Origin of the sequence: Streptomyces sp. NPDC006925 (assembly GCF_042869575.1) — a bacterium.
Taxonomy (GTDB): domain Bacteria; phylum Actinomycetota; class Actinomycetes; order Streptomycetales; family Streptomycetaceae; genus Streptomyces.
This window is the reverse complement of the sequence record NZ_JBIAGB010000006.1, coordinates 200855-303753: the sequence shown is the minus strand read 5'-3', so window position 1 is coordinate 303753 and position 102899 is coordinate 200855. Positions and strand designations below refer to the sequence as shown.

Below are 102899 nucleotides of genomic sequence, written 5' to 3'. Positions count from 1 at the left end.
CTTCTTCACCTGGGAAGTGCCTCCGACGGCGGCGGGAACAGGGATCTCGACAATCCACATTCTCGCTGGTCAGAGGCACTTTCTGCTTATGTGATCACCCATCGGACACCACGCCTCGTGAAAGCCGGAGGTTAACGGGCGTGGTCCATCCGCGTCAGAGCCTCGGCCGCCTGCACGCGGAGGTCACCGCTGATGGCGCTGTCGTCGGCGAAGTGGGCCAGCAGGGCCACACCGGCTTCGCGGTCCACTCGGGCCAGAACTTCGGCGGCCCATACGCGGGCGAACTCGAGGGGAGCGTCGGGGGTGAGACGGGCCAGCAGGAGATCGACTTCCCTGTCCTCACATCTGCGGACGGCGTTGCCAGCGCAGAGGGAGAGGTGCCGACGAGCTGCAGGCCATGCACGGCACACCTGGGCCAACTTCTTCGCTGCCTGTCTGCAGACGTCGTCGTTGAGGGTGGTGTCGCAGGTGAAGTGGGCCAGCAGAGCTGCGCCAGCTTTCCGGCCTGCCTCAATCAGAGCTTCGGCCGCATCCACGCGAGAGTCGTCGTCGAGGGTGGCGTCGGCGGCGAGGCGAGCCAGCAGAGCTGCACCATCTTCCCCGGCCTCGTTGGCCAGCGCTGCGAACGCCCGTCCGCGGACGTGCCAGTGGGTGGTGTCGCGGGCGAGGTTTGCCAGCAAGGCTGCTCCGGCTTTCCGGTCCACCTGGGCCAGAGCCTCGGCCGTTCGCACGCGGCCGTAGTCGTGCCGGGTGGTGTCGTGGGCGAGACGGGTCAGCAGAGCCGCACCGGCTTCTCGGTCCACCTGGGCCAGAGCCTCGGCCGCTCGCACGCGGAGGTCGCCGCTAAGAGCCCTGTCGCCGGCGAAGCGGGTCAGCAGAGCCGCGCCGGCTTCTCGGTCCAACTGGGCCAGAGCCTCGGCCGCTCGCAGGTGGCTGATGTCGGTTCGGGTGGTATCGCGGGCAAGGCCGATCAGCAGGGCCGCACCGGCTTTCCAGTCAATCTGGGCCAAAGCCTGGGCCGCTCGCATGCGGACGTCGCCCTCGTGGGTGAATTCGGCGCGGAGTGTGGTATCGAGGGCAAGGCTGGTCAACAGAGGCGCACTGGTTTCCGCGTCTACGTGGGCCAGAGCCTCGGCCGCCCACACACGGATGCCGCCGCTGAGGTCGGTGTCGCTGGCGAAGCGGGTCAGCAAGGGCGCAGCGGCTTCCCCGTCCAGCCAGGACAGAGCCTCGGCTGCCCGCATGTGGTCATGACCGTCGAGGGTGATGTCCTGGGCTAGGCGGATCAGCAGTGATGCACCTGCTTCCTTGTCGATCTGGGCCAGGCACGAGGCCGCAAGCACGCGGTCTTCGCCGTCGAATGTGGTGTTGGCGGCGCATTCGAGGAGCCGGGCAATGCCGGAGGTCCGGTCCATCAGGGCCAAATCCCTGGCCGCAATCGCGCGTGCGCCACCGTCGAATGTGGTGTTGGCGGCGCATTCGAGGAGCCGGGCAATGCCGGAGGTCCGGTCCACCTGGGCCAAAGCCCCGGCCGCAGTAACGCGGTCAATGTCCCAAAGAGTGGTGTCGTCCACGAAACGGGCCAGTTGGGCGAGGGTGGAACGGGGAGGGAGGGTGGTCCTTAGGTCCACCTGTGCGGTGAGGAAGCGGCAGGCTCCTTTTCCTCCATGCGCAGTCAGCTCCTCCAGGTACTGAGCGGTTTCGGTGGCGATGTGGTCTTGGGGCGAGAGAAGTCCATCGAGGAGGAAGCCGCGGTAGGAGTCGTCCCAGGTTTCGGGGGGTGGTCTAAGGCGGCCATTGGCTTGTCGACGGGACGCGAAGAGGCGGTGCAGGAGTCGGGTACGGGCCTTCTCGTCGCGGGTGGCGTGGCGCGCGGCGTGATACTCAAGGAGTGTCTGGTGGAGGAAGTCGAAGTCGTCCGCGCGCTGGGTCAGGACGCCGGTGGCCCGCAGGAGGTCGCCGAGGAATGAGTTCCAGAGATGCTGGTTCACTTTCCGAGGACGGGTGACCTGCAGGTGTGAGGCCAGCACTTCGATGGCGGGCGCGTCACTGCCGTTGATCTTTGCGTCGGCAAGTTGATCGATCAGATCGGGCAGATGGTCGCGTACCTGCAAAGCGGCCTGTTCGGCGGCCTGGTTGTCCCTGGGGATCTGATGGCGGTCCTTCAAACGGCGGATGGCCTCGTCATGAGTGTTCTTGATGTTCTTGTGAGCGTTCTGTTCGTACATTAGTTCGACGAATGACTGATAGGCCCCGGAACGGCCTTCAGGCAGTGGATGGGCGGGATCGGCTGCGTAGAGCTGGCAGAGAATGAGGGCCATCAGCGGGGTGCGGGCCAGGCCGTCCATACAAGAGCGCCTAAGTCCGGCCAAGAATGCTCTGGCATGGCGGACAGGGGCGTCCAGAGGACGGAACCAGCGCGCCGCGAAGACGAGTAGGTCGTCGTCCGAGAACGGCTTCAGTTCGTAGTGCGGCACGAGCTGACCCAGTGTGTCGAGTTCTGTTGCGGGCAGAGGACGAGTCGCTACGACGAACCGGTACGGTCCATTCCCGGCTGCGCCAGCAACCTTCGTCAGAACAGCGCTACGGGCGTCGGCGTCGGGAATCTCGTCGAGGCCGTCCACGAGCACCAGCCAGGACTTCCCGGCGCGCGGCGCGCGGCGGAAGAAGTCCGCGCTCAACTCGTCGAGCAGCCCGAATGGTCCCAGGTCGCCGTTTGTGGATTTGGCGAGGTCTGTGGGCAGTCGCTCATTTCCGGTCAGTGCGGCGGCTCTCACCATGACCGGGATCGTTTTGCGGGCCCTGTCGCCTAGCCTGTCATTGGCAGCGTCGGCGAGGTGAGCGCGGAGCAGCGTTGACTTGCCACCGCCGGGCCCACCCAGCAGTACGCAAATATCCTGGTCTGAAACAAAGATCTCGGCGGCGGGCCTCACACGGCCGATCCGGTTTCCTGGGGTGCGAGCCTGCTGGTGCACGTAGACATCGGCCAGCGTCGGCAGGCTCAGGGCGCCCAGAACACCTGTGTAGGGGTGCTGGCGTGTCGCCTTCTCGGCGGCTTCCAGGTACGCCTCCAGTTGAGTTGTGCCATGAGGTTCCGCCCGATCGCGCAGACGAAACAGCTCTTCTCTCTCCGTGCCGCTGATGCCCGCCGCGTTGAGGATTGCTCCGAGCGTAAAGGCCACTGGCGGCCCCTTCTCGGGGTTGAGCGCGTTGCTGACCGCCGCCTTACTGACCGACTCGCCGCTGAGCTGTGTCTGCCTGACGATGTCGGCTTGGCTCAGCCCCTCACGGGTCAGAACGGCCTTCAGCCGATCCTTCAGGTCCCTGTTGGCACCGTCGCGCCTTACCGGCCCCATCCTGGTCACCCTCTCCCCGCTTGGCCCTGTTGTTCATCCTTGTTCGCGTGAACCCGGTGAACGTGTCGTGCGCCGATTCTTTACTCGACCGGCCGACCGGTCCGTCTGAATCGGCACGATCGTTATGGAGGAACCGGAGATGACCATCGAACTGGCGGCAGCCAGCGGCCCTGCCCTGCTGGTGGCAGTCCTCGTACTGAGGCGGAAGGCCCATCCGAAGCCGAGGGGCATGGTTCGTGACGTCCGCGACCTGATCACCCTGCGAATGGTGCTGCGCGACGCCGAGCCCGCCCAACGCGCGAGCCTGCTGGCGGCACACCGCAAGTGGCGATGTGAGCTGGCCAGGAAGCCCCGAGACTGAAGCGTGTAGAGCAGCACGGGCGGGATCAGTGCGAGGCCCCGCTCGGAGTCTGGCCTATTCCTCGCCGTCATCGACGAGATCGGCGGCTTCCGAGTCGCGCAGCAAGCGCAGGCTCTCGACCGGCTGCGAGGCGGTGAAGCCTGGGAAAGTGGCCACCCTCGTGAGACGGAACTCCGATGTCACAGGGTGAGACTGGTCGCAGAGCACCAGGTCAACGGGCTCCCTCATGCCATGAGCTGAGAGACCGTAGACCAGGGCTCGCCTGTGACCGTGCCGGCCGGGCTCGCGAACACCTTGGCCATCGTCGCGGACAACACGGTGCATCTGGCTATCAACGCTGCCGCCCTGACGTGGTGTGGGTGACGGTGATGGCGTCAGCGGTTGACCTGGGCCATCAGCTCGCGGTTCGCGGCGCGGGCGGCTTCAAGGTCCACATCCCGTTCCGCGAGTTCGCCGCGCAGATCCAGAATCTGCTGTTCCAGCTCGGTGGTGCGGCGCGTGAGCGTCTCGACGTCAGCCGGGGCGCCGAGGCCGGAGGCTTCCCAGGCCGCCTGTCCCAGCGCCTCGGAGAGCCGCCGTTCGAGCCGGGTGATGTGCGCGGACAGACGGCTGTTGCGGGCCGTCAGATTCGCGACGTCGGCCAGCAGCGACTGGCGGCTGACCTGCGTCCCGGTCACCGTGCCGGGCGGCGGCTCGGAAGCGCGGGCGAGGACGGCCGCGTGCAGGTCGCCGTGCCGGTGGATCAGACTGCGGTGGACGCCGGCGGCGCGGGCAACGGAGGAGACGGTGATCTCCTCGCCGTCGGCGGCCAACTTGTCGAGAACCTTGAGGACACGGGTCCGTCGCCGGTCGGAGTCTGCTGCCCGCGCTCGGGCCAGGTGGTCCGGTGATGAGCTCATGCATCACGCTCCAGCCGCAGGTCCGGCTCGGGCGGGCGGACGCCGGGCATGCCCAGGGATCCAGCGCGGGTCTTGCGCAGGGTCCGCGTGGCCTCCGTGATCTGCTCGCGTTCGTCGTCCGTGAGTCCGTCGAGGTCGGTCTCGACGCGGTGGATCAGAGTGCGGATGCGCTTGATGTACTCCTCGGAGGGAGTCGCCTCGGTGCGGGCCCAAGCGTCCAAGTCGATTGCTGCGGCGAGGCGTTCGCGATCCCGGAGCAGCGTGTCGAGGTAGGTCCGCAGTTCCGGCAAGTACGACGGGTCGGTGCGGAAGTGGTCGCAGCCGACGCAGCGGAACCGGAACGGGCAGCCGTGGCCGCCGGCTTTGACGTTGTTCGGCTCGACGCAGATCCCGTAGGGGACGGACACCTGGCCGATCCGCAGGCGGGCGTGCTCGTGCTCCAGGAGCTGGCGAGCCTCGGTCCAGAGCCGGTTGCCGTGCCTGTCGAATTGGTGCGAGACGAGCTTGTCGACCGCGGACCGGGTCCGCTTCTCGGTCACCCGATAGTAGGTTTGTGTAGTTCACAACGATCTGTGACCCATGAGCTCACGGAGCACATCGGGCAGGGTTCCGGCGTCCGCGTGCCGTTGCGCGTAGGAGTGCCGGTAGGAGTAGGGCACGCCCTCCAGCTTGGGGAACTCGGTGCCATCGGCCAGCAGCAACGGGGGCATGGCGTTGACCCAACAGCGGTGGACGTTGCCGATGTGCTGCATCCGGAACGGCTGGGTGCCCTCGGAGTTCTGCCGGGGCCGCGGGAAGAGGACCAGCTCGGACAGCTCGGTGTCCGGGAAGCGGGCGCGGATGGCCTTCTTCTGCCGAACGATGATCTCTGCGGTGGAGTCCGGGATCGGCAGGCGGCAGCCGACCCGGTTGTTCTTGAAGTCGGTGTAGACGAGCACGGATTTGCCGTGCTCGTCGGTCTCCAAGCAGTCCCAGGGCAGGCACCCGATGTCGTCGGGACGCCGACCGGTGTCGACCAGGACCTCGATGGCGGCGCGCGCGTCGTCGCTGCCGTCACGGATCTGGTCGAGGGTGGGCAGCCGCTCGCAGAGCTGGTTGAGAATCTCCTTCGGCAGGGCTCTGCCCGGTCCTTCCTCAGTGACGACCGGGGGCATGTCGTGCCTTCGCAGCGCGAAGACGTCGGGCAGAGCGGCGAGGATCTCGCCGGGCCGGGTCAAGTGTGGTCCCGCCTCGTGGCTGCCGTCGGCCGGCGCGGCGCCCCTGGAGGGCCGATGCGCACGGTCACAGGCGGGTTCCTCACCTCGTGCTTTCGTGGTCGATTGACGCGCCGCTGCGCCAAGGTGTGGTCCGAACCGCTTACCGCAGACCAGGCACCGCGAAGCGGTCGATCAAGCATTTATATAAGTTCGCGATATGTTTACGGGGTGACTTCTATTCAGCGCTCCGGCCGCGGCACCGATCTGGACGTCGGTGACTTCACCCGGGCGATCGAGGACTTCAACCGCTACTACATCCGGCTTCCCGTGGTGCAGAAACTGCCGTTCACCACGCTGTCCGTGCTGGACACCCTCTCCCTGAGCGGCCCCAAGCGGCTCACCGAACTCGCCCGTGCCGAGCAGATCAGCCAGCCGGGGCTGACCCAGTTGGTCACCCGGCTCGAACACGACGGGCTCGTGGAGCGCCGTCGCGATCCGACGGACGGCCGCGCCGTCCTCGTCCACCTCACCGAGCGCGGCCGGCGGATCTGCCAGGCGCGGCACGAGGACCGCGGCCGCCATCTGCTCCCGCTGATCGGCCAACTGACCTCCGAGGAGCGGCAGTCGATCGCCGAGGCGCTGCCCGCCCTGGTCCGCCTCGCGGAACTCGGCCGCCAGGCCGACAAGTAGGAGCCGGGCCGTCCCGCCGACTGCGCCCGGCGTGAGGGAGGCCGACCGGTCGGGACGCAGGGGCGCGGCGGCGCGAGGTGCCCGTCCTGCTGTCGGTCGGTTACGCCTCGTGCTGTTGGTCTCACTGCACTTGGACAACAAGGCAGCTCTGACCTGGTGTGTTCACAGTGGATACTCGTATGGACACGTGCGATGAGGGACTGAACCACAGGGTAGATGCTTGGGCCCGGGAGCGACGGACGGCTTCGCCGGAGTGGGAGTCCGAGCAGTACGTCACCATCCGCCAGCCCCTGGAGGGCAGCTCCCCAGGCGTCGGCACCGAAGAGCAGGTGCGGTTCACGAGAGCGAATCTGCCGCGTGCGTGCCCCGTCAGGCCCGCGCACGCGGTGCCAGTTGGCCGGGGGAAAGACGTGTCGGTCCGTCTTGCGAGCCCCGGCAGGGCCGGCGTGCTACGGCATGGTTGCCAAGCGGAAGAAACGCCGCCTCGTCCGTTCCGACGACGCCTTCGTGCTCCGTCACCTCGGCTGCGCCTGGTTACTGGCCGGCGGTGTTCTGTTCGTCTGTGGCCGTGACCGTGGCGGGCTTCCCCTCCTGGACTTGCTGAAGACGCTTCAGTGTCGCGGCGAGCATGGCCTGCGCGCCTGAGGGGTCGCCGCCGGTGTTGCCGTCGATCTTCACGCGGATGTTGGCCTTGCCCGAGCGGCTGTACCCGTAGACGCTGTCCTCGCTGGCGCCCGGGTTGATCACGAGCGTGCTTTCTTCGCCCACGGACGGCTTGGTGGGCTGCTCCTTGCTCGTCTCGGTGCCCTTCCATGACATGTAGGCGTTGTGTGCGTCCTCGGCCGCGTCAAAGAGGCAGATGTCCACGGAGGCCATGTTGAGCGTGGAACCGTTGTATTCGTAGTCGGCGTTGCTGCCCAGCGCCCATCCCTTGGGGACGGAGTCCTCTTCCGTGGAGTTGCAGTACTCCCCTTCCTCCGTCACCGACTTGCCGTCGTGCGGGGAGTAACCGGGCAGCGTCTCACCCTCGCCCAGCAGCGCCTGGGTGATGGCTCCCTGGGGGAGGTTCTTCGTGATCGGTTTCGGGGCCGCCGAGGAGGCCGCCTTGTCACCGCCCGACGCGCCGGTGGCCGAAGTGGACTCACCGCCGTCGGAGGAGCAGGCGGCGAGCGCGGTCATCCCGACGAGGGCAGCAGCAAGCGAGAGTCGTACACGTGGCATGAGCACAGCCTAACCAGCAGTGATCACGAGGCAGCCAGCTCGCTTTCACCAGGCAGTTCTCGGGTGCAGTGGCGGTCGTCCTCGCGACGCCAGGGGCGGGGCGATGCGAGCCCGGTCAGAGACCCGCCGCAGCCGTACGCCGTCTGGTGGAAGGTCCGCGACCACGGACCGGACGCCGAGAAGGCCCACGACCTGCGTGGTCAGACCACGCCAGGGCGCGGACCACGGAGCCATGAGAGCACCAGGCATCGGGTTCAGCATATGTGGAGGTATGGATCGTCAAGGACGGCAAGGTCGTCGTCAGGGCGACGGGCATGAAGCGGGGGCGGCTCCCCACGCGGCTCGTCCCCGGCGAGAACGTACAGGTCGGCACCTGGTTGAAGCCGGGCATCTTCCCTCCGGACCGTCTACGACGGGTCCGTGCAGAGCTGGGGGCCGATGCCCAGAGGTCCCCGGTGGCGAACAGGTCTTAGCCCACAGGACATCGGAGGCGCCGAGGGCGCGGGCGATTCCTCGTTGCTCACAGGGCCCCAAGGTCGACCGTGACAGGGAACGGTGCGGTGGCCTTCACTGTGCCCGTGAACATCTCGCCGTCCCTGTAAGCCTTGGTGGCGGGATCGAGAACGTAGGTGTAGACGATCGGGACACCGGTGGCGGCCTGTTCGACCCGCCAGTAGAAGGGGATCCCGGCCTTGGCGTACTGGTCGACCTTCACGATCCGGTCGGTGGTCTCCGAGCCGGGCGACACGACCTCGACCACGAGGAGTACGTGCTCCGGACGGGTGGGCGTGAGGTCGATGGTCTCCGCCCGGTACACGATGACATCCGGACGGCGGTTGGTGAGAGGCACGTCCTGCAAGCGGACGTCGAAGTCCGTGTCGGCGTTCCAGTCCGGGCCCGCAGCGGCGTCCAGGGCATTGGCCAGGATCCGGGCCAGCCGGTTGTGCCGCTTGGAAGCGCTCGGGCTCACGACGACCATCCCGTCCACGATCTCAATGCCGGCGCACTGCTCCTCGGACCAGGAGTCGTACTGCTCCGCGCTGATCTGCGTGTGCATCCACGCGGGAGCGACCATCTCGGCGGTCATGGCGTACCTCCTTCGAGGATGTTCCGCAGGTCCGATGCTGCTCGAATCAGCCTACTGCCCCTTCCGGCAGGGACACCGGCTCTGGATCGGAGCGGAAGCTCACCGTCGGCAAGGCGACCTGGGGACAAATGGGGCGATCCGTATCGACCACGTGATGGCGCATGAGTACAGGTCGGCCAAGCGGGGCAGTCGGCTTGCGGGTCAAGCCGACTAGGGCGTGTCGACGCGGTGGCGTGAGAGGCTGGACCGTATGAACCGGTTGGCTGGCGTGACCTCGCCTTATCTGCTCCAGCACGCGGACAATCCGGTCGACTGGTGGCCCTGGTCGACGGAGGCTTTCGAGGAGGCGCGGCGGCGCGAGGTGCCCGTTCTGCTGTCGGTCGGATATGCGTCCTGCCACTGGTGCCATGTGATGGCGCGGGAGAGCTTCGAGGACGAGGCGACGGCGCGGCTGATGAACGAGGGCTTCGTCAGCGTGAAGGTGGACCGCGAGGAGCGCCCGGACGTGGACGCGGTCTACATGGAGGCCGTCCAGGCGGCGACCGGGCAGGGCGGCTGGCCGATGACGGTGTTCCTGACGCCGGACGCCGAACCGTTCTACTTCGGCACGTACTTCCCGCCGGAGCCGCGGCACGGCATGCCGTCCTTCCGGCAGATCCTGGAGGGCGTGCGCACCGCGTGGCAGGACCGGCACGACGAGGTCGCCGACGTCGCCTCCCGGATCAGTGCCGACCTGGCCGGACGGAGTATCCGGCTGGGCGCTCCGCGGCCCCCGGGCGCCGAGGAGATGGGTGCCGCGCTGCTCGGGCTGACCAAGGACTTCGACGCGCGGTGGGGCGGGTTCGGCGGCGCGCCGAAGTTCCCGCCGCCCATGGTGCTGGAGTTCCTGCTGCGGCACCACGCCCGCACCGGCTCCGAGGGCGCGCTGCAGATGGCCTCGGCGACGTGCGAGGCGATGGCCCGGGGCGGTATCCACGACCAGCTCGGCGGGGGGTTCGCCCGCTACTCCGTGGACGCGCAGTGGGTCGTCCCGCACTTCGAGAAGATGCTCTACGACAACGCGCTGCTGTGCCGGGTCTACGCCCATCTGTGGCGGGCCACCGGCTCGGAGCAGGCCCGCGACGTGGCCCTGCGGACGGCGGACTTCCTGGTCCGCGAGCTGGGCACCGCCGAGGGCGGCTTCGCCTCCGCGCTGGATGCAGACAGCGACGACGGGCACGGCGGCCATGCCGAGGGCGCCTACTACGTGTGGACCCCGGCGCAGCTCACCGCGGTGCTGGGCGAGGCGGACGGGGAACTGGCCGCCGAGTGCTTCCACGTCACCGAGGAGGGCACCTTCGAGGGCGGCGCCTCGGTGCTGCAACTCCCCGACCGGGAGACGCCGCTGCTGGACGCCGACCGCTTCGCGTCGGTCCGGCGCCGGCTGTTCGAGGCGCGTGCGCAGCGGCCCCGGCCCGCGCGTGACGACAAGGTCGTCACGGCCTGGAACGGTCTGGCCGTCGCGGCCCTGGCCGAGACCGGGGCCTGGTTCGGCCGGCCCGACCTGGTGGAGGCCGCCGCGCGCGCCGCCGCGCTGCTCGCCGAGGTGCACACCTCCGACGAGGGCCGGCGGCTGGTACGCACCTCGCGGGACGGGGTGCCGGGCAGCAGCGCCGGGGTGCTGGAGGACTACGGCGACGCGGCGGAGGGCTATCTGACGCTGTATGCGGTGACCGGCGAAGCGGAGTGGCTGACCCGTGCGGGCGCCCTGCTGGACACCGTGCTGGAGCGGTTCGCCGGTGCGGACGGCGCGCTCTTCGACACGGCCGACGACGCCGAGCAGTTGATCCGGCGCCCCCAGGACCCCACCGACAACGCCGTGCCCTCCGGATGGAACGCGGCGGCCGCCGCGCTGCTCACCTACGGCGCCTACACGGGGGAGCACCGCTACCGGGAGGCCGCCGAGCGCGCCCTGGGCGTCGTGCGCGAACTCGCCGCGCGGGCACCCCGCTTCCTGGGCTGGGGGCTGGCCGCGGGCGAGGCGCTGCTGGACGGGCCGCGGGAGGTCGCCGTGGTGGGGGAGGAGCCGGGCGGCGCGCTGCACCGGGCCGCCCTGCTGTCCGGTGCGCCCGGCGCGGTGGTGGCGGTGGGCGCACCGGGTGCCTCCGGCGTTCCGCTGCTGCGGGACCGGGGGCTGGTGGACGGGAACCCGGCCGCGTATGTGTGCCGCGGCTTCGTGTGCGCCGCACCGGTGACGGATCCCGAAGCGCTGGGCGCCGCACTCCGCGACTAGCCCGCCGCCCGGGTCGCCTGCTGCCCGGGTCGCCTGCTGCCGCCTAGCCTGCTGCCCGGGTCGCCTGCTGCCGCCAAGCCTGCTGCCCGGGTCGCCTGCCGCCGCCTCGCCTGCCGAACCTGCCGCCGGGCCGGGCGGCAGGGCCCCGGCGGTCGCGGGCCGCGCCTCGTCGGCCCCGGTCCCGCCCCCCCTACAGCGTCAGGCCGCGCTCCAGCACGCCCAGGGCGCGGGTGACCAGGGCGCGCAGGTCCTCCAGGGTGCCCACCGCGCCGGTGTCCGCCCAGGAGTACAGGGCCTCGGTGAGCGCGGCGAGCATGGCGCTGGTCACGATCCGCAGTTCGAGGTCGTCCTGGGCGCGTCCGGTGCGCTCGGCGAGGGAGCGCCGCAGCAGCCACGCGGTGTCGGCGGAGTGCTCGCTCATCCGGCCGCGCAGTGCGGGCACCTCGCGGATGAGGCGGATGCGCAGCATGGTCTCCTCGGCGTCGGCCCGGTAGATGCCCGTCAGTGAGGTGCACAGGGCTTCGCGCAGGGCGGCGACGGGCGGTTCTCCGGGCGGGCGCTGCCGCAGCGCCTCCTCCAGCAGCGGGTCGTACTCGTCGGTCAGGACGATGTCTTCCTTGGTGGGGAAGTAGCGGAAGACGGTGCTGGGGGAGACGTCCGCCTCCTCGGCGATCCGGTCCACCGGAGTGGTGTCGTAGCCCTGCTCCTCGAAGAGCCGGTACGCGGCCCGTCGGATGGCCTGGCGGGTCCGGATCTTCTTGCGCTCGCGCAGTCCCGGTCTGGCCGGAGGGACACAGGGGTCCACGGCGGTGTCGTCGTCGGCTTCTGCAGGTGCGGGGGCCATGGATCTCATTGTCATGCATCGTCCGCGGGCAGGGCCATGTCCCGGAAGCCGTCGGTGTCTTCGCGGTGCCGCGTGCGTCCGGTGGCTGTCAGTGAGGCGGTGGCCTGCGCGGCACCGTGCCACCCCGCCGGCGCCATTATGGCAGTGCATGTCGAATGGCAGTTACTGCCAATTCGGTGGGAAGGGGTGTTCGAGGGTCCCCGAGGTGAGGGAAAACATAGGGCGCCCGGTCAACACCGCCCGTAGGCTGACGTTATGCAGGTCATCCAGTCGACGAAGCTCGCCAACGTCTGTTACGAGATCCGGGGCCCGGTCCTGGAGGAGGCGACGCGGCTGGAGGCGGCAGGGCATCAGATCCTCAAGCTCAACACCGGCAACCCTGCCGCGTTCGGTTTCGACTGCCCGCCGGAGATCCTCGAGGACATGCTGCGCAATGTCGGGACGGCGCACGGCTACGGCGACGCCAAGGGCCTGCTCTCGGCGCGCCGGGCGGTGGCGCAGCACTACCAGACGCAGGGCATGGAGCTGTCCGTCGAGGACGTCTATCTGGGCAACGGGGTCTCGGAGCTCATCCAGATGTCGATGCAGGCGCTGCTGGACGACGGGGACGAGGTGCTGGTGCCGGCGCCCGACTACCCGCTGTGGACCGCGTCGGTCTCGCTGGCGGGCGGCACGGCGGTGCACTACCGCTGCGACGAGCAGTCCGACTGGATGCCCGACCTGGCGGATGTCGAGCGCAAGGTCACCGACCGCACCCGCGCGCTGGTCGTCATCAATCCGAACAACCCCACCGGCGCGGTCTATGACGAGGAGGTCCTGCGCGGCCTCACCGACATCGCCCGCCGCCACAACCTGGTGGTGTGCTCGGACGAGATCTACGACAAGATCCTCTACGACGGCGCCACCCACACCCCGACGACCCTGGTCGCACCCGACCTGATGACGCTGACCTTCAACGGTCTGTCCAAGTCCTACCGAGTCGCCGGGTACCGCAGCGGCTGGCTGGCGGTCTGCGGGCCCAAGGCGCACGCCACGAGCTACATCGAGGGCCTGACGGTGCTGGCCAACATGCGGTTGTGCGCGAACATGCCCGCGCAGCACGCGGTCGCCGCCGCGCTGGGCGGCCGGCAGTCGATCGAGGACCTGGTGCTGCCCGGGGGCCGGCTGTGCGAGCAGCGTGACGCGGCGTACGAGCTGCTGACCGACATCCCGGGTGTCAGCTGTGTACGGCCCAAGGGGGCGATCTACGCGTTTCCGCGGCTCGACCCCAAGGTGTACAAGGTCAAGGACGACCGGCAGATGGTGATCGACCTGCTGCGCGCCGAGAAGATCATGATCGTGCACGGCACCGGGTTCAACTGGCCCGAGCCCGATCACTTCCGGATCGTCAATCTGCCGAGTGTGACGGAACTGCGCGATGCCGTGACCAGGATCGGTCGCTTCCTGGATGGATACAGTCAGCCGTGACCGAGTGTGACCGTTCCCGGCGAGTTCGATGAACGAAGGACAAATTTAGACGCTGTCCAAGTTAGGATGGCCTTCTGGAGTATCAGGAGGCCATCCATGTACGAACCGATCCGCACCAAATCGGTCCACACCGCGGCCGAGGGCACCCGGTCCGGCCTGCCGCGGCGCACCCGCGAGGAGGAGCTGGACATCCGCCTGGCCGGACATCTGACCGCGCTGCTCACGGTCACGGACGAGCTGCGGGTCCTGACGCCGTCCTCCGCGCTGGACACCGCCGCCGCGCAACTCGCCACCCACGCGGCCCGGCTCTCCGGCGGCCGCGCTCCGCTGCGGGCCGCCCCGTCCGCAGCGCGGGCCGAGGCCGGTCATGTGGCCTCCCTGCACGCCCGGGCCGGCACCCTGGCGGGGAACGCCCTCGCCGTCGCCACCTCCCGCGGCGACGAGGAGATCACCGCACTGGTGACCGAACGCCTGGCGGCCCACACCGCGGCGGAGGCCCTCCCGGCGTAGCCGGCCCCGCCCCTGCCGCTTCCCCCCTGCCCCCGGCCCCGGCCCGGGGTGCGGAGCATCCCGGGCCGGGGCCGAAGGGGGCCCGGGCCGCCTGGGCGGCCCGGGTGCGGCGCACCCCGGCCGCCCACGCGCGGGATCAGCCCAGGCGCTCCACCAGGGAGCGGTACTCGTCCCAGAGCGCCTTGGGGGTGTGCTCGCCGAAGGTGTTCAGGTGCTCGGGGACAAGCGCCGCCTCGTCCCGCCAGACCTCCTTGTCGACGGCGAGGACGAAGTCGAGCTCGGCGTCCGAGAGCCCGAGCCCCTCGGTGTCCAGGTCCTCCTTGTGCGGCAGGATGCCGATGGGCGTCTCGACCCCCTCGATCTCGCCGTTCAGCCGCTGGACGATCCACTTGAGCACCCGGCCGTTCTCGCCGAAGCCGGGCCAGACGAACTTGCCGTCCGCGTCCTTCTTGAACCAGTTCACGTAGTAGATCTTCGGCAGCTTGGCGGGGTCGGCGTTCTCCCCGACCTCCAGCCAGTGGGCGAAGTAGTCGCCCATGTTGTAGCCGCAGAAGGGCAGCATCGCGAACGGGTCGCGGCGCAGCTCGCCGACCTTGCCCTCGGCTGCCGCGGTCTTCTCGCTGGCGACGTTGGCGCCGAGGAAGACGCCGTGCTGCCAGTCGAAGGACTCGGTCACCAGCGGCACCGCGGTGGCCCGCCGGCCGCCGAAGAGGATGGCCGAGATCGGCACGCCGCGCGGGTCCTCCCACTCCGGGGCGATGATCGGGCACTGCCCGGCCGGGACGGTGAACCGCGCGTTGGGGTGCGCGGCGGGGGTGCCCGACTCCGGCGTCCAGTCGTTGCCCTTCCAGTCGGTGAGGTGGGCGGGCGGCTCGTCGGTCATGCCCTCCCACCACACGTCGTTGTCGTCGGTGAGCGCGACGTTGGTGAAGACCGCGTTGCCCCACAGGGTCTTCATGGCGTTCGCGTTGGTGTCCTCGCCGGTGCCGGGGGCGACACCGAAGAAGCCGGCCTCCGGGTTGATGGCGTAGAGGCGGCCGTCCTCCCCGAACCGCATCCAGGCGATGTCGTCACCGATCGTCTCCACGGTCCACCCGGGGACGGTGGGCTGGAGCATGGCCAGGTTGGTCTTGCCGCAGGCGGACGGGAAGGCGGCGGCGACATACGTGGACTCGCCGCGCGGCGGTGTCAGCTTGAGCACCAGCATGTGCTCGGCCAGCCAGCCCTCGTCACGTGCCATCACCGAGGCGATGCGCAGCGCGTAGCACTTCTTGCCGAGCAGCGCGTTCCCGCCGTAGCCGGAGCCGTAGGACCAGATCTCGCGGGTCTCCGGGAAGTGGGAGATGTACTTCGTCGTGTTGCACGGCCACGGCACGTCCGCCTCGCCCGGCGCCAGCGGGGCGCCCACGGTGTGCACGGCCTTGACGAAGAAGCCGTCCTCGCCCAGCTCGTCCAGCACGGGCTGTCCCATGCGGGTCATCGTGCGCATGGAGGCGGCGACGTACGCCGAGTCGGTGATCTCCACGCCGAGCGCGGAGAGCGGGGACCCCAGCGGGCCCATGCAGAACGGGACGACGTACATCGTGCGGCCGCGCATCGCGCCGCGGAAGAGGCCCTGCTCCCCGGCGAAGACCTCCTTCATCTCCGCGGGGGCCTTCCAGTGGTTCGTGGGGCCCGCGTCCGCCTCCTTCTCGGAGCAGATGAAGGTGCGGTCCTCGACCCGGGCGACGTCCGACGGGTCGGACGCGGCGTAGTAGGAGTTGGGGCGTTTGACCGGGTCGAGTTTCCGGAACGTGCCCTTGTCGACCAGCTCTTCGCACAGGCGCTCGTACTCGGCCTCGGAGCCGTCGCACCAGACGACGCGGTCGGGCCGGGTCAGCTCGGCGATCCCGTCGACCCAGGAGAGCAGTTCCTGGTGGCGGGTGGGGGCGTCCCCGGGTTTCGAGGTGGACGGGTCGGACGGGGTCGAGGTGAGGGGAGCCGCAGAACTGCGCGCCACGATCGCTCCAGACGTTGAGGGTTGGGTACCTACTGCCAGCGCGCCCCTTGGGGGCCGCGACCCGGATGCTTTCGTGGCAATATGTCTTTCGCTCATCCGGTGCCGCTTGTGCTCATCTGATCATGCGGTGCGAAGGCTTCGTCTGTCCAGACGGGGGGCGTGTGGCTGTCGACACGTAGGGTTCTCCCCTGTGCCACACAGGGTCATACTCGCTGTCCACGGGCCGTAACCTACGGAGGCGTAGGTCGTGAAGGTGTCGTGGGTACGATGTCCTGATGACTGACTCCGCGTCCCCGTCCCCGGAGCCCGCCGCTGTGATCTCCCCGCCTCCCGGAGCCTCGTCGTCCCCCGAAGCGCCCTCCACCGCGGCCTCTTCTCCCTCTTCCGCTCCTTCTTCCGCGTCCTCCTCCGCGCACTTCTCCGCCGCCAGGCTGTCCGCGTCGGCGCACTCGGCGGCCCAGGTCATCAAGCCCAAGCTGCGCGGCTGGCTGCACCTGGGCATGTTCCCCGCCGTGCTGATCTCCGGCATGTTCCTGACCGCGCTCGCCGACAGCATGCGCGGCCGGGTCGCCTGCGCCGTCTACACGCTGTCGGCCTGCCTGCTGTTCGGAGTCAGCGCGCTCTACCACCGCGGCGACTGGAGCCCCCGGGTCAACGCCATCCTGCGGCGCCTCGACCACGCCAACATCTTCCTGATCATCGCCGGCACCTACACCCCGCTGACGATCCTGCTGCTGCCCGACGGACGGCGCGATCTGCTGCTGTGGGGCATCTGGATAGCGGCGGGCCTCGGGATCGCCTTCCGCGTCTTCTGGGTCGGCGCCCCCCGCTGGCTCTACACCCCCTGCTACATCGCCATGGGCTGGGCCGCGGTCTTCTTCCTGCCCGAGTTCATGCGGCAGGGCGGCATCGCGGTGATGGTGTGCGTCGTCGTCGGCGGCCTGCTCTACAGCGCGGGCGGCGTCATCTACGGCATCAAGCGCCCGAACCCCTCACCCCGCTGGTTCGGCTTCCACGAGGTCTTCCACTCCTTCACCCTGGCCGCCTTCATCGTCCACTACGTGGGCATCTCGCTGGTCGCCTACCAGCACGCGTAGTCCCCACGAGGACGGCGGAGATCACGCATAATGGGCGCAGGAGGTGAGCGGCCGTGACAGTCATGGATGACCTGCTGGAGCGCGGAGCCGTCCCCGAGGGCTACAAGGTCGAGATCTTCGACGGGGAAGTGATCATGACTCCGCGGAGTCCGGAGCAGTTCTGGACCGTCTCCGAGGTGCGTTCGGCTGTCCGGAGAGCGGCCATCTCTCGGGAGCGTGTCTTCAGCGATGTCCTGGTCAGGTTCCCCGGCGAGAACGACGCGGCGCCCGATCTCACGATCCTCGCTGAGGGTGCGGAGCGTCGCGGCAACAGCTACAACTGCGTCGAGGTTCTCGCTGTTCTCGAAGTGCCGTCCAGGCCCGATGACGGGAAAGACTACGTCCGCAACGTCGCCAAGTACGCGCGATTCGGGATCGACCTCTACCTGATCGCCTACCCTTTCAAGCAGCTCTGCACTGTGATGACGGAGCCGTACGCGACCGGGTACGGCAAAGTCAAGGAGGTCCCGTACGGAGGGCCCCTCACGCTGACGCTCGTCACCGGTGAGCGGATCGAGATCGACACCTCCGACTTCCCCGTGCGGACGTAACCCTCACCCCGCCCGCCGTACCGCCCGTCCGGCGAGGACATCCGTGCGGCGGCCGTCCGCGATGACCGGCTGCCCGGCGACGAGGACGTGCGGGATGCCGGCCGGCAGGGAGCGCGGCGCCTCGAAGGTGGCCGTGGCCGCGACCGTGTCCGGGTCGAAGAGCACCAGGTCAGCGCGGTGGCCCTCGCGGACCACGCCGCGGTCGGGCAGGCGGAGGCGGGCGGCCGGGCGGCCGGTGAGGTGGGCGACGCACTCCTCCAGCGAGAGGACGCCCAACTCGCGCACGTAGTGCCCCAGGTAGTGCGGGAAGGTGCCGTAAGCCCGCGGATGCGGCTTGGCGCCCTGCAGGATGCCGTCGCTGCCGCCGGTGTGCACCCGGTGCTGCATGATCGCCCGGACGTTCTCCTCGTGGCCGACGTGCTGCAGGATCGTCGAGCCGAGCCGGTCCTCGACCAGCAGCCGCAGCGCCGTCTCCCACGGCTCCCGGCCGTGCAGCGCGGCGGATTCGGCGACGGTGCGGCCCACGTGGTCGGCCAGCGCCGGGTTGCCGACGCCCGAGATCTCGATCGTGTCCCACTCGATCGGCACCCCGTGGCAGCCGTCGGCGCCCTCCACCTCCATCACGTGCCGGATGCGGGCCGCCGTCGCCGGGTCGGCCAGCCGCGCCGCCGTCGCCTCCGGGCCGCCCTCGTTGGCCCAGCTCGGCAGCATCGCGGCCAGCGTGGTGCAGCCGGGCGTGTAGGGGTAGGTGTCGAGTGTGATGTCGGCGCCGTCCGCGAGTGCCTCGTCGAGGAGGGCCAGCAGCTCCGGGGCCCGCCCCCGGTTGACGCCGAAGTTCATGGTGGCGTGGGCGAGGTGCAGCGGGCACCCGGCCTCGCGGGTGAGCGCCACCATCTCCGCGTACGCCTCCAGCGCGCCGGCGCCGTAGGAGCGGTGGTGCGGGCAGTAGTAGCCGCCGTGGGCCGCCACCACCCGGCACAACTCGGTCAGCTCGGCGTCCGAGGCGTACATGCCGGGGGTGTAGGTCAGGCCGGACGACATACCCATCGCGCCCTCGGCCATCCCCTGGGCGACCAGGCGCCGCATGGCCGCCAGTTCGTCCGCGGTGGCCGGGCGGTCCTCCCAGCCGGCGGTCAGCATCCGGACGCTGCCCTGCGGGATCAGATACGCCGCGTTGACTGCCGTGCCCTGGCGGTCGATGCGGTCCAGATAGCCGCCGACCGTGCGCCAGTCGAAGTCGATGTCGCTGCCGTCGCCGTTCCAGCCGGTGATCGCCTCCCGGATCGCCGCGAGGGTGGTGTCGTCGGTGGGCGCGTAGGACAGCCCGTCCTGGCCGAGCACCTCCAGGGTGACTCCCTGGGCGGCCTTCGCGGTGTGCTCCGGGTCGCGCAGGATCGCCAGGTCGGAGTGGGCGTGCATGTCGATGAAGCCCGGCGCCAGCGCGAGTCCGTCGGCGTCCAGGGTGCGGGCGCCGTGCAGCCGCGGTCCGCCTTCCGGGGAGATCCGTGCGATGCGTCCCCCGCTCAGGGCGACGTCCGCGCGGTAGGAGGGGGCGCCGGAGCCGTCGACGACGCGGGCGCCGCGGATGACCGTGTCCATGGGGTCACCGGCCTCAGAAGAAGGTGCGGATCAGGTCGGTGACCGTGCCGTCGGCGTCGACGACGGGGATCGCCTGCCACTTGTCGAAGATGGTGCAGGGGTGGGACATCCCCAGGCCCACCCACTCGCCCACCTCCAGCGCTGTGCCCTCCTCGACCCGCACCCGCGCGTGCTGGTCGTTGAGCCCGGTGACGGCGAGCCCGGTGGCGGGGCGCACCGTGCCGTCGGTGCCGCGTACCGCGTGCGGCTGCGGGAGTTCCAGGTCGTAGGCGGCGTCCCGCTTGCCCGCGTTGAGGAACGCCTGCCCGGCCTCGGGCCGGGAGACGACCTGGGTCCACAGCGTGAAGGCGGCCTGGAGGGCCCCTTCGTCGGGGTGCCGGTTGAACGGGGTCAACCGGTGGTAGTGGCCGTCGTCGTGGGAGACGTAGGCGCCCGAGCGCAGCAGCTTCAGCACGGGCGCGGACAGCTCGGGCAGCTGCTCGAAGGCGTCGGCGACCGCGTCGAACCACGCGCTGCCGCCCGCGCTGACCACGATCTCCTCGGCCCCCGCGAAGTGGCCCGCCGCGTCCAGCGCCGCGGTGACCTCGGCCAGCTGCCGCAGCCAGCCGCGCACCGCGGCGAGGTCGGCGTCGGGCACCTCGCCCTCGTACCCGGCGACGCCCACCAGCCGCAGCGTTCCGGTCGCGGCGACCGCCTCGGCGACCGCGGCGCACTCGGCCTGGGTGCGGGCTCCGGTGCGCGCCCCCGCGCCGGCGCCGAGCTCCACCACGACCTCGACCGGGCGCCGGGCCCCGGCGGCGCGCAGGGCCGCGTCCATCAGCGCGACGCCCTGCGGGGAGTCGACGTAGCAGACGAGCCGGAAGTCCGGATCGGCGTCCAGCTCGGCGGCCAGCCACCGCAGCGCCGCCGCGTCCACCAGCTCGTTGGCGAGGAAGATCCGCGGTGCTCCGTAGGCGCGGGCCACCCGCACCTGGTGCGGGACGGCCAGCGTGATGCCCCAGGCGCCGTGCTGGAGCTGGCGGGCGAAGAGCTGCGGTGCCATGGAGGTCTTGCCGTGCGGGGCGAAGGCGAGGCCGTGGCGCGCGGTGTAGTCGGCGAGCGCGGTGAGGTTGTGCTCCAGGCGCTCCGCGGAGAGGGCGAGGACCGGGGTGGTGAAGCCGCCGGTGAACAGGGAGCGGCGTTCGGCGGCCAGTTCGCCGAGGGTGCAGTCGGCGGCGTTCGGGGGCAGCCCCTTGAAGCGGTGGTCGGCGGGCTCGTCCGCGAGGCGGGCGGCCGTGGCGACGGCCCGGGACGCGGTGGATCCGGGGGAGGGGACGGGGGCTGCCATGCGGTCTCCCTGTGCTCGCGGTGTTGCATATCTTGCAACGGCCATTGCGTATGACGCTTGTTGCTGTCTAGCATCCCGCCGAACAGCCGGTCAATGGAGCCGAGGGTCGCACAGCCCCTCCCGCACAACCCCTCCCGCACCGGCCCGGCCGCCCGGCGAGACCCCGCAGCGAGGAGCAGATCCCATCGTGACCACCACCGCCGACATCGACGTCGTCTGCCTGGGCGAGTCCATGGTCACGTTCCTGCCCTCCCGCCCCGGCCCGCTCGCCGACGTGCCCGCCTTCGACCGCGCGATCGGCGGCGCAGAGTCCAACGTCGCCTGCACCCTCGCCCGCGCCGGGCACCGCGCCCGCTGGGTGAGCCGGGTCGGCGCGGACGGCTTCGGCGACCATCTGGTCCGCACCATCGCCGGATACGGGGTGGACACCTCCGCCGTCGAGCGCGATCCGGAGCGGCCCACCGGCATCTACTTCCGCACGGACGGCGAACGCCCCACCGCCGCCCCGGACCCCGCCGCCCCGGGCCCCGCCGCGTCCGGCGACGCCACATCGGTGCCCGGCGCCGCCGAACTGTCCGAAGTGCTCTACTACCGCGCCGGGTCCGCCGCCTCCGCCATGTCCCCGGCCACCGTCCCGCCGCAGGCCGTCCGCGCCGGGCGGGTGCTGCACCTGACCGGGATCACCGCGGCCCTCTCCGCCGACTGCCTGGCCCTGCTGCGCGCCCTGACCGCGGACCGCGAGCCGACCGCGGACCGCGACCCGGCGGCAGAGCGCGCCCCGACCGGGAAGGGCACCCCGACCGGTACGGATGCCGCGCACCGGCCGCTGGTGTCCTTCGACGTCAACTACCGCGTCGGCCTGTGGCACACCGCGGCGGAGTCCGGCGCCGAGGTGCTGCTCGAACTCGCCCGGCGCAGCGACCTCGTCTTCGTCGGCGAGGACGAGGCGGCCGCCGCATGGGGCGTCACCGGCGGACCCGGCGCGGTACGCGAACTGCTGCGCGAGCCCGCCGTGCTCGTCGTCAAGCAGGGCGCGCGCGGGGCCACCGCGTTCGTCGGCGACGAACCGGGCGTCTTCGCGCCCGCGCTGGAGGTGGACGTGCTCTCCCCGGTCGGCGCCGGCGACGCCTTCGCCGCGGGCTTCCTGGCCGGAACCCTGCGCGGGCTGCCGGTACGCGACCGGGTCCGGCACGGGCACCTGATGGCCGCGGCGGCGCTCACCGACGCCGGCGACCTGGCCGCGCCGCCCGACCGCGCCGCCGCCGACCGGCTGGTGGCACTGGACGAGGAGAGGTGGGGGAGACTGCGGCTGGGCCCCGGCTGGACGGCGAGCGGGCCCCAGTCCGCAGCCGCCGGACGGCCCGACAGCCCCGGCGCACAGGAGCCGGAGGTGCGTTCCGCATGAGTCAGACCGTCGACCGGGCACTGAGCATTCTGCCGCTGCTCGCCGAAGGGCCCGCCAATCTGGAGCAGGTCGCCGCCCGGCTGGAGGTGCACAAGTCCACGGCGCTGCGGCTGCTGCGCACCCTGCACGAGCACGGCATCGTCTACCGCCAGCCCGACCAGCGCTACCGCCTCGGCACGCGGCTGTTCGCGCTCGCCCAGCAGGCCATGGAGAACCTCGACATCCGCGAGATCGCCCACCCCTACCTGGCCGAACTCAACGCGGCCTGCGGGCACACCGTGCACCTCGCCGTCCACGAGGAGGACGAGGTCCTCTACATCGACAAGGTCGAGAGCCGCTACCCGGTGCGGATGTACTCGCGCATCGGCAAGCCCGTCGCGCCCACCGTGGCCGCCGTGGCCAAGCTGCTGCTCGCCGACCTTCCGGAGCCCGAGCGGCGCGCCGTCGCCGAACGGCTCGACTACCCCCGCTACACGTCCCGTTCGACGCCCGACGCCGCCGCGTTCCTCGCGGAGCTGGCCGCGGTGCGCGAACAGGGCTGGGCCACCGACCTCGGAGGCCACGAGGAGTCCATCAACTGCGTCGCGGCACCCATCCGCGGTGCCGAGGGGCGGGTAGTGGCGGCCATGTCGGTCTCCGCGCCGAACGTCGTCGTCTCCGCCGACGAACTCCTCGCCCTGCTGCCCCGCGTCCGGCGGACGGCCGAGGCCGTCAGCGCCGAGTACACGGGGCAGTCGCCCCATCTGCGGCCCCAGCCGGAGCCGCAGCACCAACCGTCCGCGCAACCGAGCAGCAAGAGAGCCGCACCATGAGCGAGAAGCTTGCCAAGACCGCCCTCACCCCGGCCACGCACACCACGCCGCCCGCGAAGTTCTCGCACGGCGTGCGCAAGGGGAACCTCCTCCAGGTCGCCGGACAGGTCGGGTTCGGCCCGGCCGCCGAGGGAGCGGCCCCGACGCCCGTCGGCCCGGGGCTGCGCGAGCAGACCCTGCAGACGCTCGCCAACGTGGCGGCCGTCCTCACCGAGGGCGGCGCCGGTTGGGAGGACGCGATGATGATCCGCGTCTACCTGACGGACACCGCGCACTTCGCGGAGTTCAACGAGATCTACAACGAGTACTTCGCCTCCCTCCAGGAGGCTCCCGCGGCCCGCACCACCGTCTACGTCGGGCTGCCCGCCGGACTGCTGGTCGAGATCGACGCTCTCGCCGTCCTGGGCTGATCCCCGCCCCGCCGGGCTCCACCCCCCACCCCGGCGCTTCCGGCTCCTTCGCTTCCCCCCTCCTTCCCTCCCCGTTCCGGGGGCCGTGCGCCTCCGGTTCCCCGCGCCGCCCGCTCGCCCCGCACCCCACCGGTCACCCCCGCCCCGCCCCGGCACCGCCGGGCCGCGGGCGGGCGGTCCGGCGTACCCGCGGGGACGGGAAGCGGGCTCTCGCGACCGCACCGCCGCGGTCCGGGGCCGGTGCGGAGTCCCTCCCGGTACCGAACAACGGAGTTCCCATGCTGCTCGCCGGAGAGGCAGCCCCCCACACGGGCGGCCTGCTCGCGCTCATACCCGGGACCGGGGGCCTGCTCACCGTGGCGGCCCTCGGCATCGTCCTGCTGCTCGTACTGATCATCAAGGTCCGCCTCCAGCCGTTCGTCGCGCTGCTCGCCGTCTCCATCGCGGTGGGGCTGGGCGCGGGCCTGTCCGTCACCGAACTCTTCGGCACCGTCCAGAAGTCCGACGCCGTCTCGATGATCGAATCGGGGATGGGCGGCATCCTCGGACACGTCGCGATCATCATCGGCCTCGGCACCATGCTGGGGGCGATCCTGGAGGTCAGCGGTGGCGCCGAAGCGCTCTCGGCGCGGCTGCTGGGCCTCTTCGGGGAGCGGCGCGGGCCGTTCGCCATGGGGCTGACCGGCCTGATCTTCGGCATCCCCGTCTTCTTCGACGTCGGCATCTTCGTGCTGGCGCCCATCGTCTACGCGGCGGCCAAGCGCAGCGGCAAGTCCATCCTGCTCTACTGCATGCCGATGCTCGCCGGGCTGTCCATGACGCACGCGTTCCTGCCGCCGCACCCCGGCCCGGTGGCCGCGGCCGGACTGCTGGACGTGGAGCTGGGCTGGATCATCCTGATGGGCGTCGTCTGCGGCGTTCCCGCCGTGCTCGCCGCCTGGGCGTACGCGGCGTGGATCGGCAACCGGCTCTTCGTCGCGGTGCCGCAGGACATGCTGGAGGCCGCCGAGGAGGCCAAGCGTGCCGTCGCGGCGGAGAAACGGGCCTCCGGCGCCGGCACCGGCGGCACCGGGTCCGCCGCGGCCGGGGAGGAGGCGGCAGCGGAGCAGCCCGTCGCCCTCGGGACGGTGCTGGCCATCATCGGGACGCCGCTGGTCCTCATCCTGGCGGCGACCTTCTCCTCGCTCGCGCTCGACCCCTCGACGCTCCGCTCGGTCATCGAGTTCGTCGGGCACCCCTTCGTGGCGCTGACCGTCGCCCTGCTGATGGCCTACTACCTGCTGGGACTGCGCCGGGGGTGGAGCCGCAAGTCGCTGGAGTCGGTCTCCACCGCCTCGCTCAAGCCGGTCGGCAACATCCTGCTGGTGGTCGGCGCGGGCGGCGTCTTCGGCGCCGTCCTGCAAGGCTCGGGCGTCGCGCAGGCCCTCGCGGACGTGTTCGGGGACGCGGGACTGCCCGTGATCGTGCTGGCCTACCTGATCTCCCTGGTGCTGCGGGTGGCGCAGGGCTCGGCGACGGTCGCCATCGTCACCACCGCGGGCATCGTGGCACCGCTGCTGGCGCAGAGCGACCCCTCGCAGGCGCACCTGGCGCTGGTCATCATGGCGATCTCGGCGGGGTCCATCTTCGCCTCGCACGTCAACGACGGCGGCTTCTGGATGGTCTCGAAGTACTTCGGCATCTCCGAGCGGGACACCCTCGCCTCGTGGACGGTGCTGGAGTCGGTGCTCTCGGTCGCCGGGTTCGCGGTGGCGGCGCTGGTCAGCATCGTCGTCTAGTCCGCGTCCGGCAGCAGCCCGGCAACGCCGCCCGGCAGCAACGCCGTTCGGCGATGCCCCGGCCGCGGTGACCGGCTTGCCGCGGCAACGCCGCCCGGCCGAACCGCTGTTCGGACGCCCCGGTGCCCGTGCGCCCCCGGAATCGTTTCTCCCGATTCCGGGGGCGCTCTTGTGGTGGCTGCCATCTGGCCCAAGAATGCACGGCGTCGGACCGAACGAACCTTCGGTATCAAGAGAGGAACCCCCACCGTGAACAGACCTCTCGCAACCTCCCTCTCCGCCGCGCTCTTCGGCGCCGCGGCACTCACCGGTATCGCCGCGGCACCGGCCGCCGCCGTCAACCACGACACGGCCGCGCACGGCGCGAAGGTGGCGGCGACGCCCTCCTTCGAGGGCACCGTCGCACTCAGCAACTGCTCCGGCTCGGTCGTCAAGATGCCCACCTCGCAGCCCGACGACCCGGCGCTCGTGCTCTCCAACGGCCACTGCCTGGAGACGGGCATGCCCTCGCCCGGCCAGGTGGTCAAGGACCAGGCGTCCAGCCGCTCCTTCACCCTGCTGACCGCGGACGGCTGGCGGGCGGGCACCGTGCGCGCCAGCAAGGTCGCCTACGCGACGATGACCGACACCGACATCTCGCTGTACCAGGTGCGCTCCACCTACCGGCAGATCGAGTCCCGGTACGGCATCGAGGCGCTCGACGTCGACGCGGCCCACCCCACCCAGGGCCGCGACATCACCGTCGTCTCCGGCTACTGGCGGGAGAAGTACGGCTGCTCCCTCGACGGCTTCGCCTACCGGCTCAAGGAAGCCGGCTGGACGATGAAGGACTCCCTGCGCTACACCGCCGACTGCCGCACCAAGGGCGGCACCTCCGGCTCGCCGGTGATCGACGACGCCACCGGAAAGGTGGTCGGGGTCAACAACACCCGGAACGAGGACGGCGCGCGCTGCACCCTCAACAACCCCTGCGAGGTGGACGAGTCCGGGCAGGTCACCGTCCGCCCGGGGATCGGCTACGGCCAGGAGACCTACATCATCGCGCCGTGCGTGGGCGCGGGGAACAAGGTCGACCTCGACCGTGCGGGCTGCACGCTCCCCAAGCCCTGACGCCACCCGTCCGTGCGGACCGGGGGCTCGGCGCAGGAACCGCCACCACCGTCCCCGCTCGGGGACGGTTCTCCCGCAACCGAGATGAATGAGGAGTACATGAGAAAGTCCCTCGTCGGCACGGCCGCGGCGGCGCTGCTGAGCGCCGCCGCGCTGGTGGGCATATCCGCAGCCCCCGCCGCCGCAGCCCCCGCCCAGCCCACCGCCCACCGCACCCTCTCCTTCGAGGGCACCGTCGCGCTCAGCAACTGCTCGGGCTCCGTGGTCAAGCTCAAGCACTCCCGGCCGGGCGACCCGGCGCTCGTGCTCTCCAACGGCCACTGCCTCCAGGAGGGCATGCCCGGCGCGGGCGAGGTCGTCGTCGACCAGCCCACCAGCCGCGACTTCACCTTGCTGAACGCGGACGGCAGCGACGCGGGGAAGATCCACTCCGACAAGATCGCGTACGCGACGATGACGGACACCGACATCTCGCTGTACGAGACCACCTCCACGTACCGGCAGATCAAGAAGAAGTACGGCATCGACGCGCTGAAGCTCGACGCCAAGCGCCCGCGCGCCGGTCGGGACATCACCGTCGTCTCGGGCTACTGGAAGGAGACCTTCGGCTGCGCGGTCGACGGGTTCGCCTACCGGCTCAAGGAGGCGGACTGGACCTGGAAGAACTCCATCCGCTACACCATGGACTGCCAGACCAAGGGCGGCACCTCCGGCTCCCCGGTGATCGACGACCGCACCGGCAAGGTGGTCGGGGTCAACAACACCCACAACGAGGACGGGGAGCGCTGCACGCTCAACAACCCGTGCGAGGTGGACCGGAAGGGCGAGGTCAGCATCCGCTACCGGAACGCCTACGGCCAGCAGACCTACTGGATCAACCGCTGCTTCGGCCGCGGCAATCAGCTCGACCTCGACGCGCGCGGCTGCGTCCTGCCGCAGCCGGCCGCGTAGTCGCTCCGGCACCGGACGGCCGCCGTACCGCCGACCCGCATTGCCGCGCCCCCGGACCCGAGCGGGTCCGGGGGCGCGGTGCTTGGGGCGCGGTGCTGCCGTGGGCCTGCTCAGGGCAGCGCGTGCACGTGCGGGCCCACGGTGCCCGACCAGCCGTTGCCGGCGCTTGCGTCCCACGCGGTCGACCAGGTCATCGCGCCGCGGATACCCGGCCACTGCTCGTCGGGCGTGAAGCTGCCGCAGCCGGTGCCCTCGGCGAGGCAGTCCAGCGCGTCGGTGACCACGCCCGGGTCGACGTAGCCGGATCCGGCGGCGCTCGGCGAGGCGGGGGTGCCGATGCCGACCTGCGAGGGATCCAGCCCGCCCTCGATCTGCACGCAGGCCAGCGCGGTGAGGAAGTCGACGGTGCCGGAGGAGTAGACCTGGCCGTCGCAGCCGAGCATCGAACCGCTGTTGTAGTACTGCATGTTGACGACGGTCAGGAAGCTCTTGATGTTGAGCGCCGTCGTGAAGTACTCGTTCTGCGGCGACTGCATGTCGATGGTCTGCGGCGCCATCGTGACCACCGCGTCGCCGCGGGCGGCGTGGATCGACTCCAGGGCCTTGGTCATGTAGGTGGCGTCGAGGCCGTTCTCCAGGTCGATGTCGACGCCGTCGAAGCCGTACTCGTCCATCAGCCCGACGATGCTGTCGGCGAAGGTGTCCGCCGAGGCGTCACTGTTCACCGAGACGGTGCCCTTCTCGCCGCCGACGGAGACGATCACGGACTTCCCGGCCGCCTGCTTGGCGGCGATGTCGTCCTTGAACTGCTGCTCGGAGTAGTTCAGGTCCGGGTCGAGCGTGAAGTCCACCTGGCCGGGCGTGCCGGTCGCGTCGGCGAAGGCGACGGCGATGATGTCGTACTCGTCCTGTACCTCGGCGAGCGTCTGGACGGTGGCGCCGTTGTCGAAGTTCTGCCAGTAGCCGGTGACCGCGTGGGCGGGCACCTGGGAGGCGCCGACCCGGGGGCCGGGGCTGTCGGGGGTGCTCCCGGCGTGCGCCGCGGCCGGTCCGAGGGCGACCAGTCCGCCCGCGGCCAGTGCGGCCGAGGCGAGCAGTCCGACGAGGGGGCGCAGGGGGGAGCGGAGTCTTCCGGAACGTGCCACAACTGCCTCCGGTGTGGGGGATGGGAGGTGGGTGGTGCGCATGCGCCGTACAACCTGGTCCAGACCAATGAGGTTGTCAAGGCGTCGGACAGCGCGCACCCGAGGCGCCCCGCCGTTCCGAAGCGCGCCCACTTCGCAGCGCGCAACCCCTTGTGCTGATCGTTCGCAGGCGGTTTCATCGCCTGCGACCTGCACGGTCGTCCCACCCACGAGCGCGCGTTCCGCGGAGGCGTCATGGCAGCGGAGGAGACCGCACCCGGTACGTCCGGCAGTGCCGCACCCGGCACATCCGGCGGTACCGCACCCGGTACATCCGGCGGTACCGCACCCGCGGTGCGCAGGCCCAGTTGGAAGAAGATCGGTCCCGGCGTCGTCGTCGCGGCGACCGGAGTCGGCGCGGGCGACCTGGTCGCCACCCTCGTGGCCGGCAGCAAGTTCGGCTACACCCTGCTGTGGGCCGCCGTCATCGGCTGCATCGTCAAGATCGCACTGGCCGAGGCGACCGGCCGCTGGCACCTGGCCACCGGCCGCACCATCTTCGACGGCTGGCGCGGCCTCGGCGCGTGGACGACGGTCTACTTCGCCGGGTACGTCGTGATCTGGGGCTTCGTCTACGGCGCGACCGCCATGTCCTCCAGCGCGCTGCCGCTGCAGGCGCTCTTCCCGGACGCCCTGCCGCTGAAGGCCTGGGCCATCCTCACCGGGCTGGTCGGGCTGCTGTTCGTGTGGACCAACCGCTATGCCGTCGTCGAGAAGATCATGATGGCCTTCGTCGGCGTGATGTTCCTGGTCGTGGTCTACGTCGCGATCCGGGTCAGCCCCGACCTGGGCGACGCGCTCGCCGGACTCGTCCCCGTCCTGCCGTCCGGCTCGCTCATCTACACCCTGGGCCTGATCGGCGGCGTCGGCGGCACCATCACCATGGCCGCGTACGGCTACTGGATCAACGCCAAGGGCTGGGCCGACAGCAGCTGGATGCGGATGATGCGGCTCGACAACCGCGTCGCCTACCTGACGACCGGCATCTTCGTCGTCGCCATGCTGATCATCGGCGCCGAACTGCTGCACTCCTCGCACCTGGCGCTCGCCTCCGGCGACAAAGGACTGCTCGACCTCGAATCCGTCCTGGAGAAGCGCTTCGGCAGCTCCACCGCCACGCTCTTCCTGATCGGCTTCTTCGCCGCCTCCTTCTCCTCCCTGGTGGGCGTGTGGCACGGAGTCAGCCTGATGTTCGCCGACTTCGTGGCGCGGATCAGGGCCGCCCGCGGCGGTCCGGCCGAGGCGGGCGTCGCCCCGCTCGCCCGCGGCGAGCAGGAGCGCTCGCTGCCCTTCCGCGGCTATCTGCTGTGGCTGACCTTCCCCCCGATGGTCCTGCTGTGGCTGGACCGGCCCTTCGGCCTGGTGGTGGCCTACGGAGTGCTGGGCGCGTTCTTCATGCCCTTCCTCGCCGCCACCCTGCTGTGGCTGCTCAACAGCGAGCGCACGCCCCGCGAATGGCGCAACGGTCCGGTCAGCAACGGCCTGCTGGGGGCTTCCTGCGTGCTCTTCCTCGTCCTGTGCGTGCAGCAGGTCCGCGACCTGCCCTGGTGACACGGCCGACCGGCGCCCCGCGGACTTTCCCGCCGCGGGATTGGCGGGCCGGGTGGGGCGGGTAGTGGTTCGGCTGCGCCCAGTTGCGGGGAACGGTTCCCGGTGCGCGGGCCCATGGCTAGTGTGGTAGCCCGGTGGTGGGCTCCGGGGGAGGCTGATGTGTCGACGGCGTTAGCGGTCACCTGCCCCGATCATCTGCTCGCCGCGCCCGACCGGCACACCCCGCACGCCCATGTGCTCTCCCCGCCCGGGGAGCAGCCGCTGGACGCGGCGCTGGCCGAGACACAGGGCCTGCTGGAGCGGCACGGTCACCTGGTCACCGTCTTCCCCGCCACCCTTCCGCTGCGCCACCGGCACCGGCTGCACACCGTCCGCTCCCTGCTGGAGAGCCGCCGGATCGCCCTGCTGCCGGTCGAGTTGCCGCCGCTGGCCACCGGCGTGCTGGTGCGGCAGTTGCGGCAGCTGTCGCTGTGCGACTTCACCCCCGGAGTGCTCGGTGCCGCGGCCCGCCTGCTGACCCACTATCTGTACGCCGGTGCGGTCCTCGGGTCCGTCGCGAAGCTGGACCGGGTGCCCGTCGGCGTCACCTCGCACGCCCGCTCCTGGCTGCCCGGGAGCCGGTTCGCGGTACTGGCGGCGCCCACCCCCGAAGTGGTCCGGCTCGGCACCCCCGAGGGGGACGCGGGCCTGACCGCACCGCAGTTCGCCACGGAGCTGACCGTCGCACCCGGCGGACTCGCCGCCGACTGGGCTCTGCACACCCTGCCCGCCCGCTGGCGGGTCGGGCAGGTACACCAGGCGCCGTTGCCCCGGGACTCGCCGGACTGGTGGGGCACGACCCGGCTGACCGAGTTCGTGGCCGCCATCCCCGATGTCTCGGTCCTCTACCAACTGGTCGCCTCGGTACGGCGGGACGAGTGCCCCGGGTGCGGCCTCGAACTGATCGGCGACCGCTGTGCGTTCTGCGCCGCCTGGCTGCCGCCCGCGCCTCCCGCCGCCTCCGCGCCGCACGCGTCCGCGGCGTCCGACCACTCCGCGGCAGCCACCCACTCCACGGCGTCGCCCGCCCCGCCCGCCCCGCCCGAGCCCGCCGTCGCCGACCCCCGAGGAATCCGTCCATGAACTCACGCCAGCGCCGCGGTGTCCTCCTGCTGGTCCTCTCGGCCCTGTGCGCCCTCGCCGCGTTCGCCGGAGTGCTGGCCGTCGTCCGGAACGTGGAGTCCAAGGTGGGCGCGGAGACGACGGCCTACGAGCTGAAGGAGGACGTCCCCGCCTACCGGGCGCTGGACGGCTCGCAGTTCACCGAGGTGTCCATGCCGAAGCGGTGGCTGCCCGCCACCGCCGTCACCGACCTGGGCGACATCCGGCGCAAGATCGCCGTCAACCCCCTCAAGAAGGGCTCGCTGCTCCAGTCGGACATGATGGCCGAGCGGCCCGAACTCGAGGCAGGCGAGCAGGAGATCGCCATCATGATCGACGCCGAGACCGGCGTCGCGGGGAAGATCCACCCCGGCAACAGGGTCAACATCTACGCCACCTTCGAGGGCGAGCAGCGCGCCGGAGACGACGGCCGCGGCAGAACCCCCTCCGAGTCCCGGGTCATCGTCAGCGGCGCCAAGGTCATCGACGTCGGCAAACTCACCCCGCTCAAGGACGGCGGGGACCGCGACGAGCGCGCCCGCGACCGCGACGGCGTGCCCATCACCTTCGCGCTCACCACCGAGGACGCCCAGCGCGTCGCCTACGCCGAATCCTTTGCCGAGCACGTCCGGCTCGCCCTGGTCGCACCGGGTGACGACACCGAGGTCCCCGAGGAGGACCGCATCTACACGCTCCCCGGAGACAAGTGAGGCCCCGATGGTCATCCGCATCCAGCCCGTCGTCAGCGACCCGGACGCCGCCCGCCCCCTCGTCACCCTGCTCAGCCAGCTCCCCGACGCCGATCCGGTACCGCCCGCCGTCGACTCGGGGCAGCTGCTGGACTCCCTCGCCCAGCAGGCCGGCGAGGCGCCCGCCGAGCTGCCCGAGGTGGTGCTCGTCCACGAACTCATCGGCCCGATTCCCGCACTGGAACTGATCAGCCAGGTCGCCCTCCGGTTCCCGGCCGTCGCCGTCGTCCTGGCCACCCAGGACACCAGCCCCGCGCTGTACGCGGCCGCCATGGACGCCGGAGCCCGCGGCGTCGCCGGACTGCCCCTGAACTACGACGAGCTGGCGGCCCGGGTCGGCGCCGCCGCGGCCTGGGCCACCGGCGTCCGCCGCCACCTGGGCGGTCCCGAGGACCGAGCCGCCGCGCCGCCCGGCGCCGCCGGACCGGGCGGCGGCACCGTCGTCACCGTCTCCGGGGCCAAGGGCGGCGTCGGTACCACCCTGACAGCCGTCCAACTGGCCCTCGCCGCCCGCGCCGCGGGCCGCAGCACGGTGCTGGCCGACCTCGACCTCCAGTCCGGGGACGTCGCCTCCTTCCTGGACGTGCGCTTCCGCCGGTCCGTCGCCGACCTGGCCGGGATCAAGGATCTGACCCCGCGCGTCCTCCAGGACGCCGTCTACCCGCACGAGACCGGCCTGGGCCTGCTGCTGGCCCCGGACGAGGGCGAGCGGGGCGAGGACGTGGACGAGCGGACCGCCCGGCAACTGGTCGCCGTGCTGCGGTCCCACTACGAGACCGTGGTGCTGGACTGCGGCAGCCAGATGCACGCCGGGAACGCCGCGGCCGTCGAGGCGGCCGACCTCGCCCTGCTGCTGACCACGCCCGACGTGCTCGCCGTACGGGGTGCCAAGCGGATGGTGCGGATGTGGGACCGGCTGCGGATCCGCACGGCGGAGGAGACGCTCGTCGTCGTCAACCGGGCCTCGCGGCAGGCCGAGATCCAGCCGCAGCTCGTCGCCCGCATCACCGGCAGCCCGGTGGCCCGCACGACCGTGCCCGCCCACTTCAAGGAGCTCCAGTCGGCGCTGGACGCCGGGCGGATGCAGGACCTGGATCCCAAGGGCAGCGTGCGGCAGGCGCTGTGGGCGCTGGCGGGCGAGCTCGGAGTGGCCGCGGGACCGGGCGGGGAGCCGCCGCGCGGCCCCGCGGCCCGGCGCCGGTCCCGCGGCGGCGGCCAGGGCGGCGGCCAGGGCGGGGGTGGCCGGGGCGGGGGCGAGGAGGCCGGACACAGACCCGCGCTCGCCCCGCAGGCGCGGCAGGCGCTGCCGCCCGGCCCGGCCTCCGGCACAGTGCCCTCGCCCGGCTCCGACCGGGGAGCCCTGGGCATCCCCCGCCGCCGGGTGCCACCGGAGGGAGCCGCCGGTCGATGGGGCGGCGACCGCGGCTCGCTGACCGTGGAGTTCGCCGGGATGGCGCCGGTCGTGCTGCTGACCCTGGTGCTGCTGTGGCAGTGCGTCCTGATCGGCTACACCTTCTCGCTCGCGGGCAACTCCGCCGACGAGGCAGCCCGCGCCGCCACCGCGGCCGCCGCCTACGGGGATCCGCAGAGCGCCTGTGAGGCGGCGGCCCGCGCACACCTGCCCGCGAAGTGGCGCTCGGACGCCGCGGTCAGCTGCACCCGCGGCGGCACCGTCTGGAAGGCCGATGTCGACCTGCGCACACCGCTGCTGTTCCCGGGGGGCGCGGGTCTGCCGTTCACGGTGAGCGGCGCTGCGGGCGCGGCGGAGGAGGGGTGAGGGGGCATGCCGGGGAGTGCCTGCCGGGGCCTGCCGAACGGCCGGAGTCCGTGGGGCCGCAGAGGCTTTCGGGGCCCGCGAAGCCGCCGGGGCCTGCCGAACCGCGAGGGTCTTCAGAACCACCGGGACCGTCGGGACCCTCGGGAGTGTCGGGACCCACGGGACCGTCGGACCCACCGGGACCGCCGGGAGCAGTGGGCCCTGCGCGGCCGGGCGGACGATCGCGGCTCCAGTGCGCTGGAGTTCGCCGGGATGCTGCCGCTGCTGCTGCTCGTGGCGCTGGCGGCCATCCAGCTCGGCATCGTCGGCTACGCCGTCCAGCAGGCGGGTACCGGCGCCCGGGCGGCGGCACGGGTGGCCTCCCGGGAGGAGACGGCCGACCGGTACGCGGCGGCCGGCCGGGCTGCCATGTCCGACTGGACGGCGGCCCGCAGCAGCTTCGGGCGCGCGGACGGCGCGGGCGAGGTGCGGGTCACCGCGACCGTGTCCATCCCTTCCCTGCTGCCCGGGATGGACAGCCTGGGCTCCGCGTCCCGTTCCGCGACCATGCCGAGCGACCGCCGCTGATGAGCCGGGCGACCGCCGCGACGGAAGGACAGGAATGAGCGAGGTCGGTCCATGAGTCTGCGCTCCCGCATCACCGGGCACGAGAACCCCGCGGCCGCCGGCGCCGGAGCACCGGGGCCGGCCGCCGACAGCACCGGGCACCTGGTGCCGGCCTACCGCGCCAAGCTGCTGGAGGAGATCGACCTCGCCGAGATGTCGGCGCTCAGCCCCGCCGAGCGCCGGGCCCGCCTGGAGCGGGTGCTGGGCCACCTCATCAGCCGGGACGGTCCGGTCCTGGCGACCGGCGACCGCACGCTGCTGATCCGGCGCGTGGTGGACGAGGCCCTCGGCCTGGGGGTGCTCGAACCGCTGCTGGAGGACGGCTCGATCACCGAGATCATGGTCAACGGGCCGGACCACGTCTTCGTCGAGCGCGGCGGGCGCGTCGAGCAGGTACCCGTACGGTTCGCCTCCGAGGAGCAACTGCTGCAGACCATCGAGCGCATCGTCTCCACCGTCAACCGCCGGGTGGACGAGTCCAACCCGATGGTGGACGCGCGGCTGCCGTCCGGGGAGCGGGTGAACGTCATCATCCCGCCGCTCTCGCTGACCGGCGCCACCCTCACCATCCGCCGCTTCCCGCGCGCCTACTCGCTCGGCGAACTGATCGGTCTCGGCACGCTGGACGAGCACATGCTCGCGCTGCTGTCCGCCTTCATCCGGGCCCGCTTCAACGTGATCGTCTCCGGCGGCACCGGCAGCGGCAAGACGACCCTGCTCAACGCGCAGTCCGCGCTCATCCCCGAACACGAGCGGATCATCACCGTCGAGGACGCCGCCGAACTGCAGCTCCAGCAGCAGCACGTCATCCGGCTGGAGACCCGGCCGCCCAACGTGGAGGGCAAGGGCCAGGTGACGGTACGCGACCTGGTGCGCAACTCGTTGCGGATGCGTCCGGACCGCATCATCGTCGGCGAGGTGCGCGGCGGCGAGACCCTCGACATGCTCCAGGCCATGTCAACCGGCCACGACGGCTCCCTGGCCACCGTGCACGCCAACAGCGCCGAGGACGCCCTGATGCGGCTCCAGACGCTCGCCTCCATGTCCGAGGTCGACGTCCCCTTCGCCGCCCTCCAGGACCAGATCAACTCCGCCGTCGACGTGCTCGTCCAACTCGCGCGGTTGCCGGACGGCTCCCGCCGGATCGTGGAGATCGCCCTGCTGGCCTCGCACGGCCGCGAGAGCTTCCAGATCGCGACCGTCTCCCGGTTCGCGGCGCGGCCCACCGGATCCGACGGCCGGGTGCACGGCACGTTCACCCATCTGCCACTGCCCCGCCGCGTGGCCGACCGGCTCTACCTGGCCGGGGAACCGGTGCCCGCCGCCTTCGGTGTCGCCCACTCCGAGGACCAGCTCGCCACCCGGGAGGCGGTGTGACCCCCGACCCGCGCCCGCACGGCACGGCGCTCGCGCTGGACGCCGCCGCCGGAACCGCCCTCGGTGCCGCGCTCGCCGCCTGTGTGCTGGCCGCCGCCGGTGCGCTGCTCTACGCCTCCGGGCGGGCCCGCCGCCGGGCCCTCCTCGACCGGCTCGACCGGGACGGCGGCCCCGCACCCGCGCTGCCGCCCGGCACCGGCGGCGGGCGGCGGCGGTTCGCCGGAGTGGACCGGCGGGTGCGCGCCACCGGCGCGGGCCGCCGCCTCCAGGCGAAGCTCGCCGCGACCGGACTCGACCTCACGCCCGGCGAGTACGTCGTGTACCTGACCGGCCTGGTCGCCGTGCTGTGGCTGCTGGCGTCCTCCGTGCTCGCGCCCTTCTTCGGACCGATCGCCGGGCTCGTCGGGGTGCTGGCCGCCAACGCCTTCCTGGCGCACCAGCGGCAGCGCCGCACCGAGCAGTTCATCGGCCAGCTCCCCGAACTCGCCCGCATCCTCGCGAACGCCACCTCGGCCGGACTCGCACTGCGCACGGCACTGGGCATGGCCGCCGAGGAGCTGGAGGCACCCGCGGGCGACGAGTTGCGGCTGGTCACCGACCAGCTCGCCGTCGGCCGCTCCATCGACGACGCGCTCAACGAACTCGCCGAGCGGCTGCCCTCGCGCGAACTCGTCGTCCTGGTCACCACGCTCGTCCTCGCCAACCGGGCCGGAGGCACCATCGTCGCCTCGCTCCGCAACCTCACCACCACACTGGAGGAGCGCAAGGAGACCCGGCGCGAGGTGCGCACCATGCTCGCCGAGGTCAACGCGACGGCCTTCACCATCCCGCTGCTGGGCCTGGGCGCCATGCTGATGATGAACTCGATGATGCCCGGCGCCCTCGCCCGGGTGACCGGCAGCCCGGTCGGGCAGGTCGCCATGGTGGTGGCCGTCGGACTCTTCGCCGCCGGGTTCCTCGTCATCCGCCGCCTCGGCCGGATAGAGGTGTGAGCCCGTGCTCGCTCTCGGACTCGCCGCCCTCTGCGCGCTCGCCGTCCTCGGCGCCTTCCTCGGCCTCCGGTTGTACCGCGCGGAGGCCAGGCTCCCGCCCGACCTGGCCGTCGCGCTGGAAGTCGGTGCCACCCGCACCTCCACGGGAGAGGCCGCCGTCGACCGGCTCGGCATGCGGCTCGCGCCGCTGGTGCTGCGGCTGATGGGCCCCAAACAGGTCGCGGCCAAGCGCCGCCGGATCGACCAGGCCGGCAACCCCGGCGGTCTCACGCTCCAGCGCTACGCCGCCCGCCGCGCCGTCTACGGCGCGTTCGGCCTCGGCATGGGACTGGTGGGACTGTGGGCGGGCAGCCTCTTCTTCACCGCGCTCGTGCTGGCCTTCGGCTGGTTCGCGGCCGACCTCGCCATCCGGCAGGCGATCAAGGAGCGGCGACGCGTCATCGAACGCACCCTGCCCGACTTCCTCGACGTGCTGGCCGTCGTGGTCTCCGCCGGACTCGGCTTCCGGCAGGCGCTGGAGCGCGTCGCCGACCGCTACCGGGGACCGTGGGCCGACGAACTGCGCATCACGCTCCGCCAGATGGACATGGGCGTCAGCCGCCGCCAGGCCTTCGACGAACTGCGCGCACGCAACGCCAGCGACGAGGTCGACCAGTTCGTCACCGCGCTTCAGCAGGGCGAGGAGCTCGGCGCCCCGATCGCCGAGACGCTCATCCAGATCGCCACCGACATGCGCCGCACCGACGCCCAGAACGCGCGCCGCAAGGCGGCCAAGACCGTGCCCAAGGCCACCATGACCACCATCGCCTTCCTGCTCCCCGGCACCCTCATCCTCATCGTCGCCACCTTCATCCTGGGCTCCGACACGGACTTCGGCGCGGTGCTGGGCGGCTGAGCCCGGCAGCGGCGCCGGGCTACGTCCTGTCACCGCCGACCACGGTGCAGGAGCGGGCGGACTTGGCCTGCGGGCGGTCTGTTCGGGGCGGTCTGCTCGGGTTCCGCCTTCTCGGGCGCCGCCTTCTCGGGTGCGGACTTGTGCTGCGGCTGGGGCTGGTTGCCGTCGGGGTTCACCTCGGCGGCGGGGCCGCCGGCGGTCAGGCCGCCGGCTCCGGCGCAGGCCCAGGCGCCGGGTCCCTGCATGTCGAGGAGTTTCTCGGCGACGGCGATCTGCTGGTCCTTGGTGGCCGGGTCGGCGCGGGAGGCGTAGGCGGTGCCGCCTGCCGCGGCCCAGCTCGACTGGGAGAACTGCAGGCCGCCGTAGTAGCCGTTGCCGGTGTTGGCCTGCCAGTTGCCGCTCGACTCGCACTGGGCCACCTTGTCCCAGGTGCCGACGGAAGCCGCGTCGGCGTTGCCGGTCGCGAACAGCGGCAGCACGACCCCCGCGTCTCCTGCGGTCAGCGCCAGGACGGCACGCTCCTGAGGTGGTTCCGGGACTTTCGGGCATGCTTTCCAGGCATAGGGGAGTTCCTCTCCTCCTCCTGCGAGCTGAGCTGTCGGATTCGGGTCGGAGTGGTAGTCCGGCCGCAACGAGCGCCTCTCTGCGGCACCGTCACGGCTTCCCCCCCCAAGCTCTCCGGGACATCGGTCCCGCAGGGCACTTACCTGGTTCCCCCGCTCCTGCCGACGGTGGGTTCTCGCAGACCAGCGGCAGGACTCGGCGTCCGGCTGGGAACCGCCGCACGTCGGGCGCGACAGCCGGGGCACCTTGGGCACACATATTTCCGGCGCACAAGAGAATGATCGTCGGGCCGTCTCCGTCCGGATGCGGCGGATTTCACGTCCGAATGGTCTTCTCGATCGCATCACCGGGCTGTACTGCGGGAAGGGCGGAGTGCTGTGCGAACGCGGCGAAAGAGGAGGTCCGTTGTTTCCGGAGTCGCTGTGAATCGACTCGCGGTGCCGCGTATCCGAACGCCCGCTTTCCGTGCGTGAATTCAAAGGAGGGGTGATTGCCCGGTGAGGGGCGGTTGGCGTTATGCCCCTTGCGTCGTGTATGGAAGTCATGTCGTGCGGGGAGGAGAGGTTGCGAAGGGGGCGCACGGGGCATCTCGCTCGCTATGGTGAGGGTCGGTACGTGTGCAGCCCGCATCCGCTCAACGCGCGCACTCAGCACGGGTGTTCCCGTGCGTGTGCGCCGCCCGCCCTGTCGCCACGGTCCGTCGAGAGGAGGCGGCGTCGGTCCATGTCCGGCTTACTCCCCGCCCTCCCCGCCGTCCGGCGTGCCGGAACGTGCCCGTCCGCGCCCGGTGCGGCCGCGATCGCGGCACCTGTTGCCGTCCACCCCTTCGCCGCCGCAATGAGTTGTGGCACAGTCTGCATTCGGACAGCGACTGTTAGCTACACCGCGGGGTACCGGCAGGAGGGGGCCGAGGTGACATCACGCCGCTGCCGCCCCGGCACCGGCCGCCGTGCGGGGCGGGTGGGCCCGATCGTCCGGAACGACACGGGGGCGTATCCCTCCAGGGGTACCGAGTCAGCCAGCAACGGAGGAGAGCCCGATGCCGAACGGCACGCGCGGACGCATCCGCACCCGCCTCGCCCTGCTGCGGGGCAGGGGCGGGGACCGGGGCGCCAACTCGATCGAATACGCCGGGATCGTCATCCTCGTCGCGGGCATCATCCTCGCCATCCGGGCGCTGGGGCTCGACTCGCTGATCTCGGGCGCCATCATCAACGCGGTGACCGCCGTGCTGGGCGGCTGAGCGCGCGCCGTCCGTCCGGCGACGGCGGCCAGACGGTCCTGCTCTACGGAGCGGTGATCGCCGGTCTGTTGTTCCTCGCCTTCGCCTTCTTCGCCGTGGCCCAGGCAGCGACCGTGCGCAACGGCGGTCAGACCGCCGCGGACGCGGCGGCGCTCGGTGCCGCCGAGGACGATCGCCGGCAGTTCTTCGACGGCTTCCTGGGCGCGGTCGAGTCCGCGCGGGGCTGGCAGGACTGGTTGGCCGCCGGGGCCCCGCTGACCGGCGACGGCTGCGGCGCGGCCGCGCACTTCGCGGACCGCAACCGTTCCGACCTGCTCACCTGCGACCCGGTCACGCAGGACGGCGACCTCGGCTACCGGGTCGGGATCGAGACGCGGTTCGACACCGGACGCACGATCGTCCCCGGCGCGGACAACAGGACGGCCAAGGCCACCGCCACCGCGGTGCTCCGACCGCGCTGCGTCGCGGACGGTCCCGATGAGGACGGCACGGGCGACGACAGCAGCGACGGCGCCGAGAGCGATGAGAACGGCACCGGCCCCGGTGGGGACGGCAGTGACGACGGCACCGGCGACGGCAGCGACGGCGGTGCCGGCGACGGCAGCGAGGACAGCGACGACACCGACGACACCGACGGGGACAGCGCCGAGGAGATCCGGCTGCGCTGCGACGGCGAGGACCTGGCGATCGACCCCGAGCACGCGGGGCGCGACCTGAAACCGTCCGACCTGTTCTCGGTGGTGCTGGTCGAATGACGAGCGAACGACGAACGAGAGTCGAGTGGTCCATGAATCATCGGCGCGTCCTGCGGGCCCGCAGGACCATGACCGCGGTGGTCCTCGCGGCCGGACTGGCCTTCACCGCCGGGTGCGGCGGGGGCGACGACGGCGGCGACGGCAAGCAGCCCCGGTCCTCCGAGAAGGCCGACGGCAGCGGCGGAGGCTCGGACGGCGGACGCTCCGGCGCCCCCGCGGACGGCGAGCCGCTGGCGGAGGTGCGCGGCGGCGAGGACATCACCCTCACCATCACCTCGGCCCGCCGCGAGTCCGGCGGCTTCGTGACGGTCAGGGGCAAGGTGACCAACGGGGGCGGCAAGGCGTGGGTGGCACCCGGTTGGGAGGGTGACGAGTCCGAAGTCGCCCTGCGCAACAAGTTGTCGGTCGCCGGTGCCAAACTCGTCGACAAGAAGGGCAAGAAGCGCTATCTCGTCCTCAGGGACACCGAGGGCAAGTGCCTGTGCACCTCGTTCGGCCAGCCGGTGCTCGCCGGGAAGTCGAAGACCTGGTACGCGCAGTTCCCCGCCCCGCCGGAAGGCAACGACGAGGTCGAGTTCCAGATCGCGGACATGCCTCCCGCCGGTGTGACGATCTCTGAAGGGGAGTGAGGGATGGGCTTCACCCGGTGGCAGCTCGCCGCCAGAGCCGCGGCGGCCTCATCCGCCTCCGCCGCCCTCGTCCTGGGGATCACAGCACCCGCCGCGCGCGCGGACGATCCCACCCCGGGGCCGACTCCGTCCGTCCCGGACATCGCGACCCGCTACCCCACCGACGACCCCACCGGCATCCCCACCGGGCAGGCGCCCTCGCTGCCCGGCGAGAAGGGCCCCGGGGATCCCGGATTCAGCGCGCCGCCGGACGACTTCAAGGACTCCGGGACGCCTGTGCGGGTGGACGCGAAGGCCGATGGGCTGCGCCTGGCCGCGGGCGCGAAGCTCGCGGAGCCCAAGGTGCTGGACATCAAGTTCGTGACCGAGGACCTCGGCGGCGAGGAGCGCCGCGAGGACAGCTCGGCGAGGACGAAGTTCACCCTCCAGGCCGAGGTGCTCTTCGCCAAGAACAGCGCCGAACTCGGCAGCGGTGCGAAGGACCGGATCGAGACCATCGCGGACGAGATCGAGAAGCAGGGCAGCACCGAGGTCAACGTCTTCGGCTTCACCGACGACCTGGGCTCCTACGCGCACGGCAAGACGCTCTCCAAGAAGCGGGCGGCGGCTGTCCAGACGGCGCTGGCCCGGAAGCTGGGCTCCGAGGTCAGCTTCAACGTGCGGGGCTACAGCGAGGACTACCCGGTCGCCGACAACGGGACCGAGGAGGGGCGGGCGAAGAACCGCCGCGTGGAGGTGTCCTTCCCCAAGAAGGACTGACCGGCACCGTGTGCCGCCCGAATCCGTTGCCCCGGCGGCCTCTTGCGGGCCGGGACGGTGCGCCCGATCATGGCGGGGCCGGTCCGGACGGCCCGGGCCGACCGCGGACGGACGGCGGGCCGAGGGGGCGTGCGGGCGTGGCACAGCAGGCGGCGGAACCCGGCGGCGCAGCGAGGGCCGACACCGGACCCGAACCCGGCGGCGCAGCGAGGGCCGACACCGGACCGGAACCCGGCGGGGCAGCGGCGGCGGTGAAGTCGACGGCGCCGAGCGGCGGAGCGCCCGGCGCCGGTCCGCCCGAAATCCCGGGCGGCGTCCGGCTGCGGGCCTGGACGGTCGGGTGGAGTTCCGGCCTGGCACAGGCGCTCGGCGCGGCCGTGCTGCTGGTCACCGAGTGCGTCCGGCAGGACGTGGCGCCCTTCGGCGCCCGGGTGCCCAACGGCGCCCGGCTGCCCGACTACGCGGCCGACTTCCCCCGCCTGGTGGACGCCCTGGACGCGCAGTGGTGGTTCCGCGCGGCGGAGGCGGCCCGGGACGCGTTCAGTTTCGGTGAGCCCCGGGCGGCGCTGTGGGCCGCCGTGTGCGCCGCGCTGGTGGTACGTCTCAACGTCGAAGGACCGCCCCGCACCCAGTGCTTCCTCTCCCTCGCGGGTGCCTGCTACTGCCTCGTCGCCGGGCTCTCGGCGCTGCCGTATCTGGCTCTGGCGGGTGCGGCGCTGCCCTTCGCGCTGCTCGTCGGCGGGCTCGCGGTCGTGCTGGCCACCGCCGTTCCCCGGGTGCGCCGCAGGCCGGGGTGAGCGGGGCGGCGTGCCTCACTCCGTCGCGTCGGCCGTGCACAGCGTGCGGTCGCCGCCGTCGATCCGCCACCGCCAATAGCGGGAGTGCGATGCGGGGTCGTTCTCCCGGCAGGGAGCGGTGTCGGCGCGGACGCCGGTGACCCGCAGCAGCCGGTCGTACCGGCCCTGGCCGGAGGGCGGGGCCGCGGAGCAGGCGGGTGCGGACATCAGCGCGGCACGCATCCGGCCGTCGTCTGCCTCGGCCAGCAGGCACTGGCCGGTCCGGAACTGCCGGGTGAGGCACAGCGTCGTGCTGCCGCCCCTCCAGGTGGCCCGGCCGTTCCCGGTGGGGCACGCGGGGTCGCTCGTGCTGTCGGCCGGTGAACGGCGCACGGCGGTCACCCGGGTGAAGGCGCGGTCGTCGCCGCAGTCGATCCGGGTGGCCTCGGTGGGCGCCGGACGGTTCCACCCCGAGCCGTTGCCGTGCACGGTCAGGCACTGCCCCGCACGTACCGAGCGGAACGCGGTCTCCTCGTCGCCGGATCCCGGTCCCGTGGCGGGGCCGGTGCCGCCGGGCGCGGGGCTCCCGGGCGGGTGCGGTGCGCCACTGCGATCCGGCCCGGTGGCGGGCGCCGGTGCGGGGGAGGAACTGCTGCCCGCACCGGGGTGCGGGGCGGCTGACGCGGTGGTGCTGCCGGGGCCGGAGGCAGGCCGGGCGGTTTCGGTGCCGTCCGCGGAGCCGGGCGGGCTGACGACCCGGGGGAGGATCAGTGTCGCGAACAGCGCGCAGGCGACCAGCAGTCGCCGCCGCCCGCGCCGGGCCCGCTCCGCGGCCTCGTGCTCGGCTGCCTCGTCGTCGCCCGGCCCGGGACTGTCGTCCTCGGGGGCGGGCCCGTCGTGCTCGGGTGCGGCGGAGCCGTCCGCCGCCCGCGGCCGAGTCCGCTGCCGCAGTCCGCGCTTGTGCACCGCGCCTCCGTCCGCCGGTGGGGCCCGCGTGTCGCGGGTTCCGCTGACCCGCCACATGGTCGCGGATCAACGGACGGGTGACGAGACCCCGTTCGGCGGGAGGTGCGGTGCGAGTGCGCCGAAGTGGCGCGGAGAGGAGGGTGAGCCGGGGCTCACCGGAGGGAGGAGATGGTCGAGGCGGCGGCCCTCACGCCGCCTCGACCATCTCGGCACGAACGGCGCGCTGCCACTGCCCGCGCAGCCGGTCAAGCTCGGCCAGAGCTTCCTTCGACCAGAGGGTGCGGCCGGCGACGAAGTTCCTGATCGCGTCGTTGGCCGCGGTGACGGAGGTCTCCGGTGCGGGCGCAGCGCCCGCGGCGGTCTCCTGGAGCCGTCCGGGCTCTCCGGGCCCGGTGGAAGTCGATGTCATACGCACTACAGTACGGCCCCCCACTGACAACGGCAGGTGGATAACGAGGCGCCGGGGACGGCTGGTTGGTGCTGCGTCGCAGGTGTCGGCGCTGTCCCGCTCCGGGATGCTCCGCGCCGGTGTGAGATGAATCGCTCCCGAAGCCCTCCGTACGGGCGAGTAGGGGCGTTTGGCCACAGGCCCCGCGTAGGCTCGCGGTGTGCCGCCGCTGGAGTGGATCGCGATACCGGCCGCCGCCGCCTACGGCGCCGCGGCGTGCTCCCTGCTGCCCCGGGCCGTCTACCGGCTTTCGGTGGAACCAGGGGAGCCGTGGCGCGGGAGCTGCCCCCGCGGGCATCCGCTGGGCGGGGGAGTGCGGGGTCTGCTGGGTCCCGCCACGTGCGCCGCGTGCGCCGGGAGCCAGGAGCCCGAGTGGGCGTACGGGCGCGGGAGGGGCGCTCTCGCGCTGCTCGGCGCGCTCGCCTGCGCCGGACTGGCCGCGGCCGCCGGGCTGCGTCCGGAGCTGGCGGTGTGGCTGCTGGTCGTGCCGGTGGCCCTGCTGCTGGCGGCGGTCGACCACGCGGTGATGCGGCTGCCGGACCTGCTGACCCTGCCGCTGGCGGGCGGTACGGCCGTACTGCTGGGCGGCGCGGCGCTGCTGCCCGACGCGGGCGGGAGCTGGAGCCGGGCCCTGCTGGGCGGGCCGGCGCTGGCAGGGGCCTTCTTCGTGCTGTTCCTGATCAGTCCGCGCGCGGTGGCCTTCGGCGACGTCAAGCTCGCGCTGTCGGTGGGGGTCGCTCTTGGGTGGTACGGCTGGGGGGTGCTGTTCGCCGGCGCGTTCCTCGGCTTCCTGGCCGCCGCGGGCTACGGCCTCACCCTCGTGGCGACCGGCCGCGCCCGCCGGGACAGCGCCCTGGCCTTCGGTCCCTTCATGGTGCTCGGGGCGGTGGCCGGAGTCGCGCTGGGCGCGCTGGCGGCGTGAAGGCCCGGATCCGCTTGTGCGACACGGCCGTTGGTGTGCGGAAGATCGCACCCGAGGGGCTATGGTGGGAACCCCCCCTCGGGCCGGTCCGTATCCCCCCACGGACCGGCCCGCTTTATGTTCCCCAGGCCCTTTCGGGCCCCGCGGCAGCGGTCAGGAGTTGCTGCTGGCGGCCCAGATGTTGGCGCCGGGCTCCGAGACGGCCAGTTCGTCGATCTCCGCCAGCTCACCGTCGGTGAGACTCCCGGCACCCAGCGCAGCGACATTGGCCTCCAGCTGCGCCACGGAGCTGGCGCCGATCAGTGCCGAGGTCATCCGCGGGTCGCGCAGCACCCAGCGGAGCGCCAACTGGGCGAGGGACTGCCCGCGCCGCTCGGCGATGCCGTTCAGGCCGCGCAGCCGCCGCACGACCTCGTCCGTCAGCAGCGCCGGGTCCAGGGACTTGCCCTGGGCGGCCCGGGAGCCCTCCGGGACACCGCCGAGGTACTTGTCCGTGAGCAGCCCCTGGGCGAGCGGCGCGAAGGCGATGCAGCCCATGCCCTCGTCCTCCAGCGTGTCCAGCAGCCCGTCGTCCTCGGTCCAGCGGTTGATCATCGAGTAGGAGGGCTGGTGGATGAGCGCCGGCACCCCCATCTCGCGCAGCAGCCGGGCGGCCTCGCGGGTGCGCGCCGCGCTGTAGGAGGAGATGCCCGCGTACAGCGCCTTGCCCTGCTGGACGGCGCTCGCGAGCGCGCCCATGGTCTCCTCGAGCGGGGTCTCGGGGTCGTGGCGGTGGGAGTAGAAGATGTCCACGTACTCCAGGCCCATCCGGCTCAGCGACGCGTCGAGCGAGGAGAGCAGGTACTTGCGCGAGCCCCAGTCGCCGTAGGGCCCCGGGTGCATCGGATAGCCGGCCTTGGTCGAGACGACCAGCTCGTCGCGGTAGGGCCGGAAGTCCTGCGCGAAGAGGCGGCCGAAGTTCAGCTCGGCGGACCCGGCCGGGGGACCGTAGTTGTTGGCCAGGTCGAAGTGGGTCACTCCCAGGTCGAAGGCGCGGCGCAGGATGTCCCGCTGGGTGGCCAGCGGACGGTCGTCGCCGAAGTTGTGCCACAGCCCCAGCGAGATCGCGGGCAGCTTCAGCCCGGAGCGGCCGGTGCGGCGGTACTCCATGGTGTCGTAGCGCGCGGGGTCCGCACGGTGCAGCGTGTCGGACGGTACGGCTGTGGGGACAGGGACGGGGGATGTGGTGAGGTGCGTGCCGTGCGTCATATGCCTTTTCCTATCACCGTGCCGGTGCCGGCCCCGCTCCCGGTCACCGGGGCGGCACCGCGACCGTGACCGGCTCGGTTCGTACGCTCGGGCGAACGGCAGTAGGGTGCTGGAATCCCGACTCGGCACGGAGAGGCTGGCCGTTCCCATGAAGTTGCGCGACCTGGTGTACAAGCTCTACGCGCGCCGGGTGGAGGACCGTCTCGACCACGACCAGGCCCCCAAGCACATCGGCGTCATCCTGGACGGCAACCGGCGCTGGGCCCGCGCCGCCGGCGGGACGACCGAGCAGGGACACAAGGCGGGCGCCTCCAAGATCGAGGAGCTGCTCGGCTGGTGCGCCGAGACGGATGTCGAGGTCGTCACGCTCTGGCTGCTGTCGACGGACAACCTGAACCGCCCGGAGAGCGAACTGCTCCCGCTCCTGGGCATCATCGAGGACACCGTGCGCGACCTGGCCGCCGACGGGCGCTGGCGCGTGCACCACGTCGGGCAACTCGACCTGCTGCCGGCCGGCACCCAGAAGGTGCTCAAGGAGGCCGAGCAGAAGGCGGGGGACATCGACGGAATACTGGTGAACGTCGCCGTCGGGTACGGCGGCCGGCAGGAGATCACCGACGCCGTCCGCTCACTGCTGAGCGACCGCGCCGCGCGCGGGACGAGCCTTGACGAGTGCGCGGAGAGCCTCACCGTCGAGGACATCTCGGAGCACCTCTACACCAGGGGGCAGCCCGACCCCGACCTGATCATCCGCACCAGCGGGGAGACCCGGCTGTCCGGCTTCATGCTCTGGCAGAGCGCCCATTCGGAGTACTACTTCTGCGAGGTGCTCTGGCCCGGCTTCCGCAAGGTCGACTTCCTGCGTGCCCTGCGCGACTACGCCGCGCGCCACCGGCGGTACGGCGGCTGACGCCCGCCACCGGCGGACGTCCGCCCTCGGCGCCACCGTCCGCCCCGGCGCCACCGCCACCGCCCACCGCCACCGCCCGGCCCGACGGCCGCCGAGGCCGCCCCTGGACCCGGGCGACGAACTCCGACTCCGCGCCCCGCCGGGAGTGTCCGCGTCGGAGCCGCCCCCCGCCTCCGGAGCCCGGGCTCCGGAGCGCCGACCGGCACGGCTCCGGTACTCCGTACGGCCGACCCGGACCCCGGCCCCCGGTTGTCTCCCCTCACCCCTGTCGGCCGACCGGCCTCGGCCGCCCCGCGCGGGCGTGCTGCGACGCAGGGGGCGGCTGATTGCATGCCTGGCCACTCGGCAGGGAATATCCCTCACGACCGTGCCCCTCCCAGGGGGCGTGGTCGCCGGGAGGCCCTTTGGACACCACGGACGCCCCCGGACCGCGCGGAGCAGCAACGCGCGCGGCACGGGCGCAGGACGCGGAGGGCCGGAGCCCGGCCCGCGTGGTGCGGGCCGACTCCGGTCTCTTCCCCCGCGACGCCGTCGCTCCCGACCTCATCCGAGGGGGTTCGTCCCACCGTGGTGATCAGCAAGAAGCGCAGCGATTCCGGCCGACGCACGTATGTCATCGACACGAGCGTCCTGCTGGCGGATCCGGCAGCCATGGACCGGTTCGAGGAGCACGAGATCGTGCTCCCCGTGGTCGTCGTCACCGAGTTGGAGGCCAAGCGCAACCACCCAGAGCTGGGCTACTTCGCCCGGCAGGCCCTCCGCAAGCTCGACGAGTACCGCATCCGCCACGGCCGGCTCGACGCGCCGATCCCGATCGGCGACACGGGCGGCACGCTCCGGGTGGAGCTGAACCACTCGGACCCGGCGGTACTGCCGGCCGCGTTCCTCAATCCGCACGGTCGGCTGGAGGACAACGACGGGCGGATCCTCGCCGTGGCCCGCAATCTGCAGGCGGAGGGGTATGACGTCACGGTCGTCTCGAAGGATCTGCCGCTGCGGATCAAGGCGTCGTCCGTGGGCTTGCTGGCCGAGGAGTACCGGGCCGAGCTGGCCGTCACCGATTCCGGCTGGACGGGGATGGCCGAACTCACGCTCCCGGGCGAGGACGTGGACGAACTCTTCGCCGAGGAGAGCACGGCCCTGCCGCACGACGCCCCGGAACTGCCCGTGCACACCGGACTGGTGCTGCAGTCGGAGAAGGGGAAGGCGCTCGGCCGGGTGACGGCGGACGGCCGGATCCGGTTGGTGCGCGGCGACCGGGAGGCGTTCGGCATCAAGGGCCGCAGCGCCGAGCAGCGGATCGCGCTGGATCTGCTGCTCGACCCGGAGGTCGGCATCATGTCGATGGGCGGGCGCGCGGGCACCGGCAAGAGCGCGCTGGCGCTCTGCGCCGGGCTGGAGGCGGTGCTGGAGCGCAGGCAGCACAGCAAGGTGATGGTCTTCCGGCCGCTGTACGCGGTCGGCGGGCAGGACCTGGGGTATCTGCCGGGCTCCGAGGCGGAGAAGATGAACCCCTGGGCGCAGGCCGTCTTCGACACGCTCTCGGCGGTCACCAGCCGGGAGGTCATCGAGGAGGTGGTGGGCCGCGGCATGCTGGAGGTGCTGCCGCTCACCCACATCAGGGGCCGTTCGCTGCACGACGCGTTCGTCATCGTCGACGAGGCCCAGTCGCTGGAGCGCAATGTGCTGCTGACGGTGCTCTCGCGGATCGGCACCGACTCGCGGGTCGTCCTCACCCACGACGTGGCGCAGCGGGACAACCTGCGGGTGGGGCGGTACGACGGAGTCGTCGCGGTGGTGGAGCGGTTGAAGGGTCATCCGCTCTTCTCACACATCACCCTGACGCGTTCGGAGCGTTCCCCGATTGCCGCACTGGTGACCGAAATGCTGGAGGAGGGTCGCGTCTGACCTGCACTGATCTCGGCGGCGGGCCGGACGGAGCCCGCTAGCCACCTCCGCGGGAACCGGGCCCCGTGCGCAAGGGCGCAGCACCTTAGCGGCACGGGGCCTGCTCGCGCTCCTGTTTCCGGGATTCCTGTCCCCCAAACGCCGTGTGAGCTTTCCCACTCGGCACGGAATTGCTTCGGCGCGTCCGGTTCCGGCAGGGTGTGGTTTCTGTCAGGCCCCGCATACGGCACATCCGCACCACCAACGGTGCGACACCGCAACGCAGTACAGAACTGAACAGCAGTCGCCGTATGCCGCCCGAAGCACCACGCGGGCTCTCCCGTCGGGGGAGACCCACCGGGCCCGTGTCTCCCGTGGCCAGAACGAGGGAGGCCAGTGCCAGGGGCACGATTGCGTCCGCGAGGTCACCCCAGCGGGCATGTTGGAAGGAAACCGTGTGACTGCTCGGATTTCGGTCCGGGGATTCGCCGTGGCGTCCGCCACCGCGGTCACCACCGTCGGCGCCGTCGTCGGTGTTGCCGCAGGCGCCGACCAGGGCCAGGCGTCCGGTGACGCCGAGGCCACCGCCGCCCAGGCGACGCTCCTGGAGGACATACCAGCCGGGTCGCAGGCCCGGGCGCAGAGTGCCTCCCTGACCCAGCAGGTCGACGCCGCCTCGTCCGCGGCCGACGCCGAGGCGCGGAAGTCCGCCGAGGAGGCCGCCCGCAAGCAGGCCGCCGAGGACGCCGCCGCCAAGAAGGCGAAGGCCGAGAAGGAAGCGGCAGCGGAGAAGGCCGCCGAGAAGGCCGAGAAGCGCGACGAGGTCAAGTCGGCCGCGAGCCGGTCCGACGAGCGCGCGAACTTCGCCCAGAAGTCGTCGTACTCCACCGCAGAGGTGCAGTCGATGGCCAAGCAGATCGTCGGCGGCGGCCAGTACCAGTGCTTCTCGTCGATCGTCTCCCGCGAGTCCGGCTGGAACTACCGCGCGACCAACGCCTCCTCGGGTGCCTACGGACTCGTCCAGGCGCTGCCGGGCTCCAAGATGGCCTCGGCGGGTGCCGACTGGCGGACGAACCCGGCCACCCAGATCAAGTGGGGCCTCAACTACATGAACGACCGGTACGGAAGCCCCTGTGGTGCGTGGGACTTCTGGCAGGCCAACCACTACTACTGAGCCGAACCGGTCCAGCGCAGCTCACCGGACCCCCGGAGGTCCGGAACGGGATGCCCCTCGTGGCGATCTGTGAAGATCGACCCGGGGGGCATCCCCTTTTTCGCGGGTCGGCCCGGACGGGGCCGGGACTCGGGCGTCGGCACGGCGGGGCCCCGCGGCGGGCCGTCGGCCGGGGGATCTGGTTCCCGAAGCAACCATCGGCACGGGTAACGTCGTCCCTCACACGGCGAAGCCACTGGCCCCGGGGGCGGAGGAAGCGGAATGACGAGCAGGACGGACAGGCTCAGGGTGGCCGTGGGCCGCTGGGCCGCGAAGGCCGCCGAGCGGCGTGCCGAAGCGGAGCGCGGCTCGGGTGCCGCGCGCCGGTCCGACGGCATCGACCCGGAGCTCTCCAACACCGAGGCGGGCCGGGCCCAGGCCGAGGCGGAGGCCGGTGACGCGGGGAACGGCAGCGCCTACGTACCGCCGCCCCCGCAGTACGCGCCCGCCATAGCGGCCAAGCCGGAGCCGTCCGCCGCCGTGCCGTGGGGTGTGCGGGTCGCCGCCGAGGCGGGCTGGCGGCTGCTGGTGCTGGCCGGGGTCATCTGGGTGCTGATGAAGGTCGTCAGCACGATAAGCCTGGTGATCATCGCCTTCTCCGCCGGTCTGCTGATCACCGCGCTGCTGCAGCCCACCGTCGCCAGGCTGCGGCGGATCGGGCTGGGCCGCGGGCTGGCCACCGCCATCACCTTCATCGGCGGCTTCGTCGTCATGGGCCTGGTCGGCTGGTTCGTGGTGTGGCAGGTGATGGAGAACCTGGACACCCTCACCGACAAGGTGCAGGACGGTATCCAGGAGTTGAAGAACTGGGCGCTGAACGGCCCGTTCCACGTCTCCGAGGACCAGATCAACGAGATCGCGCAGAACCTCAGCGACTGGATCGGCGACAACAGCAAGGAGCTGACCTCCGCGGGTATCGAGGGCGTCACCGTCATCCTGGAGTTCCTCTCCGGTGCGCTGCTGGCGATGTTCGTGACCCTCTTCCTGCTCTACGACGGCCGCCGTATCTGGGAGTGGTCGCTCAAGTTCGTCCCCGCGGCCGCCCGCGAGGGGGTGGCGGGAGCCGGTCCGCGCGCCTGGGCCACGCTCACCGGCTACGTCCGCGGGACGGTGATAGTCGCGCTGATCGACGCGATCTTCATCGGGATCGGGCTGTATCTGCTCAACGTCCCGATGGCGGTGCCGCTCGCCGTCTTCATCTTCCTCTTCGCCTTCATCCCGATCATCGGCGCGGTGGTCTCCGGCGCGCTGGCCGTGGTCGTCGCGCTGGTGACCGACGGCATCGTCACGGCGCTGCTGGCGCTGGCCGTCGTGCTGGCCGTGCAGCAGATCGAGAGCCACATCCTCCAGCCCTTCATCCTCGGCCGGCTGGTGCGCGTCCACCCGCTGGCGGTCGTCCTCGGAGTGACCGGCGGCAGTCTGATCGCCGGTATCCCCGGCGCCGTCGTGGCGGTTCCGCTGGTCGCCGTCACCAACACCGTCGTCGGCTACCTCAAGGGCTATGCGCAGGAGCAGACCCTCAGCCGGCTGCGGGAGGCGGCCCCGCGCCCCGCTGATGCCGCCGGGAGCGGGTCCACCGCTCCCGGCTCGGAGCAGCCGGCGCCGCCCGGGAACAGCGGCGCCCAGGAGTGACGACGTGGCCCCGGCCGGCCGCGGGTGCTCTCCGGCGGCCGGAAGTGCCGCGGGGACGGGGCCCGCGGCCGGGCGGCCGGGGCGCCGGTTCAGTAGGGGGCTTCCCGCTGGTCCATGAATCGGCGCAGCTGCGCGGTGTCCTGCTCCGTCCAGCCCGCCGCGGGTGCGACCGCGGCCCAGCCCTCCACCGAGCCGTTGCCGTAGCGGTGGCCGTGCGGGGCGCCGACGCCGTAGGAGACGGCCATGTCCACCGTCGTCTGCCAGAAGGTGACCAGCGGGAACCAGGTGACCTCGTCGGTGATGTCCGGGCCCAGCGGGGCGCGCAGCCACCGGGGCGGTTCGAGCGCGAGATCGGGTGACCACCACACGATCGCGTCCGAGGCGTTCTGCAGATAGACGACACGCGGGCCCTGCCACTCCGACTCCGGGCCCGGCCGTGCGAGGTCCTTCCGCGGCCACTGCGCGAAGCGGAAGTGCCGCCCCTTCTCGTACTCGGGCCGCCAGATCGGGGTGCCCCGGTCGCGGTGCGCGGTCAGCTCCCGGCGGATGGGGGAGAAGTTGGGGGCTCCGGCCAGCAGGGCACCGTCCACCTTGGACAGCATGTCGTCGGGGCCGTCGAACGAGGCTTCGATGCCGTAGGCGCCGAGGGACTCGCCGAAGACGACGAGCTTCGGGCGCTCCTGGGCCGGGATCCGCAGCCAACGGGCCCGGACCGCCTCGACCAGGGCCCGGGTGGCCCGTCCCGCCTGCTCCTTGTCCACCAGGAACGACGCCCAGCTGGGCAGGTAGGAGTACTGCACGGCGACGATCGCGGTGTTCCCGCCGTGCATGTACTCCAGCGGTTCGGCGTCCGTGGAGTTGACCCAGCCCCGGCCGGTGGTACCGGCGATGGCCAGCACGTCCCGGTCGAAGGCGCCGGTGCGCTCCAGCTCCCGTACCGCCAGCTTCGCGCGGGATGTGAAAGTCGGCGCCGACTCCTGGCCGATGTAGACCCGGATCGGCTGCACGGCGGGCTTTCCGGTGACGGTGGTGATCCGGTGCGGCGAGAGCGAGGAGCCGGTGAAATTGCGCCCCTCGTATCCCAGCTCCTCCCAGTGCACCAGTGAGCCGGGGCTGCCGGAGACCAGCGGTGAGGCCGGCTGCACGATGCCGTCCTTCGTACTGCTGTCGGTCTTCTCGGCCAGCCGTGCCGCGACGTCGATGATGCCCCGGTCGAAGACGACGTCGCGGGTCCCGAAGACCACGACGGTGGCGCTGACCAGCAGTCCGACGCCGATGGCCAGCGGGCGCGGCACGAACCGGCCCAGCAGCCGGATCAGGACGCGGGTGCCCAGCCGCACGGCCCGGCCGAGCGCCACCAGCGTGCCGCAGATCGCCATGGCCAGCAGGGCGATCATCAGGGAGTGCCAGGTCAGGGTCTCGGGCATCTCCTGGAGCCGGCGCAGCTCCCGCTGTGCGTCGGCGCTCAGGGAGAGCGCCGCGACGGTGAGGCCGGTGCTGAGCAGGTAGTAGCCGAGCCAGGCCCGGGCCCGCCAGTGCGGCCCCGGTCGTCCGGGCAGCAGGCGGTGCACCCGGCTGCGGTGGCGGCGGTACAGCGGCCCCAGCGCGAGCCGCAGCAGCCACTCCAGCAGTCCGCCGATGGCGTATCCGATGGCGGCCGTGATCCCGCCGATCACCCCCTGCAGCAGCCAGGGCCGGGGTACCAGCGAGGGCGTCAGCGACAGCCAGAAGAACAGCGTCGCGCAGCACAGCGCGGTCAGTCCGGGCCCGCGCCGCAGGACGTAGGCGGGGTCGGCGGGTTCCCAGTAGGGATGCCGGAGGAAGGCGAGTGCCGGGCCGCGCAGGGTGCGCAGCAGGAGCGTGCCCCGCTGCCGCTGCGGGCCCGCTTCCGGGGGCCGGCCGCCGCCTGCCGAACCCGTGGCCTCGTCGTCGGACGGGCGGAGTCCGCGCGGCGGCCCGACGCGGGGACGGGGCAGGCGCACGGTGCGGGGCGGCGGGATGCGGCCGGGCCGCCAGGCGGTGCCGGGGGGCGGTGCCGGCGGTTCCGCGGTTCGGGTGCGGGAGGCGGGTGAATCGGAGGTGGCGGACGGGGTGTCGGACGCGGAGGCGGGCGGGTCGGTGGCCGTGTGCCGGTCCGCGTGCGGTGGTTGCGCGATCCGGTCGTCCGATGCCTGTCCCATCGCCTGCTTCCCGCTCGCTGTCCGCCCACGGTCCCGGCCCCGGCTTCGGGGTCCCGATGCGCTGACGCAAAGGGCGGGCGCCGGGTTGCTCGGGCGCGCGGGGCCCGCGGTCCTATGGGTCCGGGGGAGAGTCCGGGAGGGTTCCGGGGAGATGCGGGGGAGGCTCCGGGTGGGGCGGCGCGAGGTATCGCAGGCGCCTGTATACACAAGGTGTATACACGTGGCGTAGAGTTGTCCCATGTCCATCGGTCACACGCTGCTCGGCTTGCTGGAAACCGGACCCCGCCACGGATACGACCTCAAGCGGGCCTTCGACGAGAGGTTCGGGCAGGACAAGCCCCTGCACTACGGGCAGGTCTACTCGACCATGTCGCGGCTGCTGAAGAACGGGCTCGTGGAGGTCGAGGGCAGGGAGCCCGGCGAGGGCCCCGAGCGCAAGCGGTACGCGATCACCGACGCCGGGGTCACCGATGTGCAGGAGTGGCTGTCCACGCCGGAGAAGCCGGAGCCCTATCTGCACAGCACGCTCTACACCAAGCTCGTACTCGCGCTGCTGACGGGCCGGGACGGTGCCGCACTGCTGGACACCCAGCGCGCCGAGCATCTGCGGCTGATGCGCGAACTGACCCGCCGCAAGACCAGCGGCGACCTTGCCGACCAGCTGATCTGCGACCACGCGCTCTTCCATCTGGAGGCCGATCTGCGCTGGCTGGAGACGGCCGCCGCCCGGCTCGACGCCCTGCGTTCGCAGGTGTGCGACTGACCCTCCACCGGTGCCCGGTCCTGCTCGGTCGTCACCCCGGGCTGGCGGCCCCGGATCCCGGGCGTTAATGTGTTATCACTTTGATAGGGGTGCCGCTGTGGATGGTGCGCACCCGCCCGCACGACCGAACGGGGGAGCACGATGAGCAGTGACCAGCCGACCGACGCACCGGAGATGCCCGCGCCCGAAGTGAAGGAGACGGCGGCGGCCAGCCTGCCCGGCGGCCTCGCGCTGCTGCTGGGCCTGATCGGCTTCCTGCTCGGAGTCGGCGCACTCGTCGTCGGAAGCGGCCTCGCCGCCGGGGACAGCGCCGCGGGCGGCGGGGTCCTGATCGTGCTCGGCATCGTGCTGACGATCGGCTCGGTCTTCGGCATGGCGGGACTGAACATGGTGGCGCCCGGCGAGGCGCGCGTCGTCCAGCTCTTCGGCCGCTACACGGGCACCGTCCGCGCCGACGGACTGCGCTGGGTCAACCCGTTGACCAGCCGCACCAAGATCTCCACCCGGGTCCGCAACCACGAGACGGCGGTCCTCAAGGTCAACGACGCCTACGGCAACCCGATCGAACTCGCCGCGGTCGTCGTCTGGCAGGTCCGGGACACCGCGCAGGCCACCTTCTCGGTGGACGACTACGCGGAGTTCGTCTCCACCCAGACCGAGGCGGCCGTCCGCCACATCGCCATCGAGTACCCGTACGACGCGCTGGAGGAGGGCGGCCTCTCCCTGCGCGGCAACGCCGAGGAGATCACGGAGAAGCTGGCCGCGGAGCTGACCGCCCGGGTACGGGCGGCCGGGGTCTCCGTCGTCGAATCCCGCTTCACCCACCTCGCCTACGCGCCCGAGATCGCCTCCGCCATGCTCCAGCGGCAGCAGGCCGGCGCCGTCGTCGCGGCCCGCAAGCAGATCGTGGAGGGCGCCTGCGGCATGGTCGAGGACGCGCTCGCCCGCATCACGGCGCAGGACTTCGTCGAACTGGACGAGGAGCGCCGGGCCAGCATGGTCAGCAACCTGCTGGTGGTGCTGTGCGGCGACCGCTCCCCGCAGCCGGTGCTGAACGCGGGGTCGCTCTACCAGTGACAGCCCACGGCGAGGGCACCGGAGACGGTGCCGCCGAGGCGGACGCGGGCACCGGTCCGGAGCCCGAGCGGGCGGCCGAGCCCGAGCAGCCGCCCCCGCCGGAGGGGACGAAGGGCAGGTCCGGGCCGCAGCGGCGCAAGCAGGTGCTGCTGCGGCTGGACCCCGCGATGCACGACGCGCTCGCCCGCTGGGCGGCCGACGAACTGCGCTCCACCAACGCGCAGATCGACTACCTGCTGCGCCGGGCCCTCAAGGAGGCGGGCCGCCTGCCCAAGGAGGCCCGCCCCCACCCGCGCCGAGGCCGCCCGCCGAACCCGGACTGAGCCGCGGTGCGGCCCGGCTGCGGCGAGGCCCGCCCCGGCTGCGCCGGAAGCCCGCCGCGAGAAGCCCTCCGGAGCGATGCGGACGGTTTCGAGGGGGCTACTTGCTCTGCAGCGTCCCGAGCGGCTCGGCGGCTCCTTCCAGCGCGGCGACGGCCGTCTTCCACTCCGCGGCGCCGGCGCCGCCGGGGGAGAGGGCGTCGCGCAGGAAGGCCGTGCTGAGCTGCTGGATCAGGGCGACGCGTGCGGGGCTCTCGTCGGTCGTCTCGGCGACCTCGTATCCGGGGATCCCGCCGAGCGAGTGCTCCGCGCCGAACAGCGTGAGCAGGTGCTTGGGGCCCGGGCTGTGGGTGTAGGGGTCGGTGAACCAGTCCGGCCCGCGCGTGGACAGGTGGGACTGGTCCCGGTCCCCGGCGACGATCAGGGCCGGTGCGGTCATGCTGTCGAAGGACGGCCGCATGAAGGGCAGGTGCTCGACGGCGAAGGGGGTCAGGTCGTCGCCCAGGCCGGTCAGGGCGAGCAGCACTCCCGCCGTGACGCGGGGGTCGGACAGGTCCTCGCCGGGCACGCCGTCGGTGTCGAGGACGCGCGCGCCCAGCAGCGTGCTGACCGTCTGGGCTCCCCAGGAGTGGCCCGCCACGGCGATCCGTTCGCGGTCCAGGCGCCCGGCGAGGCCCGGCACGGCGGCTGCCACGGTGTCGAGCGCGTCCAGCACCCGCGTGATGTCCTCGATGCGCAGCCGCCAGATCCGCGGTGTACGGGGATCCTCGGCGGGGATGCCGAGCGTCCGGGAGTCCAGGTGGGTGGGCTGGAGGACCACGAAGCCCTGGGCGGCCCAGTGGTCCGCCAGCGGCGCGTAGCCGTTCATCGACCAGCCGAAGCCGTGCGAGAAGACGACGACGGGCAGGTCGGTGCCGGTCGCGGGGGCGGACACGCGGACCTGGAGGTCCTCGCCCCGCTCGCCGGGCGCTGCCAGGACCACCGGCTTGGCGGAGACCACCGTCGTCGGCGCGGTCCTGTTCGTCGGGTCGTTCGCGTTCCTGGGGTCGGTCGGGGTGATCGGGTCGGGCATGGAGGTGCCTTCCGTTCAGGGGGCATCGCTCGGGACCGGCGGGACCGGCGACGGTGGCGTCGCGGTCCGGGCCGGTGGGGGAGCGAGGGCGGTTCGCGGCCGCGGCCGTTGCCGGTCCGGGCGCCGGCGGTCGCGCACTCCTGCTCCCGGTGCTTCCGGGAGGTGGCGTGAGCGCGAAGGCGGCCCGGCCGGCGGCTGCCGGGTTCTGCGATGATGAATGAAACGGAACCTTGTTCCGCTAAAAACGATACGGAACGCCGTTCCGTTTTGCAAGAGCTGTCAGGGAAGGAGCGCACGGTGAGCGACGCCAGTCAGGGACCGACCGACGGGGCAGGCCCGAAGCGCAAGGACGTCCGGCGCAACCAGCGGGCCCTGCTGGACGCGGCCGCGGCGGTCTTCGTCGCCTCGGGCGTGGACGCCCCGGTCCGCGACATCGCGGCCCAGGCCGGAGTCGGGGTGGGCACCGTCTACCGCCACTTCCCCACCCGCGCGGACCTGGTCATCGCCGTCTACCGGCATCAGGTCGACGCCTGCGCCGAGGCCGGACCGGCCCTGCTGGCCGACAGCCCGACACCCCGTGCGGCGCTGGAACGGTGGGTCGGCCTCTTCGTCGACTTCCTGGTCACCAAGCACGGCCTCGCCGCCGCGATGCAGGGGGACAGCGCCGGGTTCGAGACGCTGCACGCCTACTTCCTCGAACGCCTCCTGCCGGTGTGCACCGAACTCCTCGACGCCGCAGCCGCGTCCGGCGAGATCCGCTCCGACCTCGACGCGTACCACCTGATGCGCGGCATCGGGAACCTCTGCATCGGCGCCGAGAGCGACCCCCGCTACGACGCCCGCCGACTGGTCGAGATCCTCGTCGCCGGACTGCGCCGGCCGTCCTGACCGCGGTGCGTCGACAGTGGCCGGGTGGGAGGGGCCCGGCCGGCGCCGCGCCCGCGGCGCTACGGCAGTGCGAGCCGTACCGGCAGCGACCGCAGAGCCGCGCGCAGGGCGTCACCGAACGCGCGGAACTCCTCCTCGCGGGCGGCGCCCTCCCGCATCGCCAGCGCGATCCGCCGGGCCGGCGCGGGGTCGGCGAAGTGCGCCGTGGCCAGGGACGGGTTCCGTCCGGCCTCCACCCGCACCGCGGTGTGCGGCAGCAGCGTCACGCCCATGCCGCCCGCCACCAGCTGCACCAGCGTGGAGAGCCCCGCCGCGCTGGTGGTCACACTCGCCCCCTCCGTGCGGCCCGCCTCACGGCAGATGTCGAGGGCCTGGTCCCGCAGGCAGTGGCCCTCGTCGAGCAGCAGCAGATCCAGCTCGCGCAGCATCGAGCGCGGCAGATCGCTCCGCCCTGCCACCGGGTGCCCGTCCGGGGTGACCAGTACGAAGTCCTCGTCGAACAGCGGTATCTCGCGCACCCACGGCGCCCCGAGGGGCACCGCGCACAGCAGCAGGTCCAGCCGCCCCTGCCCGAGCCCCTCCAGCAGTGAGGCGGTCTGCTCCTCGTGGACCTGGAGATCCAGATCCGGATAGCGCTGGTGCACCAGCCCCAGCACCGTGGGCAGCAGGTAGGGAGCCACCGTCGGGATCACCCCCAGCCGCAGCACCCCGGTGAAGGGCGCCTGCGCGGCCTCGGCCTCCTCCATCAGCTCACCCACGGCGTGCAGCACCGACCGGGTACGGGCGGCCATCCGCTCACCCGCGGGCGAGAGCAGCACCTTCCGGGTGGTCCGCTCCAGCAGCTGCACCCCGAGCGTCTCCTCCAGCGCCGCGACCGCCCCGGACAGCGCCGGCTGACTCATCCCGAGCGCGGCGGCCGCCTCCCGGAAGTGCAGATGCTCCGCGACGGCGGCGAAGGCACGAAGCTGCGCCAGGCTGGGCTGGCGGGCGCGCGCCGCGCGCGTGGCCGCCGCCGGGCTCCGGCTCGGCTTCGGGGCCGTGGTCCGAGCCGGGGTACGGGGTTGCTGCGCGGGGACGGTGGGGCCGGTCACTGATAACTCACTCCAATCAACCGGGCCAACTGTATCCACTCCCGCAATCAATTCCGCACCCCGGTCCTCCGGCCCGGAATCCGGCCCGGAGTCCGCTTACCGCCGGGTGGTGTCGCAAGGGGCTCACATCCGTCCCGGACACAGCCCCAGAACGAAGCCGCACGCCCCACTCACGGTCACGATCATGATCGGTCCGGCATACGCCATCAGAATCCGAAGAATGCGCTTCAATTCCAGTCACCTTCTTTCATTCGGCCACATCCGGGTGTGCGTACTCGAAATGGGAGCGCCACTGCCGCATCGCCCAGAACAACAGTTGGTCTCGTCGGGAGCAGTTCGGCATGCGCGCATACCCCGCGTAGGTGGACGAGGCGTTCTCGCACCACATGCATCCGTGGACGATCGGAGGAGGAGAAAACGCCTCCCCTGATACGTCGCCCACGTCGAACACCACTACGAAGCGCCGGAGGCGTAGATGAGCGCCTCGCAGCCCGAGCAGTAGGTCCCGTCCCCGCGCCGGTCCAGCCGGGGATGAGCGCAGACCGCCTCCACGGCCTCCACCGGGAAGCCGCGCTCGGCACCGCCGGTCAACGGGCGTACGAACGCCGTTCGCTCGAATCTCCGCCGATACGGGCCGTCCGCGGAGTTCGGCACGTCTTCCACGGCCATGAGTTTCATCAACCGGTCGTCCTCCACACCGAGGACCCGGACGGTGATCCCGACTTGTAGCTCCATCACCTGCGCCCTTTCTTCGGACTCTGTGGTGAGGACAACACAACTCGCGTTAATCTGGCACGACTTGCCGCGCGTAGGGCAAGACGGGGGTGTGGGTATCACGGGCGTTACGCCGCACAAAGGGGCTGATCAGACGTGGGGCAGCAGAATCGGCGCGCGGAGGACTTGCCTGCCGCCATCGCCACTCAGGGATTCGGCGCAGACGTGAAAAGAGTCCGGCTCGCGCGCAGACTGACGCAGAAACAACTGGGCAACGCCACCGGCTACAGCGAGGGCTATGTGAGCAGAGTGGAGGCCGGTAAGAAGTCACCTTCGGAGAAATTCGCCGCCGGATGCGATCTCGCGTTCGGTACCGGTGATCTGTTCTCCGAGCAGCTTCGCCGCATCCTGTACGGCGAGCGCGTGCCCGAGTGGTTCGCGCCGTACGTGGAACTGGAGGCGAAGGCCGACAGGATCCTGGACTACAGCCCCGTCTTCCCGATGGGCATCCTCCAGACCGAGGCGTACGCCCGAGCCGTCTTCCGCGCCGGACCACTGGCGGCGAAGGGCGAGGACACCACTCCGTCCCTGGCGGCCAGGCTGGACCGCAAGGCGCTCCTCGACCGGCCGACGCCTCCGCTGCTGTGGGTGGTACTCACCGAGAGCTGTCTCCGGACGCCGGTGGGAGGTCCGGCTCTCATGCAGGAGCAGCTCGGGTACCTGGCACGGTTGGCGGAGCACCCTCGCGTCACACTCCAAGCGCTTCCGTACAGGGCAGGCGCGTATCCGTGCACCACGCCGTTCACACTGCTCCGCAGCGGCGGTTGGTGCGCCTACTCAGAGTTCCCGGTCGGCGGCCGGTCGTACGATGCTCAGGACTTCGTAACGGAGTGCATGGATCTGTTCGACCTCATCCGGGCACGTGCGTTGGGGCCGGACGAGTCGGTCTCATTCATCCAAGAGATCAGCGAGGACCATCGAAATGGCTGACATTCAGTGGGTCAAGAGCACCTACAGCAGCGGGAACGGCGGGCAGTGCGTCGAGTGGGCGCCGCAGCTCGCCGCCTCCGGAAACGTCCCCGTCCGGGACAGCAAGGACACCAGCCGGGCGTCGTTGAGCTTCCCGACCGCCGCCTGGTCCGCGTTCGTCAGCGAACTCAAGCACGCCGAGCGCTGACGCCGCACGCGTGGTGCGCGCCCCCGTCCGGCCGGACACCTCCGGACACCCGACGGGCGGGGGCGCGCAGCCATGCGGTGAAGCCCCGAGAACGTGCGGCAGCCGTACCCTGGCGAGCCGCGGCGCAGGAGCCGCTCAGCGGACCGGTGTCGTCTGGGCCAGGGCGATGCGCCAGTCGCCGTCCTGACGGGTCATGACATAAGTCATGGCGCCGACCGGGGGCAGCTCCGAGGGGGCCTCGGCCTCGGGCCGTTCGTCGTGGACGGTCTTGGTGAGGCTGACGACGGCGACACCCGGTGTGGTGAACCGGATGTCGCGGACCCGGAGCGAGGTCCGGACGTCTTTGAGGGGGGACGAGAGCGCTTCGGCCATGGCCGAAGCGAAGGCATCGCGCCCGAAGAGGCGCCGACCGGCGATGTTGACGATCACCGCGTCCGCGGTGTGCAGGGCGGGCAACAGATCGGGGTCGGCCTGCGCCGTCTGAGACTGCGCGACCAACTCGCGGATCCGCTGCTCGTCAGTCTCGTCGGCCGGGGGAGTGGGGCTCGACATGTCCATGCGCCGAACATAGAACTTCAACTCAGGTTCAAGTCAACTGCCGTCGGTCCCCCCATGGCACTCGCTCGGTCTGCCGGTGCGACCTGCGGGCGGCCGGCTCTCGGCCGGCTCTCGGGGCAGCCGGATTCTGATAGGCAGAGGCGATCAACGGGCGCGCACGTGCCGATTTCCGCGATCAATGACGGGTGTGGTTAGGTGGTCCCGACCAACCTCCAGGAATGCTCGCAATCCGGGCATCCTGGTCGCAAGTACAAGGAGTGTGTACGTGCTCACCGTCGGTGACAAGTTTCCTGAGTTCGAGCTGACTGCCTGCGTCTCCCTGGAGAAGGGCAAGGAGTTCGAGGACATCAACCACAAGACCTACGAGGGCAAGTGGAAGGTCGTCTTCGCTTGGCCGAAGGACTTCACCTTCGTCTGCCCGACGGAGATCGCCGCCTTCGGCAAGCTGAACGAGGAGTTCGCCGACCGCGACGCGCAGATCCTCGGCTTCTCCGGTGACTCGGAGTTCGTCCACCACGCCTGGCGCAAGGACCACCCGGACCTGACCGACCTGCCGTTCCCGATGATGGCCGACTCCAAGCACGAGCTGATGCGCGCGCTCGGCATCGAGGGCGAGGACGGCTTCGCGCAGCGCGCCGTCTTCATCGTGGACCAGAACAACGAGATCCAGTTCACGATGGTGACCGCGGGCTCCGTCGGCCGTAACCCCAAGGAGGTCCTGCGGGTCCTCGACGCGCTGCAGACCGACGAGCTGTGCCCCTGCAACTGGACCCAGGGCGAGGACACCCTCGACCCGGTCGCGCTGCTGGCTGGTGAGTGAGAAGCCATGGCTCTCGACGACCTGAAGTCGGCCCTTCCCGGTTACGCGAAGGACCTCAAGCTCAACCTGGGCTCCGTCATAGGCAACTCGGAGCTGCCCAAGCAGCAGCTCTGGGGCACCGTGCTGTCCTGCGCCATCGCGGTCCGCTCCGGCATCGTGCTGCGCGCGCTGGAGCCGGAGGCCAGGGAGAACCTGAGCGAAGAGGCGTACACCGCCGCCAAGTCGGCCGCCGCCGTCATGGCGATGAACAACGTCTTCTACCGCACCCGGCACCTGCTGTCGGACCCGGAGTACGGCACGCTCCGTGCCGGGCTGCGGATGAACGTCATCGGCAACCCCGGTGTCGAGAAGGCGGACTTCGAGCTGTGGTCGCTCGCCGTCTCCGCGATCAACGGCTGCGGCCAGTGCCTCGACTCGCACGAGCAGGTGCTGCGCAAGGCCGGAGTGGACCGCGAGACGATCCAGGAAGCCTTCAAGATCGCAGCCGTCCTCCAGGCGGTCGGCGCCACCCTGGACGCCGAGGAGCAGCTCGCGGGCTGAGCCCCGCCCTCTCCCGGTGACACCCGCGTCCGGCCCCGGATGCGCCCGCCCCCGCGGCGGCGCACCCGGGGCCGCGCCGTGTCACCGACCGGGCCGAGTCGGCCCGGAGCGTACTCGTCGGCCCGAACCGGCCGGACGCGCACCGGCCGCCCCGAACGGCCGGAACCGGCCCGAACCATGTCGGCCCGACCCGTGCCGACCCGTGCCGACCCGTGCCGACAGGGCCCGACGCTCCGGGAGGCGGCCGCCGCCTCACAGCTCCGGGGCGTGCTCCGGTGCGGCGTCCGGGACCGGGAGCTCGAACCAGACCACCTTGCCGGTGGACAGCCGGGTGGCGCCCCACCGCCGGGCCAGCCGGTTGACCAGGTACAGCCCGCGTCCGCCCTCGTCGGTGGCGCGGGCCTGCCGCAGCCGGGGCAACTGCGGTACGTCGTCGCCCACCTCGCAGCGCAGCACGTCGGTGCGCAGCAGCCGTAGCGTGATGGGGCGTTCGGCGTACCGCACCGCGTTCGTGACGATCTCGCTCACGAGCAGCTCGACGGAGTCGGACAGCTCCTCCAGGCCCCAGCGGGTCAGCGCCCGACGGGCCAGCCGACGGGCCTGCCGCGCGGTCTGGGCCCGCGGGTCGAGGAACCAGTACGCCACGTCGCTCGGCGCGATGCCGTCGAACCGGGCGGCCAGCAGGGCGATGTCGTCGTCCCGGTCGCCCGGGCCGACGATGTCCAGCACCTCGTCGCACAGCGGCTCCAGCGGGGCCGAGGCGCCGGGCCGGGTCAGCCGGGCGGTCGCGGCCAGCTTCTCGCGCAGGTGCTCGATGCCGGTCCACACGTCGCGCTGCCGCGACTCGACGAGCCCGTCGGTGTAGAACAGCAGCGTGGCGCCCGCCGGTGCGTCCAGCTCCACGGCCTCGAAGTCGACGCCACCCACGCCGATCGGCGCCCCGGCCGGTATCCGCAGCACCTCGGCCCGTCCGCTGCGGTGCAGCAGCACCGGCGGCGGGTGGCCCGCGTTGGCGACCACGATGCGGTGCGCGACCGGGTCGTAGACGGCGTACAGGCAGGTCGCCATGCGGTCGCTGCCGAGCCGCTGGGCCTGCTCGTCCAGGTGGTGCAGCACCTCCTGGGGCGGCAGGTCGAGCCCGGCCAGAGTCTGCGCCGTCGTCCGCAACTGGCCCATGATCGCCGCGGATGTCATCGAGTGGCCCATCACGTCGCCGACCACCAGCGCCACCCGCGAGCCGGGCAGCGGAATGGCGTCGTACCAGTCGCCGCCGACCCGCGCCGTCTCCGCGGCGGGCAGATAGCGGCTGGCCAGGGTCACCCCGGTCGGCTGCGGGAGCTCGTCCGGCAGCATGGTGCGCTGGAGCTCGTCGGCGATGTACGCCTCCCGCCCGTAGAGCACCGCCTTGTCCACGCCGAGCGCCGTATGGGTGGCCAGCTGCGCGGCGATCAGCAGATCGTCCGGTTCGAAGGCGGGACGGTCCGGGCGGCGCAGGAAGACCGCGGCGCCGATCACCCGGCGGCGGCCCCGCAGCGGCGCCAGGATCGCCCGGTGGCCGCCGGGCACCTCGCGCTCCGGGCCGAGGAGTTCGGGCAGCGCGGCGCTGGCCGCGGGGGAGTCCGCGAAGACCGGCCGCACCCCGCGCAGCACCTCGGCCAGCGGGCCGCCCGTACGCACCTCGGCGAGCTGCGCAGCTACCGTGCCCGCCGCGCCCGCCGCCATGCCCGCCGCCATGCCCAGGGACAGGCCGGAGGCCTCCGCCGCGGACCGGCCCTGGTATCCGGCGTCGGCCGGATGCCCGGCGGCCTCGGGCGCGGTCAGGCCCGCCGGCGCCTGTGCGGCCTGCAGCGCCTGCGCCGACAGCGGGTCCTCGGGAATCCGGTCGCTGCGCCGCAGCCGCAGCACGAAAGGGCCGGTGGGCCGCTCGTCGCCGACCGGCAGCGGATCGCGCAGATAGACGAGGATCGCGTCCGAGTACGCCGGCACGCTGGCGCGGCACAGGCCCAGCACCGTCTCGTCCAGGTCCACCCCGCGCGCGATACGCCGCGTCGCCGCGCCGACGAACCGCAGCCGGTCACCGCCGCGGCGCTCCCGCTCGGACCGTTCGCTGAGCGCGTCGTCCTCCGCCGCGGGCTCGGTGACGGCCCGTTCGGCGGCGTCGCCGGGCTGCGGCGGGTGTGGTCGCGGTCCCGGCGGGACGCCCTCGCGCTCCCGCCGCGCCGACTGGTCCCCGGCGCCGGTGGGGGCGCCCCCCGAGGGTGCGGGGTGCGTCGGATCGGTGGTGCTGTTCACCGCAGGTTTCTCGTGCTCCGTCACGCGTTCGGTTTCCATCCATCCGGGGCTGCGCGTCGGCGCACGCCCTGCGCTGGGTGCTCGCGGTCTATGGGCGTCGTCGGCACTGCAAGAAAAGCTGAATCTCGGGAGGTACGTCCGTGCTCGCAGGAGCGTACGCGCGTGCGTCCTCTCCCACGACATCGAATCCCGCGTCCTGGACCACCCCGCGCAGTTCGTCCCGCAGATAGCCGGATACCCGGATCGAGTTGCCCAGGAACGGGATGGCGAAATCGTTCACGTCCGCCTCCACCATCCCCAGCACCAGCGGGCCCTCGCCGCGCAGTTGCCGATGCAGGGCGCGCAGTGCGAACGGGATCTCCTCGCGGGGCAGCATCAGCAGCGAGAAGAAGGCGGCGACGCCGTCGAAGGGGCCCAGGCCCGAGGACTCCAGCGCCGCCACGTCCAGCTTGTGGCAGTCGCTCTCGGGCACGTTGTCGCGGCACAGCTTCAGCATCGAGGATGACAGGTCGATGCCGACGACCGAGTGGCCCGCGTCGGTGAGCTGGCGTGCCGTCGGCAGACCGGTGCCGCAGCCCACGTCCAACACCCGGGACCCGGGCGGCAACTGGTCCGCCAGCCAGGCACCGCTGTCGAGCTGGCCGTCCTTGTGCGGAAAGGCCTCGTCGTAGCGGTCCCCTATGGCGTCGAACGCCTCGGGCTGCCCGGATCTGTCGATGCTCATCCGGGCGAATCCGTCATATACCCCGAGTTCTGCCCCGGATGTCCCGCCGGCCCCGAAACCCGCAGAGCTGCTCACGGCTGGGCTCCTTCCTGGCTGCCGGTCAAGTCCCCGGGGGGTGAGGGGAGTTGTTGTGCAGCGGTACTGTTTACGGACGTTGATCCTACGTTTGCAGTATGGGGGCGCATCAAGGGGCATCGGGAGCCCGGTACCCGGACGCGTCCCGCGGCGGCCGGTCCCAGTCCTCCGGCAGCGGCGGCACCGGCCAGGCCGGATCGGGCCGCCAGTGCTCCCAGCCGTCCGCGAACGGCGAGCCCCAGGACCGCACCGCCTCGACCGCGCGCCGCCCCGCCGCGCGGATCCGCTCCGCCTGCGCCGCGTCCAGCAGCCCGACGCGCTGCGCCTCGGCGAACTCGTCCTCGTCCCGCCACTCCCAGCGGCCGTCCGGGCTCACCTCCAGGTCCAGGAAGTGGTCCTCGGAGTCCACCCCGCCCGGCCAGCGCAGCAGCGGCTCCTCGAGGTTGACGTAGAAGTTCTTGAACCGCCAGCCGTCCGCCCAGAAGAGCCACACCGACCACGGCTCACCAGGGCGCGCCAGTTTCAGCACACCCGTCCCGAACCAGGGGGTGAAGGCGGCCCTGCGCGGCTTGGTGTAGCGGGTGGCCAGCGGCTCGTGGTGCACGGGCGTGCCGTCGGCCATCTCGGGCCGTACGCACTGCGTGCCGGGTGCCAGCCAGACCGCCAGCAGCTCCGCCGTGTCCCGGACGACGGTCACAGGACGGCAGATGTGGGGGTGCGTGGCGCCGTTGGCGCGGTACCGCCACAGGATCCGGGTCCCTGTGGGCCACCGCTGCCGGTGCGCCGTCTGTTCCGCTGTCATGACGGGATCTTAGATGTGCGGTCGGTCGGACCGCCGTGAGCTGTGCCGCAGCGCGCCGGGTGCCCGTTCCGCCCCGGTCCGGGGGACGCCTGCCGAGCCGGAACCGCCGCTCCCCGAGCCGGAACCGCCGCTCCCCGAGCCCGGGGCGCCCCTTCCGAGCCCGGCGTGCCCGGTGGCGGGGCACCGGACTCAGGGGGCGCCATTCCCGTCCAGGAGGCGTCCCGCCGGGCCGCCTCAGGGGTGCGTCATGCCCAGTACATCCAGCGCGGCGTCCAGTTGCTCCAGCGTCAGCTCCCCGCGCTCCACATGGCCCGCGGCCAGCACCGCCTCGCGGATGGTGCACTCCTCGGCCATGGCCCGCTTGGCCACGGCCGCCGCGTTCTCGTAGCCGATGTACCTGTTCAGCGGGGTGACGACCGAGGGCGACGACTCGGCGAACTCCCGCGCACGGCGGGTGTTCGCGGTGATGCCGTCCACCGTGCGGTCGGCCAGCAGCCGTGCGGCGTTGGCCAGCAGCCGGATCGACTCCAGCAGGTTCTTGGCCATCACGGGCAGCATCACGTTCAGCTCGAAATTGCCCGCGGCCCCGGCTGCCGCCACCGTCGCGTCGTTCCCCGTGACCTGCGCCGCCACCATCAGCACCGCCTCCGGCACGACCGGGTTGACCTTGCCCGGCATGATCGACGAGCCGGGCTGCAGGTCGGGCAGCGCGATCTCGGCCAGGCCGGTGCGCGGCCCCGACGCCATCCAGCGCAGATCGTTGCAGATCTTGGTCAGCCCCACGGCGACGGTCCGCAGCTGTCCGGAGGTTTCCACCAGCGCGTCCCGCGCGCCCTGTGCCTCGAAGTGGTTCCGCGCCTCGGTCAGCGGCAGCCCGGTGGCCTCGGCCACTTCGGCGATGACGGCGGCCGCGAAGCCCGGTGGGGTGTTGATCCCGGTGCCCACGGCCGTACCGCCGAGCGGGAGTTCGGCCAGCCGGGGGAGCGCGGCCCGCAGCCGCTCGACGCCGTAGCGCAGCTGCGCCGCATAGCCGCCGAACTCCTGGCCCAGCGTCACCGGGGTGGCGTCCATCAGGTGGGTGCGCCCCGACTTGACCACGTCCGCGAACTCCCCGGCCTTCCCCTCCAGCGAGGCGGCCAGGTGCTCCAGCGCCGGGACCAGATCGGCGGTCACCGCCGCGGTGGCGGCGATGTGGATGGACGAGGGGAACACGTCGTTCGACGACTGGCTGGCGTTGACATGGTCGTTCGGATGCACGGAGGCGGCCGGGGAGCCCGCGGCGGCCAGCCGCTCGGTCGCCAGGGTCGCCAGCACCTCGTTCATGTTCATGTTCGAGGAGGTGCCCGAACCGGTCTGGAAGACGTCGACCGGGAAATGGTCGTCCCAGCGGCCCCCGGCGACCTCCTCGGCCGCGGCCCGCACCGCCTCGGCCCGCTCCTCGTCCAGTACCCCGAGCCGGGCGTTGACCACGGCGGCCGCCGCCTTGACGCGGGCCAGCGCCTGGATGTGCGCCCGCTCCAGCCGCTGCCCGCTGACGGGGAAGTTCTCCACGGCCCGCTGCGTCTGCGCACGCCACCTGGCGTCCGCGGGGACCCGCACCTCTCCCATCGAGTCGTGCTCGACCCGGTACTCGGTGCTGTCTGTGCTGTCCGTCATCGTGCGCACACCTCCCTGCTCCTCAGCACTCCTCAGCATCTCGCATCCCGGCCGCATTCCTGGCTAGGGTCAGGGCATGACGAGTCGTATCTCGGTGCTGTGCATCGACGCTCTGGAACCCCGGGTCGTGGCGGACTTCTGGTGCCGGGTGCTGGACTGGCGGATCAGGGAGGAGGCCGAGGGCGGGGTCACCATCGGCCCCTCGGACCCGGCGCTGCCGGGCATCGACGTCTTCCCCGTCCCCGAGCGCAAGACGCTCAAGAACCGTCTCCACCTGGACCTGCGGGCCGACGGCAGCACCACCGAGGAGGAGCTGCGGCGCCTCCTGGAGCTGGGCGCCACCCGGGTGGACGTCGGCCAGTCACCGGACGTCACCTGGACGGTGCTCGCCGACCCGGAGGGCAACGAGTTCTGCCTGCTGGGGCGGGCGGTCCAGGACCTGTGACGCCCTGAGCTGCCGGGTGCGCAGGGCCCGGGCCCTGCCGGGTGGCGTCGGGCCCGGGGACCGGCCGGGTGGCGCCGCGTCCCGCCGAGGGCTCAGGAGCCGGAGCGCACCGGGATGGAGGTGACGAACGGCTGCTCGGGTGCGGGATCGGCGAAGAAGTCGTTCCCCTTGTCGTCGACGACGATGAACGCCGGGAAGTTCTCCACCTCGATCCGCCAGACCGCCTCCATGCCCAGCTCCTCGTACTCCAGGACCTCGACCTTCTTGATGCAGTCCTGGGCGAGCCGGGCGGCCGGACCGCCGATGGAGCCGAGGTAGAAGCCGCCGTGCGCCGCGCACGCGTCGGTGACCTGCTTGCTGCGGTTGCCCTTGGCCAGCATCACCCTCGAGCCGCCCGCGGCCTGGAACTGCTCGACGTAGGCGTCCATCCGCCCGGCCGTGGTGGGGCCGAAGGAACCGGAGGCGTACCCCTCGGGGGTCTTGGCCGGGCCCGCGTAGTAGACGGGGTGGTCCTTGAGGTACTGCGGCATCTCCTCGCCCGCGTCCAGCCGTTCCTTGATCTTCGCGTGCGCGATGTCGCGGGCGACGACCAGCGTGCCGGTCAGCGACAGCCGGGTGCGGACCGGATGCTTGGTCAGCTCGGCCAGGATCTCGTCCATGGGGCGCGCCAGGTCGATCCGCACGGCGTCGAGGTCGGCGCCCGCGCCCTCGGTCAGCTCGGAGTCCGTCGTCTCCGGCAGGAAGCGCGCCGGGTCGGTCTCCAGCTGCTCCAGGAACACGCCCTCGGCGGTGATCTTCGCTTTGGCCTGGCGGTCGGCCGAGCAGGACACCGCGATGGCGACCGGGCAGGAGGCGCCGTGCCGGGGCAGCCGCACCACGCGCACGTCGTGGCAGAAGTACTTGCCGCCGAACTGGGCGCCGATGCCGATCTGCTGCGTGAGCTCGAAGACCTTCTCCTCCAGCTCCTTGTCCCGGAAGCCGTGCCCGGCCGGCGAACCGGCGTCCGGAAGCTCGTCCAGGTAGTGCGCGGAGGCGTACTTGGCGGTCTTGAGCGCGTACTCGGCGCTGGTGCCGCCGACGACGATCGCCAGGTGGTACGGCGGGCAGGCGGCCGTGCCCAGCGAACGGATCTTCTCCTCCAGGAACTTCATCATGCTCGCCTCGTTGAGCACGGCCTTCGTCTCCTGGTAGAGGAAGGACTTGTTGGCGCTGCCGCCGCCCTTGGCCATGAACAGGAACTTGTAGGCGTCGCCGTCCGTCGCATACAGCTCGATCTGGGCCGGGAGGTTGGTGCCGGTGTTCTTCTCCTCCCACATGGTGAGCGGGGCCATCTGCGAGTAGCGCAGGTTGAGCCGGGTGTAGGCGTCGTGGATGCCGCGCGAGAGGGCCTCCTCGTCGCCGCCCGCCGTCAGCACCTGCTGCCCGCGCTTGCCCATCACGATCGCCGTGCCGGTGTCCTGGCACATGGGCAGCACCCCGGCCGCCGCGATGTTGGCGTTCTTGAGCAGGTCCAGCGCGACGAACCGGTCGTTGGCGCTGGCCTCGGGGTCGTCCAGGATGCGGCGGAGCTGCGCGAGGTGCTCGGGGCGCAGGTAGTGCTGGATGTCGTGGACGGCTTCGGCCGCCAGCTTGCGCAGCGCCTCCGGCTCCACCTTGAGGAAGGTCCGCCCGTCCGCTTCGAAAGTGCTCACGCCCTCGCTGGTGATCAGGCGGTACGGCGTGGGGTCCGCGCCGGCGGGGAGCAGATCCGTGTAGGAGAACTCCGGGCTGGCCGGTCGGGAGCTGGCAGACATACGGGGACTCTTCCTCTCACACTTACGGCTCTCGACGATGGGAGCGCGTCTCACAGCGTAGAACCCGCGTGCAAGGAGTCGCTGCGGGGGTAGTCGCGATCTATCGCGTCTGGGTACGCTGCCCCTGTGACTGAAGACTCTTTCCGCACCTCGCTCCAGAAGCAGCAGTCCGGCGAGCGGTCCCCGGAGCCCGCGGCGGCAGCGCCGGCGCCGGCTCCCGCTGTGGAGCCCGGCGGGGTGCGCGCCTCGGACGCCGACCGGGACCGGGTCGCGGACATCCTCCGCGAGGCCCTCGCGGAGGGCCGGCTGGACGCGGAGGAGCACGGCGAGCGGATCGAGGCGGTCTACGGGGCCAAGACAATGGGCGAACTGGAGCCTCTCGTGCGCGATCTGCCCGCGGGCCGCTCGGGCGCCTCCGGCGGGGAGCACGGCGGCGCGGGGACGCACGGGGGCGGCCAGCGGTCCTACGGCACCGCGTTCGCGAACTTCTCGGCCTCGCACACCTCCGTCCCGTCCGCGCCCGGCAACTGCTCCAAGGAGAACCTGGTCGCCGTCTTCAGCGGCGCCGGGCGCAAGGGGCGCTGGCGGGTCCCGCGGAAGATCAACGCCTTCGCCTGCTTCGGCGGAATCGAGATCGATCTCACCGAGGCGTTGTTCGAGCACCCGCACGTGCAGATCAACGCCACTGCGATCTTCGGGGGAATCGAGATCCGGGTCCCGGAGAACGTCACCCTGCAGCAGAAGGGCGCCGGGATCTTCGGCGGTTTCGACGTCCGCGTCAACGACTCCGCCGATCCGGACGCGCCGACCGTGCTGGTCGAGGGAGTGGCGATTTTCGGCGGTGTGGACGCCAAGCCGAAGCGTGGCCGCCTCATCCAGAACCTGCGCGACCGGCTGCGCAAGGAGCTCTGAACGAGCGGGGCGCATGGGGCGTTCAGCGTGCGCCGGGGAGCGCACGCTGGGGCGCGTATCAGACGACACGCAATGCATACCGGCGCGTACAGCGGGTAGGGCTCGGGCATCGTCTTGCGTACGGCGAGAGTTTGCGAGCCGGCCCCGAGGGGCCCGCGGGGGAGCCGCGGACTGCCGTACGCCGCAAGACGGGTGAAGGGGAAACAAACCTCCGTCGTCGCGTCAGGAGCAGACCGTGCTGCACACGCCGCATCAGTCCCTGCAGGCCGCCGCCACCGTCCCCGCACAGCGAACGCCTGAGCGAGACGACCAAGCGGGCCCCTGGCACGCGGACGCCGTCTGCCGCCGGGACGAGGCGGGTCTCTTCTTCGCCCCCTCCAAAGAACCCACCGCCGCCCGACTCTCCCGTGAACAGGCCGCCAAGCGCGTCTGCTCGGGCTGCCCCGTCCTGGTCGAGTGCCGCGAGCACGCCCTGGTGATGCCCGAGCCCTACGGCGTCTGGGGCGGCCTCACCGCCGCGGAACGCCGCGTCGTCCTCTCCCGCCGCCGCCGCGCCACGAAGTCCCCGACCGCGGGGCAGCCCGCCGAGGTCTCCCGCATCGCCTAGCTGCACCGACCTGAAGCCCACGCCTCGCTCGGCCCTTCTCCGGTGCCGGAGAGGGGCTCCTTCCGGAGGCTGCTCCCGGGAGGCGCTGCCACTGTCCGGCACCGCGCCGGGGGCCGGCCGCTGCTCGGTACCGGGTGTCGACCGCTGTCCGGCGTCGGGGGAGGGCCGGCCGCCGTCCGGTTGTCCACGAGGTGCGGGGACTGCGGCTTGCCGTGCGCCCGCTCCCGGCTTCCCGGCCGGGCGCGAGCCCTTCTCCCTGTGCCCCGTGCCCCCTGCGCTGCGACACGTCGGCGGTCCGGGGCGAGGGCCGGGCGGGCGTGGCCGTCATGCGGGGCGCACAAGGTCCGCGAGGCGGCCCGCGAGGGCGGCGTCCGATGCCGGCCCGGCCCCGGCCCGATACCTGTCAGGGGCGCCGCTGTGGACGGGCCGGCCGCGCGCAGCCCTCAGCGGGCGCGGTCGAAATCGACGGCGCTGTAGGCGCGCAGCTTCGAGAGCCGGTGCACGGAGTCGATCTGGCGGATGGTGCCCGACTTCGACCGCATGACCAGCGACTGGGTGTAGGCGCGCTCGCCCCGGTAGTGCACACCCCGCAGGAGATCACCGTCGGTGATGCCGGTGGCGACGAAGAACACGTTCTCACCGCTGACCAGGTCGTCGGTGAGCAGCACCTGGTCCAGATCGTGGCCCGCGTCGAGAGCGCGCTGCCGCTCCTCGTCGTCCTTGGGCCACAGTTTGCCCTGTATCGTCCCGCCGAGGCACTTGATCGCGCAGGCCGCGATGATGCCCTCCGGGGTGCCGCCGACCCCGAGCAGCAGATCGACGCCGGTCTCCTCGCGCACCGTCATGACGGCACCCGCCACATCGCCGTCCGAGATGAACTTGATCCGGGCGCCCGCCTCGCGGATCTCCTTGACCAGGCCCTCGTGCCGCGGCCGGTCGAGTACGACGACGGTCACGTCCTCCACGCCGCAGCCCTTGGCCTTGGCGATCCGGCGGATGTTCACCGCGGGCGGCGCGGTGATGTCCACGAACTCCGCCGCTTCGGGCCCGGTGACCAGCTTGTCCATGTAGAAGACCGCGCTCGGGTCGAACATCGAGCCCCGCTCGGCCACGGCCAGCACCGAGACCGCGTTACCCATGCCCTTGGCGGTGAGCGTCGTGCCGTCGACCGGGTCGACGGCCACATCGCACTCGGCGCCGGTGCCGTCGCCGACGCGCTCCCCGTTGTAGAGCATCGGGGCCTCGTCCTTCTCGCCCTCGCCGATCACCACCACGCCGTTCATGGAGACCGTGGAGACGAGCGTGCGCATCGCCTTGACGGCCGCGCCGTCCGCGCCGTTCTTGTCGCCCTTGCCGACCCAGCGCCCCGACGCCATCGCCCCGGCCTCGGTGACCCGCACCAACTCCAGGGCCAGGTTGCGGTCAGGTGCCTCCGGGCTGACTTCGAGCGGGGAGGGCAGGTGGTGGTGTTCGGTCATCGGAACACACCTTTCTGTACGGCGACTCTGGACGGCCACTGCGGCGACGTGAGCTGTGCCGATTCGGCGAGGGTGGGCAGGATTTTACCCGTACGCCACAGACTGAGCAGGGGCACCCACGGATGAGCGGCCGGGCAGGGGTGTGCTCGCGGCCACCGGCCGGGCGCTGCGCCCACTGTGCGCACCCTCGCGCGGGCCGTCGACCGGCATAAGGGACGATGGGGGCGTGGCAGCAGACAAGAAACGCGGCGCACAGGCCGTGCGCGACATGGTCATCTCGCTGGTAGTGATCATTCTCGCCGCCGGGGTCGTCTACCTGTTCGTCCCGCACGACGACAAGAAGGACCCGGTCAAGCCCGTCGGCTACCGGGTCGAGTTGGCGTCCGCACGGCGCGCGGCGCCGTACCCCGTCGCCGCGCCGCAGGGACTGTCCGACCAGTGGCGCGCCACCTCTGTCCGCTACAAGGCGGACAGCCCGCTGGGATCCGCCTGGCACCTGGGCTTCATGACACCGGACAACGAGTACGCCGCCGTCGAGCAGAGCGACGAGGAGCGGCCGGCGCGGTTCGTCGAAGACGTCACCCAGGGCGCGGAGAAGACGGCGAAGAAGCAGCGCGTGGCGGGCGCGGAGTGGACCCGCTACCGCGGCCCCAAATACGACGCGCTGGTGCGCACCGCCGAGGACGGCACGTCGGTGACGGTGGTCACGGGTACGGCGAGCTTCCAGCAACTGGGCGAGCTGGCCGGAGCCCTCCGCGCCGAGTCGCACAAACCCGCCGACAGCCCGTCCGCGTCGGCCCCCGCCGAGCAGGCCGGATAGCGCGCGGCGCGCCGCGCCTGGCGGACGGGCGGGCGTCGTCCGGCCCGGCGGGCCGTCGGCATCGCCCCGGCGGAAAGGGAAGCCCCCCGCGCGAGGGGGGGGTACGCGCGGGGGGCGGTTCGGGGGACGCCGACCGCGGAACGGGATCAGCGCCGGACGCGGTGCCGCGCAGGGCGGCGCCGCACGGGACGGTGGCTCAGAGAGCGGTCACCACGTCGTCGTAGGAGAGCCGGGGCGAGCGCGGCGCGAACGCGTCGGGGCCCGGCTTCCCGATGTTGGCGACCAGCAGGACGCGCTGCTGGCCGTCGCCGAAGAACTCCTTGTCGACGCCCTCGTGGTCGAAGCCGGTCATCGGGCCGACGGCCAGTCCCGCGGAACGTACGCCGAGGATGAAGTATCCGGCCTGGAGCGCGGCATTGAGGGCACCCGCGCTCTCCCGTGCGCTCTCCTCCGCGAACACCGCGTCCTTGATGTGCGGGGCGTGCGGGAAGAGCTCGGGCAGCCGCTCGTGGAAGTCCAGGTCGTAGGAGAGGACCACGGTCAGCGGCGCCTTGCGGGTCTTGGGCACGTTGCCCTCGGCCATGTGCGCCAGCAGCCGCTCGCGGGACTCGGAGGAGCGCAGCAGGGTGAGGCGCAGCGGCGACTGGTTGAAGGCCGTGGGGCCGTACTTCACCAGGTCGTAGATCGCCTGGACCTGCTCCTCGGTGACCGGTTCGTCCGTGAAGGTGTTGGCGGTGCGGGCCTCACGGAAGAGGAGGTCCTGGGCTGCGGGGTCGAGGGCGAGTGCCATGGGGTGGTGCCTTGCCTTTGCGTACGACGTTCGGGGTGCAGAGACAAGTGTAACCAACACTAGTTAAAGCTTGAACAATACTGCCGGTGGGCTGCCATCGGTGGGCTGCTGCCGGTGGGCCGTCGTCGGGTGCGGGGCCGCCTCGGGTGCCGGTCAGGTCCGGCCCTCGGCGTCGGTTCTGCTTCCGGGCAGTGCCTCTGCCGAGCGCTCTGTGGCCCTTTTCACCGCCCGGGGCTCACCGCTCGTCCTCCTCCGCGTCCCCGTCTTCTTCCTCTTCCTCTTCCTCTTCCTCCTCTTCTTCTTCCAGCACCGCGTCCAGCCGGGCCCGGGCGCCTTCCAGCCAGGCGCGGCAGATACCCGCAAGCTCCTCGCCGCGCTCCCACAGCGCCAGCGACTCCTCCAGCGTCGAGCCGCCGGACTCCAGCCGCTGCACGACCTCGACCAGCTCGGCCCGCGCCTGCTCGTAGCTGAGCGCATCGGCTGAGGCCAGCTCCGCCTGGGACGCGCCTGCCGCAGCGTCCGCCGCGGCACCCGCCGGGCCGCTCGCTGCGGCCTGACCTTCCGTATCCGTCGTCATACGGCCAGCCTATGCGTGCGGTCCGACAGCGACGCCGAACTCCCCGCCGGCCACCCGGGCCCGCAGCCGGTCGCCCTCCGCGACCTCCGCGGCGTCCCGGACCACGGCGCCGTCCTCCCGTTGCAGCACCGCGTAGCCCCGCTCCAGCGTGGCGGCCGGGGAGAGCGCGACGACGCGGGCGAGGGTGTGTTCCAGGGCGTCCTCGGCGCGGGTCAGCCGGTGGTCGAGCACCCGCCGGGAGCGGTCCAGCAACGCCGTGATCCCCTCCTCGCGGTCCACCACCATGGCGTGCGGATCGGCCATGGCGGGGCGGCTCATCACCTCCGCGAGGCCGCGCTCCTCGCGCTCCAGCTGCCCGTTGATCACCCGCCAGGCGCGCTCCCGCAGGGCCCGCACCCGCTCGTGCTCCTCGCCGACATCCGGCACGGTGTCCTTCGCCGCGTGCGTGGGCGTGCGCGAGCGCAGGTCGGCGACCAGGTCCAGCAGCGGCGCGTCCGCCTCGTGCCCGATCGCCGACACCACCGGAGTCCGCACCGCCGCGACGGCACGCACCAGACGCTCGTCCGAGAACGGCAGCAGATCCTCCATACCGCCGCCGCCCCGCGTCACGATGATCACGTCCACGTCCGCCCGCGCGTCCAGCTCGTTCAGCGCCTCGATGATCTGCGGAACCGCGTAGACGCCCTGGACCGCCGTGTTCCGCACCTCGAAGCGCACCGCCGGCCAGCGCTCCCGCGCGGTGTGCAGCACATCCCGCTCGGCGTCCGAGGCCCGGCCCGTGATCAGTCCTATCCGCTGCGGCAGGAACGGCAGCGGTCGCTTGCGCTCCGCCGCGAACAGCCCCTCGGCCGCCAGCGTCTTCCGCAGCCGCTCCAGCCGCGCCAGCAGCTCGCCCATCCCCACCGGGCGGATCTCCGCGGCGCGCAGCGAGAGACGGCCCGTCTTCTCATACCACTCCGGCTTCGCGTGCACGACGACTCGGGCGCCCTCGCTGATGACGTCCTTGACCTGTTCGTACACCTGACGGAAGCAGGTGACGCTGAGTGAGACCTCGCGGGAGGGGTCGCGGAGCGTCATGAAGACGATGCCGGCACCCGGCCGCGGCGAGAGCTGGACGATCTGCCCCTCCACCCAGACCGCGCCGAGCCGGTCGATCCAGCCACGGATCAGCCGCGAGACCTCGCTGACGGGAATCGGGGATTCGGCGGACGTGGTGAGAGCCATGCGAGAAGGCTAGGCCCTGCCACCGACAGCCCGGCGCTCCCGGCGTCCGCCGCTCCGCGCCCCTGCTTTCCGCCCGCCCGCCCTACGCCCGTCCTGACGCCCGCCCTTACGCCGGGCCGCCCGTCCGCACGGCCGCTTCGGCCGGGCGGTGGTCAGCCGGCTGCGGTGTCCCGCCCGGCTGCCGCTTCCCGCCGGTCCCGCCGCCGCAGCACCGCCAGCGCCAGCAGGGCGAACGCCAGCCACACCAGGCCCACCCAGTGCGCCTCGCGGTTTGCCGTGACGATCACCGCGACGATGATCCCGAGCCCGACCAGCGGTACCACCCAGTTCCACAGCACGTGCGCCCGCCGCCCCGCCGCGGCACCGGGTGCGTCGCCTTCGGGCGCCGGACCCCCGGGTGTCGAGCCTCCCGGCGCCGCGGCCCGGGCCACCGGGCGCCGTCCCTCCCGTCGGCCGAGCCCGTAGTAGCCCATGACCGACAGGTGCAGCATGCCGAAACCGAAGAGGGCGCCGATGTCCACGACGGAGACGAGGCGGTCCAGACCGTCGGCGGCCCGCGCGGCCCACACCGCGGCGCACAGCGTCAGCACCGCGCTCAGCAGCAGCGCCCGCCCCGGAACCCCGGTGCGGTTGCCGACCTCGGCCAGTACCCGCGGCAGCCGCCGGTCGCGCGCCATGGCGTACAGCAGCCGCGCGGCCGCCGCCTGCCCGGCCAGCGCCGCGAACGCCGCACCGATCGCCTTGCTCACCGCCACCGTCGTCTCCAGCCAGCCGCCCACCGCCGCCTTCGTCGCCGTGTAGAAGGCAGCACCCTGGGAGGCCGGATCGTCGGCGAGCCGCTGCGAGGAGTCCTGCGACAGCAGCGCGGCCAGATAGGTCTGGACGACGAAGAGCACCCCGGTCACCAGCAGGCACCACACCAGGGCACGGGCGACCGGGGTGGCGCGGTCGCCCTTGCCGACCCGCGCCTCCTCGGCGAAGTTCGCGATGGCGTCGAAGCCGAGGAAGGAGAGCACCGCCACGGAGACCGCACTCAGCAGCGCCGTCAGCGAGAAGGCGCGGTCCCCGGTGACCGGGGAGAGCCAGCCCCGCTCGGGACCGTCCTGCACGAGGACCACCAGCGCGGCTGCCACGAACACCAGAAGCACCAGGATCTCCATGGCCAGGACCAGGAATCCGACCACTGCCGCGCGGCGCACCCCCGAGAGATTGAGCGCTGTCGTCACCACCACCGCGAGGGCCGTCCAGATCCACTGGTCCACCTCGGGCACCAGTTGCGCCATGGCGATGCCGGAGAACAGGTAGGCGACGGCCGGGATGAGCAGGTAGTCCAGCATCATCATCCAGCCGGCCACGAAGCCGGCGCCGGGCCCGAGGCCGGCGCGCGCGTACGCGTACACGGAGCCCGCCTGCGGCACCGTATGGATCATCCGGGAGTACGAGAAGGCCGTGAACGACATCGCCACCGTCGCGACCACGTACACCAGCGGCACCACACCGTGGCTGCGCGCGTCCAGCGCACCGTAGATGCCCACCGGCGCCATCGGTGCGATGAACAGCAGGCCATAGACGATCAGGTCGCGCAGCGTCAGACTGCGCCGCAGCGCCCCGTCCGGGCTGTCCCCGAGGATGTCGGCCGTGCGCGAGCGGGCTCCAGGCATGGGGCCAGCTTGCCGCAGAACGCTCCCCACGGCAGTGGGCAATGCGCCCCCGGCCGCGTCATGCGCCCCGCCGCGGGACGAGCCTCCGCCGCGGAACGAGGCCCGCCGTACCTCGCACATTCGCGCCCCTGGCGCACACCGGCGCCTGCTCGCACCCCCGTGCCCTCGCCGGATGCCTCCGCCGCCCCGCGCCACTCCGGGCGGCCCCCGGAACGGTGCGAGCACGGCCTTTACGATGGACCCATGACTGGTACGCCCGCCCGCAGGCCCGACGACGCACCGGAAACCACCGCACCGCAATCCGCCGCTCCGGGCCGCCGCCGCGTCCTGCTGGCCGCGCCCCGCGGTTACTGCGCGGGCGTGGACCGCGCGGTGATCGCCGTGGAGAAGGCGCTGGAGCAGTACGGTGCTCCGATCTACGTACGGCACGAGATCGTGCACAACAAGTACGTGGTCCAGACCCTGGAGAAGAAGGGCGCCGTGTTCGTCGAGGAGACGGACGAGGTGCCCGAGGGCGAGATCGTCATCTTCTCCGCGCACGGTGTCGCGCCCACCGTCCACGAGGAGGCCGAGCGCGGCAAACTGGCCACCATCGACGCCACCTGCCCCCTGGTCACCAAGGTGCACAAGGAGGCCGTGCGGTACGCCAAGGAGGACTACGACATCCTCCTGATCGGGCACGAGGGCCACGAAGAGGTCATCGGCACCAGCGGCGAGGCGCCGGACCACATCACGCTGGTCGACGGCCCGGAGGACGTGGGGAACGTCGAGGTCCGCGACCCCGAGAAGGTGGTGTGGCTCTCCCAGACCACCCTTTCGGTGGACGAGACCATGGAGACGGTCGACGCGCTCAAGGGCCGCTACCCGAACCTGCTCTCGCCGCCCAGCGACGACATCTGCTACGCCACCCAGAACCGCCAGACCGCGATCAAACAGGTCGCCGCGGAGGCCGACCTGATCCTCGTGGTCGGCTCCAAGAACTCCTCCAACTCGGTACGCCTGGTGGAGACGGCCCTGACGCACGGCGCCAAGGACGGCCACCTGGTCGACAACGCGGAAGAACTCGACGAAGCGTGGCTGGAAGGCGTCGAGACGATCGGCCTGTCCTCCGGCGCCTCGGTCCCCGAGGTCCTGGTCGACGGCGTCCTGGAGTGGCTGGCGCAGCGCGGCTGGGACGAGGTCGAGATCGTCAAGCCCGTCGACGAGCACATGCAGTTCTCGCTCCCGAAGGAACTCCGCCGCGATCTGCGCTCCGAGGCCGCCGACCGCGCCCGGGCCTGACACCGGCCTCCGCCTGGGCCTGACACCGGCCTCCGCCTGGGCCTGACACCGGCCTCCGCCTGGACCTGACACCGGCCTCCGCCTGTCGGTCCGGCCGAGCCCGGCTTGACCGGACTCGGGCCTGACGACGGCATCGTGCTTCTTGTGCGCAGAGCCCCTTCCGGCATCGTGGCCCGCCACGGGATCCAGGTCCCCCTCCCGGCCCCGCACCGCACCGCGCTCGCCGTCCCCCGGGCGTAGGCCCGGGGGACGGGTCCGGGTCCGGGGGCGGGTTCGGGCAGGGCCGGGCCCGGGCCGGTGCAGAGCCCGGACCCGGCGCGCCGTTCAGCCGCGCCGGCTCCGACGGGCCCCGACCGGTTCCGACGGCGCCGTTGTCGCGAAGCTCCGTCGTCGCCCTCGACGCCGCGCCACCGGGGCGACGTCGGCCGAGGCACGCTCCGGGCCGCTCACCGGCCGACGGCCCTCACCCTGCCGCAGCGCGCCGCCGGGCGCGGCGCTGCTCCAGGCCGAGGGCTGCCCTCCGGACGAGGGCGACAAGCGCGGCTGCCAGGGTGCCGGCGTACAGCCACCCCGCGTGCACGGCCAAACCCGAGAAGACGTTCTGGAGTACTCCCATGACGCCGTCCCCGGCGCCCCCGGCGAAGAAGAGCCCCGCGGTGTAGGCGAGCGGCACCGCGACCGGAGCGGTGAACAGCTCTGTCGGCCGTACCCACACGGCGGCGGCCATGGAGACGAGGACGAACCCGATGCCGTAGAAGGCGGGCGCCCCGCCGGGCATCAGGGCCACCAGGCCCCCGATCAGCACCATCAGCAGCGTGGCGAACACTCCGACGCCGAGCCCGGTCAGGCGCGGTGCCGACGGGGCCGCACCACGCCGGGCCGTCCCGCTGCGAGCCGGCCGCTGCCGCCCGCCTGCCTGCTTGCCCGCACCCCGCCGGGGTGTGCCTCTCGGCGGAGCGGAGGGCCGTGCCTGCGCCTTCTTCCGGCGACCCGGAGACGCGGGTGCGGGGGCGGGCGTTGCCGGATGCGGGAGCCGCGGGCTCTGCCGGGTGGCGGCACCGCCGCCTTCGGCACGGCTGCCCGTGGGAGGGGCCCCGTACGGATCGTGCTGGGTCGTGCGCGCGCTGCGTTGCTCCACCGGGCCACGGTAGGCGTTCCGGCCCCGTGGTGGCCGTCATGAACACGCGGATTCCGCCAAAGGTGCCGGTCCGGCGCACCATGCCCACCCGGTCCGCCGGATGCGACCGCGGCTCCGGACGTGCTCCCTGCCGGGACGCCGAGCAGCATCCTGATGGCCGTACCGGCAGCCGGATCGCCTCCCGCACGGGGCGTGGGCCCGGCAGCCCGGTCGGCGCCAGGCAGCTGTTCAGCCGCCTCCGAGTCCCGCCTGGACCGCCGGACCGCGGCCCGCACCGATCCCGCCCCGGCCCCGGACCGATCCCGCCTGGCCCCGTAAGGCCGACACCGGGGAAGCGCGGTCCCGGTCGCCCGTAGACTGGGTGGTCGGCCTCCGGGCCGCCTGTCCGCCAAGAGACCCCTCTACGGAGAACCCCCGCCAGGGGCAACGGGAAGTAGTCGCCACGTGTCGCTCACGATCGGAATCGTCGGCCTGCCGAACGTCGGCAAGTCGACCCTTTTCAACGCTCTGACCAAGAACGAGGTCCTGGCGGCCAACTACCCGTTCGCCACCATCGAGCCGAACGTCGGCGTCGTGGGCGTCCCCGATCCCCGACTCGGCAAGCTCGCGGAGATCTTCAACTCCCAGCGGGTCCTCCCCGCCACCGTCGACTTCGTCGACATCGCGGGCATCGTGCGGGGCGCGAGCGAGGGGGAGGGGCTGGGGAACAAGTTCCTCGCCAACATCCGTGAGTCCGACGCGATCTGCCAGGTCATCCGCGCGTTCAAGGACGACAACGTCGTCCACGTCGACGGCAAGATCTCACCCAAGGACGACATCGAGACGATCAACACCGAGCTGATCCTGGCCGACCTCCAGACGATCGAGAAGGTGCTGCCCCGCCTGGAGAAGGAAGCGCGGGTCAAGAAGGACAAGCAGCCGCAGGTCAAGGCCGTCCAGGAGGCGCAGGCCATCCTGGAGGAGGGCCGCACCCTCTTCTCCGCGGGCATCGCCCAGGGCACCGAGCGCGCCGAGCCGCTGCACGAGCTGCACCTGCTCACCACCAAGCCGTTCATCTATGTCTTCAACGTCGACGAGGACGAACTGACGGACGAGCCCTTCAAGGACGAGCAGCGCGCCCTCGTCGCCCCCGCCGAGGCCGTCTTCCTGAACGCCAAGCTGGAGGCCGACCTCGCCGAGCTGGACGAGGAGGAGGCGCTGGAGCTGCTGCAGACCGTCGGCCAGGAAGAGCCCGGCCTCGCCACTCTCGCCCACGTCGGCTTCCGCACGCTCGGCCTCCAGACCTACCTCACGGCCGGACCGAAGGAAGCCCGCGCCTGGACCATCAAGCAGAACGCCACCGCCCCCGAGGCCGCCGGCGTCATCCACACCGACTTCCAGAAGGGCTTCATCAAGGCCGAGGTCATCTCCTACGAGGACCTCCTGGAGACCGGCTCCGTCGCCGAAGCCCGCTCCGCCGGCAAGGCCCGCATGGAGGGCAAGGACTACGTCATGCGCGACGGCGACGTGGTGGAGTTCCGCTTCAACGTGTAGCGGGTGACTTGGCACCACGTCGCTGGCCTGGCAAATATGCAGGTCAGAAGGGGTCCGGCTCTTCAGGGTCGGGCCCTTTGCGTTTTCCCGTGCTGGGATGGTGCTGGGATGGCTGACCCCTCGTCACCTGTCGTCATCCCTGGTCATCCGTACCGTGCTGGGATCGTGTTGGGATGGGATGGGGGTGCCCGTGCTGGGATTTGTGCGAGCGGGGCGTTGATCGAGCTGTGGCGCTTTTCCTACTCGTTTGACACAATCGGGGGCATGGCTGAGGCGACGTACGGCATCGGGGAAGGGCCAGCGACGCGGGTGAGCTTGTCGCTGCCGGAGGGGACCGCGGAGGCGATCCGGGCTCGGGTGGGCAAGCGGGAGTTCTCCGCGTTCATCGCCGAGGCGGTCGAGCGTGAGCTGCGCGGGCAGGTCCTGGACGAGTACCTGGCGGACTACGAGAGCCGCAAGGGGCCGGTCTCCGAGCAGGCTCGTCAGCGGGCGCGGCAGGTCTTCGACGAGGTGTTCGCCGAGGAGGCCGAGTGGCCCGCCGCAGGCTGAGTCACGAGGGGACGCTCGTCCTCGACAGCGAGGGACTCTCGAAGCTGCTCGCTGACGAAGAACAGGTGGTGGCTCTGATCGCTGAGGCGCGCTCGCGCGGCATGGAGGTCGTGATCAGTGCGCTCACCATCATCGAGGCCGTCCACGCACGTACGAACAAGCCACGCCTGAACTGGGTGCTTTCCGGGCTGCGGGTCGTCCCGGTCGGTGACGACGAGGCGAGGGCTGCCTCGAAGTTGCTGATGAATGCCGGGTTGCACGGGCACAAGTACGCGATCGATGCGGCCGTTGCCGAGGCCGCGCTGCGACAGCATCGCCCCGTGGTCATGCTGACTTCCGATATTGACGACATGGCCAAGCTGTGCGGCGAGCGGGTCCGGCTCGTGGCGGTGTGATTTCCCTTGGTCCGGCTCAGTAGGAGCGGGGTCCGTAGGGGCTCCAGTGAACCGTTCCGGGTTCGGTAGAGACTCCAGATTGTGGCTGTGACCTGGGGTTTCGTGGTTGTGAGGTAGTAGTTGGTTTCGTATTCGACGGGTGGGATGTGCCCGATTTCGCTGTGTAGTCGGCGGTGGCAGTACCAGTCGATCCACTCGGCAGTGGCGAGTTCGACCTGGGAAAGCGTCTTCCATGGACGTCGGGGCTTGATCAGCTCGGTCCTGAACAGGCCGATCGTGCTCTCCATGAGGGCGTTGTCGTAGGCATCGCCGACCGAGCCGATCGAGGCCGCGATGCCGACGGCGTCCCGACGCAGACCACCTCGCCGCCCCAGGGGCCGGGGAAGTGACCGCCAGGTTCACTGGCATCGCCCCGGAAATCGACGTTGGCGCGAAGTGAGCCATGGCCAACGATGCCCCTTTTCGTCACTGGCTGTCCCGAGCGGCCCTGCGACCAGGACGTTCTCGTGGGGAAGACGGGAGTGGTTCGAACTGGCCGATTTCTCACCGATCTTCGTGCCATCGCTGCCTGCCCGGCGCAGCCCGCTCACGGCGTGCGAACGGATGAAGCCCTGGAGCCGTACGACCGTCGACCCCCTTGTGGGCCGTCCCGCCGAGGACGGGTCCGGAACACCCTCGGCAGACGACCGGCAACTCGGTATGACCGGGACCGATAGGGCACGAGCACGGATCAGCTCTGCGGCCCGGCCGGAGCAGCTCGCAGAGCGTGGCTCAGCGTGAACTCCGTGGTACTCCGTCTGTCAGGCGCTTGCGGCCAACGTAACCGATACGGATCTTGCCCTCATCCGTGATCAGGCGGAGGTGGATGCGTCCCGGCCTGGGGTTGAAACGGCTGTGGAGGCTGAATAGTTGCTTGCTGCCGTCCGAGTCCGTGAAGGTGCAGAGGCCCTGCTTGATGCGGGTCTCACTCTCAGGGACGACCTTGGCGACCCAGGACGGTTCCGATTCTCCGGGCCGCCAGTTCTCCGCCGCGGTGTTGAGGCGCAGCAGTTCCTGGCGGACGGAGGGCAGGGATGTGACGGTCAGGTCGTGAAGGTTCTGCTCCACGCCGGGGACGAACTGAAGGTGCGGGAAGAGGTTCTCGCGCTGGGCCCACAGCTCCGCCCCCGTGGTCACGGTCGAGGCGGCGGTGTCGCGGATCCACTCCTCGTGATTCGTGACGTGTGTGTCCGACGCCATGTGTCTGACGTCCGCGATGTCCTGGAGGTAGTCGTCCTCGTCGAGGATCTCGTACGCAACCTTGAGCCAGGGCGCGTCCCAGCAGGAGGCCGTGGGCAGGCTGACCGCCGGGGAGTTCATGAGGTGGGCGGCGGCCAGGCCGAGGACCGGCGTGCCGTCGTGACGGTATTCGGAGTCCTGGTTGTCTGGCGGCTTCGGCAGGACGCCGGCGAGCGGGGCCTTGCGCTGCAGCGTCCTGCGCATGAACTGCCAGGCATCACGGTTGCGGGGTTCGTTGCGCCACTGCTGTAGGTAGTAGCCCGGAGCGATCTCTACGTCCTCCAGGCGTACTTCGCTCACCAGTGTGGTGCCCTGATAGATCTTCCATGTGTTGCGGCACACGCGGATGAAGTCGTGCATGGCCCTGCGGGCCTCGTCCTGTGTGATCTGTGATGTGCAGGACTTCTCGTTGAAGAACAGCAGCAGCACGGATGTCCCCTCCCCTGGGACGCGACAAAGAGCGCCGGTGCCAACTCGGGTGGTCAGTCAGTCCAGGAGTTGGTCGAGCGTGTGGTCGGTCTCGTCAAAGAACCCCTCGGGCCACTCCGAGAGCATGCCGTCCTCGCCGACCGACGGTGTGACGATCTCTACTTCCGCCCCATTTCCCCGGAAGTAGTGGATGGCCGTGTCGCCGGCTGTCAGCCGGTTCTGCTTGACGGCAAGACGCGTGCCGTCGAGGACGTGGTCGCTGTGCGTCTCGACGATCAGCTGAGTGCCGGCCGACGCGGCCGCCGCGATGAGCGCGGCCATCCGGGACTGGCCGCGTGGGTGGAGATGCGCCTCCGGGTTCTCCAGGAGGATGAGGCTTCCGGGGGCGGCCGACAGGCAGGCGACGACGATCGGCAGCGCGTACGTGAGACCGAAGCCGACGTTGGTGGGCCGCCGCCGTCGCGAGGAGTCCAGGCCGGTCGTGCCGCCGAAGCCGTAGCTCAGGCGGACGGAGTCGACACCGGGGATCTCGGTCGCCTCCAGGTTGATGCCGGGGCAGAGCTCCCGCATCCAGGCACCGACGTGGTCGAGGAGCGTGTGGCCGATGGCGTCCGGGTGGCGCAGGGGGCCGTCCGGCACGACGTCCTGAGCGTGATGGCGGAGGAAATTGACGGTGTGTTCGCCCCGTGATCCGAGGAAGCCGCGGCCGATCGCCTGGTGGTGCGACCTGGGGTAGATCGTGGCGGGGACGATGCGGTCGGCTTTGAGGTACTGGAACCGGCGGGAGAAGAGCGAGGAATCCTCCAACTCTTCGGAATGCGCAGGGCCGTGGCGCAGCGGAAGAACATCCAGTTCCGGGGAGTACCGGGCGGACCAGCTGCAGTCTGCCTTGCCGTTCAAGAGGAACCCGATGGCGATCAGCGGGTCGGGCTCGTCGTCGTCACGCACGAAGTCCTCGTGGAGGACGTCCTGGCCGACGCCGAGCTCCACCAGCTCGCCGTTGAGGAGCAAACCGCCATGTACGTCGCCGTCTCCAGTGGACTGCAGGATGCCGGAGTCGTAGGACTGGCGCAGCAGCGCGAGGGACTGGAGGACTGTGCTCTTGCCGGAGGAATTGAGGCCGGTGAGTAGCGTGACCGGGGCGAGCCGGATGTCGGCCGAGCGGAACGCCTTGAAGTTGGCCAGGGACAGTTGGGTGATCACTACGTGCTGCTCCCAGTGCCGAACAGGATGGAGTGGAAGAGATCGCGGACCCGGCCGAAGCGGAGCATCACCTTGGCCCGGTCGCCCGTGCCGACGGACACGGCTCGCTCGAAGCTCTGCTCGGTCATGAGCTCCTGGAAGCCATCGACCACCTTCTCGCGGGACGCTACCAGCGTGTTGCGCTCGTCCGGGGTGAGCTCGGCGAGGTTCACGGCAATCGCCTCGAAGATGGCCTTGTTGACCGGTGAGCGGCGGACCTGGCCTGGGTAGAGCTTGCGGAAGGCATGGCCGTCGAAGATCCGCTCGGCCGTGACCATGGCGGCTTTGAAGTCGGCTGTGTGGGTGTCACGTTCGTCAGCGGTGAGGCGGTTGATCTGCCGCATGGTGAGCGCGAGGAATTGGTCGAAGTCCTGGGCCTTGAAGGACTCGGGCGGGGAGAGCCTGAAGGCGAGGGTGCGCAACACCATCTCGCGGTCGGCCATGCGCTCGCTGGAGACGCCGTTGCCGGTAGCCGAGGTGAACTCGTCCGAATCGGCGAGGAAGGAGAGGAGCTGTCGCGCCGGGCCCGGGATGAGCGCGTGCCGGATCTCCTGACGGGTGAGGGGGAGACCGCCGGTGTTGATACGGGCGAAGATGTTGTCCTTGACGGCCTCGGGGGTGCCGGGCCGGATGACGTGGACGACGACTTGGGTTTCATTGAGCCGGATCTGGAGGCGGCCGGTGAGGTCCTGATAGCCCTTGCCGGAGAATTCCTGGTGAAGGTACTCCAGACCGCGCAAGAGGAGCGGGCCCTTGTCGATCCCGGTCATTTCGGCGAGCGCGTTCGGTGCGATGAAGCGCGCGATGGCCGTGAGGCGCTGGATTCCGTCGACGATGGCCCAGGAGCTGTCCTGGGCCCAGGAACTGTCGTCGAGTTCCGCCGCGTAGAAGGACGGGATGGGGATGCGCAGGAGCAGCGACTCGATCAGGCGGCTCTGCTGTTCGTCCGACCAGATGCCGACCCGGCGCTGGAAGTCCGGCGCGAGGTCGATCATGCCATTGCTCAGCCGGGACATGAGCAGGTTGATGGTGGGGTTGAGCGTCTGGATCTCGATCTTGGACGGGTCGTACGGCGCTGTGATGCGGTCGCCCTCGCCCTCGGCGTCTGGGAGCTCCAGCTCCACACCGGTGCTGCTGCCGTCGGCACCGACCTCGACCCGAAAGCCGCCGCTCGGCTCCATCGAGTCCTCGTCCTGATAGCGGCTGTACAGCGAACCGTGCTCTCGGGCCGCGGCAGAACGGGCACTGCCGGTGCTGTCCTCCAGCGACATGCGTCCTCGCATCCCTATTCGTCGACGTAATGCTTCTGATTCTGCCTGATCGGGGCTTCTCGGCGCTGGCGGGGCGGAGTACTCCTGTCCTGTCTGGGGGGAGCCGGTTGTGGAGGGTCGGTCACAGTGCGTGAGGTCACGCTGCGCAGTGCGGCTCGGCGGTCAGGGTCGCCTCGGTATGTGTCGGCAGGTCCTGCACTGCGCCATGCGGCCCGCATCCTCCGGGCGCGACGCTCCTGCCGTCCGAGGAGGCGAACTGGAGCGGACCGGCTCGTCCGCATGGTGCTGGGATAGAACGCCCGTGCTGGGATGGTGCTGGGATGGCCCCTGCAAAACCCGCCTTTCCGCAGGTGGGAGCTCTGCACTACAGATGCCGCTTCAATGTGTGAGTCTTTCGAGTGGACCCCTTTTACTTGCGTTGATGCAGGTCGGGGGCTTCTCGCGGGTGGATGTCGTGGAGTTCTGCCGGAACGTCAAGCGGGGATGGTCGGGGTTGCGAGGCTTGCGTTTGTGCAGGTCAACCTACGTGTCGGGATAGTTGAATCTGTCGGGGGTTCCGATTGCTGGATTTGCGCTGACTCGACCTGACGACCAGTCAGGCGATGAGGTGGTACTCGGCCACCAGGAGCTCCGGTGCCTGCTGCACAAGCCGAGATCTTCGCCCGTCCCGCCGTGCAGGCCCTCAGCTCGAGCCGCGTCCGTGGTCGCCGTCGGTACCGTTTCGGAGCTGCTTCGGCTTTCCCGAGCGTGGCGACGGAAGACGGCATGGGCACAGCTCCCGGTCCCCTCGTGATCACGCATACCCTGGTGCTCACAGGCACGTTTACGGTGTGCTTCCACGGCCCTCCCGCAACGTGCCGCCGCAGGCGCGCTTGGTGCCCCGGCGCAATGCCCGGTTCGCAGGGGCGGCACCTCTCCCGGCCGCCCCTTTGGGACCGTGACGCATCCGGAAGCCGGAGAGGCTGTCGGAATGCTGTCTCGGTTCCGGTATCGCTCGCTACGGCATCCACGGGATGGCCTATCCGCTTCACGGACGCGGCCGGCAACCGCTGGAAGTCGACTTACGCCGCCCGCTGTCGGCAGACCAGTGCCGATGACCCCGACAAGGGCAAACGCGCCATCGGCTACGACACGCTCGACCAGCCGGTGGAGACCACCGACGTCCGCGGCACCACCTGACCACCGCCTGTGATGCCCTCGGCCGAAAGACAGCCTTCAAGGAAGGCGACACCATCCGGGCCGCCTGGAGCTACGACAAGGGAGCCAAGGGCCGGTTGGACTCCACGGTCCGCTACGTCGACGGCGAAGCCCACACCTCCACCGTCACCATCCCCGGCGCCCAAGGGCCGCTGGCGGGCGACTACTCCTGGCGGTACTTTTACAACGCCGAGACCGGCACTCGCACCGGCTTCCCCAACCCTCAGCCGACGGCCTGCCCACGTCCCTGTCGGCCGTTGGACCTCAAAGCGCATCGCTTGATCAGCTGGCTCACCGGGATCGGCATCAGGCTCCGCGTCGCATTCTGGTCTGTGGCACGGTTGCGTTGAGCCTTCGACTGATATCTCGTCAGGACCAACGCACTGGCGGCAGCTCTGCAGATTCGGTGGGGTTGCTCGGATCGCCGAGCCAAGCGGCCAAGGCGACTGGGTCGGGAGGGGTTCCTGTGGCGGCGGCGACGCGGATATGGAGGGCACGAACCACTTCCGGACGGTGTGCCAGTGAACGTGTCGCTGCGACAGAATCCGGGTCGTTCACAGAGGCCCGAACGTTCGCACGCAGCGCGAGTCCCAGCCGCGCCCACAGGTCGGCTTGCTGCGGTCTCCGTGCCACTTGGTCAGCGGCCAGGCGATACGCAGAGGTTGCCTTGACCAAGAGGGGAATCGGATCGACGGGCCCACGCTTCTGCTTGTCGGACCGGGGTCGGGCTCGGTGCATGAGCGACGGGTCAGTCGCCAATTGGCACATCAACGTGGTGTAGTCGTCGAGGGGCGGCACAGCAGTGTCCGGGTCCAGCACACCGACGATGTCGTGCCGAGAGGCGGAGGAGGCGCCAGACATCCACTCCTCGCAAAGTTTTGCTATGGCGACTGAGTCGGGGCGCAGGTGGTGGAGCCGCCATCGGGCGCGGTGGGTGAAGACAGCGTCCATGGCAAGTGCGGCCACGTCCTCCGGGACCCCCGCATGATGATCCCAGGTATGTATGGTGCTGCTGCCCATCGCAGCCGTGAACTTCCGTCCATCTGCAGTGAGCCGCTGGGCCAAGCACAGCGCCCGGTATGCGTCCCGTGTTTGGGTACGCCAGTACATCCATTGGAACTGGGCGCGACGGCGCAGCCTCGCGTCCTCGGCTTGATGGGCGAGTCGCTGCCAGAAGTCGACCACGCCGAAGAACGCGAAGACACCGTGGAAGAAGCCAGGCAGCGGTCGAGGATCGTCACGCCACGGTGCGTAGAAGAGCTCCTCCTCCGGTCTTTCGGCCTCGTTGTCGTGCAGTTTGAGAGAGTCCTGAAGGGCGTGCAGCTTCATGTGCCGGAACTCGTGGACCAGAGTGACGGCGAGTTCCACGGCGTCTGGGGGTGCGCTGATGACAACGCCGCCGAACGCGTTGCTCGAGGAGGCCGAGTGCACTGTGCCGCTGCTTGACGCGGGCCGGGGCGTGAGCGCGGTGAGGGCTGCTGCCAGTGCCTCGGCTTGCCGGGGGACGACATTGGCCAGCAGTTCTCCGGTGTCGCGAAACGTCCGCAGCCAGTGCGTGACGTCCGCCGGGGGCAGGGCACGCGGGGGCATGGGGTCGTCTGTCTCCCGGTAGGGATCCATGTCATCAAGAATCACGTCGAAGCGCGCTTTTCCATCAAGCGTTCTTACGCGGTTCACCGGTATCCACCTCGCAGGGCTGGGATCCCCCTGGTCTGGCAGCCGCACTCCTGTGTCCCCACAGGTCACCAGCGTCGAGTCTGCGGTAGCAACGACGTGCGCTGTTGTGGCGTCCCCGGCAGGTCGGAAATCGACGGCGCCCAGTGTGGGCAGGAAGACATAGCCATCGCGCACGGGAAGGGGCAGGTGGAACCCTATCCGGGCTCTGATCGCTGCCGCCGCTACGACGGAATGGAGATGACGGAGATCCGCTGAGGGCGTGCCGGACCAGGTGCGGGGCCCGCCGGGAGGGGTGTGCAGCGCGCGCAGCGCCCGGCTCAGCCAACGGCCGACGGACGGGTGGAGAATAACCGTGGAGACCGCTGCGGAGGCAACTTGTTCGGCCCGCAGGAGAATCGCCCGTACCTCTGAAGCCATGGGTTTGTCGTCCACCCGGTCGGTCGCGACAACGTCCACCAGCCGAAGCAGCTCACCCAGGGCCAGCGTGCGCGCACCACGTTGCTGAGTACGCAGCCGTACGACAAGGGCGCGGTCTTCTTCGCCGGTGGCGAGCATCCGCGTATCGCCGACGCCGGGACTATCCAAGGTGAACTCGTTCGAGTGATCAGGGGCGGTCGGGAGCTGGGCGGAGGGGGGAACAAAAGAAGGCTTCCCGCCTGTCGGCGCATGACTGCTAGTCGAGAAGCCTCCGTTCCCACTTTCGGTGCCGGAGCTGCGGGTCGAACGTGGCTGCATATACCGGGCCAGAATCCGTGCGATCTCAGGGTCATCGCTACTGGGAGGTCCGGGAGACAGGGCGTTCTCGAGCGTGAGCTCCGCCCAATCGCAGGCCGCTGGCCGGTTGTCCATTGGGATGCCTTCCAGTGGTTTCCGAGCCCCGTCCGGCCCGTCGAGATCCGGTTCCTCACTTGACGAAGATTCTCGCTCGGCTAGTTCGGCGCGAACCCTGGCAAGGTTGTCCGCGCAGCGGACGAGGTCTGGATGGTGACTGCCGAGCTGTCGTGATCCGGTCTCCAGCACGGCGGTGTAGTGCTCTTCTGCCTGCTCCAGCTGCCCCAGAAGATGCCAGACGGTGGCGAGTTCATGTCTGGCGGCGATAGCGTAAGGGTGGTTTGGCCCGAATCGGTCTTCGCTGATCTGCCAGATTTCAGAAAATTCGTCCCTTGCCCGGTTCAGGTATGCGGGGTTGGACTCGTGGTCCCGGATGAGACGAGCTCGCTCGTGTCGAGCGAGGAGAACTCCGGGGTGATCAGGGTCCACGAGGGTGAGGTACTTGCTTACCGTGCTCTCGGCGATGTTTTCCGCCTCTTGCGTGTGCCCTACCTCCCGCAGCGCGCGGGCGAGACTGATCTCAGTGTCGAGTGCCTCCAGATCGAGGTCGCTTCCCAGTAACGTCCTATTCTGCTGGGCGATGTCGCGCAGTTCGCTCACAGATTCGTCGTATCTCCCGCGTTTGTACGCGAGTGTTGCGAGGTCGTCCCGGATCCGAAGGACGCTGCGCGCGCTCGCATCCGGGTCTCTCCGTCGCATGGCCAGTGCTTCACGCAGTTCCGCCTCGGCGGCTTCGAACCGTCCCATCTCTCTCAGCACCTGGCCTCGACCGGTGCGGGCCGACTGCGCGTAGGGATGCCCCTCGGGGAAGGCCCGTCCGCACGCACGGGCCACGTCCTGGTAGAGCTGATCCGCTCGGAGCAGGTCCCCTTGCTCCCCGACTGCCCAGGCCAGGTGCAGCCGGGTGGCGATCGTCGCGGCCGCCTCGTCACCGAGCAGACGCGCCCTGACCGCCACGAGTCGGTCAAGTTCGGCGACGGCCTCTCCGTACATCCCCAGGCTGGCGTGGAACTGGGCAGCTTGTACCGCGGACTCGGTGGCTTCGGCTGCGAGGCGCGTGTCCAGGTGATCGACGTTGCTGTCCGCGTCTCTGGGTAGAAGTTCCAGCGGAGCGGCGCAGTGTGGTGCGATGGCTCGCCAGAGTCGCCAGTGCTGCGGATTGTCCACCTCCAAGGTTTTGGTGAACCGCTGCAGCAGTGCTGTGACGAGGTGAAGCAGCAACGGTTGCTGCGGGGTGAAGTCGGCCTGAGCGCGACCAGCGGCTCGGACCATCGGGTGAATGGTGATCCATCGCTGTGGTCCCTCGTCGGCGGGGTCGCGTGTCAATTCGATGGTGATCAGCTGAAGACCGGCCAGCCCTGTGACAGCCTCACTGAGCCGTGGGCGCGCGGCGTCGGTGAAGAGCCCGCTTCCGGCAAGCAGCTCGGGGTCGATGAGTTCCTGATAAGGGATGGGAGCAGGGCCGAGGACAGTCAGTAGCCGCAGCAGTGGGCGGGCCAGATCAGTGCCCTGGTAATGCAGAAGGTCGAGGGAGAGTTCCCACGTGCTCAGGATCGCCCGGCGACTACGCTCGACCGGTCCCAGGTCTCTGTCCGGGTCGGACGCCATGTCGGCCAGGTCAGCGTCGAGCCTGCGGCGATACTCGGTGAATGTCATGGGCGTGGACGGGGCGGGCCAGGGGTCTTGCCGTGCCCGTGCCAGATAGGAACCGGCGAGGTTCAGCGACAGAGGGAGACCTCCCAGGTGCTTGGCGAGCTCGCGGGCCTCATGGACACTTCCCGCCAGGGGGGACAGGTCTCGCAGCACCTTCGCGCCGTCATCCGCTGAAAGGAGATCGACGCCGACCATGTGTACCCAGCGTCCCCACCGTTCGCCGCGAGACTCCCGGCTGGTTGCCAGCACTGTTCCCCAGGGGTGCGCAGGCTCCCGTAGCCATCCGACCCCATCGGCCAGGCCGCGCTGCACGGCGGCCAGCGCCGCCGTGCCGAACGAGACGTCGGCCAGTATTGTCGGATCGTCCACGTTGTCCAGGATCAGCAGCCATGGAGTGGTGAGGGCGTTGAGATGCGTCCACAGCACCTCGGCAGGGTGGGATCCTACGAAGTCCGCCGCTTGGGCCCCCGCAGCGAAGGCGACCGACCGCAGTGCTGCGAAGAGGGCTTCGCTGTTCTCCCCCGACACCCACCACACTTGCATGGCTGCGCCGCCCAGTTGGTGGGCCGTCTCTAGCGCGACCGTCGTCTTGCCGCAGCCACCCATCCCGAACAGCAGCCAGACACCGGGTACGCCGGCATCTCCTTCCGCGCGTCGGGCAAGTGCGTCGGTCAGAGCGGTGACCAGCTCGTCACGTCCTCGCAGACGATCCCGTGCGACCCGGCGTTGCGGTATGGCCAAAGGCACGGCGGGGCTGTAGCCGAGCGGTGCGTCGATCCGATCCAGGGATGTGAAGTCCACCGATGGTGCACCGTTGGAGGCGAGTCGACTGCTGTCAGGCAACTGGGAGGGGGCTAGCTTCTGGCCCACCGCGCGTTCCAGCGCCGTAAGATCAGCCGCTGACAGGGCGTCGGCCCAGCGGTCCACCCGGCTGGCTGCGATGCGACCGCGGCCATCGGTGCGGTGTTGGAGGGTGACGACGCCGACGAGGTGTCCACCGCAGAAGACAGCCGCCCCTGACATGCCCTCCCAGGCGTCCCGTGCAGGGTCTGGATCGTCGCCAGGAGGAGAGGCGATCTTCAAATCGAAGGTGCCCTCGCGACGGTTGGCGAGGACCGCGCAGGTCGCGTGCGCGTGCTCCATGTCCCGGAAGTATGAACCGTGCGTGCCCGCACGGAGCTTGAAGCGCGGGAAGCCCAGCGTGGTGAAGTGCAGTTCGGCATTCCGTTCACCGACCCGGCCGAATGAGACGGACGGGGCGCCGTCCCGCGAGTCACCCGGTACGACCGGAACCGCGAGGATGGCCACGTCGATGTCAGGATGTTTCCACGCCACCTCTGCCGAGACCGTCCGCTCGTCCGGCCGATCGGCCTGGAAGCGCACCTGGACGCTCCCCGCACCGTCGACGACGTGCGCCGCAGTCAGCACCTTTCCCGGTGACAAGAGGTAACCTGAACCTCGTCGGCCCGAACCCTGGCCGGTCGCGCTGCGGGCCTTCAGGACGACGATGATCTCGGCGGCCCGTTCCGGCCGGAGCCCCCGGTCGCACCACATGAGATTGCGGTCAGCGTTCGCCGTCAACTTCGTCGCCCGCGATCAGGGCTGGCTGCGGTGGCCTCCCATCCGCTACAACCCTAGGCGCCAGGCTGACCGTGATCCTCTGTGTCTGCGCGTGCGCATATTTTCCGTTCGTCCCAGCGTCGACGACCCAGAGCCGGACCTTGGCGTCGGCGCCTCCCTCACGGCTGACGGCGACAGTCGCCTCGATCTCAACGGAGTCGACCTCGAACCTGACGGCCTCGTCGGCGTTGTCCGCCAGCGAGGCGGTCAGCTGGCTCCTCAACTCTCTGACCATGTCGGACAGTTCGATCATGCCTCCCCCTCATGCCGCGTTACCGGGATGTTACTCGATGCTACTGACGGGTGTCGGTCTCGGGCGCGGGTTTATGTCATTCGGTCCGTGAGCGTGTCGGCGATCGTGCCGGACCTGGTGCGCGGTCCCGGCATCGTGAAGGACAAGTTCGAGTAGTTCAGCTTCGCCACCTGGCGGATGCGCATGTGCTGCCGCTGGTGAAGGGCGCGTGCGGGGGCTGCCATCGAGCTGGACATGCCGCAGAGAAGCTGCCATGCCCGGTAGCGAGCAGCCACGGCGACGCTTTTGTTGGCGCATCACCAGGGATCTGCTGGCGGCGACCGAGGTGTGTTCGCGGTGGTGTTCAGCGCCGGCGTACGTGCGCCGCCCGCTCAAGCCATCGGTGGCCCGCCGGGCTGCGGGCAGTACCGTCGACGGTTGCTGGTTGTGCGCTGGTTACTTCCCCGCAGTGGGGCGTTTTCGCAGGTGACTGCGATGTCGTCGACGTTCCGGTTCAATGTGTAGCGCGCACGGGTAACTGATCGCCCGTGCCCAGTCAAACTAGCAGGTCAGGTGGGGTGTGCCCATTTTCGGGCTCACCCCGCCGGGTTTCCCGTCGCTGGTTGGTCGCTGGCGGAACTGATACGTCGTCACCTGTCATCACCTGTCATCATCCGTACGGTTGCTGGATATGCGCTGATTGAATTTGACGCCTGGTCAGGTATGGGCGGGTGGTTGTCCTCGGAATGGGCCGTGATGGGCGCCTGCCGGATGCGCGGTTGCCGGACCCCGCCGAACGGTGCCCCGGCTCTTTGTCGGCTTCAGGGCAGTGTTTGGCGACTAGTGCCGCATCAGGCAACGTTCGCCCTGTCGACCACGGCTCGTAGCCGTTGATCGGCGGCGTGATGGTTTCGCCAGATGATGTAGCGGCGGATCATGTTGCTCTGCTCCTTGTGGCTGGCGTGGTCGGTGCCGTCCAGGGCGAAGTGGCGCAGGGTGGTGAACTGGGCCTCGATGCGGTTCAGCCACGAGCTGTTCGTGGGCGTGTAAGCGAGCTCGACATTGTTGGCCGCGGCCCAGTCGCCGACCCGGCTGTCCTTCTTGGTGGTCAGGTGCGGGGAGAAGTTGTCGAGCACGATCGCGATGCGGATCTCGGGCGGGTAGAGGCTGCGCAGGTAGCGGCAGAACTCGAGAAATCTCGTCCGGTTCTTCTTCGGCTTGATGTGGCCGTAGAGCTTGTCCCGGGCAAGGTCGTAGGCGGCGAATGGATGCCTGACCCCGTGCGGGCGGGTGTAGGTCGCCCGCCGTCGGGGCCGGGGCTCCCGGTCGGGGTCCTTGTGCCGTCCGCCGCGCTCGGCCCACTGCCGGCCGGGGTGGGGCTGGAGGTTGAGCGGCCCGAACTCGTCCAGGCATAAGACGACTTCGGGCTCGCCCTCCTCGGGTATGACCTCGCCTTCGGCGATCGCGTAGAGGTGCTCGACGCGGGCCTTCTTGGCGGCATAGTCAGGGTCGCGGGAGGTCTTCCAGGTCTTTATGCGTTGAAACGACACGCCCTCCTTGCGGAGCAGAACCCGAAGGCCCTCGTGGCTGATGTCGTCGACCACCCCCTCGGCGACCAGGAAGTCGCCAGCTTGGCCAGGCTCCAGGTCGAGAACGGCAGACCGTGCTCGGCCGGCCTGGACTTGGCAATCTTCTTGATCTCGCGCCGCTCGGCCAGGGTGAACGTTCTGGGCCGACCGCCTTTGTACTTCGGGTAGAGGGAGTCGAAGCCGTCGGCGTTGAAGTTGTGGATCACATCCCGGACCCGGTCCGCGCTGGTGAACGTCACCTCGGCGATCTTCGCCACGGACATGCCCGGCGCGGACAGCAACACCATCTGCGCCCGCCACCAGGTCACCGCCGACCCGCTGCCCCGGCGGATAATCCGCAGCAGACGCTGCCCCTCGTCGTCATCGATCTCTCGGACGCGTACTCGCTCAGCCACCAGCACAGCTTCCCTGCCGCGTGCTGCCAGCGATGGTCATTCCGCCGGCGTGCCGATCCGCAGCCGGTTGCCGTCAGGATCGCGCAGCTCAATCTCACGCGCCCACGGAGCATCCTTCGCCTGCACTCCGAACTCGGAGGCGATGACGTCGACATCACGAACTCGGAGGTAGACCAACGTGTCGGGACGGGCATCGCCCTTGTGCTCCGACAAGAACAACCGCACCCCGCCCCGGGCGACCTCGACGAACGCGGGAAGTCCCGGTTCGAAACGGTGTTCCCACTGCTTGGCGAAGCCCAGCCGCTCGTACCAGGCGACCGCCGCCGCAGCGTCCTCGACGCGAAGAATGGGAATGACTTCTTCGTCCATGGCGTCATCGTCGCAGACCGCCCAGGGCGAACGTTGCCTGATGCGGCACTAGCTCGTCGGCGAGACGCCGCCACGGACCACCCCCGCTCGCGCGGGGACCACGCATCCGCCGGCCACACCAGACCGTCGGTCCGCGGAACACCCCCGCTCGCGCGGGGACCACCGCGTTGAGTGGTTGTACGGAGACCCGCCCTACGGAACACCCCCGCTCGCGCGGGGACCACTTCTGCGCACCCGCGGAGATCTCGTTGGAGAACGGAACACCCCCGCTCGCGCGGGGACCACCGCCAGCGGCCGGCCGGGAGGGCTCGGACGTCCGGAACACCCCCGCTCGCGCGGGGACCACGTACCCACCGGGGAGATGCCGGCCGCCGCGTCCGGAACACCCCCGCTCGCGCGGGGACCACATTCGGGTGTGGCAGAGGTGCATGTCGCAGCGCGGAACACCCCCGCTCGCGCGGGGACCACTGCTGGGCGTCGCGGGCCCAGTCGCGCGGCATCGGAACACCCCCGCTCGCGCGGGGACCACGCGGCGGCGACTGCCGACAGGTCGGTCAGCAGCGGAACACCCCCGCTCGCGCGGGGACCACACTTCCTGACCTGCCCTGCTAGTGGGGCTTTGCCAGTTCTTTATCATCGTGGATCCTTGTCATTGGTCCATGGTGGCAGAGCCGGTGCCATGGGGTGGATGGTCCATGAGCCTGTTCGGGCCGGGTGTCGTTCGGGGCGTCTCAGTGGCATGGCGGCCGCCAGGGAGCGCAGGTCGAGCGGGGGGTCGGCGTGAGCCAAGCTGTGGTCCAGTAGCGCGTCGTGGTTTCCCCGCTCGGTCAAGTCGCGGTCGTGGAGGACCTACCTGCCCTGAGCGGGGCAGATTTGGAGACTGGGCGCTGGTCCCTGCGCCGACCTGTGTGTGGATCGGCCGGTCCGGCTGCCTGCTGCATTCGGCGCGCGTGGGGTCGGCGCTTCTTCTCGCACCCCGGGTGAACACAAGTGGTCAGCACCCTGGTTCAGGAGGCTTGTGAGCGGTCCGTCGACGGTTGCCGGGCCATGCGCTGGACACCGAACCTCAACGGTGCGATTCCGCAGGTGACGGCGGTTTCGCTGCGCCGCTGTCGAGGGCAGCTCACCGGTCGTGGCGTACTGCGACTGCGGCGCCGGCGCCGGGAGGCCCCTCCGTCACGATCGGTGCGGATTCCACCGATGCAGTCGAATGTCCAACAGCATTCGCGCCCGAGCTTGGAGGCCAACTGGTCGGCCAGAGCGCTCACTGGCGCTCAGTCGTACCCGAGGCGGTGGTGCCGTGCCCGGCTGTTGGTGTCCGTCCCCGCGATCCGGTGCGTCTGTCGCAACTCATCGGGGTGGCCGGAACGGGGGATGACGAGCACCACTCGACCGGAGCCGTGGAATCCGGTGCCCACCCGAAGCGACAGACGGGCCAACGGCTCGCCCGTCGGCAGAAACTTCATCCCGAACGAGCCGACCGGGGCCGCGGGCACCGGAGACTGACGGGCCCCGTGCGGGATCGAGGCCGGCTGAATGGTGATCACGGGTCTCGCCCGGACTTTCGAACCGATCGAATCACCTTCCGCGCCGCGGCGGCCACCTGCTGGACTTCGTATTTCAGGTGCAAGCAGCCGCTGTTGCAGTGTCTCGGCCGTCTGTCGGAAGTACGCCACGGGACCTCGTGGTGTGTCGTCGACGCGATGTGATCGTCGCATTGCTCGGCAACGGCGACCAAGAGCCCGTGGACAGCGGCGGAACACCGGAGGGCCGGGAAGGGCGAGAGGGCTCGTAGTGGTGCTCGCAGTATTCGGATTCATGCTCTCGCTGCTGCTCTTCTCGCCGAAGGAGGGCCGGCCCTTCCGTGCGATGCGCCTGTGCATCGTCTACAGCGGTCATCGAGAACAGTGGGAAGTCGGTGGATCGGTCATCGGGCCCACGGCGTGAGGGTCTGGATCCAAGGGCCTTTCACGGGCCCGTACGCGGGGGAGGAACGGGATGTCGTTCGAGCAGGAATGGGCGGCCCACAAGGCGGCGGGGGAGAAGTCTGCGCGGATGCGCTTGGACGGGGCGAAAGCGCCCGGCGGCGGATCGAACGCTGATCTCACGGTGCATGACGACGAACTGGGAAGGATCGGCAACATGGCCTTCGAGCTGCACGGCCGTGTCAAGAAGAAAGCGGATGACGCCCGCTCCGAGACGCATGCTGCCGCGATCTACCTGCTCAACGAGGGCGGACTCGACGATCTCGCCGACGCTCTGCTGAAGGTGAACGACAACTGGAACACACAGGTCACCACGCTCAAGAACGGTTTCGGACTGATCTCGAACCACTTGGACTTCACACGCAAGGCCCACGCGAAGGACGAACGCGACATCGTTCTCGGTATCGAGAACCCCTCCAAGATCACCGAATACTTCCACAACGACTCCGACACGAAGCGAATCTGAGGGGCATCATCCGTGACCGTCGAAATGGTGTCGTACCGCGATCTGAGCGAGCTGAAGCTCACCAAGCTGGACACTGCCGTCACCAAGTGGAAGGGGATCAAGGACGAGTTCCACGACATCGCCACCGGCGAGGGCAGGGGCGCTGATGTCGTGAGACTGGAGAAGCAGGCCACGGGAGCGGACTGGACAGGTGCCAACGCCGAACTCAGTAAGCAGTTCGTCGTCGAGGCGGCTCGCGAGTTCCACGACGCGGCGGAACAGGCCAAGAGCATCCACCTGGCGGTCAAGCTCTCCCGTCAGCGGATGCAGAAACACCAGTCGGACCTGCAGAAGAAGGTCGAGGACATCCGCGACGAGGGTCTGCATGTGGCGGGTGACGGCAAGGTCAGCGACTCCGAGCACTATACCGACGAGGGCAAGCGGAAGGCGGCGGAGGAGAAGATCAAGGCTGCCGAGGCGCGGATCGAGAAGGTACTGAAAGCGGCGGCCTCGACGCAGCACGACCTCGCCGAAGGGTTGCGTCTCCTGGTGCAGGACGCGCACGATTTCTCCGGCGCGGACTACGGCAGCTACGACGACATCCGGAAGATCGTCGGCCGGGCTGACGCCGACAAGGCCATCGACGAGGTCCGCGACCTGTACAAGCAGGCGAAGAACGGCGACAGGGTCAACCTGACCAAGCTTGACTCGTTCAACGATCTGGCCGAACTCCAGCGCAGCAACCCGGCTTTCGCGAAGCGGTTGACGACGCAACTGGGGGCGAAGGACACCCTGCTGTTCTGGCGGATGATGTGCGGCGACGGTTTCGAGATCACGAACGAGAACGCGCGCGGCAGGCAGTTGGTCCGACTGCGGGACAACCTGGGCATGACGTTGGCGACCGCGTCCCGGCAGAGGGGCCCGGACATAGCGAAATGGAAGGACGACGTACTGTGGCTCGGCCGCAGGCCGATCTCCAACCCCGGCCACCCGAAGCACGACCCGTCCGGATTCCAGGTCATGAGCAGCCTCATGGGCAAGGGCAGGTTCGACACGGACTTCCTCCGCGACTACGGGAAGGAGCTTCGCGAGTACGACAAGAAGGCCGGGGACAAGGGCAAGGCGTGGTTCGGGACGTGGAGCGACCTTGACCCGTCCAGTTCGGGACGGGGCGCCGACCCGATGGCCGGCTTCCTCAAGGCAGCCAGTCACAACCCGGCCTTCGCCACGGAGCTGTTCGAGAACGAGGATACGGCCGACTACTACCTCAAGGACCGCACATACCTCCCTGACAACCCGCAACTGGGGGACGGCAAGAATCGTGCGGCCGAGGCTCTGGGAGACGCGCTCTACGCGGGTGGCAGCGGGATGAACCCCGATGATCCGGGCGCTGAGTACGTCGAGCACACCGCAGATCAGAACAAGGCGTTCCACAACATCTTCGACCGTCTGGCGCTGAAAAAGAACGACATGATGCCCGAGTTGCGCGAGGGCATGGCGCTCCTCCTCGGCAACCACGGGGACGAGACGTACGAGACGATGAACACGGTCTACGGCCAACGCACCCCGCTCGACCAGGACAAGCTGATGGAGATAACCAAGCAGATCTCCCGGTCACCGGAAGGCTACGCCGCGCTCAACCAGGCCATGAACCAGAGCATGGTCCACGACATCATGACCCAGAAGGACCACCCGACGCTGAGCGCGGAACAGGTCGGACGGGCTCTTGGCTTCCAGGTGGAGGCCCGTCACCAGGCCATCGACGAGATGACGGCGGCTGAGCAGAAGTCCGCCGGATGGAAGAGCTTCTGGACGTACCTCGGGGTCGCCGAGGCCTCCACCGCCCCCAAGATCGGCCCGTTCAGCGCGCACATAGCCAACACCGCGTTCGGCATCAGCAAGTGGTGGACTGAGGACGAGCAGGCCCAGATCGCTGAGGACGGGACACTGGAGAAGAAGTCCGTCAGCGCTGCGCGAGGGAATCAGCTCAGGGCGTTCGCACGCCTCTGGCTGGGAGAGAACGGCGAATATGCCGGGGTAGACGACGAATGGGGCTCGGAGAAGAGCGTGCTGTACAAGATCGACCAAGCGGCGAACGCCGGCAAGCACAACGCGGAGCGCATCCTGGACGGGGATTAGGGTTCCTTCAGAAAGCTGGGAGCCTGCGGGCGAGGTGCATGCAGAGGGCGAGTCCGAGGAAGCGTGGATGCCGTCGCGGGACTCCCTCGCGCACGCGTGAGCGACACAGCCCGGATGTGCGACTCCGCCGCCGCGAACGGGACTCCCCCCCCGCACGCGTGAGCGACGCGGGCCATGGAGAGGGGCGATGGCGGATGCGGCGCCCCACCGGACGCGGCCCGGCCCCGGGCCGTGGGCCTGTCCGCGACGCGCGATCTCCGGGGTGATGCCCCGCTCGCAGAGCGGTCCAGCAGGTATGCGGAGCCTTGGTGCCCACGGCGCAGCAGCCTGCCGCGGCGTTTCCGTCGATCACGCCTGCCGGCCACTTGGAGCGATGCTGTTTCCACTCGGTCCGCGGCTGCCGAGGAGGGCGACGAGCCATGGGCGACCGCCCTCCCGCAACGGCCGCCATCGTGCGCATGCTCGCCAGTGCCCTCGCACTCTTCCGACGGCCACGGTCCGGATCTGCCGGGCTCGGTACCCGGGAACTGCGCTGCTCGGACTTCTGTGCGCCGCCGGTACGCGCCGTCCCGGTGCAGGCGGAAGGCGTTCATCCGGTGCCGGACAACTCCGTCGGCCGGGATGTCGCGTCTTGGTGCCCCACGGCCGGAGCCTTGCTCGGCGGCATGGAACCCGCCGTCATCAGCAGCCGCCCGTAGGTCCACATGGCGACCGCCACGACCACGAGGATGAGCAGCCATCGCACATGCCAGCGCGCGGGTATGTTCCGCGCCCGGGTCAGCAGATCCTCGTGCGGCGTCTGAGGGCGGCGTCTACCGCTTCGGTGGCGGCTCATCGGCGTCTCCTCCTGCCCCCGGCCAGCACACGCGGACGCGCGCGCCCGATGGCGTCCCGGTACCTCAGCAACTCGAGCGGCATGTCGAAGGCAACCGCTGCCACGACCTGGCGGCCGTAGGCGGTGCGCCGCGAGTAGCGGGCCACGAAGCGTTCCGAACGCAGCGAACCCTCCACTATGTCCACCTCCTCTCCCAGGCCGGGCATGCCCACTGCCTGGATGCGGACGCCGTGCTGCTCCGACCAGAAGCGCGGCACCGGGCTGAACCGCTTCGCGCTCCTCGGGCCGAGCAGCAGCGAGTCCGCGGCATGCTGTCCCATCTCCACCGCATGGATCAGATGTTCCACACGAGAGGGTTCCGTGCCGAACCGGGCATTGGGCCATCGAGCCACATCGCCGGCGGCCACGATCCCGGGCACGGGGCGACCGTGGACGTCGACCGCATGGCAGGTCGGGCCGCACAGCACCCCGTCGGACAGCTCCAGTGCGCTCCCGCGCAGCCACTCGGTGCGCGGCACACTGCCGAGGCCCAGAACCACGAAGTCGCTGGAGAGCA

At 70.8% G+C, this 102899-nt stretch carries 92 protein-coding genes, 3 pseudogenes and 1 CRISPR repeat array (1 of these 96 cut by a window edge); of the genes and pseudogenes, 52 read left to right on the top strand and 43 right to left on the bottom strand.

The genetic code is table 11. The features are described 5' to 3' along the window. Positions 1-131: 131 nt before the first annotated feature. Entirely contained in the window at positions 132-3365 is a 3234-nt protein-coding gene (locus ACFYNS_RS12050; RefSeq protein ID WP_388602370.1) for an NACHT domain-containing protein, read from the bottom strand. Between the two features lie 130 nt (positions 3366-3495). On the opposite strand from ACFYNS_RS12050, the gene ACFYNS_RS12045 reads away from it, so the two are divergent. Next, positions 3496-3717 carry a hypothetical protein gene (locus ACFYNS_RS12045; protein WP_360292945.1) on the top strand — a complete coding sequence of 74 codons (222 nt, stop codon included), beginning with the start codon at positions 3496-3498 and terminating at the stop codon, positions 3715-3717. Between the two features lie 374 nt (positions 3718-4091). Here the strand turns inward: ACFYNS_RS12045 and ACFYNS_RS12040 are convergent, their stop codons facing one another. The 3 genes from ACFYNS_RS12040 to ACFYNS_RS12030 are packed head-to-tail and all read right to left on the bottom strand — an operon-like array spanning position 4092 to position 5833. Then, entirely contained in the window at positions 4092-4616 is a 525-nt protein-coding gene (locus tag ACFYNS_RS12040; RefSeq protein ID WP_388602368.1) for a hypothetical protein, read from the bottom strand. Further along, complete coding sequence (locus ACFYNS_RS12035) at positions 4613-5155, bottom strand: hypothetical protein (protein WP_388602367.1); 543 nt, start codon at positions 5153-5155, stop codon at positions 4613-4615. The genes ACFYNS_RS12040 and ACFYNS_RS12035 overlap by 4 nt, the downstream gene beginning before the upstream one ends. Positions 5156-5176: 21 nt before the next feature. Next, entirely contained in the window at positions 5177-5833 is a 657-nt protein-coding gene (locus ACFYNS_RS12030) for a hypothetical protein (protein ID WP_388602365.1), read from the bottom strand. 207 nt (positions 5834-6040) lie between these two features. On the opposite strand from ACFYNS_RS12030, the gene ACFYNS_RS12025 reads away from it, so the two are divergent. Next, entirely contained in the window at positions 6041-6502 is a 462-nt protein-coding gene (locus ACFYNS_RS12025) for a MarR family transcriptional regulator (protein ID WP_360292933.1), read from the top strand. 534 nt (positions 6503-7036) lie between these two features. Here ACFYNS_RS12025 and ACFYNS_RS12020 read toward each other — a convergent pair. Beyond that, positions 7037-7723, bottom strand: a complete 687-nt coding sequence (locus ACFYNS_RS12020; protein WP_388602362.1) for a hypothetical protein — start codon at positions 7721-7723, stop codon at positions 7037-7039. A 63-nt stretch (positions 7724-7786) separates the two neighbouring features. On the opposite strand from ACFYNS_RS12020, the gene ACFYNS_RS12015 reads away from it, so the two are divergent. Beyond that, a complete protein-coding gene (locus tag ACFYNS_RS12015) occupies positions 7787-8041 on the top strand; it encodes a hypothetical protein (RefSeq protein WP_360292927.1) in 255 nt (84 codons plus the stop codon). 202 nt (positions 8042-8243) lie between these two features. Here the strand turns inward: ACFYNS_RS12015 and ACFYNS_RS12010 are convergent, their stop codons facing one another. After that, complete coding sequence (locus tag ACFYNS_RS12010) at positions 8244-8810, bottom strand: Uma2 family endonuclease (protein WP_360292924.1); 567 nt, start codon at positions 8808-8810, stop codon at positions 8244-8246. Between the two features lie 250 nt (positions 8811-9060). Between ACFYNS_RS12010 and ACFYNS_RS12005 the strand changes: the two genes are divergently transcribed. Beyond that, on the top strand, positions 9061-11082 hold the full coding sequence (locus ACFYNS_RS12005) for a thioredoxin domain-containing protein (RefSeq protein WP_388602360.1): 2022 nt from the start codon (positions 9061-9063) through the stop codon (positions 11080-11082). Positions 11083-11272: 190 nt separating this feature from the next. Here the strand turns inward: ACFYNS_RS12005 and ACFYNS_RS12000 are convergent, their stop codons facing one another. Then, entirely contained in the window at positions 11273-11926 is a 654-nt protein-coding gene (locus ACFYNS_RS12000) for a TetR family transcriptional regulator (RefSeq protein WP_360292918.1), read from the bottom strand. Positions 11927-12181: 255 nt separating this feature from the next. On the opposite strand from ACFYNS_RS12000, the gene ACFYNS_RS11995 reads away from it, so the two are divergent. Then, positions 12182-13393, top strand: a complete 1212-nt coding sequence (locus ACFYNS_RS11995; RefSeq protein WP_360292915.1) for a pyridoxal phosphate-dependent aminotransferase — start codon at positions 12182-12184, stop codon at positions 13391-13393. Positions 13394-13489: 96 nt separating this feature from the next. Beyond that, the gene (locus ACFYNS_RS11990) at positions 13490-13903 is read left to right on the top strand and encodes a hypothetical protein (protein ID WP_388602358.1); all 414 of its coding nucleotides are present in this window, start codon (positions 13490-13492) and stop codon (positions 13901-13903) included. Positions 13904-14039: 136 nt separating this feature from the next. Here ACFYNS_RS11990 and ACFYNS_RS11985 read toward each other — a convergent pair whose 3' ends face one another. Then, on the bottom strand, positions 14040-15902 hold the full coding sequence (locus tag ACFYNS_RS11985) for a phosphoenolpyruvate carboxykinase (GTP) (RefSeq protein WP_360298620.1): 1863 nt from the start codon (positions 15900-15902) through the stop codon (positions 14040-14042). 275 nt (positions 15903-16177) lie between these two features. On the opposite strand from ACFYNS_RS11985, the gene ACFYNS_RS11980 reads away from it, so the two are divergent. Both ACFYNS_RS11980 and ACFYNS_RS11975 read left to right on the top strand, forming a co-directional pair. Then, positions 16178-16999, top strand: coding sequence for a hemolysin III family protein (locus ACFYNS_RS11980; protein WP_360298617.1), 822 nt, complete (start codon positions 16178-16180; stop codon positions 16997-16999). Between the two features lie 62 nt (positions 17000-17061). Beyond that, on the top strand, positions 17062-17589 hold the full coding sequence (locus tag ACFYNS_RS11975) for a Uma2 family endonuclease (protein ID WP_388602385.1): 528 nt from the start codon (positions 17062-17064) through the stop codon (positions 17587-17589). Positions 17590-17592: 3 nt separating this feature from the next. Here ACFYNS_RS11975 and ACFYNS_RS11970 read toward each other — a convergent pair whose 3' ends face one another. Together ACFYNS_RS11970 and ACFYNS_RS11965 are read right to left on the bottom strand one after the other, a co-directional pair. Then, positions 17593-19188, bottom strand: coding sequence for an amidohydrolase family protein (locus ACFYNS_RS11970; protein ID WP_388602356.1), 1596 nt, complete (start codon positions 19186-19188; stop codon positions 17593-17595). Positions 19189-19201: 13 nt separating this feature from the next. Next, positions 19202-20515: an alanine racemase gene (locus tag ACFYNS_RS11965; RefSeq protein WP_388602353.1), complete on the bottom strand. Its 1314-nt coding sequence runs from the start codon at positions 20513-20515 to the stop codon at positions 19202-19204. 187 nt (positions 20516-20702) lie between these two features. Here ACFYNS_RS11965 and ACFYNS_RS11960 point away from each other — a divergent pair, with 187 nt between their 5' ends. From ACFYNS_RS11960 to ACFYNS_RS11935, 6 genes are all read left to right on the top strand, one after another. Next, positions 20703-21920, top strand: a complete 1218-nt coding sequence (locus tag ACFYNS_RS11960) for a sugar kinase (protein WP_388602351.1) — start codon at positions 20703-20705, stop codon at positions 21918-21920. Beyond that, the gene (locus ACFYNS_RS11955) at positions 21917-22732 is read left to right on the top strand and encodes an IclR family transcriptional regulator (protein WP_360298603.1); all 816 of its coding nucleotides are present in this window, start codon (positions 21917-21919) and stop codon (positions 22730-22732) included. The genes ACFYNS_RS11960 and ACFYNS_RS11955 overlap by 4 nt, the downstream gene beginning before the upstream one ends. Next, positions 22729-23142: a RidA family protein gene (locus tag ACFYNS_RS11950; RefSeq protein WP_360298600.1), complete on the top strand. Its 414-nt coding sequence runs from the start codon at positions 22729-22731 to the stop codon at positions 23140-23142. Before ACFYNS_RS11955 ends, ACFYNS_RS11950 begins: the two co-directional genes overlap by 4 nt. A gap of 278 nt (positions 23143-23420) precedes the next feature. Beyond that, positions 23421-24920 carry a GntP family permease gene (locus tag ACFYNS_RS11945; protein ID WP_388602348.1) on the top strand — a complete coding sequence of 500 codons (1500 nt, stop codon included), beginning with the start codon at positions 23421-23423 and terminating at the stop codon, positions 24918-24920. Between the two features lie 249 nt (positions 24921-25169). Continuing rightward, positions 25170-26030, top strand: a complete 861-nt coding sequence (locus ACFYNS_RS11940) for a serine protease (RefSeq protein ID WP_388602346.1) — start codon at positions 25170-25172, stop codon at positions 26028-26030. A 99-nt stretch (positions 26031-26129) separates the two neighbouring features. Continuing rightward, a complete protein-coding gene (locus ACFYNS_RS11935) occupies positions 26130-26981 on the top strand; it encodes a serine protease (RefSeq protein ID WP_388602345.1) in 852 nt (283 codons plus the stop codon). Positions 26982-27091: 110 nt separating this feature from the next. Here ACFYNS_RS11935 and ACFYNS_RS11930 read toward each other — a convergent pair whose 3' ends face one another. Further along, positions 27092-28126, bottom strand: coding sequence for a chitinase (locus ACFYNS_RS11930; protein ID WP_388602343.1), 1035 nt, complete (start codon positions 28124-28126; stop codon positions 27092-27094). A gap of 234 nt (positions 28127-28360) precedes the next feature. Between ACFYNS_RS11930 and ACFYNS_RS11925 the strand changes: the two genes are divergently transcribed. From ACFYNS_RS11925 to ACFYNS_RS11890, 8 genes are all read left to right on the top strand, one after another. Further along, on the top strand, positions 28361-29716 hold the full coding sequence (locus ACFYNS_RS11925; protein ID WP_360298585.1) for an Nramp family divalent metal transporter: 1356 nt from the start codon (positions 28361-28363) through the stop codon (positions 29714-29716). Between the two features lie 159 nt (positions 29717-29875). Next, a complete protein-coding gene (locus ACFYNS_RS11920; protein ID WP_388602340.1) occupies positions 29876-30838 on the top strand; it encodes a hypothetical protein in 963 nt (320 codons plus the stop codon). Then, on the top strand, positions 30835-31566 hold the full coding sequence (gene cpaB / locus ACFYNS_RS11915) for a Flp pilus assembly protein CpaB (protein ID WP_360298579.1): 732 nt from the start codon (positions 30835-30837) through the stop codon (positions 31564-31566). The genes ACFYNS_RS11920 and cpaB overlap by 4 nt, the downstream gene beginning before the upstream one ends. A gap of 7 nt (positions 31567-31573) precedes the next feature. Continuing rightward, entirely contained in the window at positions 31574-33382 is a 1809-nt protein-coding gene (locus ACFYNS_RS11910; RefSeq protein ID WP_388602339.1) for a CpaE family protein, read from the top strand. Between the two features lie 201 nt (positions 33383-33583). Continuing rightward, positions 33584-33949, top strand: coding sequence for a TadE/TadG family type IV pilus assembly protein (locus tag ACFYNS_RS11905; protein ID WP_388602383.1), 366 nt, complete (start codon positions 33584-33586; stop codon positions 33947-33949). 51 nt (positions 33950-34000) lie between these two features. Further along, a complete protein-coding gene (locus ACFYNS_RS11900) occupies positions 34001-35365 on the top strand; it encodes a CpaF family protein (RefSeq protein WP_388602337.1) in 1365 nt (454 codons plus the stop codon). After that, positions 35362-36357 (top strand): type II secretion system F family protein, encoded by a 996-nt coding sequence (locus ACFYNS_RS11895; RefSeq protein WP_360301150.1) that lies wholly within the window; start codon positions 35362-35364, stop codon positions 36355-36357. The genes ACFYNS_RS11900 and ACFYNS_RS11895 overlap by 4 nt, the downstream gene beginning before the upstream one ends. A gap of 4 nt (positions 36358-36361) precedes the next feature. Further along, positions 36362-37252: a DUF5936 domain-containing protein gene (locus ACFYNS_RS11890; protein WP_388602335.1), complete on the top strand. Its 891-nt coding sequence runs from the start codon at positions 36362-36364 to the stop codon at positions 37250-37252. Positions 37253-37329: 77 nt separating this feature from the next. Here the strand turns inward: ACFYNS_RS11890 and ACFYNS_RS11885 are convergent. Then, positions 37330-37761 (bottom strand): annotated as a pseudogene (locus ACFYNS_RS11885) (transglycosylase family protein); the annotation flags it as partial. Between the two features lie 1094 nt (positions 37762-38855). On the opposite strand from ACFYNS_RS11885, the gene ACFYNS_RS11880 reads away from it, so the two are divergent. From ACFYNS_RS11880 to ACFYNS_RS11860, 5 genes are all read left to right on the top strand, one after another. Continuing rightward, the gene (locus tag ACFYNS_RS11880) at positions 38856-39059 is read left to right on the top strand and encodes a hypothetical protein (protein WP_360301156.1); all 204 of its coding nucleotides are present in this window, start codon (positions 38856-38858) and stop codon (positions 39057-39059) included. 53 nt (positions 39060-39112) lie between these two features. After that, complete coding sequence (locus ACFYNS_RS11875) at positions 39113-39814, top strand: hypothetical protein (RefSeq protein ID WP_388602333.1); 702 nt, start codon at positions 39113-39115, stop codon at positions 39812-39814. A gap of 32 nt (positions 39815-39846) precedes the next feature. Then, entirely contained in the window at positions 39847-40443 is a 597-nt protein-coding gene (locus ACFYNS_RS11870; RefSeq protein ID WP_360301161.1) for a hypothetical protein, read from the top strand. Between the two features lie 3 nt (positions 40444-40446). Further along, on the top strand, positions 40447-41202 hold the full coding sequence (locus ACFYNS_RS11865; protein WP_360301164.1) for an OmpA family protein: 756 nt from the start codon (positions 40447-40449) through the stop codon (positions 41200-41202). Between the two features lie 137 nt (positions 41203-41339). Continuing rightward, positions 41340-41999: a hypothetical protein gene (locus ACFYNS_RS11860; RefSeq protein ID WP_388602329.1), complete on the top strand. Its 660-nt coding sequence runs from the start codon at positions 41340-41342 to the stop codon at positions 41997-41999. 15 nt (positions 42000-42014) lie between these two features. Here the strand turns inward: ACFYNS_RS11860 and ACFYNS_RS11855 are convergent, their stop codons facing one another. Together ACFYNS_RS11855 and ACFYNS_RS11850 are read right to left on the bottom strand one after the other, a co-directional pair. Continuing rightward, the gene (locus ACFYNS_RS11855) at positions 42015-42944 is read right to left on the bottom strand and encodes a hypothetical protein (RefSeq protein WP_388602326.1); all 930 of its coding nucleotides are present in this window, start codon (positions 42942-42944) and stop codon (positions 42015-42017) included. Positions 42945-43131: 187 nt separating this feature from the next. Then, entirely contained in the window at positions 43132-43353 is a 222-nt protein-coding gene (locus tag ACFYNS_RS11850) for a hypothetical protein (RefSeq protein ID WP_276478075.1), read from the bottom strand. A gap of 199 nt (positions 43354-43552) precedes the next feature. Here ACFYNS_RS11850 and ACFYNS_RS11845 point away from each other — a divergent pair, with 199 nt between their 5' ends. Next, a complete protein-coding gene (locus ACFYNS_RS11845) occupies positions 43553-44314 on the top strand; it encodes a prepilin peptidase (RefSeq protein ID WP_388602324.1) in 762 nt (253 codons plus the stop codon). Between the two features lie 153 nt (positions 44315-44467). Here ACFYNS_RS11845 and mgrA read toward each other — a convergent pair whose 3' ends face one another. After that, entirely contained in the window at positions 44468-45562 is a 1095-nt protein-coding gene (gene mgrA, locus ACFYNS_RS11840; protein ID WP_388602322.1) for an L-glyceraldehyde 3-phosphate reductase, read from the bottom strand. A gap of 148 nt (positions 45563-45710) precedes the next feature. On the opposite strand from mgrA, the gene ACFYNS_RS11835 reads away from it, so the two are divergent. The 4 genes from ACFYNS_RS11835 (at position 45711) to ACFYNS_RS11820 (ending at position 51204) form a co-directional block, all read left to right on the top strand. Beyond that, positions 45711-46472, top strand: a complete 762-nt coding sequence (locus ACFYNS_RS11835) for an isoprenyl transferase (protein WP_360302047.1) — start codon at positions 45711-45713, stop codon at positions 46470-46472. A gap of 567 nt (positions 46473-47039) precedes the next feature. After that, complete coding sequence (locus ACFYNS_RS11830; RefSeq protein WP_360302050.1) at positions 47040-48380, top strand: PhoH family protein; 1341 nt, start codon at positions 47040-47042, stop codon at positions 48378-48380. A gap of 418 nt (positions 48381-48798) precedes the next feature. Further along, positions 48799-49533, top strand: a complete 735-nt coding sequence (locus ACFYNS_RS11825; RefSeq protein WP_360302053.1) for a transglycosylase SLT domain-containing protein — start codon at positions 48799-48801, stop codon at positions 49531-49533. Positions 49534-49794: 261 nt separating this feature from the next. Beyond that, a complete protein-coding gene (locus ACFYNS_RS11820; RefSeq protein ID WP_360302056.1) occupies positions 49795-51204 on the top strand; it encodes an AI-2E family transporter in 1410 nt (469 codons plus the stop codon). Between the two features lie 89 nt (positions 51205-51293). Here ACFYNS_RS11820 and ACFYNS_RS11815 read toward each other — a convergent pair whose 3' ends face one another. After that, entirely contained in the window at positions 51294-53384 is a 2091-nt protein-coding gene (locus ACFYNS_RS11815; RefSeq protein ID WP_388602318.1) for an alpha/beta-hydrolase family protein, read from the bottom strand. A gap of 238 nt (positions 53385-53622) precedes the next feature. On the opposite strand from ACFYNS_RS11815, the gene ACFYNS_RS11810 reads away from it, so the two are divergent. The 3 genes from ACFYNS_RS11810 (at position 53623) to ACFYNS_RS11800 (ending at position 55547) form a co-directional block, all read left to right on the top strand. Then, positions 53623-54147, top strand: a complete 525-nt coding sequence (locus ACFYNS_RS11810; protein WP_360289703.1) for a PadR family transcriptional regulator — start codon at positions 53623-53625, stop codon at positions 54145-54147. A 141-nt stretch (positions 54148-54288) separates the two neighbouring features. Beyond that, positions 54289-55224 carry an SPFH domain-containing protein gene (locus ACFYNS_RS11805; protein WP_388602317.1) on the top strand — a complete coding sequence of 312 codons (936 nt, stop codon included), beginning with the start codon at positions 54289-54291 and terminating at the stop codon, positions 55222-55224. 143 nt (positions 55225-55367) lie between these two features. Beyond that, on the top strand, positions 55368-55547 hold the full coding sequence (locus ACFYNS_RS11800; RefSeq protein WP_360289711.1) for a hypothetical protein: 180 nt from the start codon (positions 55368-55370) through the stop codon (positions 55545-55547). A 97-nt stretch (positions 55548-55644) separates the two neighbouring features. Here ACFYNS_RS11800 and ACFYNS_RS11795 read toward each other — a convergent pair whose 3' ends face one another. Beyond that, a complete protein-coding gene (locus ACFYNS_RS11795; RefSeq protein WP_388602314.1) occupies positions 55645-56616 on the bottom strand; it encodes an alpha/beta hydrolase family protein in 972 nt (323 codons plus the stop codon). A gap of 297 nt (positions 56617-56913) precedes the next feature. Here ACFYNS_RS11795 and ACFYNS_RS11790 point away from each other — a divergent pair, with 297 nt between their 5' ends. After that, on the top strand, positions 56914-57504 hold the full coding sequence (locus ACFYNS_RS11790; protein ID WP_360289697.1) for a TetR/AcrR family transcriptional regulator: 591 nt from the start codon (positions 56914-56916) through the stop codon (positions 57502-57504). A 59-nt stretch (positions 57505-57563) separates the two neighbouring features. On the opposite strand, the gene ACFYNS_RS11785 is transcribed toward ACFYNS_RS11790, so the two are convergent. From ACFYNS_RS11785 to ACFYNS_RS11775, 3 genes are all read right to left on the bottom strand, one after another. Further along, complete coding sequence (locus ACFYNS_RS11785; protein ID WP_388602312.1) at positions 57564-58595, bottom strand: LysR substrate-binding domain-containing protein; 1032 nt, start codon at positions 58593-58595, stop codon at positions 57564-57566. A gap of 247 nt (positions 58596-58842) precedes the next feature. After that, on the bottom strand, positions 58843-59037 hold the full coding sequence (locus ACFYNS_RS11780; protein ID WP_388602310.1) for a hypothetical protein: 195 nt from the start codon (positions 59035-59037) through the stop codon (positions 58843-58845). Between the two features lie 11 nt (positions 59038-59048). Beyond that, the gene (locus tag ACFYNS_RS11775) at positions 59049-59330 is read right to left on the bottom strand and encodes a hypothetical protein (RefSeq protein WP_360289695.1); all 282 of its coding nucleotides are present in this window, start codon (positions 59328-59330) and stop codon (positions 59049-59051) included. A 135-nt stretch (positions 59331-59465) separates the two neighbouring features. On the opposite strand from ACFYNS_RS11775, the gene ACFYNS_RS11770 reads away from it, so the two are divergent. Next, positions 59466-60299 (top strand): helix-turn-helix domain-containing protein, encoded by an 834-nt coding sequence (locus ACFYNS_RS11770; protein WP_388602308.1) that lies wholly within the window; start codon positions 59466-59468, stop codon positions 60297-60299. Further along, on the top strand, positions 60292-60486 hold the full coding sequence (locus ACFYNS_RS11765; protein ID WP_360289691.1) for a DUF397 domain-containing protein: 195 nt from the start codon (positions 60292-60294) through the stop codon (positions 60484-60486). Before ACFYNS_RS11770 ends, ACFYNS_RS11765 begins: the two co-directional genes overlap by 8 nt. A gap of 135 nt (positions 60487-60621) precedes the next feature. Here the strand turns inward: ACFYNS_RS11765 and ACFYNS_RS11760 are convergent, their stop codons facing one another. After that, complete coding sequence (locus ACFYNS_RS11760; protein WP_388602306.1) at positions 60622-61044, bottom strand: SgcJ/EcaC family oxidoreductase; 423 nt, start codon at positions 61042-61044, stop codon at positions 60622-60624. Positions 61045-61309: 265 nt separating this feature from the next. Here ACFYNS_RS11760 and ACFYNS_RS11755 point away from each other — a divergent pair, with 265 nt between their 5' ends. After that, complete coding sequence (locus ACFYNS_RS11755; protein ID WP_069992919.1) at positions 61310-61864, top strand: peroxiredoxin; 555 nt, start codon at positions 61310-61312, stop codon at positions 61862-61864. Between the two features lie 6 nt (positions 61865-61870). Beyond that, entirely contained in the window at positions 61871-62404 is a 534-nt protein-coding gene (locus tag ACFYNS_RS11750; RefSeq protein WP_360289686.1) for an alkyl hydroperoxide reductase, read from the top strand. 252 nt (positions 62405-62656) lie between these two features. Here the strand turns inward: ACFYNS_RS11750 and ACFYNS_RS11745 are convergent, their stop codons facing one another. The 4 genes from ACFYNS_RS11745 to ACFYNS_RS11730 form a co-directional block, all read right to left on the bottom strand. Then, positions 62657-64735 (bottom strand): SpoIIE family protein phosphatase, encoded by a 2079-nt coding sequence (locus tag ACFYNS_RS11745; protein ID WP_388602304.1) that lies wholly within the window; start codon positions 64733-64735, stop codon positions 62657-62659. Between the two features lie 49 nt (positions 64736-64784). Next, the gene (locus tag ACFYNS_RS11740; protein ID WP_360289683.1) at positions 64785-65420 is read right to left on the bottom strand and encodes a methyltransferase domain-containing protein; all 636 of its coding nucleotides are present in this window, start codon (positions 65418-65420) and stop codon (positions 64785-64787) included. Between the two features lie 184 nt (positions 65421-65604). Further along, positions 65605-66297: a DUF402 domain-containing protein gene (locus ACFYNS_RS11735; RefSeq protein WP_360289681.1), complete on the bottom strand. Its 693-nt coding sequence runs from the start codon at positions 66295-66297 to the stop codon at positions 65605-65607. 234 nt (positions 66298-66531) lie between these two features. Continuing rightward, a complete protein-coding gene (locus tag ACFYNS_RS11730; RefSeq protein ID WP_360289679.1) occupies positions 66532-67953 on the bottom strand; it encodes a class II fumarate hydratase in 1422 nt (473 codons plus the stop codon). Between the two features lie 76 nt (positions 67954-68029). On the opposite strand from ACFYNS_RS11730, the gene ACFYNS_RS11725 reads away from it, so the two are divergent. Continuing rightward, the gene (locus ACFYNS_RS11725; RefSeq protein WP_360289677.1) at positions 68030-68398 is read left to right on the top strand and encodes a VOC family protein; all 369 of its coding nucleotides are present in this window, start codon (positions 68030-68032) and stop codon (positions 68396-68398) included. A gap of 92 nt (positions 68399-68490) precedes the next feature. On the opposite strand, the gene ACFYNS_RS11720 is transcribed toward ACFYNS_RS11725, so the two are convergent. Further along, positions 68491-70191 (bottom strand): fumarate hydratase, encoded by a 1701-nt coding sequence (locus ACFYNS_RS11720; protein ID WP_388602300.1) that lies wholly within the window; start codon positions 70189-70191, stop codon positions 68491-68493. Positions 70192-70317: 126 nt separating this feature from the next. On the opposite strand from ACFYNS_RS11720, the gene ACFYNS_RS11715 reads away from it, so the two are divergent. Further along, entirely contained in the window at positions 70318-71103 is a 786-nt protein-coding gene (locus tag ACFYNS_RS11715) for a DUF1707 domain-containing protein (RefSeq protein ID WP_388602297.1), read from the top strand. Positions 71104-71338: 235 nt separating this feature from the next. Beyond that, positions 71339-71710, top strand: a complete 372-nt coding sequence (locus ACFYNS_RS11710) for a WhiB family transcriptional regulator (RefSeq protein WP_388602295.1) — start codon at positions 71339-71341, stop codon at positions 71708-71710. A 443-nt stretch (positions 71711-72153) separates the two neighbouring features. Here ACFYNS_RS11710 and glpX read toward each other — a convergent pair whose 3' ends face one another. Then, positions 72154-73188 (bottom strand): class II fructose-bisphosphatase, encoded by a 1035-nt coding sequence (gene glpX, locus ACFYNS_RS11705; protein ID WP_019355303.1) that lies wholly within the window; start codon positions 73186-73188, stop codon positions 72154-72156. Positions 73189-73414: 226 nt separating this feature from the next. Between glpX and ACFYNS_RS11700 the strand changes: the two genes are divergently transcribed. Beyond that, positions 73415-74008, top strand: coding sequence for a DUF4245 domain-containing protein (locus ACFYNS_RS11700; RefSeq protein WP_360289669.1), 594 nt, complete (start codon positions 73415-73417; stop codon positions 74006-74008). Positions 74009-74204: 196 nt separating this feature from the next. On the opposite strand, the gene ACFYNS_RS11695 is transcribed toward ACFYNS_RS11700, so the two are convergent. The 4 genes from ACFYNS_RS11695 to ACFYNS_RS11680 form a co-directional block, all read right to left on the bottom strand. Then, the gene (locus ACFYNS_RS11695; RefSeq protein WP_388602293.1) at positions 74205-74798 is read right to left on the bottom strand and encodes a malonic semialdehyde reductase; all 594 of its coding nucleotides are present in this window, start codon (positions 74796-74798) and stop codon (positions 74205-74207) included. A gap of 235 nt (positions 74799-75033) precedes the next feature. After that, complete coding sequence (locus ACFYNS_RS11690; RefSeq protein ID WP_388602292.1) at positions 75034-75375, bottom strand: exodeoxyribonuclease VII small subunit; 342 nt, start codon at positions 75373-75375, stop codon at positions 75034-75036. 9 nt (positions 75376-75384) lie between these two features. Continuing rightward, positions 75385-76599 (bottom strand): exodeoxyribonuclease VII large subunit, encoded by a 1215-nt coding sequence (xseA, locus tag ACFYNS_RS11685; protein ID WP_360289665.1) that lies wholly within the window; start codon positions 76597-76599, stop codon positions 75385-75387. 152 nt (positions 76600-76751) lie between these two features. After that, positions 76752-78260, bottom strand: a complete 1509-nt coding sequence (locus ACFYNS_RS11680) for an APC family permease (RefSeq protein WP_360289663.1) — start codon at positions 78258-78260, stop codon at positions 76752-76754. A 243-nt stretch (positions 78261-78503) separates the two neighbouring features. On the opposite strand from ACFYNS_RS11680, the gene ACFYNS_RS11675 reads away from it, so the two are divergent. Then, a complete protein-coding gene (locus ACFYNS_RS11675; protein ID WP_360289661.1) occupies positions 78504-79541 on the top strand; it encodes a 4-hydroxy-3-methylbut-2-enyl diphosphate reductase in 1038 nt (345 codons plus the stop codon). Positions 79542-80004: 463 nt separating this feature from the next. Here ACFYNS_RS11675 and ACFYNS_RS11670 read toward each other — a convergent pair whose 3' ends face one another. Next, positions 80005-80679: a DUF6542 domain-containing protein gene (locus tag ACFYNS_RS11670; RefSeq protein WP_360289659.1), complete on the bottom strand. Its 675-nt coding sequence runs from the start codon at positions 80677-80679 to the stop codon at positions 80005-80007. Between the two features lie 444 nt (positions 80680-81123). On the opposite strand from ACFYNS_RS11670, the gene ychF reads away from it, so the two are divergent. From ychF to ACFYNS_RS11655, 3 genes are all read left to right on the top strand, one after another. Further along, complete coding sequence (gene ychF, locus ACFYNS_RS11665; protein ID WP_360289657.1) at positions 81124-82212, top strand: redox-regulated ATPase YchF; 1089 nt, start codon at positions 81124-81126, stop codon at positions 82210-82212. A gap of 264 nt (positions 82213-82476) precedes the next feature. After that, on the top strand, positions 82477-82761 hold the full coding sequence (locus ACFYNS_RS11660) for a hypothetical protein (protein WP_161224833.1): 285 nt from the start codon (positions 82477-82479) through the stop codon (positions 82759-82761). Continuing rightward, complete coding sequence (locus tag ACFYNS_RS11655; RefSeq protein ID WP_388602290.1) at positions 82743-83156, top strand: DNA-binding protein; 414 nt, start codon at positions 82743-82745, stop codon at positions 83154-83156. The genes ACFYNS_RS11660 and ACFYNS_RS11655 overlap by 19 nt, the downstream gene beginning before the upstream one ends. 116 nt (positions 83157-83272) lie before the next feature. On the opposite strand, the pseudogene ACFYNS_RS11650 reads toward ACFYNS_RS11655, so the two are convergent. From ACFYNS_RS11650 to ACFYNS_RS11635, 4 genes and pseudogenes are all read right to left on the bottom strand, one after another. Beyond that, positions 83273-83494: pseudogene (locus tag ACFYNS_RS11650) on the bottom strand (integrase core domain-containing protein); the annotation flags it as partial. A 433-nt stretch (positions 83495-83927) separates the two neighbouring features. After that, complete coding sequence (locus tag ACFYNS_RS11645) at positions 83928-84863, bottom strand: hypothetical protein (protein WP_388602288.1); 936 nt, start codon at positions 84861-84863, stop codon at positions 83928-83930. Positions 84864-84920: 57 nt separating this feature from the next. Then, positions 84921-86066, bottom strand: a complete 1146-nt coding sequence (locus ACFYNS_RS11640) for a DUF3696 domain-containing protein (RefSeq protein ID WP_360289651.1) — start codon at positions 86064-86066, stop codon at positions 84921-84923. Further along, positions 86066-87376: a DUF262 domain-containing protein gene (locus tag ACFYNS_RS11635; RefSeq protein WP_360289649.1), complete on the bottom strand. Its 1311-nt coding sequence runs from the start codon at positions 87374-87376 to the stop codon at positions 86066-86068. The genes ACFYNS_RS11640 and ACFYNS_RS11635 overlap by 1 nt, the downstream gene beginning before the upstream one ends. Positions 87377-88650: 1274 nt before the next feature. On the opposite strand from ACFYNS_RS11635, the gene ACFYNS_RS11630 reads away from it, so the two are divergent. Beyond that, the gene (locus ACFYNS_RS11630; RefSeq protein ID WP_360289647.1) at positions 88651-88923 is read left to right on the top strand and encodes a hypothetical protein; all 273 of its coding nucleotides are present in this window, start codon (positions 88651-88653) and stop codon (positions 88921-88923) included. Between the two features lie 19 nt (positions 88924-88942). On the opposite strand, the gene ACFYNS_RS11625 is transcribed toward ACFYNS_RS11630, so the two are convergent. The 5 genes and pseudogenes from ACFYNS_RS11625 to ACFYNS_RS11605 all read right to left on the bottom strand — a co-directional run bounded on the left by ACFYNS_RS11625 (position 88943) and on the right by ACFYNS_RS11605 (position 98405). Then, positions 88943-94315 (bottom strand): aKG-HExxH-type peptide beta-hydroxylase, encoded by a 5373-nt coding sequence (locus ACFYNS_RS11625; protein ID WP_388602287.1) that lies wholly within the window; start codon positions 94313-94315, stop codon positions 88943-88945. Further along, on the bottom strand, positions 94299-94607 hold the full coding sequence (locus tag ACFYNS_RS11620; protein ID WP_360289643.1) for a trypco2 family protein: 309 nt from the start codon (positions 94605-94607) through the stop codon (positions 94299-94301). The genes ACFYNS_RS11625 and ACFYNS_RS11620 overlap by 17 nt, the downstream gene beginning before the upstream one ends. A gap of 830 nt (positions 94608-95437) precedes the next feature. Continuing rightward, positions 95438-96570 (bottom strand): annotated as a pseudogene (locus tag ACFYNS_RS11615) (IS630 family transposase). Between the two features lie 36 nt (positions 96571-96606). After that, positions 96607-96939, bottom strand: a complete 333-nt coding sequence (locus ACFYNS_RS11610; protein WP_360289641.1) for a glyoxalase superfamily protein — start codon at positions 96937-96939, stop codon at positions 96607-96609. Between the two features lie 73 nt (positions 96940-97012). Further along, positions 97013-97529: direct repeats of the CRISPR family, unit length 29 nt; unit sequence CGGAACACCCCCGCTCGCGCGGGGACCAC. A gap of 684 nt (positions 97530-98213) precedes the next feature. Next, positions 98214-98405, bottom strand: coding sequence for a hypothetical protein (locus tag ACFYNS_RS11605; protein WP_360289639.1), 192 nt, complete (start codon positions 98403-98405; stop codon positions 98214-98216). 331 nt (positions 98406-98736) lie between these two features. On the opposite strand from ACFYNS_RS11605, the gene ACFYNS_RS11600 reads away from it, so the two are divergent. Genes ACFYNS_RS11600 through ACFYNS_RS11590 form a run of 3 tightly spaced genes read left to right on the top strand, consistent with a single transcriptional unit; the run spans position 98737 to position 101508 of the window. Beyond that, positions 98737-98886 carry a hypothetical protein gene (locus ACFYNS_RS11600; RefSeq protein WP_388602285.1) on the top strand — a complete coding sequence of 50 codons (150 nt, stop codon included), beginning with the start codon at positions 98737-98739 and terminating at the stop codon, positions 98884-98886. A 51-nt stretch (positions 98887-98937) separates the two neighbouring features. Then, on the top strand, positions 98938-99390 hold the full coding sequence (locus ACFYNS_RS11595; protein WP_360289635.1) for a hypothetical protein: 453 nt from the start codon (positions 98938-98940) through the stop codon (positions 99388-99390). Between the two features lie 12 nt (positions 99391-99402). After that, positions 99403-101508 (top strand): hypothetical protein, encoded by a 2106-nt coding sequence (locus ACFYNS_RS11590; RefSeq protein WP_388602283.1) that lies wholly within the window; start codon positions 99403-99405, stop codon positions 101506-101508. Positions 101509-102097: 589 nt separating this feature from the next. On the opposite strand, the gene ACFYNS_RS11585 is transcribed toward ACFYNS_RS11590, so the two are convergent. Both ACFYNS_RS11585 and ACFYNS_RS11580 read right to left on the bottom strand, forming a co-directional pair. After that, entirely contained in the window at positions 102098-102343 is a 246-nt protein-coding gene (locus ACFYNS_RS11585; RefSeq protein ID WP_360289629.1) for a hypothetical protein, read from the bottom strand. Beyond that, positions 102340-102899, bottom strand: partial view of an FAD-dependent oxidoreductase gene (locus ACFYNS_RS11580; protein ID WP_360289627.1) — the final stretch only. It continues 949 nt past the right edge of the window; the window shows 560 of its 1509 coding nt (coding positions 950-1509); its start codon lies beyond the right edge, outside the window — the gene reads right to left on this strand; its stop codon occupies positions 102340-102342. Before ACFYNS_RS11580 ends, ACFYNS_RS11585 begins: the two co-directional genes overlap by 4 nt.

What these genes read in the sequence shown, in the direction of transcription:
- ACFYNS_RS11880 (WP_360301156.1), top strand. Translation starts at nt 38,856, where the DNA reads ATGCCGAACGGCACGCGCGGACGCATCCGCACCCGCCTCGCCCTGCTG.
- cpaB (WP_360298579.1), top strand. Translation starts at nt 30,835, where the DNA reads ATGAACTCACGCCAGCGCCGCGGTGTCCTCCTGCTGGTCCTCTCGGCC.
- ACFYNS_RS11585 (WP_360289629.1), bottom strand. Translation starts at nt 102,343, where the DNA reads ATGAGCCGCCACCGAAGCGGTAGACGCCGCCCTCAGACGCCGCACGAG.
- ACFYNS_RS11955 (WP_360298603.1), top strand. Translation starts at nt 21,917, where the DNA reads ATGAGTCAGACCGTCGACCGGGCACTGAGCATTCTGCCGCTGCTCGCC.
- ACFYNS_RS12005 (WP_388602360.1), top strand. Translation starts at nt 9,061, where the DNA reads ATGAACCGGTTGGCTGGCGTGACCTCGCCTTATCTGCTCCAGCACGCG.
- ACFYNS_RS11745 (WP_388602304.1), bottom strand. Translation starts at nt 64,735, where the DNA reads ATGGAAACCGAACGCGTGACGGAGCACGAGAAACCTGCGGTGAACAGC.
- ACFYNS_RS11620 (WP_360289643.1), bottom strand. Translation starts at nt 94,607, where the DNA reads ATGATCGAACTGTCCGACATGGTCAGAGAGTTGAGGAGCCAGCTGACC.
- xseA (WP_360289665.1), bottom strand. Translation starts at nt 76,599, where the DNA reads ATGGCTCTCACCACGTCCGCCGAATCCCCGATTCCCGTCAGCGAGGTC.
- ACFYNS_RS12040 (WP_388602368.1), bottom strand. Translation starts at nt 4,616, where the DNA reads ATGAGCTCATCACCGGACCACCTGGCCCGAGCGCGGGCAGCAGACTCC.
- ACFYNS_RS11945 (WP_388602348.1), top strand. Translation starts at nt 23,421, where the DNA reads ATGCTGCTCGCCGGAGAGGCAGCCCCCCACACGGGCGGCCTGCTCGCG.
- ACFYNS_RS12020 (WP_388602362.1), bottom strand. Translation starts at nt 7,723, where the DNA reads ATGCCACGTGTACGACTCTCGCTTGCTGCTGCCCTCGTCGGGATGACC.
- ACFYNS_RS11765 (WP_360289691.1), top strand. Translation starts at nt 60,292, where the DNA reads ATGGCTGACATTCAGTGGGTCAAGAGCACCTACAGCAGCGGGAACGGC.
- ACFYNS_RS11835 (WP_360302047.1), top strand. Translation starts at nt 45,711, where the DNA reads ATGAAGTTGCGCGACCTGGTGTACAAGCTCTACGCGCGCCGGGTGGAG.
- ACFYNS_RS11725 (WP_360289677.1), top strand. Translation starts at nt 68,030, where the DNA reads ATGACGAGTCGTATCTCGGTGCTGTGCATCGACGCTCTGGAACCCCGG.
- ACFYNS_RS11760 (WP_388602306.1), bottom strand. Translation starts at nt 61,044, where the DNA reads ATGGACATGTCGAGCCCCACTCCCCCGGCCGACGAGACTGACGAGCAG.
- ACFYNS_RS11810 (WP_360289703.1), top strand. Translation starts at nt 53,623, where the DNA reads ATGTCCATCGGTCACACGCTGCTCGGCTTGCTGGAAACCGGACCCCGC.
- ACFYNS_RS11660 (WP_161224833.1), top strand. Translation starts at nt 82,477, where the DNA reads ATGGCTGAGGCGACGTACGGCATCGGGGAAGGGCCAGCGACGCGGGTG.
- ACFYNS_RS11970 (WP_388602356.1), bottom strand. Translation starts at nt 19,188, where the DNA reads ATGGACACGGTCATCCGCGGCGCCCGCGTCGTCGACGGCTCCGGCGCC.
- ACFYNS_RS11925 (WP_360298585.1), top strand. Translation starts at nt 28,361, where the DNA reads ATGGCAGCGGAGGAGACCGCACCCGGTACGTCCGGCAGTGCCGCACCC.
- ACFYNS_RS11750 (WP_360289686.1), top strand. Translation starts at nt 61,871, where the DNA reads ATGGCTCTCGACGACCTGAAGTCGGCCCTTCCCGGTTACGCGAAGGAC.
- ACFYNS_RS11990 (WP_388602358.1), top strand. Translation starts at nt 13,490, where the DNA reads ATGTACGAACCGATCCGCACCAAATCGGTCCACACCGCGGCCGAGGGC.
- ACFYNS_RS11870 (WP_360301161.1), top strand. Translation starts at nt 39,847, where the DNA reads ATGAATCATCGGCGCGTCCTGCGGGCCCGCAGGACCATGACCGCGGTG.
- ACFYNS_RS11900 (WP_388602337.1), top strand. Translation starts at nt 34,001, where the DNA reads ATGAGTCTGCGCTCCCGCATCACCGGGCACGAGAACCCCGCGGCCGCC.
- ACFYNS_RS11735 (WP_360289681.1), bottom strand. Translation starts at nt 66,297, where the DNA reads ATGACAGCGGAACAGACGGCGCACCGGCAGCGGTGGCCCACAGGGACC.
- ACFYNS_RS11695 (WP_388602293.1), bottom strand. Translation starts at nt 74,798, where the DNA reads ATGGCACTCGCCCTCGACCCCGCAGCCCAGGACCTCCTCTTCCGTGAG.
- ACFYNS_RS12010 (WP_360292924.1), bottom strand. Translation starts at nt 8,810, where the DNA reads ATGACCGCCGAGATGGTCGCTCCCGCGTGGATGCACACGCAGATCAGC.
- ACFYNS_RS11635 (WP_360289649.1), bottom strand. Translation starts at nt 87,376, where the DNA reads ATGTCGCTGGAGGACAGCACCGGCAGTGCCCGTTCTGCCGCGGCCCGA.
- ACFYNS_RS12045 (WP_360292945.1), top strand. Translation starts at nt 3,496, where the DNA reads ATGACCATCGAACTGGCGGCAGCCAGCGGCCCTGCCCTGCTGGTGGCA.
- ACFYNS_RS11610 (WP_360289641.1), bottom strand. Translation starts at nt 96,939, where the DNA reads ATGGACGAAGAAGTCATTCCCATTCTTCGCGTCGAGGACGCTGCGGCG.
- ACFYNS_RS11910 (WP_388602339.1), top strand. Translation starts at nt 31,574, where the DNA reads ATGGTCATCCGCATCCAGCCCGTCGTCAGCGACCCGGACGCCGCCCGC.
- ACFYNS_RS11595 (WP_360289635.1), top strand. Translation starts at nt 98,938, where the DNA reads ATGTCGTTCGAGCAGGAATGGGCGGCCCACAAGGCGGCGGGGGAGAAG.
- mgrA (WP_388602322.1), bottom strand. Translation starts at nt 45,562, where the DNA reads ATGACGCACGGCACGCACCTCACCACATCCCCCGTCCCTGTCCCCACA.
- ACFYNS_RS11935 (WP_388602345.1), top strand. Translation starts at nt 26,130, where the DNA reads ATGAGAAAGTCCCTCGTCGGCACGGCCGCGGCGGCGCTGCTGAGCGCC.
- ACFYNS_RS11865 (WP_360301164.1), top strand. Translation starts at nt 40,447, where the DNA reads ATGGGCTTCACCCGGTGGCAGCTCGCCGCCAGAGCCGCGGCGGCCTCA.
- ACFYNS_RS11825 (WP_360302053.1), top strand. Translation starts at nt 48,799, where the DNA reads ATGTTGGAAGGAAACCGTGTGACTGCTCGGATTTCGGTCCGGGGATTC.
- ACFYNS_RS11675 (WP_360289661.1), top strand. Translation starts at nt 78,504, where the DNA reads ATGACTGGTACGCCCGCCCGCAGGCCCGACGACGCACCGGAAACCACC.
- glpX (WP_019355303.1), bottom strand. Translation starts at nt 73,188, where the DNA reads ATGACCGAACACCACCACCTGCCCTCCCCGCTCGAAGTCAGCCCGGAG.
- ACFYNS_RS11775 (WP_360289695.1), bottom strand. Translation starts at nt 59,330, where the DNA reads ATGGAGCTACAAGTCGGGATCACCGTCCGGGTCCTCGGTGTGGAGGAC.
- ACFYNS_RS11690 (WP_388602292.1), bottom strand. Translation starts at nt 75,375, where the DNA reads ATGACGACGGATACGGAAGGTCAGGCCGCAGCGAGCGGCCCGGCGGGT.
- ACFYNS_RS11950 (WP_360298600.1), top strand. Translation starts at nt 22,729, where the DNA reads ATGAGCGAGAAGCTTGCCAAGACCGCCCTCACCCCGGCCACGCACACC.
- ACFYNS_RS12000 (WP_360292918.1), bottom strand. Translation starts at nt 11,926, where the DNA reads ATGGCCCCCGCACCTGCAGAAGCCGACGACGACACCGCCGTGGACCCC.
- ACFYNS_RS11680 (WP_360289663.1), bottom strand. Translation starts at nt 78,260, where the DNA reads ATGCCTGGAGCCCGCTCGCGCACGGCCGACATCCTCGGGGACAGCCCG.
- ACFYNS_RS11850 (WP_276478075.1), bottom strand. Translation starts at nt 43,353, where the DNA reads ATGACATCGACTTCCACCGGGCCCGGAGAGCCCGGACGGCTCCAGGAG.
- ACFYNS_RS11605 (WP_360289639.1), bottom strand. Translation starts at nt 98,405, where the DNA reads ATGAAGTTTCTGCCGACGGGCGAGCCGTTGGCCCGTCTGTCGCTTCGG.
- ACFYNS_RS11740 (WP_360289683.1), bottom strand. Translation starts at nt 65,420, where the DNA reads ATGAGCATCGACAGATCCGGGCAGCCCGAGGCGTTCGACGCCATAGGG.
- ACFYNS_RS11795 (WP_388602314.1), bottom strand. Translation starts at nt 56,616, where the DNA reads ATGCCCGACCCGATCACCCCGACCGACCCCAGGAACGCGAACGACCCG.
- ACFYNS_RS11720 (WP_388602300.1), bottom strand. Translation starts at nt 70,191, where the DNA reads ATGTCTGCCAGCTCCCGACCGGCCAGCCCGGAGTTCTCCTACACGGAT.
- ACFYNS_RS11995 (WP_360292915.1), top strand. Translation starts at nt 12,182, where the DNA reads ATGCAGGTCATCCAGTCGACGAAGCTCGCCAACGTCTGTTACGAGATC.
- ACFYNS_RS11980 (WP_360298617.1), top strand. Translation starts at nt 16,178, where the DNA reads ATGACTGACTCCGCGTCCCCGTCCCCGGAGCCCGCCGCTGTGATCTCC.
- ACFYNS_RS11805 (WP_388602317.1), top strand. Translation starts at nt 54,289, where the DNA reads ATGAGCAGTGACCAGCCGACCGACGCACCGGAGATGCCCGCGCCCGAA.
- ACFYNS_RS11820 (WP_360302056.1), top strand. Translation starts at nt 49,795, where the DNA reads ATGACGAGCAGGACGGACAGGCTCAGGGTGGCCGTGGGCCGCTGGGCC.
- ACFYNS_RS11965 (WP_388602353.1), bottom strand. Translation starts at nt 20,515, where the DNA reads ATGGCAGCCCCCGTCCCCTCCCCCGGATCCACCGCGTCCCGGGCCGTC.
- ACFYNS_RS11975 (WP_388602385.1), top strand. Translation starts at nt 17,062, where the DNA reads ATGGATGACCTGCTGGAGCGCGGAGCCGTCCCCGAGGGCTACAAGGTC.
- ACFYNS_RS11815 (WP_388602318.1), bottom strand. Translation starts at nt 53,384, where the DNA reads ATGGGACAGGCATCGGACGACCGGATCGCGCAACCACCGCACGCGGAC.
- ACFYNS_RS11730 (WP_360289679.1), bottom strand. Translation starts at nt 67,953, where the DNA reads ATGACGGACAGCACAGACAGCACCGAGTACCGGGTCGAGCACGACTCG.